82 protein-coding genes and 1 pseudogene (1 of these 83 running past the window's edge) are annotated in these 97,614 nt (G+C 62.4%); 39 read left to right on the top strand and 44 right to left on the bottom strand.

Annotation, left to right across the window (positions count from 1 at the left end):
• The first annotated feature begins 665 nt into the window (after window positions 1-665).
• From hrpB to GA0004734_RS03320, 3 genes are all read left to right on the top strand, one after another.
• Complete coding sequence (hrpB, locus tag GA0004734_RS03330) at window positions 666-3,140, top strand: ATP-dependent helicase HrpB (RefSeq protein WP_092935855.1); 2,475 nt, start codon at window positions 666-668, stop codon at window positions 3,138-3,140.
• Window positions 3,141-4,475 carry an ActS/PrrB/RegB family redox-sensitive histidine kinase gene (locus GA0004734_RS03325; RefSeq protein WP_092931183.1) on the top strand — a complete coding sequence of 445 codons (1,335 nt, stop codon included), beginning with the start codon at window positions 3,141-3,143 and terminating at the stop codon, window positions 4,473-4,475.
• A 70-nt stretch (window positions 4,476-4,545) separates the two neighbouring features.
• The gene (locus GA0004734_RS03320) at window positions 4,546-5,139 is read left to right on the top strand and encodes an ActR/PrrA/RegA family redox response regulator transcription factor (RefSeq protein ID WP_092935853.1); all 594 of its coding nucleotides are present in this window, start codon (window positions 4,546-4,548) and stop codon (window positions 5,137-5,139) included.
• Between the two features lie 4 nt (window positions 5,140-5,143).
• Here GA0004734_RS03320 and GA0004734_RS03315 read toward each other — a convergent pair whose 3' ends face one another.
• Window positions 5,144-5,674 (bottom strand): MmcB family DNA repair protein, encoded by a 531-nt coding sequence (locus GA0004734_RS03315; protein ID WP_092935851.1) that lies wholly within the window; start codon window positions 5,672-5,674, stop codon window positions 5,144-5,146.
• A 200-nt stretch (window positions 5,675-5,874) separates the two neighbouring features.
• Here GA0004734_RS03315 and GA0004734_RS03310 point away from each other — a divergent pair, with 200 nt between their 5' ends.
• Window positions 5,875-6,546 carry a L,D-transpeptidase gene (locus tag GA0004734_RS03310; protein WP_092931181.1) on the top strand — a complete coding sequence of 224 codons (672 nt, stop codon included), beginning with the start codon at window positions 5,875-5,877 and terminating at the stop codon, window positions 6,544-6,546.
• Window positions 6,547-6,749: 203 nt separating this feature from the next.
• On the opposite strand, the gene GA0004734_RS03305 is transcribed toward GA0004734_RS03310, so the two are convergent.
• The 6 genes from GA0004734_RS03305 to hslV form a co-directional block, all read right to left on the bottom strand.
• Window positions 6,750-8,909 carry a malate synthase G gene (locus tag GA0004734_RS03305; RefSeq protein WP_092931179.1) on the bottom strand — a complete coding sequence of 720 codons (2,160 nt, stop codon included), beginning with the start codon at window positions 8,907-8,909 and terminating at the stop codon, window positions 6,750-6,752.
• A 100-nt stretch (window positions 8,910-9,009) separates the two neighbouring features.
• The gene (locus tag GA0004734_RS03300) at window positions 9,010-10,404 is read right to left on the bottom strand and encodes a cytochrome P450 (RefSeq protein WP_092931177.1); all 1,395 of its coding nucleotides are present in this window, start codon (window positions 10,402-10,404) and stop codon (window positions 9,010-9,012) included.
• 43 nt (window positions 10,405-10,447) lie between these two features.
• A complete protein-coding gene (locus tag GA0004734_RS03295; protein ID WP_245292325.1) occupies window positions 10,448-11,413 on the bottom strand; it encodes a DUF1402 family protein in 966 nt (321 codons plus the stop codon).
• A gap of 156 nt (window positions 11,414-11,569) precedes the next feature.
• The gene (hslU, locus tag GA0004734_RS03290) at window positions 11,570-12,877 is read right to left on the bottom strand and encodes an ATP-dependent protease ATPase subunit HslU (RefSeq protein WP_092931175.1); all 1,308 of its coding nucleotides are present in this window, start codon (window positions 12,875-12,877) and stop codon (window positions 11,570-11,572) included.
• A complete protein-coding gene (locus GA0004734_RS03285) occupies window positions 12,874-13,398 on the bottom strand; it encodes a GNAT family N-acetyltransferase (protein ID WP_092931173.1) in 525 nt (174 codons plus the stop codon). Before GA0004734_RS03285 ends, hslU begins: the two co-directional genes overlap by 4 nt.
• A complete protein-coding gene (gene hslV, locus GA0004734_RS03280) occupies window positions 13,388-13,945 on the bottom strand; it encodes an ATP-dependent protease subunit HslV (protein WP_092931171.1) in 558 nt (185 codons plus the stop codon). Before hslV ends, GA0004734_RS03285 begins: the two co-directional genes overlap by 11 nt.
• 199 nt (window positions 13,946-14,144) lie before the next feature.
• Here hslV and hisB point away from each other — a divergent pair, with 199 nt between their 5' ends.
• From hisB to coaA, 7 genes are all read left to right on the top strand, one after another.
• Window positions 14,145-14,750, top strand: a complete 606-nt coding sequence (hisB, locus tag GA0004734_RS03275; RefSeq protein WP_092931169.1) for an imidazoleglycerol-phosphate dehydratase HisB — start codon at window positions 14,145-14,147, stop codon at window positions 14,748-14,750.
• Between the two features lie 105 nt (window positions 14,751-14,855).
• Window positions 14,856-15,338, top strand: a complete 483-nt coding sequence (locus tag GA0004734_RS03270; RefSeq protein ID WP_092931167.1) for a DUF2628 domain-containing protein — start codon at window positions 14,856-14,858, stop codon at window positions 15,336-15,338.
• Window positions 15,338-15,988 carry an imidazole glycerol phosphate synthase subunit HisH gene (gene hisH, locus GA0004734_RS03265; protein WP_092931165.1) on the top strand — a complete coding sequence of 217 codons (651 nt, stop codon included), beginning with the start codon at window positions 15,338-15,340 and terminating at the stop codon, window positions 15,986-15,988. The genes GA0004734_RS03270 and hisH overlap by 1 nt, the downstream gene beginning before the upstream one ends.
• A 1-nt stretch (window position 15,989) precedes the next feature.
• A complete protein-coding gene (gene hisA, locus GA0004734_RS03260) occupies window positions 15,990-16,733 on the top strand; it encodes a 1-(5-phosphoribosyl)-5-[(5-phosphoribosylamino)methylideneamino]imidazole-4-carboxamide isomerase (RefSeq protein ID WP_092931163.1) in 744 nt (247 codons plus the stop codon).
• Complete coding sequence (gene hisF / locus GA0004734_RS03255; protein ID WP_092931161.1) at window positions 16,730-17,539, top strand: imidazole glycerol phosphate synthase subunit HisF; 810 nt, start codon at window positions 16,730-16,732, stop codon at window positions 17,537-17,539. The genes hisA and hisF overlap by 4 nt, the downstream gene beginning before the upstream one ends.
• Window positions 17,536-17,859, top strand: a complete 324-nt coding sequence (locus GA0004734_RS03250; protein WP_092931159.1) for a phosphoribosyl-ATP diphosphatase — start codon at window positions 17,536-17,538, stop codon at window positions 17,857-17,859. Before hisF ends, GA0004734_RS03250 begins: the two co-directional genes overlap by 4 nt.
• 32 nt (window positions 17,860-17,891) lie before the next feature.
• Window positions 17,892-18,851: a type I pantothenate kinase gene (coaA, locus tag GA0004734_RS03245; RefSeq protein ID WP_175386202.1), complete on the top strand. Its 960-nt coding sequence runs from the start codon at window positions 17,892-17,894 to the stop codon at window positions 18,849-18,851.
• A 3-nt stretch (window positions 18,852-18,854) separates the two neighbouring features.
• Here the strand turns inward: coaA and tsaE are convergent, their stop codons facing one another.
• From tsaE to GA0004734_RS03205, 8 genes are all read right to left on the bottom strand, one after another.
• The gene (tsaE, locus tag GA0004734_RS03240; RefSeq protein WP_175386200.1) at window positions 18,855-20,348 is read right to left on the bottom strand and encodes a tRNA (adenosine(37)-N6)-threonylcarbamoyltransferase complex ATPase subunit type 1 TsaE; all 1,494 of its coding nucleotides are present in this window, start codon (window positions 20,346-20,348) and stop codon (window positions 18,855-18,857) included.
• Window positions 20,345-22,921, bottom strand: coding sequence for a PAS domain-containing sensor histidine kinase (locus GA0004734_RS03235; RefSeq protein WP_245292324.1), 2,577 nt, complete (start codon window positions 22,919-22,921; stop codon window positions 20,345-20,347). The genes tsaE and GA0004734_RS03235 overlap by 4 nt, the downstream gene beginning before the upstream one ends.
• A gap of 356 nt (window positions 22,922-23,277) precedes the next feature.
• Complete coding sequence (gene ahcY / locus GA0004734_RS03230; RefSeq protein ID WP_092931155.1) at window positions 23,278-24,678, bottom strand: adenosylhomocysteinase; 1,401 nt, start codon at window positions 24,676-24,678, stop codon at window positions 23,278-23,280.
• A 163-nt stretch (window positions 24,679-24,841) separates the two neighbouring features.
• Window positions 24,842-25,114, bottom strand: a complete 273-nt coding sequence (locus tag GA0004734_RS03225; protein ID WP_092931153.1) for an HPr family phosphocarrier protein — start codon at window positions 25,112-25,114, stop codon at window positions 24,842-24,844.
• A gap of 15 nt (window positions 25,115-25,129) precedes the next feature.
• The gene (locus tag GA0004734_RS03220; RefSeq protein WP_092931151.1) at window positions 25,130-25,531 is read right to left on the bottom strand and encodes a PTS sugar transporter subunit IIA; all 402 of its coding nucleotides are present in this window, start codon (window positions 25,529-25,531) and stop codon (window positions 25,130-25,132) included.
• 172 nt (window positions 25,532-25,703) lie between these two features.
• Window positions 25,704-26,186, bottom strand: a complete 483-nt coding sequence (locus tag GA0004734_RS03215) for an HPr kinase/phosphorylase (protein WP_092935843.1) — start codon at window positions 26,184-26,186, stop codon at window positions 25,704-25,706.
• Between the two features lie 2 nt (window positions 26,187-26,188).
• Complete coding sequence (locus tag GA0004734_RS03210) at window positions 26,189-27,943, bottom strand: sensor histidine kinase (RefSeq protein WP_245292473.1); 1,755 nt, start codon at window positions 27,941-27,943, stop codon at window positions 26,189-26,191.
• A gap of 70 nt (window positions 27,944-28,013) precedes the next feature.
• On the bottom strand, window positions 28,014-28,745 hold the full coding sequence (locus GA0004734_RS03205) for a response regulator transcription factor (RefSeq protein WP_092935839.1): 732 nt from the start codon (window positions 28,743-28,745) through the stop codon (window positions 28,014-28,016).
• Window positions 28,746-29,129: 384 nt separating this feature from the next.
• Here GA0004734_RS03205 and GA0004734_RS03200 point away from each other — a divergent pair, with 384 nt between their 5' ends.
• The 7 genes and pseudogenes from GA0004734_RS03200 to trxA all read left to right on the top strand — a co-directional run.
• Complete coding sequence (locus GA0004734_RS03200) at window positions 29,130-30,740, top strand: phosphoenolpyruvate carboxykinase (RefSeq protein WP_092931149.1); 1,611 nt, start codon at window positions 29,130-29,132, stop codon at window positions 30,738-30,740.
• 187 nt (window positions 30,741-30,927) lie between these two features.
• Window positions 30,928-31,362 carry an alternative ribosome rescue aminoacyl-tRNA hydrolase ArfB gene (arfB, locus tag GA0004734_RS03195; RefSeq protein ID WP_092935837.1) on the top strand — a complete coding sequence of 145 codons (435 nt, stop codon included), beginning with the start codon at window positions 30,928-30,930 and terminating at the stop codon, window positions 31,360-31,362.
• A gap of 128 nt (window positions 31,363-31,490) precedes the next feature.
• Complete coding sequence (locus GA0004734_RS03190; protein WP_092935835.1) at window positions 31,491-32,102, top strand: alpha-ketoglutarate-dependent dioxygenase AlkB family protein; 612 nt, start codon at window positions 31,491-31,493, stop codon at window positions 32,100-32,102.
• A gap of 113 nt (window positions 32,103-32,215) precedes the next feature.
• Window positions 32,216-32,944 carry a nucleotidyltransferase family protein gene (locus GA0004734_RS03185; RefSeq protein ID WP_092931147.1) on the top strand — a complete coding sequence of 243 codons (729 nt, stop codon included), beginning with the start codon at window positions 32,216-32,218 and terminating at the stop codon, window positions 32,942-32,944.
• A gap of 11 nt (window positions 32,945-32,955) precedes the next feature.
• Window positions 32,956-36,144: a double-strand break repair protein AddB gene (gene addB / locus GA0004734_RS03180; protein WP_092931145.1), complete on the top strand. Its 3,189-nt coding sequence runs from the start codon at window positions 32,956-32,958 to the stop codon at window positions 36,142-36,144.
• Window positions 36,137-39,706 carry a double-strand break repair helicase AddA gene (gene addA / locus GA0004734_RS03175; RefSeq protein ID WP_092931143.1) on the top strand — a complete coding sequence of 1,190 codons (3,570 nt, stop codon included), beginning with the start codon at window positions 36,137-36,139 and terminating at the stop codon, window positions 39,704-39,706. Before addB ends, addA begins: the two co-directional genes overlap by 8 nt.
• 95 nt (window positions 39,707-39,801) lie before the next feature.
• A pseudogene (trxA, locus tag GA0004734_RS03170) lies at window positions 39,802-40,134 on the top strand (thioredoxin); the annotation flags it as partial.
• Window positions 40,135-40,234: 100 nt separating this feature from the next.
• Here trxA and GA0004734_RS03165 read toward each other — a convergent pair.
• The 9 genes from GA0004734_RS03165 to GA0004734_RS03125 form a co-directional block, all read right to left on the bottom strand.
• Window positions 40,235-41,575: a bifunctional folylpolyglutamate synthase/dihydrofolate synthase gene (locus GA0004734_RS03165; protein WP_092931139.1), complete on the bottom strand. Its 1,341-nt coding sequence runs from the start codon at window positions 41,573-41,575 to the stop codon at window positions 40,235-40,237.
• A gap of 8 nt (window positions 41,576-41,583) precedes the next feature.
• Window positions 41,584-42,510 (bottom strand): acetyl-CoA carboxylase, carboxyltransferase subunit beta, encoded by a 927-nt coding sequence (accD, locus tag GA0004734_RS03160; protein ID WP_092931137.1) that lies wholly within the window; start codon window positions 42,508-42,510, stop codon window positions 41,584-41,586.
• A gap of 49 nt (window positions 42,511-42,559) precedes the next feature.
• Window positions 42,560-43,399 carry a tryptophan synthase subunit alpha gene (gene trpA, locus GA0004734_RS03155; protein WP_092931135.1) on the bottom strand — a complete coding sequence of 280 codons (840 nt, stop codon included), beginning with the start codon at window positions 43,397-43,399 and terminating at the stop codon, window positions 42,560-42,562.
• A 4-nt stretch (window positions 43,400-43,403) separates the two neighbouring features.
• Window positions 43,404-44,624, bottom strand: a complete 1,221-nt coding sequence (trpB, locus tag GA0004734_RS03150; protein WP_092931133.1) for a tryptophan synthase subunit beta — start codon at window positions 44,622-44,624, stop codon at window positions 43,404-43,406.
• The gene (locus GA0004734_RS03145; protein ID WP_092931131.1) at window positions 44,621-45,295 is read right to left on the bottom strand and encodes a phosphoribosylanthranilate isomerase; all 675 of its coding nucleotides are present in this window, start codon (window positions 45,293-45,295) and stop codon (window positions 44,621-44,623) included. Before GA0004734_RS03145 ends, trpB begins: the two co-directional genes overlap by 4 nt.
• A gap of 75 nt (window positions 45,296-45,370) precedes the next feature.
• On the bottom strand, window positions 45,371-46,150 hold the full coding sequence (locus tag GA0004734_RS03140) for a M48 family metallopeptidase (protein ID WP_092931129.1): 780 nt from the start codon (window positions 46,148-46,150) through the stop codon (window positions 45,371-45,373).
• 130 nt (window positions 46,151-46,280) lie between these two features.
• A complete protein-coding gene (locus tag GA0004734_RS03135) occupies window positions 46,281-46,733 on the bottom strand; it encodes a DUF2852 domain-containing protein (protein WP_092931127.1) in 453 nt (150 codons plus the stop codon).
• A gap of 157 nt (window positions 46,734-46,890) precedes the next feature.
• On the bottom strand, window positions 46,891-48,162 hold the full coding sequence (phaZ, locus tag GA0004734_RS03130; protein ID WP_092931125.1) for a polyhydroxyalkanoate depolymerase: 1,272 nt from the start codon (window positions 48,160-48,162) through the stop codon (window positions 46,891-46,893).
• Between the two features lie 234 nt (window positions 48,163-48,396).
• A complete protein-coding gene (locus GA0004734_RS03125; RefSeq protein WP_092935833.1) occupies window positions 48,397-49,200 on the bottom strand; it encodes an HpcH/HpaI aldolase family protein in 804 nt (267 codons plus the stop codon).
• A 203-nt stretch (window positions 49,201-49,403) separates the two neighbouring features.
• Here GA0004734_RS03125 and GA0004734_RS03120 point away from each other — a divergent pair, with 203 nt between their 5' ends.
• Entirely contained in the window at window positions 49,404-50,006 is a 603-nt protein-coding gene (locus GA0004734_RS03120; RefSeq protein WP_092931123.1) for a nitroreductase family protein, read from the top strand.
• Window positions 50,007-50,104: 98 nt separating this feature from the next.
• On the opposite strand, the gene gyrB is transcribed toward GA0004734_RS03120, so the two are convergent.
• The 5 genes from gyrB to GA0004734_RS03095 all read right to left on the bottom strand — a co-directional run bounded on the left by gyrB (window position 50,105) and on the right by GA0004734_RS03095 (window position 55,637).
• Window positions 50,105-52,540 carry a DNA topoisomerase (ATP-hydrolyzing) subunit B gene (gene gyrB, locus GA0004734_RS03115; protein WP_092931121.1) on the bottom strand — a complete coding sequence of 812 codons (2,436 nt, stop codon included), beginning with the start codon at window positions 52,538-52,540 and terminating at the stop codon, window positions 50,105-50,107.
• A gap of 269 nt (window positions 52,541-52,809) precedes the next feature.
• Window positions 52,810-53,187: a helix-turn-helix domain-containing protein gene (locus tag GA0004734_RS03110; RefSeq protein WP_092931119.1), complete on the bottom strand. Its 378-nt coding sequence runs from the start codon at window positions 53,185-53,187 to the stop codon at window positions 52,810-52,812.
• Window positions 53,184-53,753, bottom strand: coding sequence for a Smr/MutS family protein (locus GA0004734_RS03105; RefSeq protein ID WP_092931117.1), 570 nt, complete (start codon window positions 53,751-53,753; stop codon window positions 53,184-53,186). Before GA0004734_RS03105 ends, GA0004734_RS03110 begins: the two co-directional genes overlap by 4 nt.
• Window positions 53,750-54,856 carry a murein transglycosylase A gene (locus tag GA0004734_RS03100; RefSeq protein WP_092931115.1) on the bottom strand — a complete coding sequence of 369 codons (1,107 nt, stop codon included), beginning with the start codon at window positions 54,854-54,856 and terminating at the stop codon, window positions 53,750-53,752. The genes GA0004734_RS03105 and GA0004734_RS03100 overlap by 4 nt, the downstream gene beginning before the upstream one ends.
• A gap of 82 nt (window positions 54,857-54,938) precedes the next feature.
• A complete protein-coding gene (locus tag GA0004734_RS03095; protein ID WP_092931113.1) occupies window positions 54,939-55,637 on the bottom strand; it encodes a Tim44/TimA family putative adaptor protein in 699 nt (232 codons plus the stop codon).
• Between the two features lie 219 nt (window positions 55,638-55,856).
• Here GA0004734_RS03095 and GA0004734_RS03090 point away from each other — a divergent pair, with 219 nt between their 5' ends.
• Together GA0004734_RS03090 and secB are read left to right on the top strand one after the other, a co-directional pair.
• Window positions 55,857-56,348 (top strand): FxsA family protein, encoded by a 492-nt coding sequence (locus tag GA0004734_RS03090; protein WP_092931111.1) that lies wholly within the window; start codon window positions 55,857-55,859, stop codon window positions 56,346-56,348.
• A 134-nt stretch (window positions 56,349-56,482) separates the two neighbouring features.
• Complete coding sequence (gene secB, locus GA0004734_RS03085) at window positions 56,483-56,974, top strand: protein-export chaperone SecB (RefSeq protein WP_092931109.1); 492 nt, start codon at window positions 56,483-56,485, stop codon at window positions 56,972-56,974.
• Between the two features lie 58 nt (window positions 56,975-57,032).
• Here the strand turns inward: secB and dnaQ are convergent, their stop codons facing one another.
• Genes dnaQ through GA0004734_RS03060 form a run of 5 tightly spaced genes read right to left on the bottom strand, consistent with a single transcriptional unit; the run spans window position 57,033 to window position 60,700 of the window.
• Window positions 57,033-57,731, bottom strand: a complete 699-nt coding sequence (gene dnaQ / locus GA0004734_RS03080) for a DNA polymerase III subunit epsilon (RefSeq protein WP_092931107.1) — start codon at window positions 57,729-57,731, stop codon at window positions 57,033-57,035.
• Between the two features lie 49 nt (window positions 57,732-57,780).
• Entirely contained in the window at window positions 57,781-58,371 is a 591-nt protein-coding gene (gene coaE / locus GA0004734_RS03075) for a dephospho-CoA kinase (protein ID WP_092931105.1), read from the bottom strand.
• Window positions 58,368-59,231: a shikimate dehydrogenase gene (locus GA0004734_RS03070; protein ID WP_092931103.1), complete on the bottom strand. Its 864-nt coding sequence runs from the start codon at window positions 59,229-59,231 to the stop codon at window positions 58,368-58,370. The genes coaE and GA0004734_RS03070 overlap by 4 nt, the downstream gene beginning before the upstream one ends.
• The gene (locus GA0004734_RS03065) at window positions 59,224-59,850 is read right to left on the bottom strand and encodes a Maf-like protein (protein ID WP_092931101.1); all 627 of its coding nucleotides are present in this window, start codon (window positions 59,848-59,850) and stop codon (window positions 59,224-59,226) included. The genes GA0004734_RS03070 and GA0004734_RS03065 overlap by 8 nt, the downstream gene beginning before the upstream one ends.
• 28 nt (window positions 59,851-59,878) lie before the next feature.
• Window positions 59,879-60,700, bottom strand: coding sequence for a pyruvate, water dikinase regulatory protein (locus tag GA0004734_RS03060; protein ID WP_092931099.1), 822 nt, complete (start codon window positions 60,698-60,700; stop codon window positions 59,879-59,881).
• Here GA0004734_RS03060 and GA0004734_RS03055 point away from each other — a divergent pair.
• The 9 genes from GA0004734_RS03055 to GA0004734_RS03015 all read left to right on the top strand — a co-directional run bounded on the left by GA0004734_RS03055 (window position 60,668) and on the right by GA0004734_RS03015 (window position 69,882).
• Entirely contained in the window at window positions 60,668-60,940 is a 273-nt protein-coding gene (locus GA0004734_RS03055) for a hypothetical protein (RefSeq protein WP_139056221.1), read from the top strand. The genes GA0004734_RS03060 and GA0004734_RS03055 overlap by 33 nt on opposite strands.
• Window positions 60,941-61,106: 166 nt before the next feature.
• Window positions 61,107-62,138 (top strand): uroporphyrinogen decarboxylase, encoded by a 1,032-nt coding sequence (hemE, locus tag GA0004734_RS03050; protein WP_092931097.1) that lies wholly within the window; start codon window positions 61,107-61,109, stop codon window positions 62,136-62,138.
• Window positions 62,135-62,698 (top strand): protoporphyrinogen oxidase HemJ, encoded by a 564-nt coding sequence (hemJ, locus tag GA0004734_RS03045; RefSeq protein ID WP_092931095.1) that lies wholly within the window; start codon window positions 62,135-62,137, stop codon window positions 62,696-62,698. The genes hemE and hemJ overlap by 4 nt, the downstream gene beginning before the upstream one ends.
• 183 nt (window positions 62,699-62,881) lie before the next feature.
• A complete protein-coding gene (rho, locus tag GA0004734_RS03040; RefSeq protein WP_092931093.1) occupies window positions 62,882-64,147 on the top strand; it encodes a transcription termination factor Rho in 1,266 nt (421 codons plus the stop codon).
• A 117-nt stretch (window positions 64,148-64,264) separates the two neighbouring features.
• Window positions 64,265-65,581: a tRNA uridine-5-carboxymethylaminomethyl(34) synthesis GTPase MnmE gene (gene mnmE / locus GA0004734_RS03035; RefSeq protein ID WP_092931091.1), complete on the top strand. Its 1,317-nt coding sequence runs from the start codon at window positions 64,265-64,267 to the stop codon at window positions 65,579-65,581.
• A gap of 59 nt (window positions 65,582-65,640) precedes the next feature.
• On the top strand, window positions 65,641-67,518 hold the full coding sequence (gene mnmG / locus GA0004734_RS03030; RefSeq protein ID WP_092931089.1) for a tRNA uridine-5-carboxymethylaminomethyl(34) synthesis enzyme MnmG: 1,878 nt from the start codon (window positions 65,641-65,643) through the stop codon (window positions 67,516-67,518).
• Window positions 67,518-68,177, top strand: a complete 660-nt coding sequence (locus GA0004734_RS03025; RefSeq protein ID WP_092931087.1) for a 16S rRNA (guanine(527)-N(7))-methyltransferase RsmG — start codon at window positions 67,518-67,520, stop codon at window positions 68,175-68,177. Before mnmG ends, GA0004734_RS03025 begins: the two co-directional genes overlap by 1 nt.
• Entirely contained in the window at window positions 68,164-68,961 is a 798-nt protein-coding gene (locus GA0004734_RS03020) for a ParA family protein (RefSeq protein ID WP_092931085.1), read from the top strand. Before GA0004734_RS03025 ends, GA0004734_RS03020 begins: the two co-directional genes overlap by 14 nt.
• 33 nt (window positions 68,962-68,994) lie before the next feature.
• Entirely contained in the window at window positions 68,995-69,882 is an 888-nt protein-coding gene (locus GA0004734_RS03015; RefSeq protein WP_092931083.1) for a ParB/RepB/Spo0J family partition protein, read from the top strand.
• 25 nt (window positions 69,883-69,907) lie between these two features.
• Here GA0004734_RS03015 and holA read toward each other — a convergent pair whose 3' ends face one another.
• The 3 genes from holA to leuS are packed head-to-tail and all read right to left on the bottom strand — an operon-like array spanning window position 69,908 to window position 74,102.
• A complete protein-coding gene (gene holA, locus GA0004734_RS03010) occupies window positions 69,908-70,945 on the bottom strand; it encodes a DNA polymerase III subunit delta (RefSeq protein ID WP_092931080.1) in 1,038 nt (345 codons plus the stop codon).
• A gap of 12 nt (window positions 70,946-70,957) precedes the next feature.
• A complete protein-coding gene (gene lptE, locus GA0004734_RS03005) occupies window positions 70,958-71,488 on the bottom strand; it encodes an LPS assembly lipoprotein LptE (protein WP_092931078.1) in 531 nt (176 codons plus the stop codon).
• Complete coding sequence (gene leuS / locus GA0004734_RS03000; protein WP_092931076.1) at window positions 71,475-74,102, bottom strand: leucine--tRNA ligase; 2,628 nt, start codon at window positions 74,100-74,102, stop codon at window positions 71,475-71,477. The genes lptE and leuS overlap by 14 nt, the downstream gene beginning before the upstream one ends.
• A gap of 227 nt (window positions 74,103-74,329) precedes the next feature.
• On the opposite strand from leuS, the gene GA0004734_RS02995 reads away from it, so the two are divergent.
• Window positions 74,330-75,010, top strand: a complete 681-nt coding sequence (locus GA0004734_RS02995; protein ID WP_092931074.1) for a YggS family pyridoxal phosphate-dependent enzyme — start codon at window positions 74,330-74,332, stop codon at window positions 75,008-75,010.
• Between the two features lie 80 nt (window positions 75,011-75,090).
• On the opposite strand, the gene GA0004734_RS02990 is transcribed toward GA0004734_RS02995, so the two are convergent.
• Window positions 75,091-75,789: a DUF1013 domain-containing protein gene (locus GA0004734_RS02990; protein ID WP_092931072.1), complete on the bottom strand. Its 699-nt coding sequence runs from the start codon at window positions 75,787-75,789 to the stop codon at window positions 75,091-75,093.
• A 216-nt stretch (window positions 75,790-76,005) separates the two neighbouring features.
• Between GA0004734_RS02990 and acs the strand changes: the two genes are divergently transcribed.
• Complete coding sequence (acs, locus tag GA0004734_RS02985; protein ID WP_092931070.1) at window positions 76,006-77,955, top strand: acetate--CoA ligase; 1,950 nt, start codon at window positions 76,006-76,008, stop codon at window positions 77,953-77,955.
• Between the two features lie 52 nt (window positions 77,956-78,007).
• On the opposite strand, the gene GA0004734_RS02980 is transcribed toward acs, so the two are convergent.
• Window positions 78,008-78,208 carry a DUF1674 domain-containing protein gene (locus tag GA0004734_RS02980; RefSeq protein ID WP_092931068.1) on the bottom strand — a complete coding sequence of 67 codons (201 nt, stop codon included), beginning with the start codon at window positions 78,206-78,208 and terminating at the stop codon, window positions 78,008-78,010.
• A gap of 128 nt (window positions 78,209-78,336) precedes the next feature.
• Here GA0004734_RS02980 and htpX point away from each other — a divergent pair, with 128 nt between their 5' ends.
• The 4 genes from htpX to purH all read left to right on the top strand — a co-directional run bounded on the left by htpX (window position 78,337) and on the right by purH (window position 84,304).
• Window positions 78,337-79,299, top strand: coding sequence for a zinc metalloprotease HtpX (gene htpX / locus GA0004734_RS02975; protein WP_092935831.1), 963 nt, complete (start codon window positions 78,337-78,339; stop codon window positions 79,297-79,299).
• Window positions 79,296-80,672, top strand: coding sequence for an RsmB/NOP family class I SAM-dependent RNA methyltransferase (locus tag GA0004734_RS02970; RefSeq protein WP_092931066.1), 1,377 nt, complete (start codon window positions 79,296-79,298; stop codon window positions 80,670-80,672). Before htpX ends, GA0004734_RS02970 begins: the two co-directional genes overlap by 4 nt.
• A 135-nt stretch (window positions 80,673-80,807) precedes the next feature.
• A complete protein-coding gene (locus GA0004734_RS02965) occupies window positions 80,808-82,490 on the top strand; it encodes a heparinase II/III family protein (RefSeq protein ID WP_092931064.1) in 1,683 nt (560 codons plus the stop codon).
• 200 nt (window positions 82,491-82,690) lie between these two features.
• Complete coding sequence (gene purH, locus GA0004734_RS02960; protein ID WP_092931062.1) at window positions 82,691-84,304, top strand: bifunctional phosphoribosylaminoimidazolecarboxamide formyltransferase/IMP cyclohydrolase; 1,614 nt, start codon at window positions 82,691-82,693, stop codon at window positions 84,302-84,304.
• Window positions 84,305-84,324: 20 nt separating this feature from the next.
• On the opposite strand, the gene GA0004734_RS02955 is transcribed toward purH, so the two are convergent.
• Both GA0004734_RS02955 and GA0004734_RS02950 read right to left on the bottom strand, forming a co-directional pair.
• Entirely contained in the window at window positions 84,325-85,659 is a 1,335-nt protein-coding gene (locus tag GA0004734_RS02955) for an MFS transporter (RefSeq protein ID WP_348626095.1), read from the bottom strand.
• Window positions 85,660-85,748: 89 nt separating this feature from the next.
• Window positions 85,749-90,572, bottom strand: coding sequence for an NAD-glutamate dehydrogenase (locus GA0004734_RS02950; RefSeq protein ID WP_092931058.1), 4,824 nt, complete (start codon window positions 90,570-90,572; stop codon window positions 85,749-85,751).
• A 239-nt stretch (window positions 90,573-90,811) separates the two neighbouring features.
• Between GA0004734_RS02950 and pdxY the strand changes: the two genes are divergently transcribed.
• Together pdxY and GA0004734_RS02940 are read left to right on the top strand one after the other, a co-directional pair.
• On the top strand, window positions 90,812-91,687 hold the full coding sequence (gene pdxY, locus GA0004734_RS02945; RefSeq protein WP_092931056.1) for a pyridoxal kinase PdxY: 876 nt from the start codon (window positions 90,812-90,814) through the stop codon (window positions 91,685-91,687).
• 121 nt (window positions 91,688-91,808) lie between these two features.
• The gene (locus GA0004734_RS02940) at window positions 91,809-92,450 is read left to right on the top strand and encodes a carbonic anhydrase (protein ID WP_092931054.1); all 642 of its coding nucleotides are present in this window, start codon (window positions 91,809-91,811) and stop codon (window positions 92,448-92,450) included.
• A 130-nt stretch (window positions 92,451-92,580) separates the two neighbouring features.
• Here the strand turns inward: GA0004734_RS02940 and GA0004734_RS02935 are convergent, their stop codons facing one another.
• Together GA0004734_RS02935 and GA0004734_RS02930 are read right to left on the bottom strand one after the other, a co-directional pair.
• Window positions 92,581-93,396, bottom strand: coding sequence for a lytic murein transglycosylase (locus tag GA0004734_RS02935; protein ID WP_092931052.1), 816 nt, complete (start codon window positions 93,394-93,396; stop codon window positions 92,581-92,583).
• Window positions 93,397-93,560: 164 nt separating this feature from the next.
• Window positions 93,561-94,595 (bottom strand): aspartate-semialdehyde dehydrogenase, encoded by a 1,035-nt coding sequence (locus GA0004734_RS02930; protein ID WP_092931050.1) that lies wholly within the window; start codon window positions 94,593-94,595, stop codon window positions 93,561-93,563.
• Window positions 94,596-95,072: 477 nt separating this feature from the next.
• On the opposite strand from GA0004734_RS02930, the gene GA0004734_RS02925 reads away from it, so the two are divergent.
• A complete protein-coding gene (locus GA0004734_RS02925; protein WP_092931048.1) occupies window positions 95,073-96,959 on the top strand; it encodes an MFS transporter in 1,887 nt (628 codons plus the stop codon).
• 58 nt (window positions 96,960-97,017) lie between these two features.
• On the opposite strand, the gene GA0004734_RS02920 is transcribed toward GA0004734_RS02925, so the two are convergent.
• A protein-coding gene (locus GA0004734_RS02920) for a phosphatase PAP2 family protein (protein WP_092931046.1) crosses the window boundary here: on the bottom strand, window positions 97,018-97,614 show its 3' portion. The gene runs 102 nt beyond the window's last position; the window shows 597 of its 699 coding nt (coding positions 103-699); its start codon lies beyond the right edge, outside the window; its stop codon occupies window positions 97,018-97,020.

Genomic DNA, 97,614 nt, shown 5'->3' with positions numbered 1-97,614 from the left:
GTCGTTGTTCTTTTGGAATTGAACGGAAGGTCTTACACCCTCAAAACACCGCAAAGCCGAAACCCCGCAGCGCCGAGAGCGCTTGTACTTCCATTCCAAAAACGTGACCGTCGAAGTCTATTCCATGAACCGTCAAAAGCCCGAAAGCTCTCTCAGATCCGCGCAACGTCCGCCGCCCACGTTTCTCTTTCTCATCTTCAATTGTCAAAAAACAGACAGAGCCAGAGCCCAGTCTCACCGCAAATGCTCAATGCCCGAAAGCAAAAACACCGCAAAATCTTCCACACAAGAGCCTCAAGCACATCTGCCCGAAACCGCCAAGCCGCCACAAAGTCAAGAAACTTCAGAGCGAGTTCGTCGGTCGCCAGCAGCGCCGCCGCCCTCGTTGGTGTGCGGTTTATAGATCCGGCGATGACGTTTCGTCAACAGCTGTGTTTCAAAAAAATGACATTTCTTGTAACTAATTGTAACTTAATAGTTTTCTCGTTTGCGTGACCTCTTAAGCTGCGTTGAGCTTCTCTTTTGGCCGCGACAAGCTCGGGGAATCAGCTTTTCAGCGTTCGGAGAGTTGTGTCTGGCCGCATCGGTTACGCATCGGTTATCAGTGCTTTGGATGTGTGCGCCAGCTTCGTGCACTTTCTGTCACCTCCCTGTATTATGGCCGCATGACCGAGCCTGTTTTTGCTTCCCTTCCCGACCTTCCTGTCAAAGCCGTCCTGCGCGAGATCGGCACCGCGCTTTCCGAGAGTGGCGTCGCCGTACTCTCTGCGCCACCGGGCGCAGGCAAGACCACGCTTGTGCCGCCGTTTCTGCTCGATGCTCCGTGGAGGGGAGACGGTCGGATCATTCTTCTGGAGCCGCGGCGGCTTGCTGCACGGGCTGCAGCCGGACGAATCGCGTCTCTTCTTTCCGAAGAGATCGGTGAACGGGTCGGGTACCGGATGCGGCTCGACAGTCGCATTTCCGCGCGGACGCGGATCGAGGTCGTGACGGAGGGCGTTTTCGCGCGCATGGTTCTCGACGATCCCGAACTGACGGGTGTTGCGGCCGTTCTCTTCGATGAATTCCACGAGCGGTCGCTCGATGCCGACGTGGGGCTGGCGCTGGCACTCGATGTGCGTGCCGCCTTGCGCGAGGATCTGCGTATTCTCGTGATGTCGGCAACGCTCGACGTCGAACGGGTAGCGGCGTTGCTCGGCCATCCCCCCGTCATCGAAAGCCATGGCCGAAGCTTTCCCATCGATATCCGTCATGGCGAACGATTGCCGAACGAGCGGATCGAGGACGCAATGGCGCGGGCGATTATCGAGGCACATCGGAGCGAGGATGGTTCGATCCTTGGCTTTCTGCCCGGTCAGGCGGAGATCAAACGAACGATCGAGCGGTTGCAGGGTCGCCTGCCCGCATCGACCGATATCATCGGCCTTTATGGAACGCTCAGCCAGGCCGAACAGGATCGCGCGATCCGGCCCGTCTCCGGCGGGCAAAGGAAAGTGGTTCTGGCCACATCGATCGCGGAGACGTCGATCACCATTGATGGCGTGCGGATCGTTGTCGATAGCGGGTTGCAGCGCCTGCCGGCCTATGAGGCGGCAACCGGGATTACGCGGCTCGAAACCGTGCGCGTTTCCAAAGCATCGGCGGACCAGCGGGCCGGTCGCGCGGGACGAACGGAGCCCGGGATCGCCATCCGGCTCTGGCATCCGGGTCAGACAGCCGCGCTGCCGGCCTTCACGCCGCCGCAGATGCTCGCCAGCGATCTCTCGGGCCTCGTGCTCGATCTCGCGCATTGGGGGGTGACCGAGCCGTCCTCCATGTCCTTTCTCGACGCTCCGCCAGCGCCCGCCTGGCGCGAGGCACGAGCCTTGCTCGCCTCGCTTGGGGCTGTGGATGCCGAGGGGCGACTGACGGAGGCGGGCCGGCAGATCCGCGAGCTTGCCTTGCCGCCCCGGCTTGCTGCCATGGCGGTGGGTGCGGCGGGCGAAGGTCAGGGGATGGCGGCCTGTGAGATCGCGGTGCTTCTGACGGAGCAGGGTCTCGGGGGAACGTCGGTCGATCTGGAAGATCGGCTGCGGCAGTTTCGCGGAGATCGGAGCCCGAGGGGCGAAGCGGCGCGCGGGCTTGCGCGGCGCATGGCAGCGGGGCTCGGCATCCAGCGCCATGCTTCGGCAGGGCCGGTGCTCGCCGGCGCTCTGCTGATCCGCGCCTTTCCCGACCGGATCGCCCTGCAGCGGGGCGGACGCGGGCGGTTCGTGATGGCGAACGGGCGCGGTGCGGAGCTCGCCGAGACCGAGCGGCTGGCCGGCGCCACCATGCTCGTCATCGCCGACGTCACCGGGTCGGCCGGACGGCACCGGATTCTCTCGGCGGCCGAGATTCGACTCGGGGATGTCGAGGAACATTTGCCGTCCGCGATCACGACCGGGAACGAGACCTTCTTCGACCGCCAGAGCCGGCAGGTGCGGGCGCGACGCGTGACGCGGATCGGCGCCATTGTGCTGGAGGAGACGCCGATGGCGCGGCCGGCCGGGGCGGATGCGGCGCGCGCTCTGGCGGACGGCGTGCAGATGCTGGGGCTGGACGTGCTTCCATTCTCGAAGGAGGGGCGCCAGTTGCGGGACCGGATGGGGTTTTTGAACCGGACACTCGGAGATCCCTGGCCCGACGTCTCCGATGCAGGTCTTCTTGCCTGCCTTGACGACTGGTTCGTGCCCTTCCAGACGGATGCGCGAGGATTGAGCGAGATCGAGCCGGGCAGCCTGACGCAGGGCCTGATATCGCTTGTTCCCGGCGCATCGAGAGACCTCGCGACGCTCGTGCCGACGCATTTCGAAGCGCCGACAGGCAACCGTCATCCGATCCGCTACGATGGCGACGAGCCGGTGCTGTCGATCCGGGTGCAGGAGCTGTTCGGGCTGACCGTGCATCCGTCCATCGGCGGAGGGCGTATACCGCTGCTTCTGGAACTCGTATCACCCGGCCAGCGGCCCATTCAGACGACGCGGGATCTGCCGGGTTTCTGGACGGGCTCCTGGAAGGAGGTGCGCGCGGACATGCGCGGGCGCTATCCCAGGCACGCCTGGCCGGAAGACCCGGCACAGGCCGCGCCGACGGCGCGCGCCAAACCAAGGGGAACGTGAATGGCACATCAGGATACGGCCCTGGAGACCGCGGCAACCGGATCGCGCGAGCCGGACGATCCGACCGCCAGCCGCTCGCTGCGGCTGCAAACCATCGTGCGGCTGCGCTGGCTGGCAGTGGCCGGGCAGTCGATCGCCATCATCATCGTGGCACTGTGGCTGCGGTTTCCGATGCCGCTGATCGCCTGTTTTCTGCTGATCGCGCTTCTCGCCGTCGTCAACATCTATCTGACGCTGCGCTATCCACCCGCGCACAGGCTCCATCCGGTCGCAGCCTTTACGCTTCTCGGCATCGACCTCGCGCAGCTGACGGCCCTTCTCTACATGACCGGGGGCATTGCCAATCCGTTCGCGCCGCTCGTCTCGGTTCCGGTGATCATCTCCTCGGCCTCCCAGCCGAAATGGTACAGTGTCGCGCTTGCGCTTCTGGCGGTGGCAGGCGTCACGGCGCTTGCCTTTTCGCCCTATCCCCTGCCTTGGTACGATGGCGCTGTGCTCGTGGTGCCGCCGGCCCTCATGGTGGGATTCTGGTTTGCCATCGTCTCGACCACCGCCTTTGCCGCCTTCTATACCTATCGCGTTTCGCTGGAGGCAAGCGAGCTGGCCGAGGCCCTGGCCGCGACCGAGCTGGTGCTGCAGCGCGAGCAGCATCTGTCGCAGCTCGACGGGCTGGCGGCAGCGGCCGCGCATGAGCTCGGCACGCCGCTGGCGACCATCAGCGTCGTGGCAAAGGAGATGGAGCGCGAGCTTGGCAGCGATCCGAAATATGGCGAGGACGTCCAGCTTCTGCGCAGCCAGAGCGAACGTTGCCGCGACATCCTGCGGCGGTTGACGACGCTCTCTTCCAACGACGAAGCGCATATGCGCTATCTGCCGCTCTCCTCGATGATCGAGGAGGTGCTGGCGCCGCATCGGGAATTCGACATCGAGATCAAGCTGGTCGAGACGTCCGGTCGCAAGGGCGAGCCGGTGGGCACGCGCAATGCCGGCATTCTCTACGGGCTCGGCAATCTCGTCGAGAACGCGGTCGATTACGCGAAGACCGAGGTCGTCGTCACCGTAAGCCATTCGGCCGGGCGCATCTCGGTGACGATCGAGGACGATGGCGACGGCTATGCGCCCGATATTTTGAGCCGCATCGGCGAACCCTACGTTACGCGGCGGCAGCGGGACGATACCGCGGGCGGACTCGGGCTCGGGCTGTTCATCGCCAAGACGCTGCTGGAGCGGTCCGGCGCGACGCTTGCCTTCGAGAATGGCGGGCCGGAGAAGCCGGGCGCGCGTGTCAGCGTCGAATGGCCGCGGCATCTGATGGACACCAAGCCGGCGAAATGAAGGGTTGCGCCTTTCCCACGGCGTAGCCGATCCTTATCTATTCCCCAAGAGAGACATGAAGGATCGCGCCATGAGCGAGAAAGCCGATGCCGGGCCGGCCGGCGAGACTGTTGGACCTGCCGCTGACGATGCAATCGGGCTCGATCCGTCGCTGCTGATCGTCGATGACGACGGGCCGTTCGTGCGCCGGCTGGCGCGGGCAATGGAGCAGCGCGGCTTTACGGTCGAGATCGCCGAATCGGTTGCCGACGGCATTGCCCAGGCAAAGCGGCATCCGCCAAAATATGCGGTGGTCGATCTGCGGCTCGGCGACGGCAGCGGCCTCGACGTGATCGAAGCGATCCGCGGCTGCCGGGACGACACGCGCATCATCATGCTGACCGGATATGGCAATATCGCGACCGCAGTGAACGCGGTGAAGCTCGGGGCGGTGGACTATCTGTCGAAGCCAGCGGATGCCGACGAGGTCTACAATGCCCTCGTCCAGAGCGACGGCGACAAGGCAGAACTGCCGGAAAACCCGATGTCGGCCGACCGCGTGCGCTGGGAGCATATCCAGCGGGTGTTCGAGATCTGCGAACGCAATGTGTCGGAGACGGCGCGCCGGCTGAACATGCACCGGCGGACGCTGCAGCGGATCCTCGCAAAGCGGGCGCCGAAATAGGACGTCAGAGCGCGCCGTCCTGCGCGCCGGACATGATGTCCTGCAACGGCGAGGCATCGCCCGCGCCGCCGACGCACCATTCCGCCAGCATCAGCCGCTGGGCTGCGGCCCGGGCGAAATTGAGCGTGACCGATTTGCGTTGCGGAGCCGAGAGCCGGTGCTCCGGCGCATCGCGGATCATGTCGGCGCCGTAGCCATCCGAGAGGAACAGGCCGCAATCGTCCGGGAAGATGTCGAGCGGCACCTCCGCATGGGTGGCGAAGAACAGCCTGTCGCAATGCAGCCTGTAATCCGGCCATTTCCGATCGACCCTGAAATCCTCGATCGACGTCTTGATCTCGACGATCCAAATCTCGCCCTTCGGCGAAATCGAGGCAAGATCGGCCCGGCGACCTCCTGAAAGCGTCAGTTCCGGCATGACCGCGTGTCGCAGATCGTAGAGATAGCGTTGCAGGCCGCGGCGGACGAGCATCGCGCGGCGGGACTGGCGCCCATCGACGAGCGGCGTGGTGGCGTGGAGCGAGACGATCGGCATGGCATCTTCCTGTCTGGCATGCGCTTCAAGTGCTTGGATCGTGGTCCTTGTTGCAAAAAAACCATCCATGACGAATTTGAATCAGCAGAACTTCATGCTGCAGCGCATTCCCTTGCAAGGACCCGGCGAATGGAAAATAAGCGTAGTGGCTGATGGTCGAACCACTCGAGCCGTCCTTCGCTTCCTTTTAAGAGATTCTCATGCGCACCCGCAACGCATTCTTCCTGTGCAGCCTTCTGGCAAGCGTCGCTCTAGCCGGTTGCTCGACGGCACCCGTCACCGCGTCCAATACGCCGATCCAGCATGTCGCGACCAACCAGATCTTCTCCGACGGCTATGGCCCGGTCGAAGATCATGGTTATGCGCTCCCGGCGATCCCGATCAACCGTGTCGATCCGCGCTTCCATCGCCAGATCGTCGATTACGCGACGAACGAGCCGGTCGGAACGGTCGTGGTCAACACGCCGAACCGTTTCCTCTATTACGTGCTGCCCGGCGGCAAGGCCGTTCGCTACGGGATCGGCGTCGGAAAGCAGGGCTTCGCCTGGCAGGGCCGCGCCTATGTCGCGTGGAAGCAGGAATGGCCGACATGGCATCCGCCGAAGGAAATGGCGCAGCGTCGTCCCGACGTCGCCCAATATGTCGAGGCCGGCATGGGTCCGGGCCTGCGCAACCCGCTCGGCGCGCGCGCTCTCTATCTCTTCAATGACGAAGGCAAGGACACGCTGTTCCGCCTCCACGGTACGCCCGAGTGGAATTCCATTGGCACGGCTGCGTCTTCGGGCTGCATCCGCCTGATGAACCAGGATATCATCGACCTGTATTCCCGCGTTCGCCCGGGCAAGAACACGCTGGTCGTCGTTCAGCAGTAATTGGCCGATCACGGCCTCATCGCCGCCATTCAGAGAAAAACCCGGATCGCTCCGGGTTTTTTTATGCGTATCCCATGTCGTTATACGGTTTCCGGCTGATCGCTTCGCGAACCGGTAAGAAGAACCAGCGAAAATCTCTGGCCGGAAGGCCAGATTTTCATTCGACTTATACCAACTGCGGCGCCTTGCCCTGACGGGCCTCGCTATCGCGAGGCCGCTTTCAGTTCGAGACGGCGGCGGTGCAGGACCGGCTCGGTATAGCCGTTCGGCTGTTCGCGGCCCTTGAAGACGAGATCGAGGGCTGCCTGGAAGGCGACCGAGCCCTGGAAATCCGCAGCCATCGGGCGATAGGCGGCATCATCGGCATTCTGGCCATCGACGATGCCGGCCATGCGCTTCAGGGTCTCGGTGACCTGATCGGCCGAGACGACGCCGTGGTGCAGCCAGTTTGCCATATGCTGGGCGGAAATGCGCAGCGTGGCGCGATCTTCCATCAGGCCGATATTGTTGATGTCGGGAACCTTGGAGCACCCGACGCCCTGGTCGATCCAGCGCACGACATAGCCGAGAATGCCCTGTGCGTTGTTGTCGAGCTCGCGCTGGATCTCTTCCGGCGTCCAGTTCGGGCGGGTGGCCACGGGGATGGACAGGATATCGTCGAGCCGGGCGCGCGGGCGGCTCTTCAGTCCCTTCTGGACCTCCGCGACATCGACCGTGTGATAATGCGTCGCGTGAAGGGTCGCCGCCGTCGGCGAGGGAACCCAGGCGGTGTTGGCGCCGGCCTTGGGATGAGCGATCTTCTGCTCCAGCATGGCGGCCATCAGATCCGGCATGGCCCACATGCCCTTGCCGATCTGGGCATGTCCGGCAAGACCGCAGGCGAGGCCGATATCGACATTCCAGTTTTCATAGGCCGCGATCCACGCCGCCTGCTTCATGTCGCCCTTGCGGATCATCGGCCCGGCTTCCATGGATGTATGGATTTCATCGCCCGTGCGGTCGAGGAAGCCTGTATTGATGAACACGACACGCTCGCGCGCGGCGCGGATGCAGGCCTTGAGGTTGACCGTCGTGCGGCGCTCCTCGTCCATGATGCCCATCTTGATCGTGTTCGGCGCCATGCCCAGCGCCTGTTCGACGCGGGTGAAGATCTCGCAGGCGAAGGCGACTTCGTCCGGCCCGTGCATCTTCGGCTTGACGACATACATCGAGCCTTCGCGCGAGTTCATGCGGCGATCGGAGGGGCCGATGTCCCGGAGCGCGAGCAGCGCCGTGATCACGGCATCCATGATGCCTTCAGGAACCTCGCGACCGTCGCGGTCGAGGATCGCCGGATTGGTCATGAGGTGACCGACATTGCGCACGAGCATCAGCGCGCGACCCTTCAGCGTGGTTTCGCTGCCGTCGGGTGCCGTCAGGGTAACATCCGGATTGAGCCGGCGGGTGAAGCTGCGGCCACCCTTGGCAACCTCTTCGGCAAGCGTGCCGTCCATCAGGCCGAGCCAGTTGCGGTAGATCAGCGTCTTGTCTTCGGCATCGACGGCGGCAACGGAATCCTCGCAGTCCATGATGGCGGTGATGGCGGATTCGAGCACGACGTCAGAAATATGCGCCGGGTCACCGGCACCGATCGCGGTCGTCGCATCGATGACGACCTGGACATGCAGCGCGTTGCGCGTGAGGAAGATCGACGCGGGCGCTGTGGCGTCGCCCGTGAAGCCTGCGAACTGGGCCGGGTCCTTCAGCGAAAGCGCTCCGTCATTGAGGGTCAGCCGGCCGTCCGCGACCGAAATCGAGCGGAGGTCGGTCCAGCTGGCACCGTCAAGGGGCGCGCTCTCATCAAGGAAGTTGCGCGCCCAGGCGATGACCTTGCTGCCGCGCGCCGGGTTGTAGCCCTTGCCTTTCTCCGCGCCGCCCTCATCGGAAATCGCGTCCGTGCCATAGAGCGCATCGTAGAGAGAGCCCCAGCGCGCATTGGCGGCGTTGAGTGCATAACGTGCGTTCATGACGGGAACGACGAGTTGCGGCCCGGCGATCGCAGCGATCTCGGGATCGACGTTGTCGGTCGAAACCGTGAAATCCGGGCCTTCCGGCAGAAGGTAGCCGATCTCGGTCAGGAAGTCGGTATAGGCCTTGAGATCGACCGGCACGCCGTTTTCGCGGTACCAGGCGTCGATTTTCTCCTGCAACGCATCGCGAACCTGCAACAAGTCCCGGTTCTTCGGTGCGAGATCATGGACGATCGCCGAGAAGCTCTCGAAGAAAGGGCCGGCCTCGATTCCGGTTCCCGGCAGCGCCTCGTTGACGATGAAGGCGTAAAGGCCCTGTTCGATCTGCAAACCCTGAATATCGATGCGGCTCATGAGGTCTCCTCGCTCTTTCCCCGTTGCGTGCATTGCAATGTCCTCACGAACGCCGTGAAGTCAACGTTTTCTGATCATGAAGGAAAACCCTGCGGGTCTCTTAGCGCCGCGTGACGCGCATGGGGATGCCGCCCTGAGGCTGCGTCGTCAGCCTCTGCACCGGCCAAGGCCTGGTTTGCGGCGTCACGTCGAAACGATAGGTTTTCATCAGCACGCCGAGCGCGATAACCGCCTCCTGCAAGGCGAAGGTCGCGCCGATGCAGACGCGCGGGCCGGCCCCGAAGGGGAGATACTGGAAGCGGTGCAGGCTCTCGCGATTGCCGGGCAGGAACCGCTGCGGCATAAAAGCGCGCGGCCTTTCCCAGTAGAGTGTATGGCGGTGGAGCGTCCAGGGCATGACAAGCACTGAGACGCCCTTGGCGATGTCGATTCGTTCGCCGCTCGGCGACGTCCAGCTGTCCGCCTCGATGGCCGCCCGGTTGATCGATGGTGCCGGGGGATAAAGCCGCATGGATTCCTCGAAGGCGGCGCGCACATGCGGCATATTCTCCAGCCAATCGACCGGGTCGGTGCCATCCCCGATGACGCGGTCGATCTCCGCCTCCATCAGCGCTCGGAATTCCGGCGCATGGGCGATGCAGTAGAACGTCCAGCCGAGCGCGCGGGCCGTGGTCTCGTGGCCGGCACCGATGAAGGTGAGAATATTGTCGGAGATCTCGTCGGCATGCAGGCCTTCCGGTCCTTCCCGCTCCAGAAGGAGGGTCAGGAAATCCTGCGGCACCGTGTCGGGATGGGCGCGCATCTGCCGGCGGCGCTCCTCCATGGTTGCGGCTACCACCGTTCCGAAGCGGCGCATAAGCTTGCCGCTGCCCCAACGCGTGACGCGCGGAACCCAGGGCGGCGCGAGCAGCATGTCCATGGGATCGACACGGCCCATGCTGCCGAGCAGCGTCTCGACATCCCGTGTGAAGCTCTCGGTTTCCGCAGCGATCTGCCCGGAGAACAGCGTCTCCGCGAGGATATCGTAGGTTAGCTCCGTCATGTCGGTGGCGATATCGATCAAACCGTGCCTATCGACCGCGCGATCGTAACGGCTGGCGTAATGCTCGCAGGTCGAGAGCATCTTGTCGGCGAAGCCCTTGGCGTGGCGTGGCGTAAACACCGGCGCCACCGCCTTGCGGGTCCGCTTCCACGTGGCACCTTCGGCCGTCAGCAGGCCATCACGCAGGATCGGCCGCAGGACCAGCCGGCGAACCTCCGACATTTCGTAGTTCGCGACGTTTTCAACGAGGATATAGCGGATCAGGCCGGGATCGTTGACGATCAGGGTATCCTGGTTGACGAACCGCGTCTCGATCCAGGGCAGCGTATAGGACGGCTCGCTCCAGAGCTCGAGCGGGTTTCGCAGGACCGTCCGGAGCACCTCGAACTTGGAGAGGTCCTGCGTGCGCGGAACGGGGGCCGGCGGCTCGAAGGGTCGTGAGATCATATCCATGGGCAGTTCTGACCTTTGACTGCGGGGGCCGGTCTTATGTGTTTCAGAGAAGCGCCTTCAATTCCGTCAGCTTCTCGTTCACCAGCCAACCATAATAGTTTTCCTCCGGCCACTGTGCGGCACCCGATCGGTTCTTCGCTGCAAGCTCTGCTGCGCGCTGGTCGGGATTGCCGATATTGTAGAGCGTCGCCGTGATGCCGGGATTGTCGGAAATATCGACGTCGGCCACCGAACGGTAGACGTCGATGGAATGGCGGATGACGGCCGCCATGTAGGCGAGCGACTGGTCGGGGTCCATGATCGCCTGGTAAACGTCGGCCGCGCTGTTCTCGTCCAGCCGCTCATAGCCGGACACCCGCGCAACGGTGTCGGTCATCATCAGTGCCGTCAGCGGGTTGATCTGACCGAGACCGAAGGTCTGGCCGGCATAGAAGGGCTGGAAAAAGACGGCCGAAAAGCGGTTGTTCGGAAACGAGGTACCCCCGACCGTTTCGCCGCGGAAGTCCTTGTCCCAGACGCCCTCCCGGCAACTCCACAAGGCATAGGAGCCCTTTTTGCCGGCGCAGACCGAAAATTGTGGGCGATCAACGAAGTCGGCGATCGATTCGCCATCATAAGCGAAGCGAAAACTGTTGCCGGCGTAGGCCGCCGCCTTGACGTAGTATGACTGAAGCCGATCATAGGCATCGACATTATAGGTGTGCTCGCCGACGATGGCGCCGACCATGTGGATCGGGTCGATGCCATAAGCGCGCGCGGTGGACTTGATCTTGCCCATCAGCTTGCTGTCGGTTGCCAGAAGCTGGCGAACCTTCTCGTACTTCGCGTCGAACGTCGACTTTCCCGCCTTGGTGCGGCGGACCGAAGCGCCGGGTACTGACGGCTGCTCGGCATTGCGGTTGCCCTCCGGCATGACACGCATCTCTGCTCTCGCCGGCGCGCCCGCGGCAATCAGACCCAAAGCAATCAGGGCGGTGATGAGGGCGAGAGCGGGAACGAGTTTGCGCAAGGCTTCAGTCTCCAGAGGGTGCGGCGGTTCGCTTAGGTGATGCGGCGTAAAGGTGTCGGAATCATGCCATCCGTCATTCCTCCGCCATTCCGCGCCTCCCCGCAACCGCTTCCTCCGCACGCCCAAAACGTGATGAGGAAGCCGACGTCCGCTTCGTCAAAGGATGTAACGCGACAGATCCGTATTGGCCGCGAGGTCGCCGACATGCTTGCGCACATATTCGGCATCGATGTTGAGTTCCTCGCCCGATTTGTCGGGAGCCGCAAACGAGATCTCGTCGAGCACGCGTTCCATGACCGTCTGCAGGCGACGCGCGCCGATGTTTTCGACGCTGGAATTCAGCATGACGGCGACATCCGCCAGCGCGTCGAGCGCATCGTCGGAGAAGTCGAGCGTCACGCCTTCCGTCTCCAGCAGCGCCTTGTACTGGCGGATCAGGCTCGCCTCGGTTTCCGTCAGGATGCGGCGGAAGTCTTCCTTGGTCAGCGCCTTCAGTTCCACCCGGATCGGCAGGCGGCCCTGAAGTTCGGGCAGAAGATCGGATGGCTTCGACACATGGAAAGCGCCGGACGCGATAAAAAGGATGTGGTCCGTCTTCACAGGCCCGTATTTCGTCGCGACCGTCGTGCCTTCGACCAGCGGCAGCAGGTCGCGCTGCACGCCTTCACGGGAAACGCCTGCTCCCATGCCGCCATCGCGAGCGGCGATCTTGTCGATTTCGTCGAGGAAGACGATGCCGTCGTTTTCGGCCGAGCGAACGGCTTCGCGCTGGATCTGCTCGTTGTCGAGCAGCTTGTCGGATTCGTCGTCGATCAGGAGCGCGTAGGACTGCTTGACCGTCGTGCGCACCTTCTTCGTGCGGGCACCCATGGCCTTGCCGAACATTTCCGACAGGTTGAGCACGCCGATATTGGCGCCGGGCATGCCGGGGATCTCGAAGCCGCCGCCGGGGCTCGCCGTGTCTGCGACCTCGATGTCGATTTCCTTGTCGTCCAACTCGTTGTCGCGCAGCTTGCGGCGGAAGCTGTCGCGGGTGGCGGGCGAGGCGGTGCTGCCGACCAGCGCGTCGAGCACACGCTCCTCGGCATTCTGGTGCGCCTTCGCCTTGACCTCGCCGCGCTTCTTCTCGCGCACGAGGCCGATGCCGACCTCGACCAGATCGCGGATGATCTGTTCGACATCGCGCCCGACATAGCCGACTTCGGTGAATTTCGTAGCCTCGACCTTGATGAAGGGGGCGCCTGCGAGCTTGGCGAGGCGCCGCGAAATCTCCGTCTTGCCGACACCGGTCGGTCCGATCATCAGAATGTTCTTCGGCATCACCTCATCGCGCAGCTCGTCGGGAAGCTGCTGGCGGCGCCAGCGGTTGCGAAGGGCGATAGCAACGGCGCGTTTCGCATCGTGCTGGCCGATGATGTAGCGGTCGAGTTCGGAAACGATCTCGCGGGGGGAAAAGGTTGTCATACTGTATCCGTTTCTTCAATCTGGGCATCCAGCGCCATGAGATGGGCCGGACCGTAAAGGCTGTGACGCTGGTCGACGAAGCGGAATCCGGCTTTCTCATAGGCCCGGATCGCGCGGGAATTCTCGGGGTGCGGATCGATGACGATCCGCTTCGTGCCCGTGGCGAAAAGCCGGTCGGCAAGCCTTGCGGCTATCTTCCCGCCATGACCCTTGCCGATGTCATCGGGCAGGCCGATCACCATGTCGAGGCCGAGCGTTCCCACCGGCTGGTCGCGATAGGGATGGTCCGCCTCGCGGTGCGGATCGTAGGTCTGGAGGTAGGCAAGCGGTCGTCCCTCCCATTCGACGATCATCGGCCGCGTCTCTCCCGTTTTCATCGCTTGCGCGACGGCCACGAGCTCGACCTCCGCCGCGCCCCACCATTCGGTGACATGCGGCTCGCCGAGCCACTGCGCCAGCCGCGGAAAATCCTCGTGGCGCAGGGCGCGAAAGACGTAAGGGTCGCCGGGCTCAGGCGGCATCCAGCGTCTCGACGACGATATTGCCGTTCGTATAGACGCAGATATCGCCAGCGATCTCCATGGCGCGACGGGCTATTTCCTCGGCTGTGCGATCCGAATCCATCAGCGCGCGGGCGGCGGCATAGGCGTAGTTGCCACCCGAACCGATGGCGATGGTGCCATGTTCCGGCTCCAGCACGTCGCCATTGCCGGTGATCGCCAGCGTGATCGACTTGTCGGCGACCAGCATCATCGCTTCGAGGTTGCGCAGGTACTTGTTTGTCCGCCAGTCCTTGGCAAGCTCGACGGCTGCCCGCATCAGCTGGTCGGGATACTGTTCCAGCTTGGCTTCGAGCCGCTCGAGAAGCGTGAAGGCATCGGCCGTGGCGCCGGCAAAGCCCGCGATGACCTGGCCCTTGCCGAGCCGGCGCACCTTGCGGGCATTGCCCTTCATCACGGTCTGGCCGAGACTGACCTGACCGTCGCCGGCCATGACCACCTGGCCGCCCTTGCGCACGGTGATGATCGTGGTCGCATGCATGGTTCCGTAGGGGTTATGTTCGCTCATGAACGTCCTGTTGCTTTCCGCTCCCGGCACGGTTCCGGGGCGTTTGAATGCTTGATGTCGCGATCTATGTAAGAATGGCCACGGCGATTGCAAAGGGTGCCGCAAGCACCGTGTGTCCGGCGATCGCAGCCGGATAATCGAAGCTGGATATTTTCCGGCCGGCCTGATATCAGGCGACTTTCACAGACTGGAGTTCCCGATGGCAGAGGCAGAAGGCCGCAGCGGCAGCATATCCCGCAAGACCAACGAGACGTCCGTCTCCGTGTCCGTCGCAATCGACGGCACCGGGACCTCGACCATCTCGACGGGCGTCGGCTTCTTCGACCATATGCTCGACCAGCTGTCGCGCCATTCGCTGATCGACATGACAATCGAGGCGAAGGGCGATCTGCATGTGGACGATCACCACACCGTCGAGGACACCGGTATCGCCGTCGGTCAGGCCATCGCGAAGGCGCTCGGCGACCGGCGCGGCATTACGCGCTACGCGTCGATTGACCTTGCCATGGACGAGACGATGACGCGGGCGGCGGTGGACGTTTCCGGGCGTCCTTTCCTCGTCTGGAACGTTGCCTTCTCCTCGCCGAAGATCGGAACGTTCGACACGGAGCTGGTGCGGGAGTTCTTCCACGCGCTGGCGCAGAATGCCGGTATCACGCTGCATATCCAGAACATCTACGGCGCGAACAACCATCATATCGCCGAAACATGCTTCAAGGCGGTCGCCCGCGTGCTGCGCACGGCAACAGAGATCGACCCCCGCCAGGCCGGCCGCATTCCTTCCACCAAGGGAACACTGGCTTAAGGCCGGACTTTTCCGCAGCGTGGACGCCGGGCAGGCGTGGTCTCGGCCACGTCGAGACACGTCTTCCTGAAAGAGAAGACCTTATCTGTTGAGAGCAGGCTGCCTATGACACCGTTTCTGGTTTATCTCCCGCCCGGTGCGCGGCCCGACAGCGCGGATGCGGTTTTCGTTGCCGACCGTTTCGCCTGGCCTGCCTTCGTTTTTCCCGCCTTCTGGCTTCTCTTCAAGCGCCAATGGGCCTCCGGCATCGCCGTCTTCATCCTTCAGAGCGCGATGACGGCGTCCGGCGGACTGGCCGGTGCCGGGCTTGCCGCCATTCTGATCGAACTGGCGCTGCGGCTTCTCGTGGCGCTGGAAGGGCCGACCTATCTCGCGCATCGGCTGGAAAAACGCGGGTTTGCGCTTGCAGCCGTCGTGCCTGCGCCGGATCTGAAAACGGCCGAGGCTATGTATGGCGCGACGCTCCACGATCTCGCCACCGATCCCGCCCCGCCTCTGCCGCGTTTTGGCCTTGGCCTGAACGAGGTCAGGACCATCGACCCTGCCAATCCGGGCTTCGGCCTGTTCGACACCTACGGGAGCCGCTGATGCGCGTTGCGATCATCGATTACGGATCCGGGAACCTTCGTTCCGCCACCAAGGCCTTCGAGCGCGCCGCCCGCGAGGCCGGCATCGATGCCGAGATCGACCTGACCGACAAGGCGGACCGCGTGGCGAGTGCCGACCGGATCGTGCTGCCGGGCGTTGGCGCCTATGCCGATTGTCGGGCCGGTCTTTCCGCCGTTGACGGCATGAGCGAAGCCATCATCGAAGGTGTCGAGAAGGCCGGCAAGCCGTTCCTCGGCATCTGCGTCGGCATGCAGCTGATGGCCTCGCGCGGGCTGGAGAAGGCGACGACGCAGGGTTTCGGCTGGATCAAGGGCGACGTCATCGAGATGAAGCCGGCGGATAGCACCTTGAAAATTCCGCAGATCGGGTGGAACACGCTGACGCTCAACCGGCCGCATGCACTGTTTACCGGTATTCCGACCGGGTCGGATGGATTGCACGCCTATTTCGTGCATTCCTATCATCTTGCGACCGAAAACCCCGACGACCTCGTCGCGACCACGACCTATGGCGAACCCGTGACCGCCTTCGTCGCCCATGAGAACAAGGCAGGCGCTCAGTTCCATCCGGAAAAGAGCCAGACGCTCGGCCTCGCCCTGTTGACCAATTTCCTGCGCTGGAAGCCCTGATATGATCCTTTTTCCCGCGATCGACCTTAAAGACGGCGCTTGCGTGCGCCTGAAGCTCGGCGACATGGCAGAGGCCACAGTCTACAATCCGGATCCCGGAGCGCAGGCAAAAGCCTTTCAGGATCAAGGCTTCGAATGGCTGCACGTGGTCGATTTGAATGGCGCTTTTGCCGGCGAGACGGTCAACGGTGCAGCCGTCGAGGCGATCCTCCGATCGACCACTAACCCGGTCCAGCTCGGCGGCGGCATCCGCACGCTTGGCGATATCGAAAGCTGGCTCGCCAGAGGTCTCGCCCGCGTCATTCTCGGCACCGTTGCGGTGCGCGATCCGGCACTCGTGAAAGAGGCCTGCCGGCTGTTTCCGGGCAAGGTGGCCGTTGGTATCGATGCGAAGGGCGGCAAGGTCGCCGTCGAGGGCTGGGCGGAGGCGTCCGAACTCGGCGTGATCGAACTTGCGGAGCGCTTCGAGGGCGCCGGTGTCGCAGCCATCATCTATACCGATATCGATCGCGACGGCATTCTCGCCGGGATCAACTGGGCCGGCACGCTGGCGCTCGCCGATGCGGTCGCCATTCCCGTTATTGCGTCAGGTGGCCTTGCCTCCATGGAGGACATCCATCGCCTCGCGGCACCAGACATGGCCAAGCTCGAAGGCGCGATTTCCGGGCGGGCGCTCTATGACGGGCGGATCGACCCGGCCGAGGCGCTTGCCGTTCTCAACCGTGCAAGAGGACGCGCAGCATGACCCTCAAGGCCCGCGTTATACCCTGCCTCGACGTCAAGGACGGGCGTGTCGTCAAGGGCGTCAGCTTCGTCGATCTGATCGACGCCGGCGACCCGGTCGAATCGGCCAAGGCCTATGACGCCGCCGGTGCCGACGAGCTTTGCTTCCTCGACATCACCGCCTCGTCGGACGGACGCGATACGATTTTCGATGTGGTGGAGCGCACCGCCGAACATTGCTTCATGCCGCTCACCGTTGGGGGCGGCGTGCGCAGCGTCGGCGATATCCGCCGGCTGCTGCTCGCCGGCGCAGACAAGGTGTCGATCAATTCGGCTGCCGTGCGCGATCCCGACTTCGTGGCGCAGGCGGCCGACAAGTTCGGCAACCAGTGCATCGTCGTTTCGATCGACGCCAAGCGGCGGGTAACGCCGGGGGTGGAGGGCACCAGCGCCTGGGAGATCTTCACCCATGGCGGGCGAACGGCAACCGGCATCGACGCGGTGGATTTCGCAGCCCGCATGGTCGAGCGGGGCGCGGGCGAACTGCTCGTCACCTCGATGGATCGTGACGGCAGCAAGATCGGCTACGACCTCGAACTGACCCGTGCCATCGCCGACCGCGTAACGGTTCCCGTTATCGCCTCGGGCGGCGTCGGCACGCTCGATCACATGGTGGAAGGCATTCGCGATGGCCATGCGACCGCTGTCCTCGCCGCCTCGATCTTCCATTTCGGCACTTATAGCATCGGCGAAGCCAAGCGCTACATGGCGGAACGCGGCATTCCGATGCGGCTCGACGGCTCGGCGCAGGGGGAGAGCGTGCTGTGACCACCCGGTTTTCTCTTTCCGATCTTGAAGCCATCGTCGCGGAGCGGGCAAAGGCCTCGCCCGAGACATCGTGGACCGCCAAACTCGTTGAAAAGGGACAGGCACGCGCTGCCAAGAAGCTTGGCGAAGAGGCCGTGGAAGCGGTCATCGCCGCTGTCTCCGGCGATCGTCGGGAGCTTGTTTCCGAGAGTGCAGACCTCCTTTATCACCTGCTGGTGGTATTGAAAATTGCCGACGTTCCGTTACAGGAGGTTCTGGAGGAGCTTGAAGGGCGCACTGTCCGGTCAGGCCTGGAGGAGAAGGCGAGCCGAAAGACGTGACCATCGCGGCGCAGAACAGGGGGGAAGCGGATATGCCGGACGATCTCGGCAGGCGAGACTATTCCCCGTACCATTTCTTCTCGGCCGAGGCATGGTCGCAGTTTCGCGCCGACACGCCGTTGACGCTGACCGCCGACGAAGTTCGCCGGCTTCGCTCGCTGAACGACCCGATCGACCTCGATGAGGTGCGGCGGATCTATCTGTCGCTGTCGCGCCTCTTGTCCACCCATGTCGAGGCGTCGCAGATCCTCTACGAGCAGCGCAAGCGCTTCCTGACGATCTCGGACGAGACGAAGACGCCGTTCGTGATCGGCATCGCCGGCTCGGTCGCGGTCGGCAAATCGACCACGGCCCGTATTCTGGCCGAGCTTCTGTCGCGCTGGCCATCGAGCCCCAAGGTCGATCTGGTGACGACGGACGGGTTTCTCTACCCGAACGCCGTGCTGATGCGCGAGAACATCATGAACCGGAAGGGTTTTCCGGAAAGCTACGATATCGGCGCGCTGCTGCGCTTTCTCTCGGCCATCAAGGCCGGGCAGCCGAACGTGCAGGCGCCGAGCTATTCCCACCTCGTCTACGACGTGCTGCCCGACCAGTTTCAAGTGGTGGACCGGCCGGATATCCTGATCTTCGAGGGCATCAACGTGCTGCAATCACGCGACCTGCCCGAAGACGGCAAGATCGTGCCGATGGTGTCCGACTTCTTCGACTTCTCGATCTATATCGATGCCGACGAAAACCTGATCCATTCCTGGTATGTCGATCGCTTCATGCGGCTGCGCCAGACGGCCTTCAAGAACCCGGAATCCTTCTTCAAGCGCTATGCGCAGGTGAGTGAGGAAGAGGCGTTGGGGATTGCCGAAGGGCTCTGGCAGAACACCAACCTGAAGAACCTGCGCCGCAATATCCTGCCGACCCGGCCGCGGGCAGATCTCATCCTGCAAAAGGGTAACGACCATCTCGTCCAGACGGTCGCGCTTCGCAAGCTGTAAGCCCTATAAGAGCCCGGCGTCCCGGAGCCAGTCTTCCAGCGGAGCGAGCGAGGGGTGTGCCAGCGCTTGGCGCAGATAGGCGAAGGTGCGTGGCATGTGCTTCATATAGCCGGGCTTGCCATCCCGCTGCATCAGCCGCACCCAGATGCCGACCAGCTTGCAATTGCGCTGCGCTGCCATCAGGTGGAAATGCTCAAGGAAAGAGACATCGTTGAACGGGCCGAGGCGGTGCCGCTCGGCGATGTAGGCAGCGAGAATCACGCGACCCAGGTCCGGCGCGATGGTGACGCGGGCATCCTGAACCAGCGAGGCCACGTCATAGGCCGTCGGGCCGATCATCGCATCCTGAAAATCGATCAGAGCCACGCGGTCGATGCCGGTCCTGCCCTCGCGCCAGAGGATGTTGGGCGAATGGACATCGCGCAGGAGTAGGTGCTTCTCGCCGCGATCCGACAGGTCGATCAGCCGGTCCCAGACGGCAGCGTAGCTTTCATGCTCTATCGGGGTTGCCGGCGTGCCGCGATGATGCGGCAGAAACCAGTCGAGGAGAAGCCGCGTCTCGATCTTGATTGCGGCCCGGTCGAAGGGAGGGACGATATGGACCTGTCCTTTGGACATTGGCAGCCGGTCTTCCGGCGTTTGGCTGTGCAGCCGGGCGAGCAGGCGTGCCGTTTCGACGTAACGTTCCGCAATGGGTGCACCGTCCGCATCGAGGATGCCTTCGGCCCCGAGATCTTCGAGAAGCAGAATGCCGGCCTCGATATCCCGCGCGACGATCTCGGGCGCGCCAATGCCCTGCTTGCGCAGATAGAAATCGATCGCGACGAAAGCGCCGACATCCTCGGCGATATGGGCGATCTGCTGATAGTATTTGCCGTCTTCGAGGATCGGTCCCGGAACGGTGCGGGGCGCATCCATCAGGATCAGGTCCGGCTTTTCAGCCCGGCGAATGCGCTCATAGCCGCGCACGGAGGCATCGCCGTTCAAGTGGCGACGCGCGGCGCCCCGGTTGCCGTGACCGTCAAGAAACGCGCGGATCGCAAGGCTGCGCCGGATGCGCGACAGGATCGGCTCGCTGCCGGAAAAGATAGCCATGCGGCCATCGCCATCCTGCTCCAGCGTCAGGACGACGCTTTGCCGCGGCAGGTAGCCTTCCGCCCGTTCGGGCCATTCGATCAGGCAGATGCCGTTTGCCGAGAGTTCATCGAGGCCGAGTTCCAGCACCTCGTTCGCATCGCCCAGCCGGTAGAGATCGAAATGGGAGACGGGGATGCGCAGGTCGTAGGACTGGACCAGCGTGAAGGTCGGGCTCGGCACCTCCAGAAAGGGATCGTCGGCCATAGACCGAATCAGTGCCCGGGCGAGCGTCGATTTTCCGGCACCCAGATCGCCCGAAAGGGCGACGGTGTCGCCAGCCCTGAGCGCGAGCGCCAGATCTTCGCCAAGCGTCATGGTGGCGGCTTCGTCCGGCAGCGGCAGGCGGAGCATCTCGATCATTCCGCCGCTTCGGCCTTTGGCAGCGCGCCCGAGGGAATGCGGCAGACGACCTCCGTCCCCTCGCCTTCGCGCGTGACGATGCGGACCTTGCCGTGGTGCAGGGTGATGAAGCTGTCCACGATGGAGAGGCCGAGGCCGGCACCGCCGCGCTGGCCGTGGCTTTCGAAGCGATGGAAGACGCTTTCGAGCACATCCTTCGGAATGCCGGGGCCGTGATCGCTGACGGTAAAGACGAAATCGTTGCCTTCGCGGGCGCAGGACAGGCCGACGACGCTGCCTTCCGGCGCGAAATTGGCGGCATTGGTCAGGAGCTTGATGAAGATCTGCTTCAGCCGCTGATGATCGGCAACGAAAGTGCCGAGCATATCCGGCGTATCGATGCGCAAGGTGACGGCGCTTTCCTGCAGGCGATCGGCCATCTGCTGGGCCACCTCATCCAGGAAATCGGTGAGGTTGATCTCGCTGAGGTCGAGCTCGACGATGCCGGCATCGACGGTGGCGAGATCGAGGATGTCGTTGACGATGGTCAGCAGCAGCGACGAAGAGGTGGAGATGTGGTCGACATATTCCGCCTGGCGCGTTGAAAGTTCGCCGAAGGCGGGCGTCTTCAGGAGGTCGGCGAAGCCGATGATGTTGGTGAGCGGCGAGCGCAACTCGTAGGAGACGTGCTGGACGAAGTCGTTCTTCAGCGAATCCGCCATCCGCAGCGCCTCGTTCTTCTCCGTCAGCGCGCGCTCGACGCGAACGCTGTCCGTCATATCGACGAAGGTCAGCATGGTCTGCGCATTGGGCAGGGGAATGATGGCGAAGTCGAGGATGAGACCGGTGCGCAGCTCCAGCATGCCACGGCTGGACGGCCGCTCATCCTCGAAGCTGGTAATGGCATGGGCGAACTGCTTCCAGCCATCCGGCTGATCGTAGGACACGGCGCAAGCCTGCTCGATGGCACGGATGTGCGTGCCCGGCGCAACCTCCGTTTCGGTCACGCCCCAGAGCGCCCGAAAGGCCGGGTTCGAGAGCTTGATGCGCCCGTCCGGGCCGAACACGGCAACGCCTTCGGAGAGATGATCGATGGTTTCGCCCTGAACCTGAACCAGCGTGTTGTAGCGGGTTTCCAGGTCTACCCGCTCGGTGAGGTTCTCGAAAACCCAGGTGGCCCCGCCCTGTGGGCGGGCCGTGGCGAAGACGCGAAGGGTCTGCCCGTTCGGCAGATGCCACATATCCGTCTGGGTTTCGATCGCCTGATAGACCGAGAGGGCCTGTTCCTTCCACTGCTTCCAGCTGAGCTGCTCGGGGAGCCGGCCGCTTTCGCGCAGCTGGTCGAAGATCTCGCCATTGCCGGGACGGCGAGCGAGAAAGGCCGTGTCGAGGTTCCACAGGGTCTGGAAGGCCTGATTGTAGAATTGCAGACGCTGCGAGCCGTCGAAGGTGGCAACGGCCGTCGCCAGATGATCCAGCGTTTCGGCATGGCTCTTCAGCGTGCGCGAAAGCTCCTCGCGGACCGCCTCGATGGCACTCACATCGAGCGCGATGCCGGCCGTGCCATAGGTCGTCTTCGCATCGACGACGTCGAAGAAGGTGCGCTGGCCGCGCACGACGGTCGAGATCTTGTCGCGGAAGGGGGAATCATAGGTTGAAATGGCCTTGGCTTTTTCACGTGAAACGGTCGCCAGCAACTCGCGGCCTTCCTGGACGACCACATCGGCGCTCGGCGCCTCCACGGCATCGCGATAGGCTTCGTTGACCCAGGTAATCTGCCCGTCGCGACCGCGTTGCCAGACCGGCATGTCCACGGCGTTCAACAGCGTCTGGAGGCTGGCGAGATCGCCGCGCAGGCGGTCGCGCTCCAGCGTCAGCTCCGCCAGTTCCTCACGCAGATTGTTGAGCGCGACGAAACGCACGAAAGCCCGGCCGCCGGATACGCGCCCCTGTGCTTCCAGAATTTCATTGCGGCTGGTCTGAACGACGAGGTCGAAGCTTTCGGCATAGGTGCGCAGCCGGTCGATGGCATGCTCAAGTTCGCTGGCGGATGTCGCCTTGATCCAGCGACCGAAGGCCAGAAAGTCCCGGTCGTCCTGCGGCGCTCCGGTTTCCGGCGGCAGCTGGCCCAGGAACTCCGGCTTTTCGGCCGGGCCGTCCCAGACGACGATGCTGCGGTTCTTGTCGGAAATCAGGGCCTGAAAGCGCGAGATGCTCTGACGGGCATCTGCAAGCGCCGTCTTCAGGTCGCGATTGTCGGTCTCGACCGTGCTGCGCTGGCGAATGACCCAGACGGCGGAGATCATGGCCGCGGCAATGGCGCCGGTCAGGAGTGAGAAGGTGATGATTTCGGAGGAGTGGAAGACGCTGGCAACGCCTTCGGCTGCCATGGCCTCGCCGGAGAGGAGCCCCAATGCGGAGCTTGCTGCCAGCCGACGAACAGCCAGGGACAGGCGATTGCAGCGTGGAACGGAGGCGGTATCGGGAGCAGCGGATGTCGTGGGAGAATGGTGTAGCTGCACCCGGGCGGAAACCATGCCGGACTCTATCGGATCCGCATCCGCTCTTCCCGCGTTCCAAAAAGCTTTCGTCATCGCGTGCCTGTCCCCGTTGCACGTCGTCCCAACGATCTTCCACCAAATGGCATCGACCGACAGGGCGCACGTCCGCCGTCTCCAGCGGTCTCTAGGTACGGCCGCTTGGACGAATATCGTCTTTCTCCGGATGGTTACGCGCTTATGCTTGCCCGCCGCTTGCGGCGCGTCGCGTCCCGTCCTGAAAATCAACGCTTTTTTTGACCCGGTCCGCGTCAGTGCCGCATCTTCGTCCCGAATCGATACAGGCAGCATACCCACTCCCCCCGTAAGCGGGAAGCGCTCAGACGAAAAAGAGGCCGCACGCTGTCAAGCGCACGGCCTCTTATCATCTGTGGATGAGCGTATGATCCGTTTTAATAGCGGTAGTGATCCGCCTTGAACGGGCCTTGCTGGGTTACGCCGATATAGGAAGCCTGCTCTTCGGAAAGAGTGGTCAGCTTCACGCCGAGCTTGGCGAGGTGCAGGCGCGCGACCTTTTCGTCGAGGTGCTTCGGCAGGATGTGGACGCCGGCTTCGTACTGTTCGCCCTTGGTGAAAAGCTCGATCTGGGCCAGAACCTGATTGGTGAACGAGGCCGACATGACGAAGGACGGGTGACCGGTCGCGTTGCCAAGGTTCAGCAGACGGCCTTCCGACAGAAGGATCATCCGGTTGCCCTTGGGGAACTCGATGAGATCGACCTGCGGCTTGACGTTGTTCCACTTCAGGTTCCGAAGCGCAGAAACCTGGATCTCGTTGTCGAAGTGGCCGATATTGCCGACGATCGCCATGTCCTTCATCTCGCGCATATGCTCGATGCGGATGACGTCCTTGTTGCCGGTCGTGGTGATGAAGATATCGGCGCTGGCGACGACGTCTTCGAGCTGCACGACTTCAAAGCCGTCCATGGCGGCCTGCAGGGCGCAGATCGGATCGACTTCCGTGACCTTGACGCGTGCGCCGGCACCCGACAGCGAGGCTGCCGAACCCTTGCCCACATCGCCGTAACCGCAGACGACGGCAACCTTGCCGGCCATCATTACGTCGGTGCCGCGGCGGATGCCGTCGACCAGCGATTCCTTGCAGCCGTACTTGTTGTCGAACTTCGATTTGGTGACGCTGTCGTTGACGTTGATCGCCGGGAAGGGCAGCAGGCCCTTGGCGTGCAGCTGGTACAGGCGGTTGACGCCGGTCGTCGTTTCCTCGGTGACGCCCTGGATCGCGTCGCGCTGCTTGGTGAAGAAACCCGGCGTTTCAGCCAGACGCTTCTTGATCTGCGCGAACAGAATCTCTTCTTCTTCCGAGCCCGGGTTCGACAGCACGTCTTCACCGGCTTCGGCACGCGCACCGAGCAGGATGTACATGGTGGCATCGCCGCCATCGTCGAGGATCATGTTGGAGACGCCACCGTCGGTCCACTGGAAGATCTTATCGGTGTAGGTCCAGTATTCCGTCAGCGTCTCGCCCTTGACGGCATAGACCGGAATACCGGCGGCAGCGATGGCCGCAGCAGCATGGTCCTGCGTCGAGAAGATGTTGCACGACGCCCAGCGGACGTCTGCACCGAGCGCAACCAGCGTCTCGATGAGGACGGCGGTCTGGATCGTCATGTGCAGCGAGCCGGTGATGCGAGCGCCCTTCAGCGGCTTCGACGTGCCGAATTCCTCGCGCGAGGCCATCAGGCCTGGCATTTCGGTTTCGGCGATGGTGATTTCCTTGCGGCCGAAGTCGGCCAGGCCGATATCGGCTACCAGATAGTCGTTGGTCGTGCTCATGAAGCTCTCCGCTAAAGGCGCGCCGGGTCGAAAGCTTCAAGCTCCGGGACCGCTGGCGAGCGTGATCTCTTTTCCCGGGCACAGCCAGGGCGCGATCTTCCTCTAGCAGGAAAGCGGATCGCAGGCAACACACACATAAAGACGTCTTTATATGTTTATATGCCTACATTTCCTCGCCGAAACGGTCTTTGACCAGTGCGTCGAGTGCTTCCAGCGCTTCTTCGGCCTGATTGCCGCTTGCGGTGACGGAGATCGAGCTGCCCGTGCTGGCAGCAAGCATCATCAGGCCCATGATCGAGAGCCCGCCGACGGTCATGCCGTCCTTCGTCACATGGATGTCGGCATCATAGGCCTCCACCGTCTGCACGAACTTGGCGGAGGCACGCGCATGGAGACCGCGCTTGTTGATGATCTGGAGGTCCCGCGACAGTGTCATGAAGGAATGCGTCCGTTATTTGCCGCTGAGAACGCGGCTGGCGACGTTGATGTATTTGCGCCCGGCCTCGGATGCCTCGACCAGCGCCTTGTCCATGTCGCTCTCGCCACGCACGCCGGCCAGCTTGATCAGCATGGGCAGGTTGACGCCGGCGATGACCTCGACAGTACCGCTCTGCATGACGGAGATGGCGAGGTTGGACGGCGTACCGCCGAACATGTCGGTGAGAATGATGACACCGCTGCCCTCGTTGGCGGCGATGACGGCCGTGAGGATATCCTGACGCCTCTGGTCCATGTCGTCTTCGGGTCCGATACAGACGGTCTCGATGAACTTCTGCGGCCCCACGACGTGTTCGAGCGCATGACGAAACTCTTCAGCCAGCTTGCCGTGCGTGACAAGCACAAGTCCGATCATGTGTCTTTGCTCCAACTGCCTTTTCCCTTCGGCGGACGATAGCCATGCCATGCCGCAATGCAACAATTTCATTCCACCTTGGGGCGGTCATCTTGGCGAGGAAATGCCGGAGTGCAAGTCAAAAATCCTAAAACACGGATCACATGAGCAAAAACTGTGCAGACTGCGACATTCAAAGGGTCGAAAAACGGCTGAGTGCATCCAGTGGGTCAAGGCCCGGGAGAAGCGGAAGCCGGAGCAAAGGGAGCGCGACGGGGCCGGCTTCCCACATCTCGAGCTCGGGTGCGACGCGCATATCGAACGGTGGGGCGACAGGCAACACGGCATAGGACATGACGGCGGCCATGACGGTTCGAACCGGGATCGGCCCGACACCGCGCAACTCGACGAGGCCCGCTATGGTTGCCGGAGCGCGGGCGACGAGACGACCGCTCCGCAGGCTGACCATGACCTGATCGTCGGAGACGAGCGCCGCATTCCAGCCGCGACGGGCAGCGGAGGAGAGGCAGGCAAGGGCGGCGCTGGTCTTGCCCGTGCCGGAAGGGCCGACGAAGAGATAGCCGAGCGTGCCAAGGACGATGGCCGTCGCATGGATATTGCGGGGCGCGGCCTGGTCACCGGCTGCAAGGCCGTTCTCCGCTACGTTTTGTCTCAGGCTCACGCCGCCTCGCCAACGGGCAGCGACAGGATGAAGCGCGCGCCGGTGATCGCACCCTGCGCATCCGTCATGTTTTCGGCCCGCAACGTGCCGCCATGCGCTTCGGCGATCTGCCGCGAGATCGACAGGCCAAGGCCGGAATTCTGTCCGAAATCCTCGCCATCCGGCCGGTCGGTGTAGAAACGTTCGAAAATGCGGTCGATATCCTCCGCTTGGATTCCTGGACCGTTGTCCTCGACATAGACGATGCAGCGCGTGCGGTTGCGCGTCAGCCGCACGATGATGTGGCCACCCTCTTCCGGCACGAAGGACCGGGCGTTCTCGATCAGGTTGGTGATGATCTGCCCGATGCGCAGTTCATAGCCGCTAACATCGAAACGGGCCTTGGGGTTGTCCTTACGCTCCACGACGAAGTTGAGCAGCACCGTCTTCTTCTTGTTGCGCACCTGCCGCGAGATATCGACGAGGTCGCCCAGCAGCTTTTCGAGATCGACCCCGCGCGCATCGCTGCGGGCAAGCTCTGCATCCAGGCGCGAAGCGTCGGAGATATCGCTGATCAGCCGGTCGAGCCGGCGCACGTCGTGCTGGATGACGTCCATCAGCCGCTTCTTGGAGTCGTCGGTGCGGGCAAGAGGCAGGGTCTCGACGGCACTGCGCAGCGAGGTCAGCGGGTTCTTGAGTTCGTGGCTCACATCGGCCGCGAAATTCTCGATGGCCGCGATGCGGTCGTAGAGCGCGCCGGTCATGTCCCGCAGCGCCACGGAGAGGTTGCCGATCTCGTCCTGACGGGAGGAAAAGTCGGGGATCTCCTGCCGCTCCTTGGCGCCGCCGCGCCGCACGCGGATGGCGGCCGCCGACAGGCGGCGCAGCGGATTGGCGATCGTGCTTGACAGGAGAAGCGACAGGATGACGTTGACGAGGGCGGCGACCCCGAACACCCGGATAATCGCCAGCCGCTCGGCATGGACGATCTTGTCGATATCGCCAGCCTGTGTTGATAGCAGGAGCACGCCGAGCACGGCCCGGAACCGCTGGACGGGAACGGCGACGGAGACGATCAGCTCACCCTGTTCCGTGACCCGCACCACGGCGCCGCGCACGCCCGTGAGCGCATTCATGACTTCCGGATAGATCGACCCATTGCCGCCCGGCGGCTCCTTGTAGAGGGGCAGGTTGCCCGGCTGGAGCATGCGATTGTACCAGGTGTTGAGCTTGCCGGTCAGCGTCTCGTTTTCAGGCTCGATGGGCGGCAGGTCGAACCGCAGCACCTGACCCCCGGTATAGAGATGGCGGCTATCGAGCAGCAGGTCGGCATCGGCATCGAAAAGACGGGCGCGGGTGCGCGTGGGCGAAATCAGCCGGCGCAGCACGGGCGCGACACGCTCCTGCGTGATCGGGAATTCGAGATCCTCGTCCCGCGGCAGCGGCGTGATGCTCTGCCCGGCCTGAAGTTCGAGCAGCTTTTCCGGGTCGATGGTGATGGAGTTCGTATCGACCGAGGCGGAGGCGGCGATGGCGCCGGCGATGATCTCGCCCTGCGTCAACAGGCTCTCGACGCGCGCATCGATCAGTCCTTCGCGGAACTGGTTGAGATACATGATGCCGCCGACGAGAACGACGAGCGCCACCAGATTGAAGAACAGGATGCGGCGCGTGAGGCTGGAAAAGACCGCATTGCCGAAGATGCGGCGGATCAGCGTGAAGGGATGCGCCCAGCGTCGGCCGGAGCGATAGGCTCCGTCCGCTTCCTCGATCGCCGCATGCCTCGTTATATCAGCCACGTCGGACGCTCAGCCTCTCCCGCTCGTCTGGATGTTCAGGGCCTCAGGCCGATTCGCGGAACCGGTAACCGACGCCGTAAAGGGTTTCGATCATATCGAAGTCGTTGTCGACCATCTTGAACTTCTTGCGCAGCCGCTTGATGTGGCTGTCGATGGTGCGGTCGTCCACATAGACCTGCTCGTCATAGGCGGCATCCATCAGCGAATCGCGGCTTTTCACGACGCCGGGCCTCTGGGCGAGCGAATGCAGGATCAGGAACTCGGTCACCGTCAGCGTCACCGGCTCGTTCTTCCAAGTGCAGGTATGGCGTTCCTGGTCCATCGACAGCTGGCCGCGTTCCAGAGAACGGGCCTGGATATCGTCCTTCATCTTCTGCAGTCCCGCGGGACCGGCAGCCGCTGCGGCCTCCCGGTTGGCGGAGCGGCGCAGGATCGCCTTGACGCGCTCGACCAGCAGACGCTGTGAGAACGGCTTGGTGATGAAGTCGTCCGCGCCCATCTTCAGCCCGAAGAGCTCGTCGATTTCCTCGTCCTTCGAGGTCAGGAAGATGACGGGAATATCCGACTTTTGTCGCAGACGGCGCAGGAGTTCCATCCCGTCCATGCGCGGCATCTTGATATCGAAGATCGCGAGCTGGGGCGGCCGGGCCAGAAGCCCATCGAGCGCTGAGGCGCCATCCGTGTAGGTCTCGACCTTGTAGCCTTCGGCTTCCAGCGCGATCGAGACCGATGTCAGGATGTTCCGGTCGTCATCGACAAGTGCAATGGTCTGCATCGTATTCCGCTCCATCATATCTTCGCGCCTTCTCTCCTCGGTCCTATTTCCGGCAGGAAATGGGACATCATCGATAGAGGGCGGCCCGGATAGACAGGCCTCGATACGGAGATCTGCCAGGGCCGGCGCGCGTTCATGAGTATAAAGGTGGAACAAATTGTGGCGAAGCGAAAACGTCATCGGGAAGCACAATCGTGGATGAATGGTCTAGCACCAGCCTTCTGGAAACTTTTCAATTGCGAATTTAAAACGATTGAACATTGAACAATTTCCTTTAAATCGATTAATATATTGAATTTATTGTATTTTTTTCGATGTTATCTTGCATTTTCTGTAACTCCGGCTAATGTCGGGCCATCGATACAACGCAGGGGAGCAGCGCTCATGGAAGAATTTGGCATTCGCAATCCGGATCTCGGAATCGCTGCACTCGGTTTTGAAGACCTTGTCGCCGTCCGTTACAACCTGACACCGGCAGAGCTTTACGAGGAATCGTTGCGGCTTGGCGAAGCGCAGGTGACAGCAGACGGCGCGCTTCGTGCGCTCACCGGCCAGCACACGGGTCGCTCCGCCAAGGACAAATTCGTCGTTCGCGATGCGACGACGACCGAGCAGATCTGGTGGGACAACAACAAGGAAATGTCGCCCGCGCACTTCGAAACGTTATGCAACGATATGCTCGACCATGCCCGTGGCCGTTCGCTCTATGTGCAGGACCTGATTGGCGGTGCTGACAGCGACAACGCCCTGCCGACCCGCGTCATCACCGAGTTCGCCTGGCACTCCCTCTTCATCCGCAACCTCCTGATCCGCCCGGATCGCGCGAGCCTGACGACGTTCGCGCCGAAGCTGACGATCATCGACCTGCCGCATTTCCGCGCCGATCCCGCCCGTCACGGCTGCCGGACGGAAACCGTCATCGCCTGCGATCTCGTCAACGGCCTCGTGTTGATCGGCGGCACGTCCTATGCCGGCGAAATGAAGAAGTCGGTCTTCACCGCGCTCAACTACCTGCTGCCGGAAAAGGGCGTCATGCCGATGCACTGCTCGGCAAATGTTGGCCCGGACGGTGATTCCGCCGTGTTCTTCGGCCTGTCTGGCACGGGCAAGACCACGCTGTCGGCCGACCCGAAGCGCACGCTGATCGGCGATGACGAACATGGCTGGGGCAAGGACGGCATCTTCAACTTCGAAGGCGGCTGCTATGCCAAGACGATCCGTCTTTCGGCCGAAGCCGAGCCGGAGATCTTCGCGACAACGAAGCGTTTCGGTACCGTGCTCGAGAACGTCATCCTGGACGAGAACCGTGTTCCGGACTTCGATGACGGCTCGCTGACCGAGAACACCCGCTGCGCCTATCCGCTGGACTTCATTCCCAATGCCAGCGCAACGGGCACGGCCGGTCATCCCAAGACGATCATCATGCTGACGGCGGATGCCTTCGGCGTCATGCCGCCGATCGCCAAACTGACCGCCGACCAGGCCATGTACCACTTCCTCTCCGGCTACACCGCCAAGGTTGCCGGCACGGAAAAAGGCGTGACCGAACCGGAAGCCACTTTCTCGACCTGCTTCGGGGCACCCTTCATGCCGCGACATCCGAGCGAATACGGCAACCTGCTGCGTGCGCTCATCGCCGAGCACGGTGTTACCTGCTGGCTCGTCAACACCGGCTGGACCGGTGGCGCCTACGGCACGGGCCGTCGCATGCCCATCAAGGCGACACGGGCTCTGCTCGCCGCAGCGCTCGACGGTTCGCTGGCCGCGACCGAATTCCGCACCGATGCCAATTTCGGCTTCGCGGTTCCGGTCGAAGTCGCCGGCATCGAGGGTGGCATTCTCGATCCGCGCTCGACCTGGGCGGACGGTGCCGCCTATGACGCGCAGGCTACCAAGCTCGCCAACATGTTCGTGGCGAACTTCGCCAAGTTCGAAAGCCACGTCGATGGCGGCGTCCGCGATGCGGCACCGGGACTGGCCATCGCTGCGGAGTAAGCCTCAGGCGGAAACGCTTCATCGAGGATTTCACGTGAAACTCGGCGCTGCCATCAGCGCCGGGTTTTTTCGTTCAGCCTATCTTTTTCTCTTCACGCAATTCCAAGACAGCTGTGCAATTTTGCTGGAATTGCTCTATTTGCAAAGCGCGCCAAGCTGGAATAAACAGGGAACGAAAGGCGACGGCATGGCAAGCGACCCCCTCTATATCAACGACCGGATCGTCATTGCCGGCTGGGAACTGAGCGAGCAGTTCGTGCTGGCAGGCGGCCCCGGCGGGCAGAACGTCAACAAAGTCGCGACCGCCGTCCAGCTGTTTTTCAATATCGCGGCATCCCCTTCCCTGCCCGAGCGCATCCGCGACATCGCCATCGGCCTTGCCGGTCGCAGGGTCTCGAAAGAGGGCGTGCTGATGATCGAGGCGAGCCGCTTCCGCAGCCAGGACCGCAACCGCGAGGACGCGCGCGAGCGGCTGAAGGCGCTGATCTTGAAAGCCGCCGAACCGCCCCCGCCGCCCCGCCGCAAGACCAAGCCGACCCGAGGCTCGGTGGAGCGCCGCCTGAAAGCGAAGAGCGGGCGGGGGGAAGTCAAGAAAATGCGCGGACGCCCGGATGGCGAGTAGATGACCGTGATCGCCGAACCCTTCCGGCAAAAGACGGATATGTCCATAAAACCGGCGTCCGTTGCGTTCGGAATCCGGCAAAGAATCCTGCCATGATCGGCTGGCAGCAACGCGAACAGGAGGAGGCCATGCTGGTCCTGCCGAAAGGCTTCCGCCATATTCCCGGCTTTCTCGATCGCAATCGGCAGGAGGCCCTTGTCGAGGAGATCAGGGCCGTCGTTGCCGCAGCCCCGCTCTATCGCCCGGCCATGCCAAAGACCGGCAAGGAGCTGTCGGTGCGGATGACGAACTGCGGCGCGCTCGGCTGGGTCACGGATAAGGCCTTGGGGTACCGCTATCAACCTCAGCATCCCGTAAGCCAGGAACCATGGCCCGCCATTCCACAAAGCCTGCTTGATCTCTGGCAGACGGTTGCCGGTGCATCCAAGCCGCCGCAGGCCTGTCTCGTCAATTTCTATGCGGAAACCGCACGGATGGGGCTGCATCAGGACAAGGACGAGCAGGATCTGCAGACACCTGTCGTCTCGGTGTCGCTCGGCGATGCCTGCCTGTTTCGGGTCGGCGGTCGCGAGCGCAACGACCGGACAGTCTCCTTCAAGCTGTCAAGCGGCGACATCGTCGTTCTTGGCGGCGAAAGCCGGCTCGCCTTTCATGGCGTCGACCGGATCTTCCCCGCGACATCAACGCTTCTCAAAAATGGTGGCCGTATCAATCTGACGCTTCGGCGCGTTATGCCTTGAGAACGGTTCGAGGACATGGCACCTGCAAGGTTTCCGTTTTGAACCCGGCGGCATGACGGACATGATGCAAAGTTCGGATGACAAATCGAGGCCCGAATTCGGGAAGGGGCGACATGCTTATTGAGAATGCCATGGTGCTCGCCGCAGGACTCGGTACGCGACTGCGCCCCATCACGGACACGATGCCGAAGCCGCTGGTGCCGATTGCCGGCAAGCCGATGATCGACCATGTGCTCGACCTTCTGGTTGCGGCCGGCATCAAGACGGCTGCCGTCAACGTGCACCATTTTGCCGACCGCATGGAAGCGCATCTCCATGCCCGCCCGGCGCCGGCGATCCGGATATCCGACGAGCGCGCGGCCCTGATGAATTCGGGCGGAGGCCTCGCCAAGGGGCTCGGCATTCTCGACCCCGGCCCCGTGCTGGTCATGAATGCCGACCTTTTCTGGATCGGCGAGCCGGAAGGACGCAGCAATCTCGCCCACCTTGCCGAGGCCTTCGATCCCGCCCGCATGGACATGCTGCTGCTGTGCGTCGATCTCGACCGGACGACCGGGCATGACGGCAAGAAGGATTTCTCCCTTCAGGCGGACGGGCAGCTGGTGCGCTACGCCGAAGGAATGCCGCAACCCGTCGTTTATGCCGGCGCCATCGCCATGATGAGCACGCTGTTTGCCGATGCCCCGAAGGACGCCTTCAATCTCAACATCTATTTCGACAAGGCCATCGCTGCCGGCCGCCTGTACGGCCTGATGCTCGAAGGCGAATGGATTACCGTGGGAACGCCGGATGCGATCGGCAAGGCCGAAGCGCAGTTTGCACGGCTGGCGGAACGCGCCTGAGGGAAGAGACCATGACGCCCGCACGACAGAACGTCTTCACCATCCCGGCCGGCGTGCCTTTCCTGAAGACGCTCGTCCACGCGATCTGCGACGGGACGATCGTGCCGGACTACCGCTACGATCCGGCCGATCCGCTGTCGCTTGCCGGCGTGACGATCTTCGTGCCCACGCGACGCGCCGCACGCGTGCTGCGCTCCGAGTTCGTGGATTGCCTCGGTGCGCGCTCCGCCATCCTGCCGGTCATCCGGGCGCTGGGGGAAACGGACGACGACAGCGGCTTCTTCGATGCCGAGATGCCGGCCGTTCTCGATCTTGCGCCGCCGCTGACAGGCCCGGCGCGGCTGATCGAGCTGTCGCGGCTGATTCTCGCCTGGCGCAACACGCTGCCGCGCATCGTCACCGAACTCCATGGCGACAGTCCGCTGATCGCCCCTGCAAGCCCGGCGGACGCCTTGTGGCTGGCGCGAAACCTCGTGCAGATCATCGACGATATCGAGACGGAGGATCTGGACTGGGAGAGGCTGGGCGCGCTCGATGCCAGCAACTATGCCCAATGGTGGACGCTGACGCTGGAGTTCCTGCAGATCGCCAGCCAGTTCTGGCCGGCCCGGCTGGCCGAACTCAGCCGCTCCTCACCCTCCCGCCACCGCAATGCTGTTCTCGAGGCGGAAAGCCACCGGATCGCTGCCGGTGCGATCGACGGCCCTGTGATCATTGCGGGGTCCACGGGCTCCATTCCCGCTACCGCCCGGCTGATCCTCGCGGTACAGAGGTTGCCGCAAGGCGCCATCGTTCTGCCGGGGCTGGACGAGACGATGACCGAGGCGGACTGGAACCTGATCGACCCGCCATCGACAGACGCTGCCCGCCGCGACGATTCCGCCAGCCGCAGCCATCCGCAATACGGCTTCGTGCGTCTCCTCCGCCGCATGGGCATTTCGCGGACGGAGGTCTTGTCGATCGGCACCGTCGATGCGGATCTCGCCGACCGGGCCGAGACATTGTCGCATGCCTTCCTGCCGGTGGAAGCGACCAGTTCCTGGGACGCCGTGCGACGTTCGCTCGATGCACGACGCGTCGAAGCGGCTTTTTGCGATGCGGCGCTGATCGAGGCCGTCAACGAACGCGAGGAGGCGACGGCCATTGCGCTTTCCCTGCGGCTGGCATTGCAAAAGGACGACGAGTGTCAGGCCGCGCTGATCACGCCCGACCGCGATCTTGCCCGCCGGGTTGCCGCCGAATTGCAGCGCTTCGGGATCGAGGCGGATGATTCCGCAGGCACGCCCCTTGCCTCCACGCCGCATGGCACGCTTGTCCGGCTGATGCTCGACGTGGCGCTACGCCCCGGCGATCCCGTCGCCATCACCACGCTGATAAAGCATCCGCTCGCCCACTTCGGTATGCCGCCCGAGCGCTTCCGCCCGGCCGCGACATTGCTGGAGCTGCTGGCTCTGCGCGGCGGCACGGTGCCGGCCGATATTGCCGACCTCAGACCGCTGCTTGACGAGGCGGCGGTCCGCCGGCGCGCCGATCGCCATGCGCCGGAATGGCTGGTGCAGGTAACGGATGCGGAAATCGAGGATGCCCGCGTCGTGGCTGGTGCCATCGCCACCGCTGTCGAGCCGCTCGTCGCCATGCTGGTGCGGCGGCGCAAAGGTGCCGGCGGGTTCAGCACGTCGCTGACGCTCTCCGACTGGGCAGAGCGGACCGGGCGCGCGCTGGAGGGTGTGGCCATGTCGAAGACGGGCGATCTCGGTGCTCTCTGGTCCGGCGAGGCGGGTGCGGCGCTCGCCGATCTGCTGCGTGCCGTGATCGAGGTGGACGGGCAGATCGAGGCGGATGGCGGGCAGTGGTGCGAAGCGGTTGAAGCGCTGGTGGCCGGCTCCGCCGTCAAGCCCCGCGCCATGCGGCATCCGCGCGTCTTCATTTTCGGGGCACTGGAAGCCCGGTTGCAGACCGTCGATATCGTCGTCCTCGGCGGTATGAACGAAGGCACATGGCCAGGACAGACGGCCAATGATCCTTTCCTGTCGCGCAGCATGAAGACCGGCATCGGGCTGGAGCCGCCGGAACGGCGTATCGGCCAGCTGGCGCACGATCTCCAGATGGCCTGCGGCACACGTCGGCTCGTGTTCAGCCGGTCCTTGCGCAAGGGCGCGACGCCCACTGTCGCCTCCCGCTGGCTGCAACGGCTTCTCGCCGTCGGCGGCAAGGAGCTGGGACAGCGCCTGCGCGAGTACGGCCGCGACCGGTTGCGCTATGCCACCCTTCTCGACGCGCGTCCCGACACGCCGCTTGCCAAGAGGCCGGAACCGAAGCCGGATTTCGCGGTGCAGCCGCGGCGCTATTCCTTCAGCGAGGTCGGGCGTCTGCGCCGCGATCCCTATTCCATCTATGCCCGGCGTATTCTGCGCCTCCAGCCGATCGACGGGTTCAATGCGGACCCGGGCGCGGCCGAGCGCGGCACCATCTACCACGCCATCGTCGAGCGCTTTGCCAAGAGCGAGGTCGATCCCGCGGGTCCGGAAGCGCAGGCCGTCATGCGGCAGCTGATCGATGCGGCCTTCGACGAGCAGCGGCTGCCGGTCCATATCGACGTCATCTGGCGGCCCCGGTTCGCGGCCGTCGGCCGGGCCTTCATCGACTGGGAGATGTCCCGCAAGGACGGAATCCGGCAATCCTTCCTGGAGCGCTATGCCAAGTTTCAGGTCGGCGTCGCCGATATCGAGCTCACCGGCATTGCCGACCGGATCGACATCGGCCCCGATGGCGAGGCCGTGATCGTCGATTATAAGACCGGCGCCAGCCCCTCCGTCAAGGAAGCCCGCGCGCTGCTCGATCCGCAGCTGCCGCTCGAAGCCGCGGCTCTGAAGGCGGGCGCCTTCGGCAAGGTCGGCAGGCGCCATCCCGCCTCGCTGCTCTATGTCAGGCTGAAGCCCGGGGACCGGTTCGAAGTGGACGAGGTTAATAATGAGGGGCGCGCGAAGGGCGATGTCGAGCCCAAGACGGCGGAGATGCTCGCCGACGAATCATTGGCCCAGTTCACCGGCCTGCTGCGGGCGCTGCAATCGGGCCAGCGCGGCTTCGCCTCGCGCGTGATCGTCCAGAAGGAAAAATCCTACGGCGGGGAATACGATCATCTGGCGCGCGTCGCCGAATGGTCGACGGCCGATGGCGAAGAGGAGACGGGGGATGCCTGACGATCTCGCACCGACGAGCGGTTCACCGGCCGACTGGTTGAACTGGACGACGCAGCAACAGGCCGTCGCTTCGGATCCGAGACGATCGGCCTGGGTGTCGGCCAATGCCGGATCGGGCAAAACCCATGTTCTGACCCAGCGTGTCATCCGGCTCCTGCTTTCGGGATGCCGCGCCTCGGCCATCCTCTGCCTGACCTATACGAAGGCAGCGGCAGCCGAAATGTCGAACCGCGTGTTCGAGCGTCTGGCGGAATGGGTGACGCTGGACGACGCAACGCTTTCGGCGCGCATCACGGCGCTCGAAGGGCGGGCGCCTGACGCCGCCACGGTCGCCGAAGCGCGACGCCTGTTTGCCCGCGCGCTGGAAACGCCGGGCGGGCTGAAGATCCAGACGATCCACGCGTTCTGCGAAGCGCTGCTGCATCAGTTTCCGCTGGAAGCCAATGTCGCCGGCCATTTCTCGGTGCTGGACGACCGGACGGCGACGATCCTGCTCGCCGATGCGCGCCGCCTTCTCCTGACCGCCGCAGCGACCGAGGGAGATCCGGCGCTGACCGGGGCGTTCGAGACGGTGCTGGCGCTCGCCGATGACACCGGGCTCGAGAGCCTGCTGTCGATGATCGTGGCCAACCGGACGGCGCTTCAGGCCTTTCTGAGCGAGGCCGAGCAGCAGGGCGGCACCGACCGAGTCCTGCGAGAGGCGCTGGGACTGGACGAAAGCGAGACGGCGGACAGCGTCATTGCCCGATTCTGGCCGCTCGACGGCCTGAACGGGGCCGAGCTGACGCGCTATATCGATCTTGCGCGGTCTTCGGGCGGCGTCAAGGTGCGGGATTTCGCCGATGGTCTTGCCACCATCGCCGAATTGCCGACGCCGCTGCAACGTTATCAAGCCCTCCGTGATCTGTTCTTCTCCGCGTCCACGGCAAAGCCGAAGGCGATGTCGGGCTTTTTTTCCGCCCCGTTGCGCAAGGCGGCGCCCGATCTCGAAGACAAGGTGCAGGCCGCTTACGATCGGATCCTCGCGCTGTCCGACCGGCTCAACCTGCTTCATATGTTCGAAGCGACGCAGGCCGCCATGGTGCTCGCCGAGCGGCTGACGCAGGACTATGAGGACATCAAGAAAAGCCGCAGCCAGCTCGATTTCGACGATCTGATCAACCGGACCGCCAGATTGCTGACCCGCTCGGATGTCGGCGCCTGGGTGCACTACAAGCTCGATCAGGGCATCGACCATATTCTCGTGGACGAGGCGCAGGATACGAGCCCGGTGCAATGGTCGATCATCCGGTCGCTTGCGGAAGACTTCTTTACCGGCGACAGTGCTCGCGGCCGGCATCGGACGCTCTTTGCCGTCGGCGACGAGAAGCAGTCGATCTATTCGTTCCAGGGCGCGCGGCCGGAGCGCTTTTCCGAGGAGGAGCGCGAGGCGAAGCGGCGAATCGACGCCAGCGGGCTCGCCTTCAGCCCCGTGCAGCTGCAACTCTCCTTCCGCTCGACCGAGGACGTGCTGTCCGCCGTCGATACCGTGTTTCGCCAACCCGCCCATGCGCGCGGTCTCAGCGCGCGGAACGAGCCCGTGGTGCATGCCTCCAACCGTGTCGGCCATCCCGGTCTAGTCGAAATCTGGGATGCGATCGCGCCTGCACCGAGCCTTGAGGAAGAGGACTGGACGGCAGCCTTCGATGCGACGCCCGAAAATGCGCCGGCCAACATTCTTGCCGAACGCATCGCGGCCACGCTTGCCAGCTGGATCGGCACCGAGACGATCATCGAGAAGACAACGCGCCGCGTCATGCGGCCGGGTGACGTGATCGTGCTGGTGCGCAAGCGCGACGCCTTCGTCAACGCGCTGATGCGCGCGCTGAAGACGCGGCACGACATTCCCGTGGCGGGTGCCGACCGGCTGGTGCTGACGGCGCATATCGCCGTTCAGGATCTGATGGCGCTCGGCCGCTTCCTGCTTTTGCCGCAGGACGACCTGTCGCTCGCCGCCGTGCTGAAGAGCCCGCTTTTCGCGGTGACCGAGGAGATGCTCGCAGACGTCGCAACCTTGCGCCCCCTCGGCCAGAGCCTCTGGACCGCGCTGGAAGGATCGTCCGATCCTGCCCTCAAGCTGGTCGTCATACGGCTGGCGAACTACCGGACGCTGGCGGATACACTCTCGGTGCATGATCTCTATGCCCGCTTGCTGGGTGCCGATGGCGGGCGGGCGGCGTTTCTGTCGCGGCTCGGCAGCGAGGTCAGCGACATCCTCGACGAGTTCCTGACCTTCTGCCTCGATCACGAGGCCAACGGTCTCCCCGGTCTGCAAAGCTTCATCTCCGGTCTTGAACTGGAGGCGCCGACCATCAAGCGCGAGCAGGACAAGGAGCGCAACGAAGTTCGCGTTATGACCGTGCATGCGGCAAAAGGCCTGGAAGCGCCGGTCGTCTTCCTGGTCGATGGCAGCGGCAAGGCGTTCAACAACCAGCATGTTCCCGCACTCCGCATGGTGCCCTCTCCTCATGGTCGAGGCCCCGATGGGGAGACCATGACCATTCCCGTCTGGCGGCCGCCACGGGCAGCCTCCAACAGCCTGATCGACAGCGATACGCAGCGGCTGAAGGCGGGCGCCGAGGAAGAGTATCGCCGGCTGCTCTATGTCGGCATGACGCGGGCGGCGGATCGTCTGATCGTCTGCGGCTATCGTGGCAAGCTCGACAATCCCGAGAGCTGGCACGCGATGGTGCGGGCCGGCCTTGCGGCAGATGCGGAAGGCCGTCTGCTGCCCGTCGATTTTGCCGTTGGCGGCCTGCAATGGAGCGGCGCGCGCTGGCATGCGCTGACGAAGCGGAGGGATTTCGACATCGAACCCGTAGAAGCCACGATCGCGGCCGATGATGGCGGAGCCCTGCCGCTGGCGCTGTTCGAACCCCTACCGCCGCAGCGCCACCTTCCCCGCCCCTTGAGCCCCTCCGGGGCCGGCTTTGCTGTCGAGGCCGACGCGGCGGACACGATCACGGGATCGCGTCTCTTTCCTGAGGACAAGCGCACGGGACCGTCGCTTCTGCGCGGGGCGATCCTGCACCGGCTGCTGCAGGTCCTGCCCGCACGGGCGCCCGAGGCACGCGAAGCGGACGCCGCGCTCTACCTGTCGCGCGCCGTTCCAATATGGAGCGAAGCGCAAAGAGACGGCATCGTGCGCTCCGTTCTTGCGGTCATCGAAGATCCCGTCCTTTCCGAACTGTTCTCCGGCACCAGCCGCGCGGAGGTGTCGATCATGGGCACGCTTCGGCTCGGTGCGCGCGAACATGCCGTGTCCGGCCGGATTGACCGGTTGGCCGTTACAGACGATTGCGTGGTGATTGCCGACTTCAAGACCAACCGCGACGTGCCCGGTGACGCCGGCGCCGTACCGATGGTCTACCGGACACAACTTGCAATCTACCGGGAGATCCTTCGACCGCTCTATCCGGCCCATCGTTTCCGCTGTATCCTCGTCTTTACCGAGGGTCCATCGGCAATCGAAGTGCCAGAGGCGCTGCTCGATGCCGCGCTTGTAGAGCTCGCCACAAAATGAGATACCGGACATTGAAATTAAGGGTCCGGATCATCACATCCTGATCATGCCCTGCGGGTCATCCGCATTTTAGAAGCCCGCACCATCATAACCAGGAGCGCATCATGGCGACCGTGAAAGTCGATACATCCAATTTTCAGGATGAAGTTCTCAATGCACAGGAGCCGGTTATCGTCGATTTCTGGGCCGAATGGTGCGGCCCGTGCAAGATGATCGCGCCGAGCCTTGAGGAAATCTCCAACGAGATGGCCGGCAAGGTGAAGGTCGCAAAGATCAACATCGACGAGAACCCCGAGATTGCGGCCCAGTACGGCGTCCGCTCCATCCCGACGCTCGCGATCTTCAAGGCTGGCGAAGTGGCTGACATCAAGGTTGGTGCCGCGCCGAAAACAGCGCTGACGTCTTGGATCACCAACGCCGCCGCATAAGCGGCCGCCTCATATGATACGACCATTGGAAAACCCGGCCTTCGCAGCCGGGTTTTTTCATGACGTTTCCACCGTGGGGATCTCTCAGGGCGGGCATCTCTCAGCGCGGCGGCGTGCCGTTGTCGGCGAGGACGTTGCCGACGAGATAAAGCGAGCCACCGATGAGGATGCGCGGGGCGACCGGCTGGTTTTCGAATCGGACAGAGAGGATCGCCAGCGCTTCCGTCACAGAGGAGACAGGTTCGACCTCGAACCCCTGTGCCGCAGCATCCTCCGCCAGCGCCACCGGATCGATACCGACATCCGTACCGCGGATCGGCACGGTGAAGACCTGCTCGGCAAGGCCGGAGAAGGCTTGGAAATAGCCGGCGGGATCCTTGGTGTTGATCATGCCGATGATGAGGAACAGAGGGCGCGGATCGCGATCCTCTAGGTTTGCCATCGTCTCGGCGATCACCTTGCCGGCACCCGGATTGTGGCCGCCATCCACCCAGATCTCGGCGCGTTTCGGTGCGCGTTCCGCCAGCCGTCCGCTGGTCAGGCGCTGCAACCGGCCGGGCCACTCCACCGTCGTCAGGCCTTTCTCGATGGCCTCATCCGACGGATTAAAGCCCGCTGCACGGATGGTACGGATCGCCGCGGCGGCATTGGCATATTGATGCCGGCCGGGGAGGCGCGGAAGCGGCAGGTCGATCAGTCCGTCATCGTCCTGATAGATCAGATGGCCGAACTCCTCATGCGCCATGAAGTCCTGTCCGTAGACAGACACAGGGCAGCGCAGCCGCTCAGCGGTGGTGACCAGCACGTCGCGCGCGGCTTCTTCCTCCTGCTGCCCGATGACGACGGGACAGCCGCGCTTCATGATGCCGGCCTTTTCGGCGGCGATCAGTTCGACGCGGTCGCCCAGATAGGCCTGATGATCGAGCGAGATCGGCATGATCGTTGTTACCGCCGGCGTCTTGATCACGTTCGTCGCGTCGAAACGCCCGCCGAGACCAACCTCGATGATCGCGACATCGGCCGGATGCTCGGAAAAAAGGACGAAGGTGACGGCCGTCAAAATCTCGAAGACAGTGATGATCTCGCCGCGATTGGCAGCCGCCACACGGCGCACCGCATCTGCGAGAACCGCATCCGTCGCATAGGCACCGCGTCCACCCTTGACGCCGAGGCGATAGCGCTCATGCCAGGTGACGAGGTGCGGCGAGGTATGGACGTGGACGGAGAGACCGGCCGCCTCGAGGATTGCCCGGGAAAAGGCGGTGACCGATCCTTTGCCGTTGGTGCCGGCCACATGAATGACGGGCGGCAGCCTGTCCTGAGGATTGCCGAGCCTATCGAGGAGGCGCGTCACGCGCTCCAGTGACAGATCGAAGCCCTTGGGATGGAGAGCAAGGAGCTTGTCGATCTCCTGCGTGGCTTCGCTTGCCTCGACGGTCATCGCGTGACTTAAACGCTGGCCGCGACCGGCACCGCTGCCGGGGGAACCACGATTTCCGGCTCGACGGTCCGCTTGACCGCATCGACCGGCTTCTTGAGCATGATCTTCAGCAGGCGTGCGAGCGTCGAGGGAATGTCGTGACGCTTGATGACCATGTCGATCATGCCGTGATCCATCAGATATTCCGACGTCTGGAAGCCCTCGGGGAGCTTTTCGCGGATGGTCTGCTCGATGACGCGCTTGCCGGCAAAGCAGATTTCGGCACCGGGCTCCGCCAGATGCAGATCGCCGAGCATGGCATAGGATGCTGTAACGCCGCCCGTGGTCGGGTTCGTCAGAACGACGATATAGGGAAGTCCCGCTTCCTTCAGCATCTGCACGGCAACCGTGGTGCGTGGCAGCTGCATGAGCGAGAGGATGCCTTCCTGCATGCGGGCGCCGCCCGAGGCCGGAAAGATGACGAGCGGGCACTTCTCCGCGATGGCGCGCTCGAAGGCCTTGATGATCGCCTCGCCGGCGGCAATGCCGAGCGAGCCGCCCATGAAGGCGAACTCGTGCACGACGGCCACAAGCTTCAGCCCCTCGACGGTGCCGACACCGGCAAGGATCGTATCCTCCATCTCGGTCTTCGCCCGGCTGTCACGCAGGCGGTCTGTGTACTTCTTCGAGTCGCGGAACTTCAGCGGGTCCTGCGCCACCTTCGGCTGCTGCAGCGTCTCAAAGACGCCCGCGTCGAACAGGTCCTTCAGACGCGCCTTCGCCGGCATCTTCATGTGGAAGCCGGAGGCGGGAATGACCCATTTGTTTTCTTCGAGATCGCGATGAAACACCATCTCGCCCGTTTCCGGACATTTGATCCAAAGGTTTTCCGGAACCTCGCGGCGGCCGAGCATCGAATTGATCTTCGGGCGAACGTAGTTGGTAATCCAGTTCACATGAAACTCCTGAAATCGTTCAGCCTGTCATTGCCCCGAATGTGGGCGATTATTCGGCTGCGGCAAGACGTGCGGCCCGGACACCGGCCGAAAGGCCGCGAACGAGGGCTTCGACGCCCGGAACGGTCGCGCCCGTTGCCTGACCGTCTTCGGTCAGGCTGGAGGCGACCTGATTGATGATGACCGTGCCCACGACCACGCCGTCTGCGGACGCGCCGATGGCACGGGCATGCTCGGCGGTCTTGACACCGAAGCCGACGCAAACCGGCAGGTTGGTATGCTCCTTGATGCGCGCCACGGCGCCACCGACCAGCGCCGGTTCCGGCAGAGCCGAGCCGGTGATACCGTTCATAGAGACATAATAGACGAAGCCCGAGGTGTTTTCGAGAACCTTGGGCAGGCGCCGTCCGTCCGTCGTGGGCGTCGCAAGGCGGATGAAGCTGATGCCCTTCTTGAGGGCGGGCAGGCAAAGCTCGTCGTCCATTTCCGGCGGCAGATCCACGACGATCAGGCCATCGATGCCGGCGGCGAGCGCGTTCTCGAGAAAACGGTCCACGCCATAGATGTAGATCGGATTGTAGTAGCCCATCATGACGATCGGCGTTTCCGTATCCGTCTTGCGGAACTGGCGGGACAGCTCCAGCGTCTTTTCAAGCGTTTGGCCGCCCGCAAGCGCGCGCTGGCCGGCAAGCTGGATCGCCGGGCCATCGGCCATCGGATCGGAAAAGGGCATGCCGAGCTCGATGATGTCGGCACCGGCAGAGGGAAGCGCCTTCATGATCGACAGGGACGTGTCGAAGTCGGGATCGCCGCCCATGATGTAGGTGACGAGCACCGGCCGATGCTCTGCAGCAGCCTTGGCGAAGGTCCTGTCGAAACGTGCGCTCATGTTCTTACAGTCCCATTCCGAGCAGCTTGCCGACGGTGAAGATGTCCTTGTCGCCGCGTCCGCAGAGGTTCATCACGATGATCTGGTCCTTGTCCATCGTCGGCGCCCGCTTGATGACTTCGGCGAGCGCATGGCTCGGTTCCAGAGCGGGAATGATGCCTTCGACGCGGGTGAGGAGCTGGAAAGCTTCAAGCGCCTCATGATCCATGATCGGCACATATTCGACGCGGCCGGCATCCTTCAGCCAGGAATGTTCAGGCCCGATGCCGGGATAATCGAGGCCGGCGGAGATCGAATGGCCTTCCTTGATCTGACCGTCCTTGTCCTGCAACAGATAGGTGCGGTTGCCATGGAGAACGCCGGGCGAGCCCGCCGTCAGCGAGGCGCAATGCTCCTCGCCGTCGAGACCCTTGCCGCCAGCTTCCACGCCGACGATCTTGACGCTGGCATCGTCGAGAAAGGGATGGAAGAGACCGATGGCGTTGGAACCGCCGCCGACGGCAGCGATCAGCATGTCGGGCAGGCGGCCTTCCATGGCCAGCATCTGCTCACGCGTCTCCCGGCCGATGACGGCCTGGAAGTCGCGGACCATTTCCGGATAGGGATGCGGACCTGCGGCCGTGCCGATCAGGTAATAGGTGTCGTTCACATTCGTGACCCAGTCGCGCAGGGCCTCGTTCATGGCGTCCTTGAGCGTGCCGTGTCCGGCTGTGACGGGGCGCACTTCGGCACCCAGAAGCTTCATCCGGAAGACGTTCGGCGACTGCCGCTCGACGTCCGTCGCGCCCATGTAGACCACGCAGGGCAGGCCGAAGCGGGCCGCAACGGTTGCCGTCGCCACACCATGCTGGCCGGCACCGGTTTCCGCGATGATGCGGGTCTTGCCCATGCGCTTGGCGAGCAGGATCTGGCCCAGGCAGTTGTTGATCTTGTGCGAACCGGTGTGGTTCAGCTCATCGCGCTTGAAATAGACCTTTGCGCCACCCAGTTCCTCCGTCAGTCGCTCGGCGAAATAGAGCGGGCTCGGACGGCCGGTATAATGGGTGTTGAGATGTTCGAGCTCGGCGTTGAAGGCGGGATCTGTCTTTGCCTTCTCCCACTCGGCTTCAAGCTCGAGGATCAGCGGCATCAGCGTTTCCGCAACGAAGCGACCGCCGAAAATACCGAAACGACCGTCCTCGTCGGGGCCGGAACGGAAGGAATTGGGTAGAGGGGTCTGATTCACGTCGTGCTCCTTGACCGGAAAGGCTCTGCGCGAGCCTGTGCAACGGCATCGAAAAACTCTTCCATCCGCCTGAGGTCCTTGACGCCGGGCGCGCGCTCCACTCCAGAGGAGATGTCGATCGCCCGCGTACCCGTCATTTCCAGGGCCTCGCGGATATTTCCGGCGTTCAGACCGCCGGAAAGCATGTAATCCACCTCGGCGTCAAGCGTATCGAGGAGCGTCCAGTCGAAAGAGACGCCATTGCCGCCCGGCAGGGCGGAACCCTTGGGAGCCTTGGCGTCGAACAGGAACCTGTCGGCAATGCCGATATAGGCATCCACAGCGCGCAGATCGTCGGCATCGCGCACCGAAAACGCCTTCATGACGGGCCGGCCGTAGATGGCGCGGATGTCGAGCGCGCGTGCCGCCGTCTCGTGGCCGTGAAGCTGCAGGATGTCGGGATCGAGCGACGAGACGATTTCGTCCAGCGTGTCGTTATCCGCATCCACCGTCACGGCAACGATCTTTGCCTGACCCCTGATCCGGTCGGCAAGCCGTGCGGCATCGTCCGGCTCGATATTGCGCGGGCTCTTCTCGAAAAAGATGAAGCCGACATGGTTCGCGCCCAAGGCAACCGCCTTGTCGACGGCTTCGGCGGTCTTCAACCCGCAGATCTTGACATCGATGGTCATAAGGCACCGCATTTGCATGAATCGGCGTGCGAGTCGAGCCAAAACAAGGGCTCGCACACGCGTCGATGGACGCAATCAGGTGAAGTCGATGGCATGCAGCAGCGTCCCGTTGCGCTTCAGCCAGTGTCGGGCGTCGGATGTGCGGGGGCAGAGCCGCTCGCAGAGCGCCCAGAAGTTCGGGCCGTGGTTCATTTCCTTGAGGTGGGCCACCTCATGGGCTGCGAGATAATCAATGACGTAGGGCGGCGCCATGACGATCCGCCAGGAGAAATTCAGCGCGCCATCCACCGCGCAGGAGCCCCAGCGGCTTCGCGTATCCCGCAGCGTCAGAGACTTGATCCGTCGCCCCACGTTCAATGCATGGGCCGGCGCCAGCCGCTCCAGATCCTTGCGGGCCTCCTTCTTCAGGAAGTCGGCAATGCGGCGGCCGAGATGTTCCGCCGCGCCGCTGACCCGCAGCACCGCTTCGTCATCCACCACGACACTTTCCGTCACGCCGCGCAGCCGACCCGTGCGCTCGATGCGGTGTGCCACGCCGCGCACGAAGATCATGCCACCTTCCTCCAGCACGCTTTCGCCCGAGAAACGCGCCAGACGGCTGGAAAGCCATGCCTCATGGCGGTCGAGAAACTGCGTGATCTCGCGTTCGGGCAGGCCGGTCGGAATGGTCATCTTGAGCGCACGGCCGCCCGGCTCGATCCGCAGCGTCATCCGCGTTGCGCGCGGGTTCTGCCGGATCGTCAGGGGCAGCGCCCGCCCGTCGACAGTCAGTGTCTTCACGACGGTCTTGCTCGCCGGCCGGACAGGTGCGACCGGCTTCTTGCGGCGAACAGGCTTGAGCAACAGAGGAAACATGGGATCCTGATAGATGATTCGCGAGCCTTACGCCGCAGGTCGGGTATGAAAAAGGCCGGCCTTCCCCGCAAAGGAAAGGCCGGCCTGTTCTTCATCAAAGCGCGCCTGAGGTCACATGGCGCGTCAAGGATCAGTTACCGGTATAGCCGGTGACCGGGCCATTCGACGGGTTATTGCGCTCGCGCATGAAGCGGTCGAAATCATCCTGATCCTTGGCACGGCGCAGTTCGCGGACGTAGGCGTCGAAGTCTTCGCGCATGTCGTCCAGACGACGACGCTCCTCATCGAGACGCGCCAGTTCGGCTTCTCGCCAGTCGTCGAAAGCGACGTTGCCCGTATCGCCGGCGCGAAACGTGCCGCGCGAAAAACCCGTCTTGCCAAAGCCGCCGAAGCCACCCTTGAAGGTGGAAAGGATGGTATCGACGGAGGCATTCGCGTCGCGTTTGAAGGATTTCAAGCGTTCACCGAACAGGATGTAAGCGAGCATGGCCATGCCGAGCGGCCAGAAAACGACGAAGCCGAGAACCATCAACGCAATGGTCGCGGGCGTCCAGTCAGGACGGATCAAGGCATTTTGATTCATGGGGATTGGTCCTCATCTATAGAGGGGTTCGATCGCCGAACCCGCTCTCTTCGATGTGGGAACAGGTCCATTCCATCACAAGACGATGCAACCAAAAATCGGGCAAGGGCTTGCCCGATTTCACCCTTTTTCGATGTTTCCGTTCGCTTTTCCGCTCTTAAGCGGTTTTTCCACCCTTGATGACCTTGACGGCGGCGGCCTTGTGGCCGTGCTCGCGCTGGAAAGCGGTGATGCGCGGTGCGATTTCCCGACGGAAGCGCGAACCATTGAAAACGCCGTAATGTCCGACATCCGGCTGCACGTAATGCATCCGCATATGGTCCGGAATATTGGAACAGATGGTCTGTGCCGCCTCCGTCTGACCGGCGCCGGAGATGTCGTCGTTTTCGCCCTCAACCGTCAGCAAGGCCACCTTGCGGATCGCGTGCGTATCTACCCGCTCGCCACGATGCATCATCTCGCCCTTCGGCAAGGCGTGCTGCATGAAGACCACATCGACTGTCTGGAGATAGAATTCGGCAGTCAGGTCCATCACGGCGAGATATTCGTCGTAGAACTCCCGATGCTTCTCGGCTGCATCGCCGTCATGCTTGACGAGATGGTCAAAGAATTCCTTCTGGGCGTTGATATGCCTGTCGAGGTTCATCGACATGAAGCCGGAAAGCTGGAGGAAGCCGGGATAGACCGGCCGCATGAAGCCGGGCTGGGGGAACGGAACGGGCATTACGACATTGTCGCGGAACCATTCGATCGGCTTGTCCTTGGCGAGCTTGTTGACGGCGGTCGGGTTGATCCGCGTGTCGATCGGCCCGCCCATCAGCGTCATTGAGGCCGGCGAGAGTGCATCGCCCCGGGCTTCCATGATGGCGGCTGCGGCAAGAACGGGAACGGCCGGCTGGCAAACCGCGATGACATGCGTGTCGGGACCGAGGAAATGCAGGATCTCGATGAGGTATTCGATATAGTCGTCGAGATCGAACGTCCCCTCCGTCAGGGGTACCATGCGCGCGTCGATCCAGTCCGTGATGTAGATGTCGGAGGTCGGCAGCAGCGCTTCCACGGTGCCGCGCAGAAGCGTCGCGTAGTGGCCGGACATCGGGGCGACGATCAGGACGCGTGGATCGGACCTGGCCGGCTTTTCGAGAACGCGCTCGAAGTGGATGAGATTGCAGAAGGGCTGACGCCAGACGATCTTCTCGTCGATCGAGATCGGCTGGCCGTCGATGATCGTCTCATGCAGACCGAATTCCGGCTTGCCGTAGCGGCGGGTCGAGCGTTCGAAGACTTCGAGACCGGCTGCTGCGGTGCGGCCGAGATAGGTTTGCGACAGCGGGTTGAGTGGATTGCTATAGGCCAGCCGCATGGCGTCGGCTGCGGCACGCCAGGGAGCCATGATCGCGTGGTTCAGCTCATAGAACTGGTAAAACATTGGATACAAACTCCTTTTTACCATGAGCGGAGACAGTTCTGGCGTAAAGTCTCCGTTTCATATTCCTCTAATATGATAGGCTACGCTTTATTGTGCAGTGCGGCAAGTGCGTTAGAGTATCACGGTTGGCCGGTGCGAAACTGTCGCAAGACCTTCCTCTACAATTATCTTGAAATCCTCCCCTACTCCTCGAAGAAGTGTGCGCCCGAAGGCGTTGACAAGTCGATAAGCTCTTTAATACCCGGACGATCCTGTTGGAGCAGAAGTTTCATCCTCCTGATATTGCAGGCGAAGCCGGGTGGTTGCTTCCACGAGCGTCGTTACATCCGTGCCGATCGCCATGAAGTCCGCGCCGAGTTTACGATAGAGCCGTGCCTGATCGAGGCTAAGCGTCATGATTCCCGACGCCTTGCCGGCTCGGACGATCCGCGTGAAGGCATCGCCAATGGCTTCCGTGACATCGGGATGACCGGGTTGCCCGAGAAGGCCCATGTCGGCCGCGAGATCGGATGGGCCGATGAACAAGCCATCCACGCCGTCGATCGCGGCGATCCGGTCGAGAGCGGCCAGACCCGCCCGGCTCTCGATCTGGACGATCAGGCAGATCTCGCGATCCGCCGTTTCCAGATAATCGCCGATGCGACTGAAGTTGGAGGCCCGGCCGAGCGCCGCGCCAACGCCTCGGTCACCGCGCGGCGGATAGCGCACCGCCCGCACCAGCCGCTCGGCTTCCTCGACGGTTTCCACCATCGGGATCATGACGGTCTGGGCGCCGGCGTCGAGGATCTGCTTGATCATCCAGGTCTCGCCCACCGGCAAGCGGACGACAGCATGGCTCTGCGAGCCTTTCAGCGCCTGGACCTGCGCTGCGAGCGAGGGAATGTCGTTCGGGGCATGTTCGCCATCGATGAGCAGCCAGTCATAGCCGCTTTCGGACAGGACCTCGGCGGCGTACGGGCTGGCCAGTGCCACCCAGAGGCCGAGCTGGAAGCGTCGCTCCTTGAGTGCCGCCTTGAATGGATTGACCGGTGCCGGCACGTCGCTCTCCTTCTCGCGCTCACCCTCTCCCAGATAGGGCATCAGGCAATCGTCTCCATGGTGAAGACACTCTATTCGCTGAAAGCATCTTGTCGGGGATGGCACGGACTTACTAGATGGTGCAGTGCGCTCTCCATCGCGCCCATGCTATTCCCATCGACAACCGCTGGTACAGCGGCCGATCCATTCGAAGGACCAGAACCATGACCACGTCGAGCAATTTCCGACAGGCCGACCATCCGATCGAAGCCAGCTTTCTGGACCGCTGGTCGCCCCGCGCCTTCAAGGACGAGACGATGGGCGAAGCGGAGCTTCTGACGATTCTCGAAGCCGGCCGCTGGGCGCCATCCGCCTTCAACTCGCAGCCTTGGCGCTTCTCCTATGCACTGCGCGGCACGCCGGAATGGGATACGCTTCTCCCGATCCTCAACGATTTCAACCAGAGCTGGGCGAAGTCCGCCTCCGCGCTGGTGATCATCATTTCGAAGACGCATTTCACGGCACCGGGTTCCACGGAATCCAAGCCCTCCTACAGCCATAGCTTCGATGCAGGATCGGCCTGGGGCGCCATCGCCCATCAGGCGATGCTGCTCGGCTACCAGGCGCATGGCATGACCGGCATCCACTTCGACAAGGCTGCCGAGATCCTCGGGATTCCCGAAGGCTACCGCGTCGAAGCCGGCGTCGCGATCGGCCGCGTCGGCGACAAGTCGGTCCTGCCGGAAGGCCTGCAGTCGCGGGAAACCCCGAGCCCCCGCCGTCCGCTCTCCGAACTTGCTTTCAACGGCAGCTTCAAGGCTGACTGATCGGCTCAGGTCTCAAGCCTGAGGTCAATGTGACAAAGCCCTCGCAGCCGGATGGTTGCGAGGGCTTTTCGATGTGTGTTTCCAAGGACTGTAACGCGTCAGATATCGAGGTTCGCCACGTTCAGCGCATTTTCCTGAATGAAGTCGCGACGCGGCTCGACTTCGTCGCCCATGAGGCGGGAGAACAGGCTGTCGGCGTCCGTCGCATCGTTGACGCGGACCTGGAGCAGCGAGCGGACGTTCGGGTCGAGCGTCGTTTCCCAGAGCTGCTCGGCATTCATCTCGCCCAGACCCTTGTAGCGCTGCATGGAGAGACCCCTGCGGCCGCTGGCGAATATGGCGTCGAGCAGAGCGCGCGGGCCGCTGATCTCCTGCGTGCCTTCCTTGCGTCGCAGCACGGGCGGAATGGCGTAGATGTCGTGCAGCTTGGCGTTCAGCTGGTCGATCAGGCGGGCATCCTGCGAGGCGATCAGCGCCATGTCGAGGAAGGCAAGTTCCTTGACGCCGCGGACCATGCGCTCGAGCCGCAAGCCGCCGTCGCCGGCAATCTCCGCGCTCCAGCCCCGTTCGGTTTCCTCGGCGATGAGGTCCAACCGCTCGGCAAGTTCGCGGGCGATGACCGCGGATTTCTCGTCGTCGCGCAGGCGTTCAGGATTGAGCGCACCGGCAATCGCCGCCTGCTCGACGACGGAACGGCTGTAGCGGGAATGCAAGCCTTCGACGAGCGCGCGCAGGCGCAGCGCATCGGTGATGACTTCGCGCAGATCCTGGCCGGCGCGCACTTCGCCGGAACCGAGCTCAAGGCGTGCCTCTTCGAGGCCCATCGAGATCAGATATTCCTCAAAGGCCTTCTCGTCCTTTAGATACTGGGCCGACTTGCCGCGGGTGACTTTGTAGAGCGGCGGCTGGGCGATGTAGAGGTGGCCGCGCTCGATCAGTTCCGGCATCTGGCGGAAGAAGAACGTGAGCAGCAGCGTCCTGATGTGAGCGCCGTCCACATCGGCGTCCGTCATGATGATGATCTTGTGATAGCGCAGCTTGTCTGCATTGAATTCGTCTTTGCCGATCGACGTGCCGAGCGCCGTGATCAGCGTGCCGATTTCCTGGCTGGAGAGCATCTTGTCGAAGCGCGCGCGTTCGACGTTGAGGATCTTGCCGCGCAGCGGCAGAATGGCCTGGTTCTCGCGCGAGCGTCCCTGCTTGGCAGAGCCGCCGGCGGAGTCACCTTCGACGAGGAAGAGTTCGGACTTGGACGGGTCGCGCTCCGAGCAGTCGGCCAGCTTGCCGGGCAACGACGAGATGTCGAGCGCGCCCTTGCGGCGGGTCAACTCGCGCGCCTTGCGGGCGGCCTCGCGGGCAGCAGCAGCTTCCACCACCTTGCCGACGAGGATCTTCGCGTCGGCCGGATGTTCTTCGAACCAGGTGCTCAGCGCCTCGTTGACGAGGCTTTCGACCACCGGGCGCACTTCGGACGACACAAGCTTGTCCTTGGTCTGCGAGGAGAACTTCGGATCGGGAACCTTGACGGAGAGAACGGCGGTCAGGCCTTCGCGGCAGTCTTCGCCCTGCAGCGTCACTTTTTCTCTCTTGGTGATGCCCGAGTGATCGGCATAGGACGTCACCTGGCGCGTCAGCGCGCCACGGAAGCCGGCCATATGCGTGCCGCCATCGCGCTGGGGAATATTGTTGGTAAAGCAGAGCATGTTCTCGTGATAGCTGTCGTTCCACCACATCGCGACCTCGACGGTGATGCCGTCCTTCTCGCCGCGGATTGAGACGGGTCGCGTGACCAGCGGCTTCTTGGCGCGGTCGAGGTAGACGACGAATGCCTCGAGGCCGCCGTCATACATCATCTCTTCCTGCTTGATGTCAGAGTGCCGCTTGTCCGTGAGAACGATTCGAACGCCGGAATTGAGGAAGGCGAGCTCGCGCAGGCGATGCTCCAGCGTTCCATAGTCGAACTCGACCTGCGTGAAGGTATCCGTGCTCGGCAAGAAGGTGACTTCCGTTCCCGTCGTGCCGCCGCTGTCGCCGGTCACCTGCAGCGGGCCATCGGCCACGCCATGGGTGAAGCTCATCTCGTGAGCCTTGCCGGCGCGGCGGATCTTCAGCTTGAGCGAAACGGAGAGCGCATTGACCACGGACACGCCGACGCCATGGAGACCGCCGGAGACCTTATAGGAATTCTGGTCGAACTTGCCGCCCGCATGCAGCTGGGTCATGATGACCTCGGCAGCGGACACGCCTTCTTCCTTGTGGATATCGGTCGGGATGCCGCGTCCGTTGTCGGTCACGGTCACGGAGCCATCCGCATTCAGCGTTACCGTCACGAGGTCGGCATATCCGCCCAGCGCTTCGTCGATCGCGTTGTCAACGACTTCATAGACCATATGGTGCAGGCCGGATCCGTCGTCGGTATCGCCGATATACATGCCCGGGCGCTTGCGCACGGCATCGAGACCCTTGAGAACCTTGATCGAATCGGCACCATATTCGGCATTCGCGCCGGTTGCAGCATCAGGCAGTTCGGTCATAGAGGTCGAGTCTTTCCATTGTTACGGCGTCGTTTCGGACGCTTGCCATACGAGAATCCGGGCCATGCGGGAATCCGGGAGGGCGAATCAGCTTGTTGGCAATCGTCTGAATATAAGCATTTCCGGGTCCGGTTCCAAACCTGACAGATGGTTGCGGGCCAGAAACGGACCTTGAAATCGATCCGGCGAAAGCGGGATCGGGATGGGTTCTTCCGTTTGTCTCGCAGCTCCCGAGGCAAGATCGCCAGGCTCTTTTGCCGGAGAGGGTTTCAGGAATTATCTTTAGCACCCTTCTGCGCATTGTCCAAAAGTTGCGTGATATCCACAACCGTCTGATCCGGAAGATGCCGGATCCGCGCGGCCAGGAGGTTTGCAAGGATCGTGTGCTTCGGGGGAAGGCCTGATGTGTCGACGGTGACGCGCGGGTTCGACTGTGCCGCAAGCGCGAACAAAGCGTCCGCCTCATCCCAGATAATGTGGAAGTACCCGGCAACCCGCTGGAGGAAATCGAAACTCGGCGTGCCGCGCTTTCCATGCTCCAGCGCCGAGAGATAGGCGGCGGACACGTTGAGCGCCTGCGCCATCTGCTTCTGCGTCACCCCGCGCTCGGCGCGCAGGCGGATCATCTCCTCACCGAAGGGTGTCATACGCTGTAGCCGGAGCCATGCCGCGAGACGCCGTGCCGCGACAGGCGAACATAGAGGGCGCCCTCGCCCCCATGATTGCGGGCAGCGGGCTCGTAGGAGGAGATCAGAGGCCGGAAGTCGGGCAGCGAGAACCAGAGCGGCACTGCCCGTTTCAAAGCACCTTCGCTGCCCATCGACGTGCCCTTACCGGTGATGACGAGAACATGCCGCAAGCCATGATCATGCGCTCGCAATATGAACCGCAGCAGGAGCCCATGCGCTTCCGACTGCGCCATGCCGTGAAGGTCGATGCGGGCATCGATCGGCAGATGGCCCTTGGCGAGCTTGCGCTTGACGGGCTTTTCCAACGGCTGGTGACGTCTCGCGGTTTCGACCTTGGCGGCTGGTGCCGGCTCGCGCGTCACCTTCGCTGCGGGAACGGGCACCGGCTCTGTGGGCTTCGGCGGCGTGTCTTCGCCCTCGAAGAGCGCAAGCAACTCCATGCGTCCGGGCAGCGCGCGCGTCGAGCGGGCGACCTTGCCCCAGAGAATGCGGTCCTCGCTCGATAGCGTCTTCTTCCTCGTCATGTCTCGTATCTTGCTGCCGCCGCCTTCGGAATCAAAATGAAAAAGTCCGCCTCGTTGCGCACTGCGCCCGCTCGCTCGCCCGCTTCATCCCCTGAACCTGTAAAGATGTCGCCACGAGCCGGGCCGACGATGGCGGTGCCGGTATCGAGCGCCAGCATCAGCCGCCGAAACGGCCGGCCGACGTCGATGCGGGTCAGGCTGTCGCTTGCGATGAAGAACGGCACGCCGAATGTATGGATCAGGCGGTCGACCGCCAAGGAGCGTCCCGGCTGCAAGGGCACCTTGGCGGCGGCAACGGGTCCGAGTTCGGGGTCCTCGACCGTGGCCTCGCGAAAGAAGATGAAGGAGCGGTTATGCCACATCACCGCGTCGGCTTCCTCGGGATGCATATCGAGCCAGCCCTTGATCGACTGCATGGATACGGTCGCCGCATCGATGTCGCCGCGGTCGATCAGCAGCCGGCCGATGGCCGAAAAGGGGTGGCCGCTCTTTGCGGCATAGGTGATTCGCTCCGAAGAACCGTCAGGAAAGACGAGCCGTGCGGCGCCCTGAACATGGGCGAAGAAGACATCGGTCTTTGAGCGGGCATAAGCAATCTCGAGCCCGCGCCCGGCGAGACAGCCGGTTTCGATCGCTTGACGGTCGGGATATTCCTCGACGCGACCCTCAACGCTGCGGGCGAAGGCGAAGCTCTCGTCCAGAGAGGCCGGGCGGTTTGTCGCATCGAGATCGATGAGATCGGCCGGGCGGCGATAGAAGGGATAGGTATATTCGCCGGCGCGCTCGCGGCTGACAGCAACCGTGGGCTCGAAGAAGGCAGTGACGAAACCCGGCTTTCCATCCCGACGCTCGATGGCGAAGGGCTGAAAGTTCTCCTCGAAGAAGGCGCGGGCCGTAGCGGCATCCGGTGCTTTGAGATCATCGGCTGCGCGGTAGGCTGGCAGAAGATCGTGCGAGGATATGCCGAGCGATCCGGTTCGGTGAGGCTTGACCGTTTCGACATGGTGCCGGCACCGGCGCAGGGCCGGCAGAAGATCGGCCGGATCGTCTTCCGCCCAGCCGGGCAGATCCGAAAAGGCGACCTTGCGGAGCGCGAAATCCATCGGCGATCCTATCTCTCTGCTGGACTGACGGGCACGCTCGTTCTTGTCTGCGTCCCGGCGAAACCGCGTGGACGCAAAGGACCTAGTTTTCGGATTCGGTCGCGATCAGCTTCCAGTTCGGATCGCGCGAACGGGTGTCGCGCGCGAACGTCCAGAGATCGTTGACCTCGGAAACGGCTTCCGCATCGCCATCGACGATCGTACCGGCCTTGTCGAAGGTCGCCGAGATCAGCTGGCTGAAGATCCGCAGGGTGACGATCGCTTCGCCGTCCTTCAGGTCGGCCGAGACGATGTCGGACTTTTCGATGCCGACGAAGGTGGACTTGACGATTTCGCCCTTGGCCTCGCGATCGGCGATCGCTGCTTCGAAGCCGTCATAGACGTCCTTGGAGAGAAGCGACTTCAACGTCTTCCGGTCGCCATCCGCAAAGGCGGTGACGATCATTTCATAAGCCATCCGCGCACCGTGCACGAACTCCTTCGGGTCGAAGGCATTGTCGGCGTCGGTGATCTTACGCAACGAAGCGTTCAGCGGGGTCTCCGGCTTGGCGAAAGCATCGATCGCCGCATAGCGCGCTGCCTCGTCCACGACCGTATCGCGGCGGGGAAGCTGAACCACCTTGCCGGTGGGGTCGGCGCTCTCGACAGGTTCACGGGCGGAGAAGGGATCGGTCGGTGGGCGTTCATTGCCTGTCCGACGGCCCAGCACGCTGCGAAGCTGGATGAAAATGATCACCGCGGCGACAAGAAAGAACAATGTTACGAAGTCGAAAGATCCCATTTCCACCAATGCCGCTTTTATGATGTATCTTAGAGACCCATATAGACGCGATGGACCCATCATTCAAATGGCCAGGAGCAGATTGGCAAAGCGTTGAAAGCAGATCGGCAGGTATCTTGAAGCAGAGAACCGCCGACGCATGATCCGATGCCGCCTCTTCGCTCTGTTGCCTCATGGCATCGCGCCGACGACAACCCTTCCAACCAACACGTGGACCGAATGCGCCTTTCCCTGATCCCGCTCTTCTTCCTGCTCCTGCCGATGGCGGAGATCGCCACCTTTATCGTCGTCGGGCGCGAGATCGGCGTGGGTGCCACGCTCGGTCTGATTCTCCTGTCCGCCATCGTCGGCGCGCTTCTCCTCAGGACGCAAGGCCTTGGTGTCCTGCGAAAACTCCAGTCCGCATCGCGTACCGGCGAGAACCCCGGCCGGCAGATCGTTCATGGCGCGATGATCGTCGTCGCCGCCCTTCTGCTGATCCTGCCCGGGTTTCTGACGGACGTCTTCGGCATCCTTCTGTTCGTCCCCGCGGTGCGGGAAGCGGTCTGGCAGTTTCTGCGAAAGCGGATCACCGTGGTGACGCGGACGAGCAGTGCGCGGCCCGATCCGGCCAGCACTCGGCCACGCGCCATCCCCGGCGTGATCGATCTCGATGACGCAGAATTTACCAGGGACCCCGACCGCACCGACCCGAACGACCGGCTGCGGTGACGGAAACGCCCTCGCCGGTGTCCCGCCCGGCCGCTCGGGTTGTAAGGGCATGCCCGAAATGATAGATGCGCTCGACCAATGAACCGCTTCATTCAACGCATCATTCTATAGAACGCCTCCAAGGAACGCGCCTCATGACCGACACAGCAGCACCCACGAACGGTGACACCGGTGAAAATCCGTCGCTGAACATTCTCGCCCAGTACATCAAGGACCTTTCGTTCGAAAATCCGGGTGCGCCGCGCTCGCTTCAGGCCCGCGACAAGGCTCCGGCGATCAACATCAACGTCAATGTGAACGCCAATCCGATGACGGATACGGAATTCGACGTCGTGCTGACGCTGAATGCCGAAGCCAAGGATGGCGACAAGATTCTGTTTGCCGTCGAGCTGACCTATGGTGGCGTCTTCCGCGTCACCGGCTTCCCGCAGGAACACATGCTGCCGCTGCTCTTCATCGAGTGCCCGCGCCTGCTGTTCCCGTTTGCCCGCCAGATCGTGGCCGACGCGACGCGCAATGGCGGCTTCCCGCCGCTGATGATCGACCCGATCGATTTCGCGCAGATGTTCACGCAGCGTATGGCTGAAGACCGCGTCCGCGCCCAGGTTTCCACCACCCCGAACTGATCGGACTTCAGGCCGACTGATTTCAACGCCCGGTCCGACAAGGCCGGGCGTTTTGCGTTCAGACCTCGTAATGCGACCAGATGGCCTTTGCGCCGATCTTCTCGACAAGGGCCGCATGGGCGGCCATGTCGTTTTCGGCAAGGCGCGGACGCAAAGGCGTCGGCCGCTCGCGCGGCACGGCAACCACGTCATCGGAGGCTTCCGCCTGGGCACGGCTTTCCTGCGTGGTCAGGCCGAGCGCTGCCTGCCTGCCGCCGATCATCTCGATATAGACCTCGGCGAGAAGCTCGGAGTCCAGCAGGGCGCCGTGCTTTGTGCGATGGGTGTTGTCGATGCCGTAGCGCCGGCAAAGGGCATCGAGCGAGTTCGGCCCCATCGGATGCTTGCGGCGTGCCATAGACAGCGTATCGGTGACGAGGTCTTGCGAGACCGCCGGCCGATCGAGACGCGCCAGCTCGGCATTGATGAAACCCATGTCGAAGGTGGCGTTGTGCGCGACCCAGCGGGCGCCCTCGAAGAAGGCCATGAGGTCCTCGACCACCTCGGCGAAGACCGGCTTGTCCTTCAGGAAATCATCAGTGATGCCGTGCACGGCGAGCGCATCGGGATGGACCTTGCGGTCACCGGGATTGATGTACTTATGAAAACTCCGGCCGGTCGGAAAATGATCATTGAGCTCGATGCCACCGATTTCGATGACGCGGTCCTGGCGATTGTCGAGGCCGGTGGTTTCCGTATCGAAGATGATTTCCCGCATGGCACTTATCCTTCCGTCGAATACGATCTGCTGTCCAGCGGGGGACATGTTATCCCGCTTGGACAGTGAGAGCGCTGACAATCTCTTCGACCTTTCGGCGCGCGGCGTCCAGTCCGTGACCAGTATCGATCACATAGTTTGCACGGGCGCGTTTGTCGCTGTCCGGCATTTGCCGCGACAGGATCAGGGCGAATTTTTCCGGCGTCATGCCCGGGCGGGCGAGAACCCTCTGACGCTGGATGTCGGCATCGCAGGTGACAACCACGACCTTATCGACCCGACTCTCGCCGCCCGTCTCGTAGAGCAAGGGAATATCGAGGACGACGAGGGCGGCGTTGACCTGTCTTTCTCTGTCGAGAAAGGCCCGCTCCCTTTCCCGGACGAGAGGGTGGACGATCAACTCCAGCGTCTTGAAGTCGTCCGGATGTTTCGCCAGCGCCGCGCTAAGGGCCGCGCGATCGACCACACCGTCTTTTGTGGAACCGGGAAAAGCTGCCTCGATGGGCGCGACGGCCTGGCCGCGATAGAGATCGTGAACGACGGCATCGGCATCGTTGACGGGAACGCCCAGCGCCTTGAACATTTCGGCCGTCGTGGACTTGCCCATACCGATCGATCCGGTGAGCCCAAGGACGATCATGCGTGTGCCGCCATATCGGCGATGACGAGAGCGCGCAGCGTTTCATCCACGAGAGGTTTTTGACCGAACCATTTTTCGAAGCCGGGCGCCGCCTGATGCAACAGCATGCCGAGCCCGTCTACGATTCTTCGGCCCTGCGCCTCTGCCTGCGCGAGGATGGGCGTGACCAAGGGAACGTAGACGATATCGGTCACGACGGCGTTGCCGGGCATGCGAGTGAAATCGAAGTCGGGAACCGGTGTACCGTCCATGCCGAGCGAGGTCGTGTTGATGAAGAGGCTTGCATCTGTGAGAAGCTCCGGCAGCGCGTCCATGGCATGGGCCAGGACGCGTGTGCGCCCGAAGCGGTCTGAGAGTTCGCGGGCACGGGGCAGCGTGCGATTGACCACATGGATGGTGCGGACGCCGCAATCGCGGACGGCCTGGATCACAGCGCGGCTGGCACCACCGGCCCCGAGCACAATAGCGGTCTCGGCGTTGTTCCATCCCGGAGCCCGCTCGTCGAGATTGGCGGCAAAGCCGAGGCCGTCGGTATTGGTTGCCTTCAGCCGGCCCTCCTCCAACCAGACGGTGTTGGCCGCACCCATTTCCCGGCTCAGCGCATCGGCCTCATCGACATGGGCAATCACCGTTTCCTTGTGTGGAATGGTGACATTGCCCCCGACGAAGCCGGATTGGCCGGATTTGAGAAGCGCTATGAAATCGGGAAAGATGGCGGGTGTGACTTCGCGTGTGGTGTAGCTGCCGTCCAGCCCCAGTGTCTTCAGCCAGTGCGAATGGATCAACGGCGAGCGCGAATGGCGAACCGGATAACCGGCGACGAAGGCATGGTTAACAAATGTTTCACGTGAATCATGCATCGATGACACTCAATTTTCTCAGTTCACCCAGCAGCGGCAGGAGCGGCAATCCGAGGATCGTGAAGTAATCGCCGTCGATCGCCTCGAACAGTTGTATCCCCTCGCCTTCCAGCTGGTAGGCGCCGACGCTTGTCAAAGCTTTCTCTCCCACCCGCTGGAGATGCCGTGCGATAAATCCGTCATCGAGCGGGCGCATCGTCAGGCGAGCGGTCGAGACATGGGACCATAAGGTCCTGCCATCCTGGTAAAGGACAATGGCGCTGTTCAATTGATGGGTCTGCCCGGACAAAGAGCGTAAATGGTCATGCGCTTCCTCCATCGAGACTGGCTTGTGAAACACGCGGCCCCCCAGTGACATCGTCTGATCGGACCCGATGACGACGGGACCGATGTCTTCCCCAACCCCTTGCTCTTTGTGCAATGCCGAGGCGACAGATTCCGCCTTTGCTTCGGCCAGCACAGTCGCGACTCTTTCCGGGGATGCGCCTTCCGCCGCGAGCGGTGCTTCCAGCGCGCGCTCGTCGATCTCGGCCGCCTGCCACGTAAAGGCGATGCCAGCATTCTCGAGCAGCATGCGCCGGAACGGGCTCGCGGAGGCGAGGACAAGCTGATGCGTCATGGATGATCTCTCCCTATCGCGATGCGGACTAGCGCAGGCGCGGCCTCAGGGCAACGATGGCGGCGGCCGTTTCCTCGATCGATCGGCGAGTAACATCGATGATCGGCCAGTTGTTGCGGGCGCAGAGCGCACGGGCATATTTCAGTTCCTCGGCAATCGCTGCACGATCCGTGTAGTCCTGCCCATGAAACCCCTGCGTCGTACCCAGTACTCTGTGCTCGCGCACCTGGGAGACGCGATCGGCCGTCGCGATGAGGCAGACGACCAGCGGCTTCGTCGCCTCCAGCAGGCGCTCGGGCAAGGGAATGCCCGGCACGATCGGGATGTTCGCGGTACGGATCCCACGATTGGCGAGGTAGATGCTGGTCGGCGTCTTCGATGTGCGGCTGATCCCGATCAGCACGACATCCGCATCGTTGAAATCGGCGGGAAGCTGGCCGTCGTCATGGTCCATCGTGAAGTTGAGTGCGTCGATCCGCGCGAAGTACTCGGCGTCCATGACATGCTGGGCACCCGACCGTCGCCGCGACGAGGTGCCGAGATAGGTCTGGAAGAGATCGATGATCGGCTCCAGCACGGACACGCAGGGCACGCCGATCTGCTGGCACTGGGCATTGATGATGTCCGACAGCTCGCGATCGACGATCGTGTAGAGAACAATACCCGGCGCCGTATCGATCGACTCCAGCACCTGCATCAGCTGCTTGCGATTGCGGATCAGCGGATAGACGTGCTCCAGCGCATGATAGGTCTGGAATTGCGCCGCGGCTGCCCGGCCCGCCGCGATCAGGGTTTCCCCCGTCGAATCGGAGATCAGATGCAGGTGGAAATAGTTTTTGTGATTGTCCACGCTATTCTTGGCCGCCTGTTGATGATGGTGGATAAACCGAGCCTAGGGGTGAGCCGGCCCGGCAGGCAAGGGGAAAACCTTCGACTTATTCACAAAGAGACCCGCGCCGGCGATCTTTCCGGAGAACTTGTGAAAAAGACTCGCGATGCGACCGATCGCCGCCGATCCTCAACAAGTCATCCACAGGCAGAGGAAAAATCGGACGACAGTCAAGTTGCTCGAATGACAGGATTTTTTTGACTTACTCCCTATGTTGTCCCTGAAGCGCCCGATCATCGTCCCGCCAATTCGGACGGAAGTGCGTTCTGGGGACAAAGGACCGACAACCTTTAATCCTTGATAGTCACCGACTCTAAGAAATAGAAACCCTTAGATTCAAGATTCTATTTTAAGAGGGAAGCTGTGTGTGACGTCTGAAAACCGCAAGATCGTCCGGGTTCTGAACGGGGAGACGGTGACGCCTCCACCGATCTGGCTGATGCGTCAGGCCGGACGATATCTGCCGGAATATCGCGAGACGCGGGCAAGGGCCGGGAGCTTTCTCGATCTCTGCTATTCCCCCAACTTCGCCGTGGAAGTAACGCTGCAGCCGATCCGTCGCTATGCTTTCGACGCGGCCATCCTGTTTTCCGACATCCTCGTCATTCCCGATGCCCTGAAGCGCAATGTCCGCTTCGAGGAAGGCAGCGGACCCAAGCTCGATCCGATCGATGTCGACGGCATCAAGGCTCTCGACGGAAGGCCGGTCGCCGATCATCTGCGTCCTGTCATCGAAACCGTGGCGCGCCTGCGCCGGGAGCTTCCGACGGACACGGCACTGCTCGGTTTCTGCGGAGCGCCCTGGACGGTCGCGACCTACATGATCGCCGGGCACGGGACACCGGACCAGGCACCGGCACGGCTCTTCGCCTATCGGCACCCGGAAGCCTTCGATGCGCTGCTCGCTCTTCTCGCCGAACTTTCCGCGGACTACCTCGTGGCGCAGCTCGACGCCGGTGCAGATGCGGTACAGATCTTCGACTCCTGGGCCGGTGTTCTCGGTGAGGATACGTTCGAGCGGTTTGCGGTCGCTCCTGTGCGCCGGATCATCGACAACGTGCGGGCACGCCGGCCTGATGCGAAAATCATCGCCTTCGCCAAAGGGGCTGGTCTCCTGCTCAAGGACTATCGCCAGAAGACGCAGGCCGATGCGATCGGTCTCGACTGGTCGGTGCCGCTGTCGTTTGCGGCCGACCTGCAGAAGGACGGCCCGGTGCAGGGCAATCTCGATCCGATGCGCGTCGTTGCAGGCGGCAAGGCTCTCGAGGAAGGAACCGATCGGATCCTCGACCGTCTCGGACAAGGCCCTCTGATCTTCAATCTCGGCCATGGTATCACGCCGCAGGCGGATCCCGCCCATGTCGCTGATCTCGTGGCACGTGTCAGGAGCCGCGTATGAACACCCCGGAGCGCGGTGAGGGTAGCACGCGGCAAGTGGATGCCCCGGCAGGCCGTAAATCGCGTGTACGGGCCTTTGTGGCGCTTTCGGTGCTGGTGGCGATTATCGTCGGGCTGATCGCCTGGCAGCCGGCCGATCTCGTTCTGTGGATCAAGGCGCTTCACGTGGTTGCCGTCATCTCCTGGATGGCCGGCCTCCTCTACATGCCCCGCCTGTTCATCTACCACACCGACGCCGAGCCGGGCTCGCAGACGTCGGAGACCTTCAAGGTGATGGAGCGGCGGCTCATGAAGGTGATCATGCGCCCGGCCATGATGATCACCTGGACGCTCGGGCTCTATCTCGCCTGGAGCGTCTACGGTTTTCAGGGCGGCTGGCTTCATGCCAAGATCCTTGCCGTGATCCTGCTGACCGGCGTGCATGTGCACTATGCCGATGCCGTCGGGCGTTTTTCGCGCGATAGCGCGCGACGCACGGCGCGCTATTGGCGACTGATGAACGAGGTGCCAACCGTTCTGATGATCGTCATCGTGATCCTCGTCATCGTAAAGCCGTTTTAGGCCATCACGGACATTTTAGCCTCTCACATCGCTAGCCCCCTTGCGGTGCAGGCCGGAAGTCGCTAGCGTGTGATATCCCATCTTTCTGGCGCGCGTTAGAGTTCGAGTGGCTATCCCCCTGCCGCTCCCTTGACCCACACAGCGCCAGCCCTTCCATTCCCTCTGCAAGTGTGATTTTCCTTCATGGCTGAAATGAAGCTCCAAGACCTCAAGAACAAATCTGCAACCGACCTTCTGGCGTTCGCCGAGTCGGTGGAGGTCGAAAACGCCAGCGTGATGCGCAAGCAGGAGCTGATGTTCGCCATCCTGAAGATGCTCGCGGCGCAGGATGTCGAGATCATCGGCGAAGGTGTCGTCGAACTCCTCCAGGACGGCTTCGGCTTCCTGCGCTCCGCCAATGCCAATTACCTCCCCGGCCCCGACGATATCTACATCTCTCCCTCCCAGATCCGGCGCTTTTCGCTGAAGACCGGGGATACGGTCGAGGGTCCGATCCGCGGACCGAAGGAAGGCGAACGCTATTTCGCGCTTCTCAAGGTCAACACGATCAATTTCGAAGATCCGGAGAAAATCCGGCACAAGGTACACTTCGACAACCTGACGCCGCTCTATCCGAACGAGCGCTTCAAGATGGAACTCGAGGTTCCCACCTCGAAGGATCTTTCGTCGCGCGTCATGGATCTTGTAGCACCGCTCGGCAAGGGCCAGCGCGGCCTGATCGTCGCGCCGCCGCGCACCGGTAAGACGGTGCTGCTGCAGAACATCGCGCATTCGATCACCGCCAACCATCCGGAATGTTATCTGATCGTTCTTCTCATCGATGAGCGGCCGGAAGAAGTGACGGACATGCAGCGCTCCGTGAAGGGTGAGGTCGTTTCCTCCACCTTCGACGAACCTGCCACGCGCCACGTGCAGGTCGCCGAGATGGTCATCGAGAAGGCCAAGCGTCTTGTCGAGCATGGTCGCGACGTTGTCATTCTGCTCGATTCGATCACCCGCCTCGGCCGCGCTTACAACACGGTTGTCCCGTCCTCGGGCAAGGTTCTCACCGGTGGTGTGGATGCCAACGCCCTGCAGCGTCCGAAGCGCTTCTTCGGTGCGGCACGGAATATCGAGGAAGGCGGGTCGCTGACGATCGTTGCGACAGCGCTGATCGATACCGGCAGCCGCATGGACGAAGTCATCTTCGAAGAGTTCAAGGGCACGGGCAACTCGGAAATCGTTCTCGACCGGAAGGTTGCCGATAAGCGTATCTTCCCGGCGATGGACATTCTGAAGTCCGGTACCCGTAAGGAAGACTTGCTCGTCCCGCGTCAGGATCTCCAGAAGATCTTCGTTCTCCGTCGTATTCTCGCGCCGATGGGAACAACCGATGCAATCGAGTTCCTGATCGACAAGTTGAAGCAGACGAAGACGAACGGCGATTTCTTCGACTCCATGAACACGTGAGATCATCGGCATCACAAGAAGCTGATCTGTCGTTTCGTTCGACGCATTCTGAAAATCCCTGGCATCATCCAGGGATTTTTTCGTTTATCACAAATGAAGTTTTCACGGACGGTTCGAATGTCATCGGCCAGCGATACGATCTATTCTCTTTCCTCCGGCGGTCTGCCCTCGGGTGTCGCCGTCATCCGGATCAGCGGGCCATCGGCGTTGATGGTGTGCGAGGGTCTCTGTGGTGGTCCTGTTCGTCCGCGTGTGGCCACGCTACGAACGATTCGGTGCCGTAACGGAGATGTGGTTGATCAGGGACTGATCCTGTCGTTCCCAGGGCCGGCCTCCTTCACGGGAGAGGACTATGTCGAACTTCAGGCTCATGGAGGGCGGGCCGTCGTGGATCGCCTTCTGGACGAACTCGCTACGTTCCCCGGTTTTCGTCATGCAGACGCCGGCGAGTTTTCGCGCAGGGCCTTTGCACATGGAAAGCTGGATCTCGTTGAAGTCGAGGGTCTCGCCGACCTGATCTCTGCCGAGACGGAAATGCAACGGCGCCTTGCAAGCGAACACGCCCGCGGCGGGGTTTCACAGCTCTATCAAGGCTGGGCAAAGCGTCTGACTCACGCCCGTGCGATGATCGAGGCGGAGCTCGACTTTGCTGATGAGGACGATGTTCCGGGTTCCGTCAGTGCTGCGATATGGCGGGATACACAGCAACTCAGAGCGGAGATCGCCGAACATCTCGCTGGTGCGAGGATCGGTGCGATCATTCGGGATGGCTACCGCGTGGTCATTTCTGGTCCACCCAATGCTGGAAAATCCAGTCTTCTGAATGCCCTCGCCAAACAGGACATTGCCATCGTCACAGATGTAGCGGGCACAACCCGCGACGTTCTCAGTGTCGATATTTCTTTAGCCGGATTCGTTGTGAAGCTCTTTGACACTGCCGGTCTGCGGGAAACTGCCGATCCGGTCGAGCGCGAAGGCATCCGAAGGGCAAAGGCTCTTCTGCAGGATGCCGATCTCATATTGTCTCTCTCGGACACACCGGACGGATTCATGGTTCCGCCAGATAGGCAGATCGAAATCCTACGAATTGCCACCAAGATTGATATTTCTCTTGTTTCATGGGATAGAGCCGATGCTGACGTGTTCGTTTCTGTAGAGCATCCGGAAGGTCTCCAGTCGCTTATATCGGCGCTGATGGCCCGCCTTCCGGACCGAGCAAAAGCGGATTCCTTCGCTGTGCCCTCTCGCCGTCGGCATGCTGATCATTTGTCGCAGTGTCTGACTGCGTTGGATGAGGCTGTTGAAAGTGTTGATCTCGATATCCAGTCCGAGCAACTTCGGCGAGCTGGAGATGCGCTGGGGCGAATTACAGGTCGTGTCGATGTTGAAGATTTGTTGGATGTGATCTTCTCAGAATTCTGTATCGGCAAATAGACTGCAACGCATGCGAGTCATCCCGCACGTTTCACGTGAAACATTGAATCGGAATAGAAATGACCGTTAAGTATGATGTCATCGTTGTTGGTGGCGGACATGCCGGCTGTGAAGCGGCGGCCGTCGCTGCGCGTCTTGGCGCCAATGTTGCGCTTGTTACACATAAGCGGGAAACAATCGGTGTGATGTCGTGCAATCCCGCTATCGGCGGATTGGGCAAAGGGCACCTTGTCCGGGAAATCGATGCGTTCGATGGGTTGATGGGTCGCGTTGCCGATCAGGCTGGCATCCAGTTTCGGCTCCTGAATCGTAAAAAAGGCCCGGCCGTTCGAGGGCCGCGAACACAGGCTGATCGCCGCCTATATCGGGAGGCGATGCAGGCGGAACTTGCGAACCTGTCCTCGCTGACGGTGATAGAGGGCGATGTCATTGATCTCGTCATCGACCGCGTCGCGATTGCCGGTGTTGTTCTTGCGAGCGGAGAGACCATATTCTGCGGCGCAGTTGTTCTCACGACAGGCACGTTTCTCCGTGGTCTTATTCACATCGGAGATAAAAAAATCGCGGCCGGTCGCGTCGGTGAAGCGCCGTCGATCGGGCTATCGAAAGTGCTCGAAGACCATCACGTCGCCTTGGGTCGACTGAAGACCGGAACGCCCGCGCGTCTGGATGGCCTGACGATTCAATGGGACAGGATCGGCAGTCAGGCGGCGGACGAGGAACCTGTCCCCTTCTCCTTCATGACGGATCGTATCACAACACGCCAGATCGCGTGTGGCGTAACCCGAACCACTGACGCGACTCACCGAATCATTGAAGAGAACCTCCAAAAGTCGGCGATGTATTCGGGTCAGATCTCAGGTATTGGACCTCGCTACTGCCCATCGATCGAAGACAAGATCGTGAAATTCGGCGAGCGTAATGGGCACCAGATCTTTCTGGAACCGGAAGGTCTCGATGATCACACCGTCTATCCGAACGGCATTTCGACGTCTCTTCCAGAGGAGGTCCAGGCTGCCTTTATCCGAACGATACCCGGACTTGAAGATGCGAAAATCCTTCAGCCCGGCTACGCGATTGAATATGACCATGTCGATCCGCGCGAGCTTTCCGCGAGCTTGGAACTCAGGAAGATTCCTGGTCTGTTTCTAGCAGGTCAGATCAATGGGACGACGGGATACGAGGAGGCAGGGGCGCAGGGCCTCGTTGCCGGCCTGAATGCGACGCGCAAAGTTTCCGGCCAAAGTCCTCATATCTTCTCGCGCACAGATTCCTATATCGGCGTAATGATCGATGATCTCATTACACGCGGCGTTGCGGAACCCTATCGCATGTTCACATCGCGCGCGGAGTACCGTCTGTCTCTCCGTGCTGATAATGCCGACATGCGCTTAACACCGGCTGCGATCTCGCTTGGCTGCGTCTCTCACGAACGCCGGAACCGGTTTACCGCATGGGAGAGTTCCTTCGATCAATGGAAGGAAAAGCTTCATCAGCGAATGCTGACGCCAAATGAAGCGGGTACGCATGGTTTGAACCTGAACAAGGACGGACAGAGACGCTCTGCATTCGATCTGTTGTCGCATGCCGATATTACACTCTCCCGTCTCTCGGCCATCTGGCCGGATCTCGCAGTGGTTCCGACCAAGCTTGCCGAAGCTATCGAGATTGACGCTCATTACGCCGTTTATATGGATCGGCAGGCCACCGATATCGTTCGCGCGCGCAAGGAAGAGGAGCGGACAATACCAAACGACTTCACTTATGCCGATCTCAACGGCCTCTCCAATGAATTGAAACAGAAGCTGACACGAATACAACCTCGAAATTTTGCGCAGCTTCAGATCATCGATGGTATGACACCTTCAGCCGCGACGCTGATTCTGACCCATCTACAGCGCTACGAGCGGCGTGATGCAGCACAAGGTTTACACTGATGGCGAGTCAGTCCGCAGAATTGATCGGCTTACGTGTTTCACGTGAAACGAGCGAGAGGCTTCAGTATTTTACCGAACTTTTCCTGAAATGGGCGAAAACGATCAACCTCGTGGCTCCCTCTACCGTTGGAGACATCGGTAACCGACATATCCGGGACAGTGCCCAGATATACGCTCTCGCGCCCGGCCCGAAGACGTGGATCGATTTGGGTAGCGGCGGCGGATTTCCCGGTGTCATAACAGCTATTCTTCTTTCCGAAATCTCGGAGGGATGGGTCCATCTCGTCGAAAGCAATCAGAAGAAGGCAGCGTTCCTTCGCGTCGCATTGCAGGAAACGGGTGCACGAGGATCGGTCCATGTCTTGCGCATTGAAGACGCTCCCACCAAAATTCCGGCCTGCGACGCCATCTCTGCGCGGGCTGTTGCCGATCTGTCCCTGTTGCTACGGTTCATCGCGCCTTGGATGGCGAGTGGTGCGACACGAGCTTTTTTTCACAAAGGCAGGGATTACGAGACGGAAGTCGCGAATGCGCGTGGTCGGTATGATTTCGATCTGGTAAAACACCAAAGCATTGTCGAGGCTGACTCCGTCATTCTCGAGATCACGCGGATGCAGCAGCCGAGCCAAGGTGCAGGAGCGATCAATGTCGCGCGATAAAAACCGGATCATTACGATTGCGAACCAAAAGGGTGGCGTCGGTAAAACGACGACAGCTATCAATCTCGCGACCGCTTTAGCCGCAATCGGTGAATCCGTCTTGATTATCGATCTGGATCCCCAGGGCAATGCGAGCACCGGGCTCGGTATTCAGCGCCGTGATCGTCGGTATTCTTCCTACGACCTAATGATGGGAACGCATACGATCGATACGATCGTTCATCCGACTGTCGTGCCGAACTTATCGATCATTCCCTCGACTATGGATCTTCTCGGTCTGGAGATGGAGATTTCCAGTCAAAGCGACCGCGTTTTTCGCTTGAAAAAGGCCTTGGGAACGCCAGAGGCTTTGGCCTATTCCTACATTCTGGTCGATTGCCCGCCCTCCTTCAATTTGCTGACCATGAACGCCATGGCCGCCGCGCATTCGGTTCTCGTGCCGCTGCAATGCGAGTTCTTTGCGCTCGAAGGGCTTAGCCAGTTGCTGGAAACAGTCGATCAGATCCGTCGGAGCGTCAACCCGCAGCTCGATATACAGGGTATAGTCCTGACGATGTTCGACTCTCGGAACAACCTCGCGCAACAGGTCGTGAGCGACGTTCGTACGCATCTGGGCGAAAAAGTTTACCATACGCTCATCCCTCGCAACGTCCGGGTTTCCGAAGCGCCGTCCTATGGAAAGCCTGCTATCCTTTACGATCTAAAATGTGCAGGCAGCCAAGCTTATCTGCAACTCGCTTCTGAAGTGATTCAACGCGAGCGCCAGCGGAAAGCTGCGGCATAATCGATTCGGCTCCAGAATGATGAGGAGAACGCCATGAACGAAGATCCCGCACGGCGCCGTCTCGGACGAGGTCTCGCCGCATTGATCGGTGAGATGGACCAGCCTATTGTCGCTGAATCACCCTCGGCGCCAGTCGTTCCGGCAGACCGGCGTGTCCCGATCGAGCATATTACGCGGAACCCGCGCAATCCGCGGCGGACGTTCGATGAGGGAGAATTGCAGGATCTCGCAAACTCCGTTCGGCAGCATGGTATCGTCCAGCCCGTCGTCGTTCGTACCGTGATCGGTGACCGGTTCGAGATTATCGCCGGCGAGCGCCGTTGGCGCGCAGCCCAACTTGCCGGCTTTTCGGATATTCCCGTGATCGTTCGGGATGTGGATGATCGCACGGCGCTGGAAATTGCCATTGTCGAGAACGTCCAGCGTTCCGACCTCAATCCTCTCGAAGAGGCGATGGGGTATGAACTGCTGATTGCCGATCACGGCTACACGCAGAACGACCTCGGCGAGATCATCGGCAAGAGCCGGAGCCATGTGGCGAACAGCCTCCGGCTTCTGAAACTTCCGGAACCGGTGCGCGACATGCTGTCCTCAGGCACTCTTTCAGCGGGTCATGCGCGTGCGCTGATCCCCACTTCCGACCCGACCACCCTCGCCCGCGCAATCATCGCCAAAGGCTTGTCCGTTCGTGATACGGAGAAGCTTGCTCAGAACGATATCCGAGCCCAGAACGATCCGACCTTCGGTGCAAAGCCCCGTCCTGAAAAGGACGCCGATACAGTTGCACTCGAACGCTCTCTCACCGACAGTCTTGGCCTTGAGGTTTCCGTCAATCACCGGGCGAGTGGCGGCCAGCTGAAGATAAGCTATAAGACTCTGGAACAGTTGGAAGATATCTGCCGGCTGCTCGAGCGACGCTGATCGATGACGAGGTCGAGAGCGATGTTCAAGCAGAGCGCTGTCTGGCCGCTTGAAAGGCTATCGCGATCAGCGCTTGGCTGGCGATGTCGGCCTCAAGCGTCTGGCGGCCGCGACTTTGCAGAATTGCATTCTGTAGCCTCTGCAAATCACGCCGGATAGCCGGTAGTCCCCAGTTCTTCAACGCGGCTTCGATCAATGGTTTGCGACGGAAATGGATACCGCGGCCGAGCGTTGCGGTGACTTGCGATGGTCCGAGCCGCTTCGCGTCCATCTCTGCCCTGAGAATGTCGAGCTGCTGGAACTGGCGCAGGCAGCTTTGCAGTACGAGGAACATCGACGTCTTTGATGCTTCGACCTTGCGGAGCGACGTCATCAGGCGGTCCATATCTCCGGTGAGAACGGCATCCACAGCGTCATCGACCGAGGTGGAGCTGGCATCCCCAATAATATCGAGGACATGGCTTTCCTCTATGACGGGTTCATCGCGGCAGTAGAGCGCGAGCTTGGCGATCTCGTTGCGCGACGCCAGCCGGTCCGCACCCAGAAGATCGCGGAGCGCTTCGCGTGCCGCCGGTGTGATGCGCAGGCCAGCAGCACCGAGTTCCTTATCGATCAGGCCGTTGATGGCCTTGACGTCGTCGGCATAACAGGCGACGGCAATGATGCTGCGCGCGGTTTCCCCTATCTTGCGGAGCGCTGTGCCTTTTTTCAGGTCGCCGGCTTCCACGATGACGAAGGCGTCGCGTGGCGGCTCCTCAGCGAGGTAGGCGAGACCTTCGCTTAAGATCTTTTCGGTTCCCGATGCCCGCACCCAGACGAGCTTGCCGCCACCGAAGAGGCCCAGTGAATTGGCCTCGTCGGCGAGCCTGCCCGGAGATAGGTCGCTGCCATCCAGCTTGATGAGGGCAAAGGGATCGTTGAGTGCGATGCCGGTTTTCGCTGCGATTGCTGCAGCGCGTTCGGCGACCAGGCCACGATCGGGTCCGTAGAAAAGGTAAAGCCGCTGGCTGGGCAGCGGCCTTTCCACGAAATTGTCGAACTCGTGGGATTTGATTTCACTCATGCTGGCGCCGGATCAGTTGCCGAGTGCTGCGGAGAGATCGGCTCGGATGACTTCCGCGAGTTCGCGGGCAGCCCGGTTCTCTGCATCGCGGATGGCGCGAAGCTTGGCAAACTCCTGGATCGGAAAATCGACCAGTGCGACGGCTTTGCGATGACCTGATTTTACCGTCTTGCCGGTATCAACGCGGGTCAGGTTATAGTCCGCCTCGATGACGAGACGACCCGCCGATGCGGTGTCATTGTCATTGCGCTCGTCGAAGAGCACGCCGGTGGTCTGGTGGCTGACGCTCAGCGCCAGCTGGTATTGTGGCGCGACCGGCTCGCCCTTGCCACCGGATGTCAGGAAAATCAGGGCGTTGCGCACGCGCTGCTCGACACGGTCCTTGGCTTCAGAGATCCCAATCGAGGCCAATGCCGTCGCCGGGGCACCGCTCGGACCATCGGAATAAAGCGGGCGAACCTGGCAGCCCGCCATCAGCAACAGGGACAGACCGGCAAAGCCGAGGGCAAGGCGGCGGCGGGGATCGAACTTAGACGACGACATTCACGATCCTCTGCGGCACGACAATAATCTTCTTCGGCGTCCGGCCTTCCAGCGCGGTCCGCACGGCATCAAGGCTGAGTACGGCAGCCTCGACGGCAGTCTGATCCGCATCGCGCGCGATTGTCAAATCGGCGCGCTTCTTGCCGTTGATCTGGACCGGCAGGACGATTTCGGAAACCGTGACGAGCGCCTCGTTGAAGCGGGGCCAATCTGCCTGGGCGATCAGGCCTTCGCCGCCGATGACGCTCCAGCACTGTTCGGCCAGATGCGGCGTGATCGGCGCCATCAGATGGATTAGAATCTCGACCGCGTCGCGCATGGCGTCGGTTGTCGCAGCGTCCGCTCCAGTGGCGACATCGGCGAGCGGCGCGGCGAGTGCGTTCACCATCTCGTAGAGGCGCGCGACGGCTTTGTTAAAGGCGAGCTTGTCATAATCCGCTTCGACCGCCTTCAGCGTCCTGTGGGCGACCTGGGAAATGGCGCGTGCCGGCCCTTCCATAGCGGGCGCGGCCTTTGCTGCCGCCAGGGCCGGTGCCGCCTCGGAGATCAGACGCCAGACGCGCTGGACGAAGCGATGGGCGCCTTCGACGCCCGCTTCGGACCAGATGACGTCACGATCCGGCGGCGAGTCCGACAGCACGAAGAAGCGTGCCGTATCGGCACCGTAGGATGCGATGATGTCATCCGGATCGACCACGTTCCTCTTCGACTTCGACATCTTCTCGATGGAGCCGATAACGATCTCTTCGCCGGTCTCGTTCAGCGTCGCCCTGCGGCCGTTGCCGAGATCCTCGATGGTGATGGCCGACGGGTTGATCCACTCGCGTTGGGCGCCTTCTCCGCGGCTGTAGGTTTCATGCACCACCATGCCCTGGGTGAAGAGGCCCTTGAACGGCTCGGACAGCCCCGCGTGACCGGCAGCCTTCATGGCGCGTGTGAAGAAGCGGGAGTAGAGAAGGTGCAGGATCGCATGTTCGATGCCGCCGATATACTGATCGACGGGGATCCAGCGATCGACGATCGATCGGTTGGTCGGCTGTTCCTCCCACGGTGCCGTGAAGCGCATGAAATACCAGGAGGAATCGACGAACGTGTCCATCGTGTCCGTCTCGCGGCGTGCCCCGGCGCCGCATTGCGGGCAGCCGACATGGCGCCAGGTCGGGTGACGGTCGAGTGGGTTGCCGGGCTTGTCGAAGGTGACGTCGTCGGGCAGGCGGACCGGCAGGTCCTTCTTCGGCACGGGAACGACACCGCAGACTTCGCAGTGGATGACCGGAATGGGGCAGCCCCAATAACGCTGGCGGGAAATTCCCCAATCTCGCAATCTGAAGTTGACTTTGCGCTCGGCCTGCGGGCGACCGGCAAGGTCCTGGTTCTCCAGCAAGCTCGCCACACGCTCGAAAGCGGCTTCAATGGTGAGGCCGTCGAGGAAGCGAGAATGGATCATTACGCCGTCGCCCGTATAGGCCTCCGTGCCGACGCTGAAGGTTGCCGCATCGCCGTCGGCCGGCATGACGACCGGTATCACGGGCAGGTCGTAGCGGCGCGCGAAATCAAGGTCGCGCTGGTCACCAGAGGGGCAGCCGAAGATGGCACCCGTGCCGTAATCCATCAGGACGAAGTTGGCGACGTAGACTGGTAATTCCCAAGAGGGATCGAGCGGATGGCGGACGCGCAGGCCGGTGTCGATGCCACGCTTCTCTGCCGTCTCAAGGGCGGCAAGCGAGGTTCCTGCGCGACGGCATTCGTCGCAGAAGGCTTCCAGTTCGGCATTGCCCGCAGCGACCTTGCGCGCCAGCGGGTGATCTGCGGCGATCGCGAGGAAGGAGGCGCCGAACAGGGTGTCCGGACGGGTCGTGTAAACCTCGACCTCCGTTTCACCGGGTGCGCGTGGGTCCGCAACGAGTTCCCAGCGGATGGAGAGACCCTCTGAGCGACCGATCCAGTTCTTTTGCATCAGCCGGACCTTTTCCGGCCAGTGCTCCAACGTATCGAGCGAGTCCAGCAAGTCCTGACTGAAGTCGGTTATGCGGAAGAACCACTGTGTCAGCTCGCGTTGTTCTACGAGCGCGTTGGAGCGCCAGCCGCGGCCGTCGATCACCTGCTCGTTGGCCAGCACGGTATGATCGACCGGATCCCAGTTGACCTTGGACTGTTTGCGATAGACCAGGCCCTTTTCCATGAAATCGATGAAGAGGTGCTGCTGCTGCTGGTAATAGGCGACGTCGCAGGTGGCGAATTCGCGGCTCCAGTCGAGCGAGAGGCCCATGACCTTCAGCTGCGCGCGCATGGAGGCGATGTTCTGGTAGGTCCACTCGGCGGGATGAACGCCGCGCTCCATGGCCGCGTTTTCGGCGGGCATGCCGAAGGCGTCCCAGCCCATGGGGTGCAGGACGTTGTAGCCGCGCGCACGCTTGAAGCGGGCGACGACGTCGCCCATCGCATAGTTGCGCACATGGCCCATGTGGATGCGGCCGGAGGGATAGGGAAACATCTCCAGGACGTAGTATTTTTCCCGCGGGTCGTTATTGTCCGTCTTGTAGACGGATTTTTCGTCCCATTCGCGCTGCCAGCGAGGTTCTGCATCGCGCGGGTTATAGCGTTCTGTGGCCATGTGTTTCGTCGTTCCGGAAATTGTGCGGGGCGCTGCCGCTCGGTCTTATGTGGCGTGACCTTCATCATGAAACAACGGTAGCGTCAAGTTTTGCGGGCCTTTGCCTTGGCTCTGTGGCATTCCCCGCAAGCTTGCTTGGCGGCCCGCAGGGAGTTGTCTATATCGAGCCTGCAATCGCGCGTGACCGTGGCGCTTCAAGCCACATGACTGCCAGGGAGACCTTGCCTATGACCCGAGTGGACCAGTGGAACGAGGTGCTGTCGCGCATCCACATGGCGGAGGATGGTGCTGCGCGCGCGCGCGGCTCCGTGGCGCTGGTTGCGGTATCGAAGACCTTCGATGCAGACGCCATCCGTCCCGTGATTACGGCCGGGCAGCGCGTGTTCGGCGAAAACCGGGTGCAAGAGTCGCAGGGCAAGTGGCCCGAGCTGAAAGCGGAGACGCCGGATATCACGCTGCATCTGATCGGCCCGCTCCAGTCCAACAAGGCGGCCGATGCCGTTGCATTGTTCGACGTCATCGAGACCATCGACCGGGAGAAGATCGCTCGCGCCGTGGCAGCGGAGATCGCGCGGCAGGGCAAGCCGGTTCGGATCTACGTGCAGGTGAACACCGGGCTCGAGCCACAAAAGGCGGGCATTGCGCCGGATGAGACGGCAGCTTTCGTGGCGACGTGTCGGGATACGCTGAACCTACCCGTAGAGGGGTTGATGTGCATTCCGCCGGCAGACGAGAATCCGGGTCCACATTTCGCGCTGCTGGCAAAGCTTGCAGCAGAGAATGATGTCGAGAAGCTGTCGATGGGCATGTCGGGCGATTTCGATGTCGCTATCGCCTTCGGGGCGACGAGCGTTCGCGTGGGGTCGGCGATCTTCGGTCTGCGCGATGTCGCAGTGCAGCCCGCTTGACGATACTGGAAAACCTGAGGTCATAAAAAACCCGGCACATGGCCGGGCTTTCGGTGATGCCGCAATGAGGCTTCTGCGGATCAGTATTTCTCTTCTTCTTCGTCCGGCGTCGAGGACTTCAACGATTTCAGCTTTGCAAAAACGGCGTCCGCGTCCATTTCCTTCTCTTCCTCACGCTCGTAGCCATAGCTGAAGCGTTCGGTTTCCTGCGCGGGTTCCAGCGTAGCGCCGAGATCGGCGGCTGTCGGCAACGGGCGGCCCTTGGAGGCGCGTTCGACCTCGAGGTCGAGATCGATCTGGCTGCAGAGACCGAGCGTGACCGGGTCGCTCGCCGTCAGGTTGGCCGAGTTCCAGTGCGTCCGCTCGCGGATCTGCTCGATCGTCGACTTGGTGGTGCCGACGAGGCGCGAGATCTGGGCGTCCTTGAGTTCGGGATGGTTGCGCACGAGCCAGAGAATGGCGTTCGGGCGGTCCTGGCGCTTGGAGACCGGCGTGTAGCGCGGGCCTTTGCGCTTGGATTCGGGAACGCGAACCTTCGGATCGGAAATCTTCAGCTTGTGGTTCGGATTGCCTTCGGCGCGGACGATTTCATCACGCGACAGCTGCCCGGTGGCGATGGGATCGAGGCCTTTGATGCCCTGGGCTGATTCGCCATCGGCAATCGCCTTGACTTCCAGGGGATGCAGCTTGCAGAACGTGGCGATCTGCTCGAACGACAGGGCGGTATTATCGACAAGCCAGACCGCCGTGGCTTTCGGCATCAGCAATTGTTGAGCCATAGATATAGTCCTTCTGTCCGCCGCGCCGGTGTCGCGGGCCGTGGAATACCACTGATTTCCGGGAATAGGGCGCTTCTATACCCCTCTTGTCGCAGAATTGCAATTCTTCTCGACGCCCTGACTTTCGTCTCATTGCCGCCGGCTCTGCACCTGATATGTATCCCGTGAAAAGCGCCGTGAGGATGCGCGAGCACGATAGCAGGGAGAGAGAAGACCATGTCCGACAAGACCTACCCCGTCTCGGAGGAAACCCAGGCACGCGCCCTCGTGGACAAGGCGACCTATGACACGTGGTATCGCGAGAGCGTCGAAAACCCGGACGCGTTCTGGGGCGAGCACGGTAAGCGGATCGACTGGTCGAAGCCTTATACCAAGGTCAAGAACACCTCGTTTACCGGCGATGTTTCGATCAAATGGTTCGAGGACGGGCAGACCAACGTTTCCTTCAACTGTATCGATCGGCATCTGGAGACCCATGGCGATCAGGTCGCGATCATCTTCGAGGGTGACAACCCCTATATCGACAAGAAGATCACCTATCGCGAGCTGCATCAGCATGTCTGCCGGCTGGCAAACGTCATGAAGGCGCAGGGCGTCGGCAAGGGTGATCGCGTGACGATCTACATGCCGATGATCCCGGAAGCCGCCTATGCGATGCTGGCCTGTGCCCGCATCGGCGCCGTCCATTCCGTCGTCTTCGGGGGCTTCTCTCCGGATGCGCTCGCCGGACGGCTTGTGGACTGTGCCTCCACCTTTATCGTCACCTGCGACGAGGGCATGCGCGGCGGCAAGCCGATCCCGTTGAAGGACAACACGGACAAAGCGGTGGAGATCGCCGCGAAAAACGGCATCGATGTGAAGACCGTCCTCGTCGTGCGCCGGACGGGTGGCAAGATCATCTGGGCGGATGGCCGAGATGTCTGGTACCATACGGCAACGCAGGCCGCCGATACCGCTTGCGAGCCCGTGCCGATGAATGCGGAAGACCCGCTGTTCATTCTCTATACCTCGGGTTCGACCGGAAAGCCGAAGGGTGTTCTGCACACGACGGGCGGCTATCTCGTCTATGTCGCGATGAGCCACGAATATGTGTTCGACTACCACCCCGGCGATATCTACTGGTGCACGGCCGATGTCGGCTGGGTGACGGGACATTCCTACATCGTCTACGGGCCGCTTGCGAACGGTGCGACAACACTAATGTTCGAAGGCGTGCCCAACCATCCCGACCAGGGCCGGTTCTGGGAAATCATCGACAAGCATCAGGTGAACATCTTCTACACCGCGCCGACGGCCATTCGCTCACTGATGGGCGCCGGCGATGCCTTTGTGAAAAGATCCTCGCGAGCGAGTCTGCGAATCCTCGGTACGGTCGGCGAGCCCATCAATCCTGAAGCTTGGCAGTGGTATCATGACGTGGTGGGCGACGGACGCTGCCCAGTCGTCGATACATGGTGGCAGACGGAAACGGGCGGTCACATGATCACGCCGCTTCCGGGCGCGACTGCACTGAAGCCGGGGTCGGCCACTCTGCCTTTCTTCGGCATCCGGCCGGAGCTTGTTGATAACGATGGCAACGTCCTGGAGGGTGCTGCAGACGGCAATCTCTGTATCGCTGATAGCTGGCCGGGTCAGATGCGAACCGTCTATGGCGATCACGAACGTTTCATCCAGACATATTTCTCAACCTATAAGGGTAAATATTTTACAGGTGACGGCTGCAAACGCGATGCGGACGGCTATTACTGGATCACGGGTCGCGTCGATGACGTGTTGAACGTTTCTGGACATCGTATGGGTACGGCAGAGGTCGAGTCCGCGCTCGTCAGCCATGATGCGGTGTCGGAAGCGGCCGTCGTCGGTTACCCGCATGACATCAAGGGTCAGGGCATTTACTGCTACGTGACGCTGATGTCCGGCCGGGAGGGGTCGGACGATCTGCGCAAGGCGCTTGTCGCACACGTGCGGAATGAGATCGGACCGATCGCTTCGCCCGACAAAATCCAGTTCGCGCCGGGCTTGCCGAAAACCCGCTCGGGCAAGATCATGCGCCGTATCCTTCGCAAGATCGCCGAAGATGACTTCGGCGCGCTTGGCGATATCTCGACACTGGCAGATCCGGGTGTCGTGGACGATCTCGTCGCCAACCGCCAGAACAAAAAATAACTGAGAAAACCGGCATCCGACAACGGCTTCCGGTCCTTGTTTCGCGTCTCAATCAGAAATCGATCGCGCGACCGTTGATTTCCCAGTCACCGAATCGCACCGGCTCCGCCCCGCCGCGACCGCCGATTTCCGTCGGTAGTTCCAGCGCGGCGCTCGCTTCGCGGCGAGCGGCGGCTTCCTCAAGGGCGCGGCGCGCCGCGGGCGAAAGAACCTTGCCCGCTGTTTCCTGATTGTTGTCGTTGTCGTTCAGCATTGCGAGACCTCACTACGCCGTTGAATCCGTGGCACCTACGCCCCATCATATAGGGTGAAACGCGGCAATCTCACGATGATTCACGTGAAACGCCGCCGAAAATGCACCTTCCGCTTTCGGAGACGCGCATGAACCTTATTCGTACAGCCATGCTTCTGGCCTTCATGACAGCCCTGTTCATGGGCATTGGCCTTTTGATCGGCGGTCGGGGTGGCATGATGATCGCCCTTCTCATTGCGATCGCCATGAACTTTTTCTCCTACTGGAACTCAGATCGGCTCGTGCTGCGCATGTATGATGCGCAGGAAGTCGATGAGCGCAGCGCGCCGGAATATTATGGCATCGTGCGGGACCTCGCGGCCAATGCCGGCCTGCCGATGCCGCGGGTCTACGTCATCAATAATTCCCAGCCAAACGCGTTCGCAACGGGTCGCAACCCCCAAAACGCGGCCGTGGCCGCCTCCACCGGGCTTTTGCAGGCGCTGACATATGACGAAGTGGCAGGCGTGATGGCGCATGAGTTGGCCCATGTGCAGAACAGGGACACGCTGACCATGACGCTAACGGCGACACTGGCGGGTGCTATTTCCATGCTCGGAAATTTCGCCTTCTTCTTCAGCGGCAATCGCGAGAACAACAATCCGCTTGGTTTCATTGGAACGCTGGCAGCAATGATCATTGCGCCGTTTGCCGCCATGATGGTGCAGATGGCAGTCAGCCGGACGCGGGAATATTCGGCGGACCGTCGCGGTGCCGAAATCTGCGGGCAGCCGCTCGCTCTCGCTTCCGCCTTGCGCAAGATTGCCGGCGCCGCGCACCAAGTGCCGAACGCTACGGCGGAGCGCAATCCGGCAACAGCGCATATGTTCATTATTAACCCGCTCTCCGGCGAGCGAATGGACAACCTGTTTTTGACACATCCCGCGACCGAAAACCGTATCGCGGCTCTCGAAGACATGGCCGCCAGCTTTTCCTGGCCCTCGACGCGCACGGCTCAGCCTGCTACGGCGACGCGAAAGACGCGTTCCGTGCCCAGCACAGGTTGGGGACGTGATCGCTCCGAACCTCCAAAAGGCCCGTGGTCTCGATGACGAAGACAAAGAACGATTCGGCTACGCAACGATCTGAAAAGCCGGCTCCCGGGCCGCAAAAGCCCGGCCTCCTGGCGCGGCAAGCGGCAGCGAAACTGCTTGGTGCGGTGATCGAGAAGAAGATCTCGCTGGATGGCATGCTCGATCCAATCGGTGGCAACCCGGCTTACCGTCAGCTGTCCGATATCGATCGGACGCTCGTTAAAGCTATTCTCCACACGGCATTGCGGCATCTTCCCCGTATCGAGGCTATGCTCGACCAGCTCCTGAAGACGCCTCTGCCGGACGGTGCGAGGGCCTTGCATCACCAGCTCGTCGTCGCGGCAACGCAGATCGTCTATCTGGATATTCCCGATCACTCGGCCGTAGACCTTGCTGTGGAACAGGCCAATGCCGATCCGCGCAATCGGCGCTTTGCGAGCCTGACCAATGCCGTGCTGCGTCGTTTGTCGCGGGAGAAAAAGGATCTTCTTCGAATCGCTGCCGAAACGACACCCTCCCTTCCCGACTGGTACATGGCGCGGCTGGTCTCGACCTATGGGCAGGATCATGCTGCGCGCATTGCGGAGGCACTTCTGGAGCCGGCCGCCATCGACATCACGGTAAAGTCCGATCCGGACACATGGGCGCAGCGTCTTGGCGGTGTCGTACTTCCGACCGGTAGTGTTCGCCTTGCCTCGTTTCAGGGTGCTGTCTCGGCACTCGAGGGGTTCGACGATGGCCAATGGTGGGTGCAGGATGCTGCAGCCTCGCTGCCGGCGCGGCTCTTCGGCGACATCAGCGGCAAGCGCGTGGTGGATCTCTGTGCGGCCCCCGGCGGCAAGACGGCGCAGCTGATCGGCGCAGGCGCAGAGGTGACGGCGCTCGACCAGTCCGCGAGCCGGCTCAAGCGGCTGAACGCCAATCTCGAGCGGCTCGGCCTGACAGCTGAGACGTTGGAGTGCAACATGGCGGATTTTCGACCGGAAACGCTGTTTGATGCGGCCCTGCTCGATGCGCCTTGCTCCTCCACCGGCACGATCCGCCGCCACCCGGATGTTCCCTATACTAAGGGTCCGGAGGATATCACCAAGCTGGCGGGCTTGCAGGAACGGCTGCTGCGTCACGCTCTCACCGTGGTCAAGCCCGGTGGCCTCGTGGTGTTTTCCAATTGCTCGCTGGATCCGGCAGAGGGCGAAGCCATGGTTGCGCGCGTCGTGGCAAATGCGGACTGTGAGCGTGTTCCGGTCGATCCCGCAGCTTTCCCGGGTCTCGAAGAAGCGATAACGCCTCTCGGAGAACTGCGAACGACGCCCGCCATGCTCGCCCCGCAGCCGGGATTTGCCGGCGGACTGGACGGCTTTTATGCCACAGTCCTGCGTAGATCGTTGTAAGGAAAGAGTTTCCATACCTTGACCGCTTGTGTTCCCTCGGTCATCCCCTGATGCTGACCGCGAAACACAACATCGTGTCTTCGATCGTGAACATTCCGGCGTGTTGTCGGAATGGGGTGGGGCTTCATTTCATTCATGCGGATGTCGGACAGTCGACGGCTGATATCTCTCACCATTCGGGAAGCCTGGTGGCGCCTGTCGCGCCGCCTTGTGCTCGGTCGCATGTCGTTCATCCGCTTCTCCGGCACGACGCCCGACCGGCTGATTGTCGCGCCGACGGACCTCAGGGTTATCGACCCCCATATCGCCAGCGAGATCGTTGCCGGGCGCTTTCCGCTCGCCGGACGTATTCTGGAAACGGACGGCGAATCACCGTTCGAAGTGGATCTGCCTTCCCGTGAATTCGCGATCCGGCTGCACACCTTCAGCTGGGCGCGTCACATAAGGGCGCTGACCGAGGAAGACGATCTTTCCCGCGCGCGCCAGCTGGTCAGCCGGTGGCTGGCCACACATGGCCGCGGCATCAAGGGCATTGCCTGGGAGCCGGATGTCGCGGCACAGCGCTTGATCGCCTGGCTCTCCCATTCCCCGGTGATCCTGAAGCAGGCGGATCACGTGTTCTATCGCCGGTTTCTCAAGAGCCTCGCAGTGCATGTCCGTTACCTCCGGCATGTCGCCAATGCGGTGCCGGATGGCGAGGGACGGCTCCAGGTCCGGATCGCCATCGCGTTCGCGACGGTCTCCATGCCCGCCTCGGGTTCGGCCATTCGCCGGGCTGCACGCCATCTCGACGACGAACTGGATCGCCAGATCCTCCCCGATGGCGGTCATGCCTCGCGCAATCCGCGCGTGGCGCTCGATCTCCTTCTCGACCTGCTGCCGCTGCGCCAGACCTATGTCAATCTCGGTCACGACGTTCCGGTCAAGCTGATCCCGTCCATCGACCGCATGTTTCCAGCCCTGCGTTTCTTTCGCCATCAGGGCGGCGAACTGGCGCTGTTCAATGGCGCGACGTCCGCGCAGGCAAACGAGCTGATGTCGGTGCTGCGCTACGACGAGACGGCCGGTCAGCCGTTCAAGGGTCTGCCGGATAGCCAATACGAGCGGCTGGCGGCCAAGGACGTCGTTGTGATCATGGACACCGGATGCCCGCTTTCGGCTGCCCTCTCACGGGAAGCGCATGCCGGCTGCCTCTCCTTCGAGCTTTCCTCCGGCCGTCACCGGTTCATCATCAATTCCGGCGCGCCGCGCTTTGCCGGCGAGCGGTTTCGCCAGATGGCCCGGGTAACCGCGGCGCATTCCACCGTCACCGTCGAGGATCGCTCGTCGGCCCGGCTTTCGACCTCTCGTTTTCTGGGGCCGATCATCACCGGCGGCGTGACGGAGGTCTCGGTGACGCATTCGCCCGGGGAAGGCGGCGACAGCGTGGTCGCGCGCCACAACGGTTATGCCGGTGCCTTCAATCTGATGCATGAGCGGGATCTGAGCCTCAATGCCGCGGGTACGACCTTGCGCGGTCGCGACCGATTGGTAACGGTGGACGGGGCGGATCCTGATCCCGCACATACGGCAAGCGCCGTTGCGCGCTTCCATATCCACCCCGCTATCAGCCTGCGACAGGCGGATGCGCATGAGGTCAAGCTGGTTGCACCGGACGGCGACAGCTGGGTGCTGACCTGCCGTGATGGTGTGATTGTGGTAGAGGAGGATATCTTCTTTGCCGACCCTTCCGGCCTGCGGAAGACCCAGATGCTGACGATCGGTTTTTCTGCCGGAGAGCAGCCCGAAATCCAGTGGGTTCTTTACCGGCGAACGTGATGTCTGTGCCCGAAAGCAAGGGGAAGCCTTGAGAATTCGGGTGAAATGGCAGGGGGCTGTAGGCCGGTGCGGTTCCTTCCCGACGCCAGCTGTGCTAACGGCAGCGGCATCCGGCCGGCCGGGCTTTCGCGTGGCCCTCCGGCTTGCCTGCCCGTCCTCGCCTCCCGTCCTCGCCCCTTCTTCCTTGCTAGGAGCCTCCCATGGCCGTTGCCTCCAAGAACATTCCCGCCCCCGATCGCGTTGCCCTGCGCACAGCCCTTCTCTCGGTGTCCGACAAGAGCGGCATCGTCGAGTTTGCCCGTGCGCTGCACGAAAAGGGTGTGGCGCTCGTTTCGACCGGCGGCACGCACAAGACGCTGTCGGAGGCCGGCCTGCCGGTGCGCGACGTGTCCGAACTGACCGGGTTTCCCGAAGTCATGGACGGCCGTGTGAAGACATTGCATCCCGGCGTGCATGGCGGTCTGCTGGCCATTCGTGACGATGCCGAACACGTTGGGGCCATGGAGACCCATGGGATCGCTGCGATCGATCTCGCGGTTATCAATCTCTATCCGTTCGAGGACGTCCGTGCCAAAGGCGGGGATTACGCAACGACAGTCGAGAACATCGATATCGGCGGCCCGGCCATGATCCGCGCGGCCGCGAAGAACCACGCTTATGTCACCGTTATTACCGATCCCGCCGACTACGAGACGCTGATCGCCCAGCTTGGCGACGATGCAGCAACGACATTCGCCTTCCGGCGCCAGATGGCCGCCAAGGCCTATGCGCGGACGGCCGCCTATGACACGGTGATTTCGGGCTGGTTTGCCGAGGTGCTGGACACGCCGATGCCACGGCATCGCGCGATCGGCGGCGTGCTGAAGGAAGAAATGCGCTACGGCGAGAACCCGCACCAGAAGGCGGCTTTCTACGTGACCGGCGAAAACCGTCCGGGCGTCGCCACCGCGACCCTGTTGCAGGGCAAGCAGCTTTCCTACAACAACATCAACGATACCGATGCCGCCTTCGAACTGGTGGCCGAGTTTCCGCCGGAAACGGCGCCTGCCTGCGCCATCATCAAGCATGCCAACCCCTGCGGTGTGGCGACGGCAACGACGCTCGTGGATGCCTATCGGCGTGCGCTCGCCTGCGACAGCACGTCGGCCTTCGGCGGCATCATCGCGCTGAACCAGGAACTGGATGGCGCAACGGCCGAAGAGATCGTGAAGCTCTTCACCGAGGTCATCATCGCCCCTGCGATCAGCGACGAGGCAAGAGCGATCATCGCTCGCAAGACCAATCTGCGCCTGCTCGTCACCGGCGCCCTGCCCGACCCTCGCCTGCCCGGCCTGTCCGCAAAGACGGTGGCCGGCGGTCTTCTCGTGCAGACGCGCGACAATGGCATGGTCGAGGATCTTGACCTCAAGGTCGTCACCCGCCGCGCGCCGACGGCGCAGGAACTCATCGACATGAAGTTCGCCTTCAAGGTCGCAAAGCACGTCAAGTCGAACGCCGTCGTCTATGCTAAGGATGGCCAGACGGTCGGTATCGGCGCCGGGCAGATGAGCCGCGTCGATTCCGTCCGCATTGCTGCGATCAAGGCCGAGGAGGCCGCGCGGGCGCTCGGGCTCGACAAGCCGCTGACGATTGGGTCGGCCGTGGCGTCCGAAGCCTTCCTGCCGTTTGCCGATGGTCTTCTGTCCGCCGTTGCGGCCGGTGCGACCGCCGTCATCCAGCCGGGTGGCTCGATGCGCGACGAAGAAGTGATCGCCGCAGCCGATGAGGCCGGTATCGCCATGGTCTTCACGGGCATGCGCCATTTCCGGCATTAAGCCGGCACGAGGCGAAAAACCTATCCTGTCCGGTCGCCCTTGTCGGCCGGATAGGGCGTCGTCAGGAGGATCAGCAGCCCAATGACGAGGAACGCGATCAGCGCCATCATGCCGACCCGTGCGGAACCGGTGGCAAGCGTCAGGGTGGCGACGCTGGCCGGTGCCAGGAACGAGGTTGCCCGGCCCGACAGGGCATAGAGGCCGAAATAGCGGCCGGCCTCTTCCGGTACCACGCTGCGGGCGAGGTAGGAGCGGGCGGAGGCCTGCACCGGGCCGAACGCGATGCCGACCAGCAGGCCGAAGAGAATGTAAGCTTTTTCCGCGGCCGTGCCGAACAGGCCGCCGCTATCGGCGGTCGAGAGCGGCACCAGCCCGAACAGCGTGAAACCCGGCCCTGTCGAGACGATGCCGACCGTCGCGACGATCAGGCTCGACAGACTGAGAATGACGATGGTCTTGGAACCCAGCGCCGTATCGAGTTTGCTGGCAAACAGACACCCGCCAATCGCCACGACGTTGAGAATGATGCCGTAGAGCCCAAGCTCAAGCGTCCGCCATGCGAACATGCCGGCGGCAAACGTTCCACCCAGAGCCAGAAGCCCGTTGACGCCATCCTGAAAGATCATCCGGGCGATCAGAAACCTCAAGATGCCGCGCCGTTGCCGCAGGCCGAGGACCGTGCTTTTCAAGTCGGCAAGTCCCTCCGCGATCGCATGCCTTGCCGATGTCTTTGTCTTCGGTGCGTCCGGCGTGAACATGAACATCGGGAGGATGAAGAGCGCATACCAGAGGGCCGCCAATGGACCCGTGATGCGGGCGTCGGCGCCGGTTGCGGGATTGAGGCCGAAGAGCGGGGCAATGCCGAGCGCCGTCAATCCCGTCTCCGGACTGCCGGCGAGAAGTGCCACGACGGCGATCAGCACGATCATGCCGCCGAGATAGCCGATGCCCCAGGCGATGTTGGAGATCCGGCCGGTGTCTGCCGGCGGCACGAGCCGCGGCATCATGCTGTCGTTGAAGACGATGGAAAACTCGGCCGCAATCGACGCCAGGACGATGCAGGCGAAAGACAGGACCAGCGGAGACCCGGGGACTGCGAACCAGAGCGCCGACAAGGCCGTGATCTTGACGACCGCGAAGCCGGCGATCCAAGGCTTTCGCGCGCCCGTCGCGTCCGCCAGAGATCCGAGGATCGGCGACATCACCGCGATGACGAGGCCGGAGACAGTGAGCGTATAGCCCCACATCGCCTGGCCCGCTGCCGGATCGTCCGTCAAGCGGGAGACGAAATAGGGGCCGAAGATGAAGGTGATGACGACAGTGAAGAAGGGCTGCGCCGCGAGGTCGAACAGCATCCAGCCCCAGAGGCCCGCGCGGCCGGTTTGCCCCCGACTTGCCCTGTCTCGGCTTGCCGGCGCTGGTGCCCCCTCCACCGTCTCCGCCATCAGCCGGCCCTGTCTTCGGCGAGATCGCTCAGCAGGCCCGCCGCCACGGTGATCTTGGCAAGCGTCGTCTCGCCCTTCTCCGTCATCTGCATGAGTTGCGTCACGACACGGTTGAAGCGGTCGGCGTCTCCTTCCTGCCAGGCGATGACCGGTTCCTTCTCGCCCTTGCGCTGGGTCAGGGCGGCGATGGTGATGGCGCGGCGGGCATCGGCGATATCGCTGACGCTGCGGGCGAGCGCCATCGCCTCATAGGGGTCGGTGGTGATGATACGCTCGGCCGAGGCCAGCAGCCGGCCGACCTTGAGGCTCTGCGTCACCGCGAAATAGCTCTGTGCGGTGCGGGCAAGGGACGTTCCCGCGACCGACGAGATCTGCATGATCTCCGGTACGAGGGTAATGAGGAAGAGTTGGGCGATGTCCTGCGCCAGCTCCTCCGGAACGCCCTTTTCCACAAGGGCCGCCGCGCGGGCCTCGATCTCCGCGACTGCCTCCTCCGGCACAGCGCCATGTGCGGCCGTGGTCAGCTTTTCCAGCGCCTTGCGCAGCGTGTCGATCGCCTGCCCGAGAGGGCCGGTGCTGGCTCGGGTCCGAAGCGTGCGCTCGGTGACGATCGCGAAGATGCGGCCGACATCCTGATAGAGCTCGTTCTGCACGGTGCCGGGCACCACGTTGTCGAGGGCGTCGATCGCACGGTAGAGGCGCGGCAGGTCGTAGCCGTCGCGTGTCAGCACGGCGGCCTTGACCACATCGGCCGGCAGGAAGCCGGTCTGGTCGATCATGGTCGAGACGAACGCCGGCCCGCCGCGATTGATCACGTCGTTGCAGAGCAGCGTGGCGATGATCTCCCGGCGCAGGCGGTGGGTCTCGATGTCGCCCTGATGCGCCTTCTGCATCTTGCCCGGAAAGTAGCCGATCAGCGTTTCGTGGAAATAGGGGTCGTCGGGCAGATCGCTGTCGACGATTTCGTCGAAGAGCACGATCTTGGCATAGGAGAGCAGAACGCCGATCTCCGCCCGGGTCAGAGCCTTGCCGGACTGGTAGCGCTCGCTGAGCGCGCTGTCGTTCGGCAGAACCTCCACCTTGCGGTTCAAGAGCCCTTCCGCCTCCAGCCGCGTCATGAGGCGGGCAAGCGATGTGCGGTTGGCGGCACCCTGCATCTCGGTCAGCGAGATGGCGAGGGATTGCTGGTAGTTGTTATGGAGGACGAGAGACGCGACCTCGTCGGTCATCGAGGCGAGCAGGGTGTTGCGTTTCGCCCGTGTCAGGCGGCCATCGCGCATGGCGGAGGCCAGCGCGATCTTGATGTTGACCTCGACGTCGGAGGAGTTGACGCCGGCCGAATTGTCGATGGCGTCCGAGTTGCAGCGGCCGCCGGCAAGGCCGAAAGCGATGCGGCCGCGCTGCGTAACGCCCAGATTGGCGCCCTCCCCGATGACGCGCGCGCCGACCTCGTCCGCCGTGATGCGGATCGGGTCATTCGCACGGTCGCCGACATCGGCGTCGTTCTCGGTCGGGCCACGCACATAGGTGCCGATGCCGCCGAACCAGAGAAGGTCGACACGCGTCTTCAGGATGGCCGTCATGATCTCGAAGGGCGTCGCCTGGGTCTTCTCGAGCCCGATGGCGGCCGCCGCTTCCAGGGTCAGCTTCACTGATTTCTCGGTCCTCGGAATGATCATGCCGCCCTTCGACAGCACGGAGCGGTCATAATCCTGCCAGCTCGAGCGTGGCAACGCGAACAGCCGCTCGCGCTCGGCAAAGGATGCGGCGATATCGGGATCGGGATCGATGACGATGTCGCGGTGGTCGAAGGCGCCGATGAGGCGGATCTGGCGCGACAGCAGCATGCCGTTGCCGAACACGTCGCCCGACATGTCGCCGACGCCGACGACGGTGAATGGCGTCGTCTGGATATCGATGTTCATCTCGCGGAAGTGCCGCTTGACCGTTTCCCAGGCGCCGCGCGCGGTGATGCCCATCTTCTTGTGGTCGTAGCCGGCGGAGCCGCCGGAGGCGAAGGCATCGTCGAGCCAGAAGCTGGCGTCCTGCGCAAGCCCATTGGCGGTGTCGGAGAAGGTGGCCGTGCCCTTGTCGGCGGCGACGACGAAATACGGATCGTCACCATCGAGCCGCAACGTATTCGCCGGGGGTACAATCTCGTGATCGACGATGTTGTCAGTAATCGACAGCATCGTGCGGATATAGGTCTTGTAGGCCTCGGTGCCGACGCGGAAGATCTCGTCGCGCGTGCCGCCGGCCGGCAGAAGCTTCGGAAAGAAGCCGCCCTTGGCGCCGACGGGTACGATCACGGCGTTCTTGACCTGCTGCGCCTTCACCAGACCCAGCACTTCGGTGCGATAGTCCTGCGCCCGGTCCGACCAGCGCAGGCCGCCACGGGCCACCTTGCCGAAACGCAGATGCACACCCTCGACCTCGACGCCATATACGAAGATCTCGCGGAAGGGCCGCGGTTCCGGCAGGCCGTCGAGAAGCTTCGGATCGAACTTGAACGCCAGCATGATACGCGGCTCGCCCGCTTCGTCGCGCTGGAAATAGTTGGTGCGCAATGTGGAGAGCACGGCGTTCATCATGCGCCGGAGGATACGGTCTTCGTCGAGGCTGGGGACGGCGTTCAGCGCCTCTTCGAGGCTCGTCTGGAGGTTGGAGACCGCGCGCGTTCGCGCCTTCTCCTCTGTCGTCGGATCCATGCGCGCCACGAAGAGGCGGAAGATGTCGGCGGAGATGACGGAATATTTGTTGAGCGTCTCGGCGATCAGTCCTTGCGAATAGGGAATGCCGGCCTGCCGGAGGTAGCGCGCATAGGCGCGCAGCACGGTGACGTCGCGTGCGTTGAGACCGGACAGCAGGATCAGCCGGTTGAAGGCGTCGTCCTCGATCTTGCCCGTCCAGGCGGAGAGGAAGGCTTCTTCCAGCAGTGGTCCCATGGACGAGATGTCGAGCGCCTTTCCATCGCGGTGGATCAGCTCCATGTCGTGGAGAACCACCAGCCGCTCGCCTGCCTCATCGGAAACGGAGAGTTCGTGGGTCTGTTCGCTGATGACGCGGAAGCCGAGATTTTCAAGCAGCGGCACGCGCTGGGAGAGCGAGACGGCATGGTCGGCATGGAAGATCTTCAGTTCGAGGCGATCACCGCTCGATGAGTCCTCTCCGGCTACCTCCGATTGCGCATCCTGCGGCCGGTTGCGCTCGTAGAAGGCGATGCGGATCGGGTCGTCCGTCCGGGCGGCAGCGATATCGGGCAGGTCGGCATAGGCCTCGGCGGGGGTAAAGGCCGCTTGATAGCCTTCGTTGGCGCTTAGCGAGACGCCATCGCGGCGGGCCAGCAGATGGAAACGATCGGACCAGCGCGTGACGATCTCGCGCACGGCATCTTCCAGCGAGCTCTGGGCGACCCGAGGCGTCGCGCCGCCGGAACGGCCGATGATGAAGTGAACGCGGGCAAGCCCCCCGGCCGGAAAGGCCGGATAATAGGCCGAAACCCGTCCTTCATAGACGTCTTTGAAGACATCGCCGATGCGCTCGCGCACACGGGAGTCATATTGTTCGCGCGGCACATAGACGATGAGCGAGACGAAACGATCGAAGCGGTCGATGCGCGGCAGAACGCGCACGCGGGGACGATCGGCAAGTTCGTTGATCTGCTCGCAGAAGGCCTGCAACTCCTCAACGTCGATCTGGAACAGGTCGTCGCGGGGATAGGATTCGAGCGTGTTGATCAGCATTTTGCCGGAATGGCCGTGCGGATCGAAGCCGAAATGCTCGATGACACGCCGCACCTTCAGCCGCAGTAGCGGAATATCGGAGGCCGAGCGCGTATAGGCGGTCGAGGTGAACAGGCCGACCACGCGCAGCTCGCCGATCACCTTGCCCTCTGCATCGAAACGCTTGATGCCGATGTAATCCATATAGGCACGGCGGTGGACGACGGCTTTGGTGTTCGCCTTGGTGACGATCAGGAAATCGGGGCCTTGCAGGAAGGCGAGGATTTCAGGCGTTGTGACCACGGCGTCATGACCCTGCCGCAGCACGCGCACGTTCGGATCGGAGAGGATGCCGAGGCCATGGCCGGTGCCACGATCGAGCGTCGCTTTTCGGCCATCGCCGGAATAGCTGTATTCGCGCATGCCGAGGAAGGTGAAATTGTCGTCGCGCAGCCATGTGAGGAAAGCCAGCGCCTCCTTGCGGTCGGCGTCCCGATCGCTCGCCGTCTGTTTTTCGAGTTCGCTCATGGCTTCGCCAAGCAGCGCCTTCATCGGCTCCCAGTCGCCGACGGCCTGATGCACCTGCGCGAGGACGGTCTCGATCGCCGCCACCAGCGCCGTCGCCTCCTCTGGCACGAGGTGGCTGAGGTGGATCTGGATATGGCTGACGCGATCCGTCGGTTCGCTCTCCTCCTCCGGATCGAACAGCATGGGCTCGGCGCCCCTCGCCACCACGAGGATCGGGTGGACGGCGAGCGAAATGTCGCGGTGCCGGCTCGTGACTTCGCTCATGACGGAATCGTAAAGGAACGGCATGTTGCGATCTGTGACGCAGAGGACCGAGACCGGCGTGCCGCCGGGCTTCACGCTTTCCAGATCGGTTACGGTGACACGGGACGTGTCTCTCCTGCGGGCGGTCACTTCCTGATAGGCGTGCGCCGCGGCTGCCGCGAGCATGCCGGCATTATAGGCGGCAATATCGTCCGGGCTCGCGCGTCCGAAGAGGATGGCGGGCGCCAGAAAGGGCTGATCGAGACGTTCCGCTGCCTGCTCGATCTCACCGATCAGCCGCGTTTTCCTCGGATGATGTCGTGTGCCCATGATGTTTCGTCCTCCAGCCGTTGTTTTTACGTGAACCTAGCAGAACAATTCGCATTTGCGACCGCAAAGCCTGCCTGTTTCTTCCAAAGCACGGCCGTGGTGTCCGCAGACGATGGGCAGAGCGGATGGGATACGTAATCTCGTCCTCTCGAGGCACCTGCTCCTCTTCCCATGCGCAGTTGACAGCGGCATGACCGTCGGGCGATCTGGCGGGAGAACCCGAAAGAGAGACCTGCTGCATGTCCGAGGCCGCTGCCGGTGCCGTCATCGTCATTTCCAGCCACGTTATGCGCGGCTCCGTCGGCAATCGCGCCGCCGTCTTCGCGCTGGAGACGCTGGGTTTCACCGTATGGGCCGTGCCGACGGTCCTCATGCCCTGGCATCCCGGTCACGGGCGCTCGACGCGGATGGCGATCGACCCGGATACGTTCGATGCGATGCTGGGAGAGCTTGCCGTGTCCCCCTGGGCAGGCGAGGTTCGCGCCGTTCTCTCCGGCTATCTCGGCAATGCGCAGCAGGTCGAGGCGGTGGCGCGGCTGGTCGAGACGCTGAAGACGCGAAATCCGCATCTTATCTACGCTTGCGATCCGGTGATCGGCGACCGCGGCGATCTCTATGTGCCGGAACCGGTGGCCTCGGGCATCCGGGACAGGCTGCTGCCTTTGGCGGGGCTCGCCACGCCGAACCGGTTCGAACTGTCCTGGCTCTCGAATGCGGCGCTCGACAGCAATGCGGCCATTTTGGACGCCGCGCTGGCGCTCGGGCCATCGCGCATGCTGGTCACATCGGCGATCGCCATGATGAACGGCAGCACGGGCAATCTCTACCTCTCCGGACATCATGCGCTGCTGGCCGAGCACCGGCTGGTGGACAATCCGCCGAACGGGACGGGCGACCTGATGGCCGCGCTGTTTCTGGGACGGCTGCTTGAGGGGAAGAGCGAGGAGAAGGCGCTGCAGCTTGCCACTGCCAGCGTGTTCGAGATGGTGGCCCGCTCTGCACGGCGCGGCGCGGACGAGCTGACCCTGCAGCAGGACGCGCATTGCCTGACCGGGCCGATGTCGCTGGTGCAGATGCGGCGTCTGATGCATCCGTCGCAGACGCGTAGGCGCTGATACGGGGATTTGCGGGCCGGCGTCGTGCCCAGCGCCGCAAATTAACCCAGCTAACCGCGTTACTCTTGCCTCATCGGGCATTCGGCGCTTAAACACGAGGCAGCAAAAAGGGCACAGGCACATGTATCATTTTCCCGAGCACCTGCTGGGCGGTTATCAGAAATTCATGAACGGCCGGTTCACCGAGCAGCAGGCCCGCTACAAGACGCTGGCGGACACCGGACAGCAGCCGAAGACGCTGATCGTTGCCTGTTGCGACTCCCGCGCCGCGCCGGAAACCATTTTCGACAGCGGACCGGGCGAACTCTTCGTGGTGCGCAACGTCGCCAACATGGTTCCGCCCTACGAGCCGGACGGGCAGTATCATTCGACCTCGGCGGCGCTCGAATTCGCGGTCCAGTCGCTGCGCGTCAAAGACATCGTCGTTATGGGTCACGGCCGCTGCGGTGGTATCAAGGCGGTGCTCGACAGCAGCGCCGAGCCTTTGTCGCCTGGCGACTTCATCGGCAAATGGATGAACATGCTGAAGCCGGCGGCCGAGCAGATAGCAGGCAATGACATGATGACAGCGGCTGAACGGCAGCGAGCGATGGAGCATGTGTCGATCCGCAATTCCATCGTCAACCTGCGGACGTTCCCCTGCGTCCAGATCCTCGAGCAGCGCGGCAAGTTGCAGCTGCATGGTGCCTGGTTCGACATTTCGACGGGAGAGTTATGGGTGATGGACCCGAAGTCGGGTGATTTCTCCCGGCCCGGGACCTGATACGCGCCGGATTATCGTTTCAAGAAAGGCTGCACGGTTCGAACCATTGTAGCCTTTCTTGAACATGAACATGAAAAAGCCCCGGAACACATCGGCGCCGGGGCTCGTCCGTCAGAAAAATCCGATAATATCAGCCGTCGATGTCGGCCGCGATCTGGGCGATGGCCTGCTGGTAGACGCTGGCCGCGTTCCAGCCCTGAATGGCGCCGAAATTGGCTTGGCCTGGCTGATATCCGCCCCCTGCCCGCCAGCCGTGGCCGCGCAGGAAGTTGGCCGTGGAGGCCAGGGCGTCGGCCTTGGAGCGAACCATGTCGACATGGCCGTTGCCGTCGCCATCGACGCCGTACTTCACGACGTTTGCAGGAAGAAACTGCGTTTGCCCGATTTCGCCATGGGCCGCACCGCGCGCATCCGTCGCGAGATCGCCGCGCTGGACGAGCGTCAGGGCCGCGTAGAGCTGGTCAGTGAAGTAGTCGGAACGGCGGCAATCATAGGCAAGCGTCGAAACGGCAGACAGCGTGTGCTCCTTGCCGAGGAAGTTGCCAAAACCAGTTTCCATGCCCCAGATTGCGATCAGCGGGCCGGCCGGCACGCCATAACGCTGTTCGATGGACGCGAAGAGGGCCGCGTTCTGGGCCTTCATCTTCTTGCCGCGCGAGACGATGGTCGCGCCACCGCGCTTTTTCATGAATTCGTTGAGCGAAAGTTTGAAGCTCTTCTGACCGCGATCGGCGCGAATGGTGGCCGTGTTGTACTTCACATTGGCAAAGGCGCGGTCGAGGACGGCGGGGCTGATGCGGCCGGAAGCTTCCTGCCTAAAGTCCTGAACCCAGGCGTCGAAGCCGGCAGACGTATTGCCACAGCTGGCGGCAAATGCCGCCTGCGGTGCGAGGGCGGCGGCTGCGGCCAGCGCAAGGCCTGCCAGTGCGAACGTCTTCTTCAGCATAAAAAACCCCGTAGCCCTGCTTCTGATGGCCAACAACCTTGCCGTCTGGCAGAGGCAGCGCCTTGATGTTTCACGTGAATCCGTCCGTGAGCGTCCGTCTTCAAATTGTCGGTAACCCGCCATTCCTGTCCCGGCGGCGGATTACCTCGTCTCTCTGCCGTCTATCAGGCAGCCTGCTTCTTGGCTGTGATCAGCCCTCGGGCGACCAGTAGTTCCGCGATCTGGATCGCGTTGAGTGCGGCACCCTTGCGTAAGTTATCGGACACAACCCAGATGTTCAGGCCGTTTTCGACTGTCGCATCTTCACGAATGCGTGAAATATAGGTCGCGTCTTCACCGGCGCTTTCGTAAGGCGTCATGTACCCGCCATTTTCGTGCTTGTCGATAACGAGGCAGCCGGGAGCTTCGCGCAGGATATCGCGGGCCTGATCGGCGGTGATCTCGTTCTCGAATTCGATGTTGACCGACTCCGAGTGGCCGATGAAGACGGGAACGCGCACGGCCGTGCAGGTGACCTTGATCTTCGGGTCGAGCATCTTCTTGGTTTCGGCGAGAACCTTCCACTCTTCCTTCGTGTAGCCGTCTTCCATGAAGCTATCGATATGCGGGATGACGTTGAAGGCGATGCGCTTGGTGAACTTCTTGCTCTCGACCGGATCGGCGACGAAGACGGCGCGTGTCTGGTTGAAGAGCTCGTCCATACCGTCCTTGCCCGCACCGGAAACGGACTGGTACGTCGAAACGACGACGCGCTTGATCTTTGCGAAGTCGTGCAGCGGCTTCAGTGCGACGACGAGCTGCGCCGTGGAGCAATTCGGGTTGGCAATGATGTTGCGCTTGGTGAACTGGGTGATCGCATCGGGGTTCACTTCCGGCACGATCAGCGGCACGTCGGCATCATAGCGCCATGCCGAGGAATTATCGATGACCACGCAGCCCTGCGCGCCGATCTTCGGGGAATACTTGAGCGAGACAGCGCCGCCGGCCGACATCAGGCAAATGTCAGTGTCGGAGAAGTCGTAGTTTTCGAGGTTCTTGACCTTCAGCGTCTTGTCGCCGAACGACACTTCGGTCCCGTGCGAACGGGCCGAGGCCAGCGCCACGACCTCATCGGCCGGGAAGCCGCGTTCGGAAAGGATGTTGAGCATTTCGCGCCCGACATTGCCGGTGGCGCCTGCTACGGCGATCTTGAAACCCATTGTCTTGCTCTCTTTCTCTTCTCTCCGCGGAAGCTGGGGGAGAAACCCGAATCGCCGGCGGCTCGGGCTTCGCGTCCCCGGCCGTGCCGGGGAGAGAGCGGTGGGCCAGAGACGTCAGACGGTTTTCGTCGTCGTTTTGGCCGTGTTTGTGAAAAGTGCGGAGTTTGCGAAACGTGCAGACACAGGTTCTGGCGCTCCTGCCGAAGCAAGACCGTTTGCGCGGTCGATGATGGACATCCGACGAAGCATGAACCCTTCCCTTTCCGCTGCTGCTCTTATTCATTCTGCCGGTAAAGTCAAGGTTCTTCACGCGCAGAAACCCGTCGATCAAGGCCGGCCCTTAGACGAAAGTCATAATCCGAAAGCCTCTCTGCCCGATGACCTCCCGATCTGGCATTCTTGCCCATCGGCGCATCCCGTGAACCGATCGAGGAGGATCGGTGGGATGCATGCCTTGGTTTTGGGAGGACAGAGAGAATGGCAAATGTGACATCCATGGGCCAGACGAAGGCCGCACCGATGACCGGGGAGGAGCGCAAGGTCATCTTCGCATCCTCGCTCGGCACCGTGTTCGAGTGGTATGATTTTTATCTCTACGGCTCGCTCGCCGTCTATATCGGGGCAACCTTCTTCAGCCAGTATCCCGAAACGACGCGCAATATCTTCGCGCTGCTCGCCTTTGCCGCCGGCTTCCTCGTGCGGCCCTTCGGCGCCCTCGTCTTCGGGCGGCTCGGCGATCTCGTCGGGCGCAAATATACCTTTCTCGTCACCATCCTCATCATGGGTCTCTCGACCTTCCTCGTCGGCATCCTGCCGGGCGCGGCCTCCATCGGCATTGCCGCGCCGATCATCCTCATCCTCTTGCGCATGCTGCAGGGCCTGGCGCTCGGCGGAGAGTATGGCGGGGCTGCCACCTATGTGGCCGAGCATGCGCCACATGGCCGGCGCGGCTACTTCACGTCATGGATCCAGACGACGGCGACGCTCGGACTGTTCCTGTCGCTCATCGTCATTCTCGGCGTCCAGTTCGCGCTCGGCAAGGAGGCCTTTGCGGCCTGGGGCTGGCGTATTCCATTCCTGGTCTCGGTCGTGCTTCTCGGCGTGTCCGTCTGGATCCGCCTCAAGATGAACGAGTCGCCGGCCTTCAAGAAAATGAAGGCCGAGGGCAAGACCTCGAAGGCACCGCTCAAGGAAGCCTTCGGCACGTGGAAGAACGCCAAGATCGGGATTCTCGCACTGTTCGGCGCCACCATGGGCCAGGCCGTCGTCTGGTATTGCGGTCAGTTCTATGCGCTGTTCTTCCTGCAGAACATCCTGAAGGTGGACGGGCAATCAGCCAATATCATGGTCGCCATCTCGCTGCTCATCGGCACGAGCTTCTTCGTCATCTTCGGCCTGCTCTCCGACAAGATCGGCCGCAAGCCGATCATCATGGCCGGGCTGCTGCTCGCGATGCTGACCTACTTCCCGCTGTTCAAGGCCATGACCTGGACCGCAAACCCGGCGCTGGCCGAAGCGCAGGCGACCGTCCGCGCAACGGTGACCGCCGATCCGGCAGACTGCACCTTCCAGTTCAACCCAACGGGCACGGCGAAATTCACGACGTCCTGCGACGTGGCGACAGCCTTTCTGACGCGCAACTCGGTGCCTTACGATATCGTTTCCGGCCCGGCGGGCCAGCCCGCCGCCGTCAAGATCGGTGACGCGACCGTGCCGAGCTACGATACGGTGGCTGCCGGTGCGGATGCCAAGGCGAAGGCTTCGGCGTTCGAGAAGGGCATCAATATGGCGCTGCACGATGCGGGCTACCCGCTTCAGCGGGGCGCGGCAAAGGTGCCGGACAGCAAGCTCGACGGCTTCGTCGCCGCCAATCCGGAACTGTCGCTCGATCCGGCAACGGTGCGCGCCTCGGCACCTGCCACGATGACGGCCGACGAACTGGTGGCCGCCAAGCTGCTGACGGCCGAGGAAGCCGCCGGCGTGACGTCCATGCCGGTCTACACGGTGGCGAATGGCGGCACCTATTCGATGGTTGCCGATCCGCAGCAGGTTAACTGGATCGGCACCATCGCCATCCTGACCGTTCTCGTCATCTATGTGACCATGGTCTACGGCCCCATCGCCGCCCTGCTGGTCGAACTGTTCCCGACCCGTATCCGGTATTCCGGCATGTCCCTGCCCTACCACATCGGCAATGGCTGGTTCGGCGGCCTGCTTCCGGCCATGGCCTTTGCAATGAGCGCGGCCAAGGGCGACATCTATTACGGCCTCTGGTACCCGATCATCTTTGCAGGCATCACGCTGGTCATCGGCCTTCTGTTCCTGCCGGAAACGAAGGATCGCGATATCCACGCCATGGATTGATCGAGATCCTCCATAGGCAAGATATGAACCCGGCGAACCCTCTCGCCGGGTTTTTTCGTCAGACGTTCTCTTGGGTCGGAAACTGCGTCTTGGGTCGTGGCCAGCCATTTTCGTCGAGCCGGAAGACCCAGTTCTGACGGGCGAAGAGGAAGGCGATCATCAGGGCGCTCCAGAGACCGACGAGCAGGCCGGCGGCTACGTCGCTCGGATAATGCGCCCCGACGACGACACGGGTGACGCCGATGGTGAGCGCGCCCAACGCAAAGAGGATCCGCAGACGCGGGGCCAGCATGGCAAAAGCCCCGAAGAAGGAGCCGACGGCCGCGGAGTGACCGGAGGGAAAGCTCTGGAACAGCCACTCCGAGGCGAAGGGCGTCAGGCTATAGGCCCCGAGATCGGAGAAGGCCTCCGGCCGGGCGCGGCCGATGAAGAATTTGAGAATGTGCACCACGGCGCTCGCGGTTCCGATCGTCACGAGGAAATAAAGCGACAGCCGCCGCGCCGCCCGCGCCTTCTCGGCAAAGCCGTGGCTGCTGACGACGCGTGCAAGGATATAGGCAATGATGACCAGCGTTGCGGAGCCGTAGATCATCCAGGCGAAGGTGCCGAAATCCGTGATGCGCGCGTTGAAGGCGACGAAGGGTTCCGGTAGTGC

Origin of the sequence: Rhizobium sp. 9140 (assembly GCF_900067135.1) — a bacterium.
GTDB lineage: Bacteria > Pseudomonadota > Alphaproteobacteria > Rhizobiales > Rhizobiaceae > Ferranicluibacter.
The sequence above is the reverse complement of the archived record's forward strand: the minus strand, read 5'-3'. Positions and strand labels throughout refer to the sequence as shown.

Coding starts and splice junctions, on each gene's coding strand:
- hrpB (WP_092935855.1), top strand. CDS start 666: ATGACCGAGCCTGTTTTTGCTTCCCTTCCCGACCTTCCTGTCAAAGCC.
- GA0004734_RS03325 (WP_092931183.1), top strand. CDS start 3,141: ATGGCACATCAGGATACGGCCCTGGAGACCGCGGCAACCGGATCGCGC.
- GA0004734_RS03320 (WP_092935853.1), top strand. CDS start 4,546: ATGAGCGAGAAAGCCGATGCCGGGCCGGCCGGCGAGACTGTTGGACCT.
- GA0004734_RS03315 (WP_092935851.1), bottom strand. CDS start 5,674: ATGCCGATCGTCTCGCTCCACGCCACCACGCCGCTCGTCGATGGGCGC.
- GA0004734_RS03310 (WP_092931181.1), top strand. CDS start 5,875: ATGCGCACCCGCAACGCATTCTTCCTGTGCAGCCTTCTGGCAAGCGTC.
- GA0004734_RS03305 (WP_092931179.1), bottom strand. CDS start 8,909: ATGAGCCGCATCGATATTCAGGGTTTGCAGATCGAACAGGGCCTTTAC.
- GA0004734_RS03300 (WP_092931177.1), bottom strand. CDS start 10,404: ATGGATATGATCTCACGACCCTTCGAGCCGCCGGCCCCCGTTCCGCGC.
- hslU (WP_092931175.1), bottom strand. CDS start 12,877: ATGACAACCTTTTCCCCCCGCGAGATCGTTTCCGAACTCGACCGCTAC.
- GA0004734_RS03285 (WP_092931173.1), bottom strand. CDS start 13,398: ATGCCGCCTGAGCCCGGCGACCCTTACGTCTTTCGCGCCCTGCGCCAC.
- hslV (WP_092931171.1), bottom strand. CDS start 13,945: ATGAGCGAACATAACCCCTACGGAACCATGCATGCGACCACGATCATC.
- hisB (WP_092931169.1), top strand. CDS start 14,145: ATGGCAGAGGCAGAAGGCCGCAGCGGCAGCATATCCCGCAAGACCAAC.
- GA0004734_RS03270 (WP_092931167.1), top strand. CDS start 14,856: ATGACACCGTTTCTGGTTTATCTCCCGCCCGGTGCGCGGCCCGACAGC.
- hisH (WP_092931165.1), top strand. CDS start 15,338: ATGCGCGTTGCGATCATCGATTACGGATCCGGGAACCTTCGTTCCGCC.
- hisA (WP_092931163.1), top strand. CDS start 15,990: ATGATCCTTTTTCCCGCGATCGACCTTAAAGACGGCGCTTGCGTGCGC.
- hisF (WP_092931161.1), top strand. CDS start 16,730: ATGACCCTCAAGGCCCGCGTTATACCCTGCCTCGACGTCAAGGACGGG.
- coaA (WP_175386202.1), top strand. CDS start 17,892: ATGCCGGACGATCTCGGCAGGCGAGACTATTCCCCGTACCATTTCTTC.
- tsaE (WP_175386200.1), bottom strand. CDS start 20,348: ATGATCGAGATGCTCCGCCTGCCGCTGCCGGACGAAGCCGCCACCATG.
- GA0004734_RS03235 (WP_245292324.1), bottom strand. CDS start 22,921: ATGACGAAAGCTTTTTGGAACGCGGGAAGAGCGGATGCGGATCCGATA.
- ahcY (WP_092931155.1), bottom strand. CDS start 24,678: ATGAGCACGACCAACGACTATCTGGTAGCCGATATCGGCCTGGCCGAC.
- GA0004734_RS03225 (WP_092931153.1), bottom strand. CDS start 25,114: ATGACACTGTCGCGGGACCTCCAGATCATCAACAAGCGCGGTCTCCAT.
- GA0004734_RS03220 (WP_092931151.1), bottom strand. CDS start 25,531: ATGATCGGACTTGTGCTTGTCACGCACGGCAAGCTGGCTGAAGAGTTT.
- GA0004734_RS03205 (WP_092935839.1), bottom strand. CDS start 28,745: ATGCAGACCATTGCACTTGTCGATGACGACCGGAACATCCTGACATCG.
- GA0004734_RS03200 (WP_092931149.1), top strand. CDS start 29,130: ATGGAAGAATTTGGCATTCGCAATCCGGATCTCGGAATCGCTGCACTC.
- arfB (WP_092935837.1), top strand. CDS start 30,928: ATGGCAAGCGACCCCCTCTATATCAACGACCGGATCGTCATTGCCGGC.
- GA0004734_RS03190 (WP_092935835.1), top strand. CDS start 31,491: ATGCTGGTCCTGCCGAAAGGCTTCCGCCATATTCCCGGCTTTCTCGAT.
- GA0004734_RS03185 (WP_092931147.1), top strand. CDS start 32,216: ATGCTTATTGAGAATGCCATGGTGCTCGCCGCAGGACTCGGTACGCGA.
- addB (WP_092931145.1), top strand. CDS start 32,956: ATGACGCCCGCACGACAGAACGTCTTCACCATCCCGGCCGGCGTGCCT.
- addA (WP_092931143.1), top strand. CDS start 36,137: ATGCCTGACGATCTCGCACCGACGAGCGGTTCACCGGCCGACTGGTTG.
- GA0004734_RS03165 (WP_092931139.1), bottom strand. CDS start 41,575: ATGACCGTCGAGGCAAGCGAAGCCACGCAGGAGATCGACAAGCTCCTT.
- trpA (WP_092931135.1), bottom strand. CDS start 43,399: ATGAGCGCACGTTTCGACAGGACCTTCGCCAAGGCTGCTGCAGAGCAT.
- GA0004734_RS03145 (WP_092931131.1), bottom strand. CDS start 45,295: ATGACCATCGATGTCAAGATCTGCGGGTTGAAGACCGCCGAAGCCGTC.
- GA0004734_RS03140 (WP_092931129.1), bottom strand. CDS start 46,150: ATGTTTCCTCTGTTGCTCAAGCCTGTTCGCCGCAAGAAGCCGGTCGCA.
- GA0004734_RS03135 (WP_092931127.1), bottom strand. CDS start 46,733: ATGAATCAAAATGCCTTGATCCGTCCTGACTGGACGCCCGCGACCATT.
- phaZ (WP_092931125.1), bottom strand. CDS start 48,162: ATGTTTTACCAGTTCTATGAGCTGAACCACGCGATCATGGCTCCCTGG.
- GA0004734_RS03120 (WP_092931123.1), top strand. CDS start 49,404: ATGACCACGTCGAGCAATTTCCGACAGGCCGACCATCCGATCGAAGCC.
- gyrB (WP_092931121.1), bottom strand. CDS start 52,540: ATGACCGAACTGCCTGATGCTGCAACCGGCGCGAATGCCGAATATGGT.
- GA0004734_RS03110 (WP_092931119.1), bottom strand. CDS start 53,187: ATGACACCCTTCGGTGAGGAGATGATCCGCCTGCGCGCCGAGCGCGGG.
- GA0004734_RS03105 (WP_092931117.1), bottom strand. CDS start 53,753: ATGACGAGGAAGAAGACGCTATCGAGCGAGGACCGCATTCTCTGGGGC.
- GA0004734_RS03100 (WP_092931115.1), bottom strand. CDS start 54,856: ATGGATTTCGCGCTCCGCAAGGTCGCCTTTTCGGATCTGCCCGGCTGG.
- GA0004734_RS03095 (WP_092931113.1), bottom strand. CDS start 55,637: ATGGGATCTTTCGACTTCGTAACATTGTTCTTTCTTGTCGCCGCGGTG.
- GA0004734_RS03090 (WP_092931111.1), top strand. CDS start 55,857: ATGCGCCTTTCCCTGATCCCGCTCTTCTTCCTGCTCCTGCCGATGGCG.
- secB (WP_092931109.1), top strand. CDS start 56,483: ATGACCGACACAGCAGCACCCACGAACGGTGACACCGGTGAAAATCCG.
- dnaQ (WP_092931107.1), bottom strand. CDS start 57,731: ATGCGGGAAATCATCTTCGATACGGAAACCACCGGCCTCGACAATCGC.
- coaE (WP_092931105.1), bottom strand. CDS start 58,371: ATGATCGTCCTTGGGCTCACCGGATCGATCGGTATGGGCAAGTCCACG.
- GA0004734_RS03070 (WP_092931103.1), bottom strand. CDS start 59,231: ATGCATGATTCACGTGAAACATTTGTTAACCATGCCTTCGTCGCCGGT.
- GA0004734_RS03065 (WP_092931101.1), bottom strand. CDS start 59,850: ATGACGCATCAGCTTGTCCTCGCCTCCGCGAGCCCGTTCCGGCGCATG.
- GA0004734_RS03055 (WP_139056221.1), top strand. CDS start 60,668: ATGCAGGTGGAAATAGTTTTTGTGATTGTCCACGCTATTCTTGGCCGC.
- hemJ (WP_092931095.1), top strand. CDS start 62,135: ATGAACACCCCGGAGCGCGGTGAGGGTAGCACGCGGCAAGTGGATGCC.
- rho (WP_092931093.1), top strand. CDS start 62,882: ATGGCTGAAATGAAGCTCCAAGACCTCAAGAACAAATCTGCAACCGAC.
- mnmE (WP_092931091.1), top strand. CDS start 64,265: ATGTCATCGGCCAGCGATACGATCTATTCTCTTTCCTCCGGCGGTCTG.
- mnmG (WP_092931089.1), top strand. CDS start 65,641: ATGACCGTTAAGTATGATGTCATCGTTGTTGGTGGCGGACATGCCGGC.
- GA0004734_RS03025 (WP_092931087.1), top strand. CDS start 67,518: ATGGCGAGTCAGTCCGCAGAATTGATCGGCTTACGTGTTTCACGTGAA.
- GA0004734_RS03020 (WP_092931085.1), top strand. CDS start 68,164: ATGTCGCGCGATAAAAACCGGATCATTACGATTGCGAACCAAAAGGGT.
- GA0004734_RS03015 (WP_092931083.1), top strand. CDS start 68,995: ATGAACGAAGATCCCGCACGGCGCCGTCTCGGACGAGGTCTCGCCGCA.
- holA (WP_092931080.1), bottom strand. CDS start 70,945: ATGAGTGAAATCAAATCCCACGAGTTCGACAATTTCGTGGAAAGGCCG.
- lptE (WP_092931078.1), bottom strand. CDS start 71,488: ATGTCGTCGTCTAAGTTCGATCCCCGCCGCCGCCTTGCCCTCGGCTTT.
- leuS (WP_092931076.1), bottom strand. CDS start 74,102: ATGGCCACAGAACGCTATAACCCGCGCGATGCAGAACCTCGCTGGCAG.
- GA0004734_RS02995 (WP_092931074.1), top strand. CDS start 74,330: ATGACCCGAGTGGACCAGTGGAACGAGGTGCTGTCGCGCATCCACATG.
- GA0004734_RS02990 (WP_092931072.1), bottom strand. CDS start 75,789: ATGGCTCAACAATTGCTGATGCCGAAAGCCACGGCGGTCTGGCTTGTC.
- acs (WP_092931070.1), top strand. CDS start 76,006: ATGTCCGACAAGACCTACCCCGTCTCGGAGGAAACCCAGGCACGCGCC.
- GA0004734_RS02980 (WP_092931068.1), bottom strand. CDS start 78,208: ATGCTGAACGACAACGACAACAATCAGGAAACAGCGGGCAAGGTTCTT.
- htpX (WP_092935831.1), top strand. CDS start 78,337: ATGAACCTTATTCGTACAGCCATGCTTCTGGCCTTCATGACAGCCCTG.
- GA0004734_RS02970 (WP_092931066.1), top strand. CDS start 79,296: ATGACGAAGACAAAGAACGATTCGGCTACGCAACGATCTGAAAAGCCG.
- GA0004734_RS02965 (WP_092931064.1), top strand. CDS start 80,808: ATGCGGATGTCGGACAGTCGACGGCTGATATCTCTCACCATTCGGGAA.
- purH (WP_092931062.1), top strand. CDS start 82,691: ATGGCCGTTGCCTCCAAGAACATTCCCGCCCCCGATCGCGTTGCCCTG.
- GA0004734_RS02955 (WP_348626095.1), bottom strand. CDS start 85,659: ATGCTGTTCGACCTCGCGGCGCAGCCCTTCTTCACTGTCGTCATCACC.
- GA0004734_RS02950 (WP_092931058.1), bottom strand. CDS start 90,572: ATGGGCACACGACATCATCCGAGGAAAACGCGGCTGATCGGTGAGATC.
- pdxY (WP_092931056.1), top strand. CDS start 90,812: ATGTCCGAGGCCGCTGCCGGTGCCGTCATCGTCATTTCCAGCCACGTT.
- GA0004734_RS02940 (WP_092931054.1), top strand. CDS start 91,809: ATGTATCATTTTCCCGAGCACCTGCTGGGCGGTTATCAGAAATTCATG.
- GA0004734_RS02935 (WP_092931052.1), bottom strand. CDS start 93,396: ATGCTGAAGAAGACGTTCGCACTGGCAGGCCTTGCGCTGGCCGCAGCC.
- GA0004734_RS02930 (WP_092931050.1), bottom strand. CDS start 94,595: ATGGGTTTCAAGATCGCCGTAGCAGGCGCCACCGGCAATGTCGGGCGC.
- GA0004734_RS02925 (WP_092931048.1), top strand. CDS start 95,073: ATGGCAAATGTGACATCCATGGGCCAGACGAAGGCCGCACCGATGACC.